Genomic DNA, 113,469 nt, shown 5'->3' with positions numbered 1-113,469 from the left:
CTCCTGGTGGCGGGTGTCCGCGGTCGGGATGGTGTTCATCGCCGCCCTGTTGATCATCGCGTTGCTGCTGTCCGCGGCCGTCGCCCTGACCGGCGTGGCCGCGGTCTGTGCCGGAGCCGCGGCGGCGGGCGGCATCACGTGGGTGTGGGGCATGCTGCCGGGGCCGTCGCGTTCGGTGGTGTGGCGGTGGCTGGCGCTGTTCGGGATCTCGATGGCCATCATCCTCGCGATCGCCACGTTCATTCCGGCCGTCGGCATCACCATCGACGTGATCTTGACCGACGGTCCCGATCTGCTGGCCGAACGCCTGCTCCTCATCGATGTGCTGGCGTTGGTCGGGATCGCCTTCCACCGTCGGCTGCTGGTGCTGATCACCAGCTTCGGGCAGCGGATGACGCTGCGGATGCGGTACGCGAGTGTCGGCGGCAGCCACCTGGCCGGTGACTCCCAGCTCGGCGCTGCCCTGGCCATGAGCGGCGGCGCCGGCGGATACCTGGCCACCGGGTCCCTGCGTGGCCGCGGCGCCACCGGACTGGGACTGACCACGTCCTCGTTGATGCAGGGGGTGCACGGTGGTCTGACCGACGGTGCGGGGATGCCCGGGGACCCCAGGCGCCTTCTCGCGGACGCGAACGCCGAGGCCTCGCGCGGTCTCGCCCCGTTCGGTCTCGCGGTGGCCGGAGGCCGCCTCGCGGCGGGCGCGGCCTTCGGCCTCCTGGTCGGGAAGCGGCCCGACGGCGCGAAGTTGGCGTCGCTGCGCAAGCCGACCGCTGCGGGCGACGACCCGACCGCTGCCGCCGGGATGGGGCCGGGTGGCGCAGGCCCGGGCGGCGGCCCCGGTGGCGGGCGGCTCGGCCCGAACGGGCCGGCAGGCGGGCCCGCGGACCGCTATCGCGACGAGAACGGCGAGATCAAGGACCCGGACACCGGCGCGACCCTGCACGACCAGAACGTGGACCGGACGCTGCTGTCGACCCGCGCGCACAACTCGCTCATTCGGCTGCGGGGTTACCGCCTGGCCTACCAGGGCGGGCGGGTGCTCTACGGCGCCACCATGGCGCTGCCCTCCACGGCGCGCACCGCGGCGTCGGGGACGTCGACGGCTACGGCCGACGCGCGTCAGCAGCTGCGCGTGTGGGGCAACACCCTGCGCCAGGACGGCCGGGCCTGGACGAGCATGCTGCACCAGCCCGCGGGCAGCGGGCCGACGGCGAGCGGGCGCCGGATGAGTCCCGCGCCGACCTCCACCGGGTCGGCCGCCGGTCCTGCTCCTTGGGGCACTCCGGCCTCGGGAGTGTCGGCGGGTAGCGGTGTGGCCGGCGCACGGTCACCGAGGCCGGTCACTGGGATGCCGGGGCTGCGGCCGACTGCGCCGCCTCCCCGGCCGCCCGTCACGCCGGGCGGGAGCGGGCAAGGGGCAGCGCCCTCCGGCCGCCCGGCCTCGGCTGCGCCGCCCAGCAGTGCGGGACCGGCCGCCACGCCCCCGCCGCAGGGCAGCGCCTCCCGCGTGCCGCGGCCGCAGCCGCGCTCCCGTCCCTCGTACGGGCCGAGCCGCTCGGTAGCCGCTCGGCGGGACGCGGAGGCGATGTTCCGCCGGATCCTGGACAACAACGCCCGCCGCCCCGACCAGGGCGACGACGGGGGTGAGGCCCCGTGAGCACCCTCCCTATCGCGCCGATGCGGCCGGCCGGCCGGCGTCCCGCACGCAATCAGCGTCGGCTGCGCCCGGGCCGCCGCGGCCTGAAGTGGGGCCTGATCATCCTCGTGTTGCTCGGTCTGGCGATGAGCTGCATGGCCACCGTGACGGGTGCGGCCGGCCGCCTCGCCGTCCTCGCCCAGCAGAACGGCGACGAGGCGGACATCGGGCTCGCCGGGGCGGGCAGCAGCGCGGACGTCCCGCCCCGGATGCTGCAGGCCTACAAGAACGCCGTCGGGAGGATCCACGGTGTCGTGCCCGCCTGCAAGGGGATGCGGTGGCCGGTCCTCGCCGGGATCGCGAAGGTCGAATCCAACCACGCCGCAGGCCGGACCATCGCCGCCAACGGCGACGTCCGTCCGAAGATTTACGGCGTCCTGCTCAACGGCTCCGGGGCGGGCGGCAACAAGACCGTGTTCGCCGACACCGACGGCGGCCGGTGGGACGCCCTCGCGTCCGGGGAACGTGCCGTCGGGCCTTTCCAGTTCATGCCCGCCACCTGGGAGTCGCAGGGCCAGGACGGCAACAAGGACGGTGCCAAGGATCCGCACAACGCCGACGACGCCGCGCTCGCCGCCGCCGCGTACCTGTGCGGCGACGGCCGCAACCTCGGGGTCAACACGCAGCTGCGCTCCGCGATCTTCGCGTACAACCAATCGGACGCCTACGTCAGCAATGTCATGAAGTGGATCAGCCAGTACACGGCGGCCTCCAGGGCATCCTCTGGCGCCGTGAACCTGAGGGGCGTCTCGGGCAAGGCCCGTACCGTGCTCACGGCGGCACTGTCCCAGCGCGGGGTGTCCTACTCCTGGGGCGGCGGGTCAGCCAACGGACCGACCACGGGCAGTTGCTGCTCGCCGAGCGGCAAGTCCGGGGCGTCGATCACCGGGTTCGACTGCTCGGGGCTCACCTCGTACGCGTACGCCCAGGCGGGCATCCGGCTGCCGCGCACCGCGGCCGCGCAGGCTGCGCGCGGCCACCGCATCACCGTCTCGGCCGGTCAAGGCGCCCTGCAGCCGGGTGACTTGGTGTTCTTCGCATACGCGCCGGGCCGGGACTTGACGATCTACCACGTCGGTATCTACGTCGGCGGCGGGCAGATGATCAACGCTGCGCGGCCTGGCACCGTCGTACGCCTCGACCCGGTCGACGCCATGTCCGGCTACGCGGGAGGGGCGCGTCTCCTGTGACCCAGATGACCTTCAGTCCTCGCACGACGTCCGCGGCGGCAGGGCAACGGCCGGCGTTCCCGTGGCTGCTGCTCGCGCTGTCCGCCGTATGCGCCGTGATCGGCTGGCCTCTGCTGTCGTCCCCTTTCACCTCCCCGTCCTCCACGCCGACGGCACCTGCGCCTCGGGCCACCAGCAGTGCGGTGGCTGCGGCGCCGAGCACAGACGAGGTCGCCACGCGGCACACGCCGGCGGCGCCGCGCTCCTCCCCCTCTGCGCCCGGGCCGCGCTCCTCGCCAACACCGTCGCCCGCGGGCGAATTGCCGCCGCGGGGCGAGGGCAGGGCCGGGGACCGGGCCATTCAGCAGCTGCTCGAGCGGTCTTGGCCTGCCGACCTGCCCGCCGCGCAGACCGCACAGCTCCTCACGACGGCGTCCCGGGTGCTGCGCGCGGACGTGACGGGACGGGGCCAAGCGGCGTTCCCGACCGCGTTTCCCGCCGCTGTGCACGGCGACGCCGTCGCCCCGGCGTTCACCCGGTTCCGTATCCAGGCCGCGATCGCCCGCCACGATCCCATCCGGCCGCATCGGGCGGTCGTGCATCTGGTGTGGGCGGCGGCCGACCGCGGCGGCACCTACACCGACGGCCGCCTGGCCGACATCCCCTTCACCCGCCCCACCAAAGAGAGCACCGCATGGACACCTCTTCCTCCCACCGCCTCATGACGCCGCAGGCACTGCCCGGCTTCGCCGATGCCGCCTTCGCCCTGGGCCAGGCCGCATGGTGGCTCGTCGCGCACTGGTTCGTGCCCCTGCTCCTCGCCGTGACGGGGTGGCTCGTCTGGGAGTTGATCAGTGCACGGCTGGCCGCGCGGGCCTCGATGCAGCGGTGCGTGCTCAGGGTGACGCCCGCGCCGTACTTCGACCCGGACGAGGAACGCGTCCTGCGCCAGGGGCTGAAGCTGCTGCAGGCCGCGAACGCCCTGCCGTGGTGGGCCCCCAAACGCTCGCGGGCGGTACGGATCCGGCTGCGCTCGGACCAGACGCACCCGCTCTCCTACCAGATGGAAGGACCGGCGGGCGCGGAGAAGTTCCTGCGGGTGAGCGGGTTCGGCAACGCCGTGGCCCTAAGCGTTCTGTCGTCCGATGACGCCGAGCGTGACCGCGGTGACGGCGAACAGGGCGGCGATCAGCGGGAGTTCGAGGTGCGCGGCGAGATGGTTCTGCGCGGCAATCCAGCCTCCTACCTGCGCGAGGTGCCCCTGGACCCGGATCCGCTGCAGCCGATCGTGGACGCCGTGGCCTCGCTGAAGAGTGATCTGGGCGATCTGGTGGAGGTCACCATCGATCTGCAGCCCGCGCCGCGCACGGCGGTGCGCGTGAAGCGGTGGCAGATGATGCAAAGGGCCCGCGGAGAGGAGCATGCTGAGGCCCGGGCCGCCTCACGGTGGATGCGCCAGGACGTGGCCGCAGCCGCCGATTCGCTGCGCACCCTCGCCCAGGGCCGCAACCAGGCCGCGGCCCCGCTGGTGGTGCCGCACGCGCGCCGTGTCGACAAGGACAAGGCGCTGGGCAAGCTGGCCGACGACACCGCGCTGGCCCGGGTACAGATCCTGATCCGCTGCGCCTCCAACCGCGAGGGCCGCGCACGGGCCCTGCTCTCCCAGGTGCAGGGCGGCTTCACCGTGTTCTCGCACGAGGCGCGGCTCGCGCCGCGCGGGCTGCGGTTGTTCGCCTGGTGGTGGGGGCCCGATCAGTGGCCGTGGCGGCGCAGCTGGCAGCGGCGTTGGGAGACGGGGCAGTGCCGGCCCTCCGGGGCGAACCTCGCCCGGCTGACCGAGCTGACGGGGCTGCTCAAGCCGCCGACCCGGCACTGTCAACTCCCGCTGCTGCCTGCCCAGTTGCCCACGTTCGAGCACGGCAATCCCGGTCTGCTGCTGCAGGGCGTCCTGGTGGAGGGCGATGGGACGCGGCGGCTGGTGGCCACGCACGCCGCAGAGACGCTGTTCGAGACCGGTCTCGGCAAGTCCGGCGCCGGGAAGACCGAACGCGCCGTGGCCCAGGCGATCGCGGTCGCGCACGCCGGGGGCGGGCTGCTCTACGTCGACCCGCACGGCGACTCCTGGCACCGTGCCTCCCCCTACCTCGCCCACCCCATGATCATGGGCCGGGTGCAGGTCGTCGACCTCAAACCGGCCGACGGCACCCGGCCGGTCGCCGCGTGGAATCTGCTCGACATGAGTCACGGGCAGCCGCGCCACGAGGTCACCGACGCCGTCGTCGACGGCCTGGCCGCCGGCATGAAGTGGGACGACTCCAACACGCCGCGCGGCATCACCATCCTCACCAACTGCGTGCAGGTGCTGACCGCCCTGAACGCCAAGGCCTGTGCCGCGGGACAGCCCGAGGCCCAGGCCACGGTGTTCCACATCAGCGCCCTGCTGACCGACCCCAATTTCCGCACCGCCGCGCTTCAGGTCGTTCGCGCCGACCTCGGAGCAGAGGCGATCACCTGGTGGGACACGATCTTCCCGACGCTCTCCTATGAGGCGTTCGGCATCGTCCTCAACCCGCTGACCCGGCTGTCACAAAACCCCGTCTACCACGCCTTCCTCGGCCAGGCGCAGGGTCGCCTCAACTTGCGTCAGGCCATGGACACCCGGCGCATTGTGTGGATCTGCACCGCGGGCAACGGGCCCAACGACCGGCTCGTCTCCAGCCTGATCGCCCACGAACTGCTGCGTGCCGGACGCTCGCGGCGCGACACGGCGCCCGGGGACCGCATCGACTTCCGCGGCTACCTCGACGAGCTGATCACCATCGCGGGCAGCGCCCCCGAGTCCGTGGCCTCCATGTTCGAAGACCTCCGCAAGTCCAAGGTCCACATCCACGGCATGTCCCAGTCCCTGACCCGCCTGCCCCAGGCCGTCCGCGAAGCGCTGCTGCAGAACTCCTCCACCCTGGCCACCACCACCGGCACCCGCCGGGTCATCAAGGTCATGACCGAGGAGTGGGGCGAGCGCCCCAGCGAAGACCAGGTCATCGCCCTGCCCCTGTACGAGCACTACGCCTCATTCACCGTCGGCGGCCAACGGGTCGGCCCGGTACGCATCTCCGGCGTGCACCTCGATGACGACTTCCACGACCTCGCCCGCCCCACCCAGGTCAAGACCCTCCACGCCCGAGCCCACCGGGCGGCCGGCGGACGGCCGCTGCCCGAGGCCGCGGCCAGCGCCGCCGCCCAACTCAACGCCGTACGCGCCCTGGTGGCCTCGCTCACTCCGCACGCCACCGTCGACATGACCAAGGGATACCAGTCGTGACCACTACCCCCAAGGCCACCTCGTTCATCCCCGCCACCGCTGAGGGCCTCCCTCACCAGATCCTCGGCATGATCGCCCAGCACCGCATGGTCACCGTGAATCTGCTGCACCAGGTCCTGCTGCCCGGGCAGCGCCGCGAGCACATCTCCCGCGCCCTGGCCCGACTGCGCCGCGAGGGCGTCGCCGACTCCATCGTGCTGCCCGCCTCGCACGGCACCCGCGCCTGGCACCTCACCGAGACGGGAGCCGACATCACCCGCCACCTGCCCCAGCTCCAGGACCGGCCGCCCTATCCGATGACCTCGACCAGCGCCGCCTCCCTGCGCACCGCGCACACCCTCACGGTGGTACGGGCCCATGCCGCGTTCGCCACCACCGCCCGCGCCCGAGGCGACGAGCACGGCCCCTGGGACTGGATCCCCGAGGTCGCTCACAACGTCGGCGACGGCGAACGCCTCATCGCCGACGCCCTCCTCTACTACACCCACCACACCCCTGGCGGGCAGCGCACGAAGCTTCGGGCGTTCGTGGAGGTCGACCGGGCCACCATGAGCAGCGAGCGGCTGGCCGCGAAACTCATCGACTACGCCCGCCTGTTCATCTACGAACCCCAGATCGTCGGCGCCGCCCGCCGCTCCCGCACCGACGCGCTCGGCGGACCGGCGTGGCTGCGCTGGTACCCCGCTTTCCCGCGTGTCCTGTTCATCCTCACCGGCGCCGGGCCCACCGCGCTCGGCCACCGCATCGAGGACCTCGCCACGATGGTCCGCGAGCACCCCACCGTCGCGGCCATGGCCCGGACCATCCCGATCGGGGCCGCCGTCCTCGAGGACATCGAGACGCTCGGCGTCGACGCTCCGGTCTGGCACTGCCTGCGCACCCGCGGCGCGCAGCGGCCCTGGACCGACCTGTGACCGGCCACAGGCACGTACTCGTACTCGGAGCGCGGGACCAGCCGCATCGGGGCGATCGCCACGGCGATGCGGCGCACGCCGGGATTCGGCGGCGCGAAGGAGACCTGCACGGTCGCCCCAGCGGCCGGCCGGTAGACCGGATTCGGCGCGGTCCACGCGCCTGCCACCACGTCCTCCCACCTGAGCGATCATCACCTGAACGTGTGCATCTGCACTCTCACCTCAATCTCCAGCTGGTCAAGGCGAGTTCTGCGGGGGTGCAGACCTCACATCACCATGCCCGCACAGTCCGTAATGGTGCGTTCCGGACATGGCCAACGCTTTTCACCAGGCCGCAACCCTCCACCTGCGCCCTGACCTGGACGGACACGTGAGGAGCGGACAGCGAACCTGGACGGTTCAACTACCGGAACGATATAGCCCGTTGACAGAGAGTGGCCTAATGTACGTGTCAGCGAGGAACCGGAACCGCCTCATCACAAAGATGTGTGTATGGGTACAGATGGAGCGGTTGCGGCAGATCAGACTTCGTGAGGCGACGGAGTCACCAGGGCGACGTACCCGACCGCACCACCTACTCGCGAAGCCGCAGATCGCCTCACGCCGACGGGGAGAGCGCATGACACGAGCAGCACGGCACCCGGCATATTCCGGCCTTCGCAAGCGAAAAAGCGGCCGCTCAATCGGCGTCGCGCTGAGCTCCGCGGTGCTCGCCGCATCGCTGCTCACCGCGTGCTCCGGCAGCGAGAACAAGGGCCCCGAGGCGACCCTCGATCCCAAGGATCCGAGCACGTCGGCCTCGAGCACGGACAACGCCACGCCGAGCCCCAGCCAGACCGACCCCCATGCCGGCGACAAAGCGGCCGCCCTCGATGCGTACGGGCGCATGTGGGCGGAGCAGGCCAAGGCCTACGCCAAGGGGTCAACGAGCGGGACGGAGTTCGACACGTACGCCGTCGCGCTCGCCAAGACCAGCATCACTAACGATCTCGCGGACCTGCGGTCGAAGGGCATCGTGACCAAGGGCGCTCCCACCCACTCCGCAAAGATCACGGAGTTCAAGCCCCGTGGCACGAAAGCGGCTTCGGCGAAGGTCAAGGACTGCCTCGACACCACGCACTGGAAGTACTTGTACGCCAAGACCGGCAAGCCGGTGCCGATGCCGAGCACGCGGCTGCCGCGCTACTACATGACCGCTCAGGCCGAGGTTTGGGGGAAGTCGTGGAAGATCATCGAGATCAAGCTGTCGCAAGACCCCTGCTGACCATCGTCCTGGGTGCGGTCGTCTTAGCAGGCCTCGGCGTCGTTCCCGCGCACGCCGGAGCGCCCACGGGCGGCAAGTGCAGCCAGGGCGGCCTGTTCGTGCAGTGCAACGCCGACACCGATCCCGCTGGCGGCAGCACGTCATCGGACAGCAGTGCAGCCCGGCACAGCAAGGCAAAAGGCAAGGGCAGCGCGCCCAAGTGCACCGTGACGAGGATGGACCCGCAGCCGCCGCCGGGCACGATGTTCTACCCGGGCGAGGGGAAGGTCGCGTACGAGCGGACCTGCCCCGGCGGCACCACCACCCACTTCGCGGCGCCTCCCGGACAAGCCGGCCCCACCGTTGACCCTGCAGAGGTCGCGCTCCAGGCCGTGAGCAAGATGAAACTGACCGGACCGGCGATCGCGAGCCCGCGGGCAAACGCGAAGTACGTGGTGGGTGCGCCGATGTGGCTGTGGGTGACGCCGAGCGCGACGACGTTCGGCCCGAACTCGACGTCGGTGACGGCGGGCGGTGTCACGGTGACCGCGACAGCCGAGGTCTCCAAGATCGTGTGGTCGATGGGGGACGGCGAGAAGGTCGTGTGCAACGGGCCCGGAACGCCGTTCAAGAACACGAGCAAGGGCATCGAGTCGCCGGACTGCGGTCACGTCTACCAGGAGCCCTCCACGCAGGAGCCCGGGACGAAGTACCACCTGAGCGCCGTCTCGTACTGGGATGTGACGTGGCAGGCGAACACGGGCGAGCAGGGACAGATTCCGACTACGCGTGAGACCGATGTGGCGTTCACCGTGGGTGAGTTGCAGGCCGTGGGCGACTGATGGCTCCGCGGGTTCTCGTAGGAGAAAGGCACACGTGAGGTGAGCAGGACGGATGTGCCCGCCCAGGCGGCGGCGCCGCAGGCCCAGGTGGTGGCACCAAGAGCGGGTGCACAGGCGCGGTGGCAGGTGCGGCGGCGCCGGCCGGGCATGCTCGCGGCCGCGGTGGCGTGTATCGCCGTGTGCGTGGCGGGCAACTGGTGGTACTGGACGCAGAACGGGGAGCGTCAGCAGGTCCTGGAGCTGGCCCGTGACGTACCGGCCGGACATGTGATCAAGGACAGGGATCTGCAGGCGGCCTCGGTGGCGCTGGATCCATCGATGAAGGTGGTCGGCGTCCAGCAGCGCGGCGAGGTGGTCGGCATGCGGGCGGTGTCCACACTGCGTGCGGGCGCGTTGCTGCACCCGCAGGAAGTCACCCGCAGGTCCCTGGTGAAGGCCGGGGAGCAGAAGGTCCGGATCGCGCTGAAGTCGGGCCAGATGCCACAGCTGAAACCGGCGGACACGGTGCAGGTCGTGTTCACCGGGGACGTCGCGTCGTCGTCCGGCGCCGCCAAGAGCGAAGACCCGAGCAATCCGCAGACCGTCACCGTCCGCGTGGTGTGGGTCGGTGCGGCGCCGGAATCCTCCGGCGAGCAGGTCGTGGATGTGGCCGTGGACAAGGCGCAGGGCCCGAAGCTGGCGGCCCAGGCCGCAGCCGGCGACGTGGCGCTGGCGGTGAACGGGGCGGGGGGCTGATGGCGGTCATCGCGTTGGCCGGTCTGCCCGGGGCACCCGGCGTGACGACAACGGGGCTCGCCCTGCTGCAGAGCTGGCCGCTGGAGGGCGACCGGCGCACGCTCCTGGCCGAGTGCGATCCCGACGGCGGCGCGGTGCTGGCCGGAGCCCTGCAGAGCAGCCTGCGGGCGGACATCGGGCTGCAGAACCTGGCCGTGTCCCGGCGGGGTGAACAGCCGCTGCCGCAGGCGTTCTGGACCCAGCTGGTGCGCCTGGGTGACGACAACGGGGCAGCCAGCGAGCGGCACGTGCTGCTGCCCGGGCTGCCCGACCCGTCCCTGGCAGCGGCGTTGAAGCCGGAGTGGCCGGCGCTGGCCGACCTGTTCGTCGGGATCGACCGGATGCCCAACCATCCGCATGACGTGCTGATCGACCTCGGCCGCAGCGGCATCTACGGGCCCACCCGGGTCCTGGCGCAGCGCGCCGATCTGGTGCTGCTGGTGATGCGCGGCACGCTTCGCGGCCTGCACGCCGCGAAGTCGCGGATCCCCATGGTGCACGCCGCGCTGGAGGAGGGGCACGGCGGGCCGAGCCCGTCGCTGGGCATTCTTCTGATCACGGAGGGGTCGTACGGCAAGCGGGAGGTCGAGAGCGAGCTGGAGACCCGGGTGATCGCCACGCTGCCCTACCGGCCCGAGGAGGCGGCCGTGTTGTCCGACGGGGCGCCCGAGCCGAGGAAGTTCGCCAAGTCCGCGCTGATGAAAGCCGCGCGGGAGGCGTGCCCGCCGCTGCGTCAGCTGGTGCTGATGCGGCGCTCGCGTCTGACCTCGCCGATGCAGCAGCGGCTCTCGGAGGTGCGTCGTGCGCGCTGAACCCGCCTACAACGGGCCGCCTGCGCGGCGGCGGCCCGCCGTGCCGCTCCAGTCGCCGGCCGCGGCCGCCCACCCGAGTCCTCACGGGCAGTTCGGCCCGCCGCCCGAACTACCCGGCCCGAGCGCCTTCCAGGAGCAGCGGACTGGGATCTTCCGTCCGGCGCGCAGCATCAAGAAGGTCGTCCTGGAGCAGCTGCGCAAGGAGGGCGAGCACCGGACGGCGCCGCTGTCGCAGGAGGCGAAGGAGCAGCGGGGCCGCTCGCTGATCAACGAGCAGGTGGCGATCTGGGCGGACGGGCACGGCGTGGCCGTCGGCGGATTGGTCGATCCCGCGCTCGAGCGGGAGTTGGCCTCGCTCGCCTTCGACATGTGTTTCCGTGCCGGGCGGCTGCAGCGCTACCTTGATGACGAGCAGGTCGAGGACATCTGGATCGAGGGCTTTGAGCGGGTCTTCCTCAAGTACGCCGGCCGGCCCAAGGCCGTGCAGGTGGAACGGGTCGCCGACTCGGAGGCCGAACTGCACGAGCTGGTGCGGGACTTGATCTCTGCGTCGGGGCACAACCGGCAGTTCTCCACGCACTCTCCGCAGGTCGAGCTGGAGATGCGGGACGGGTCGCGGCTGCAGGCGATGGGCCCGGAGATCACTGACGGGCGCACCCACGTGACGATCCGCCGCCACCGCTACCTGGATGCGTCCCTGCCCAAGCTGGTGCAGCTGGGCACGGTGACGCAGGAGGCCGCGGACGTGCTGGCGGCCGCGGTCCGTGGCCGCTTCAACGTCATGGTGTCCGGGGAGGCCGCGGCCGGGAAGACGACGTTCCTGCGGGCGCTGCTCAAGGAGATCGACCGCGAGGAGCGGTTCGGCACCGCGGAGACCACGTTCGAGTCGCTGACCAGCCCCGCTTTCCACCCGCATGTGGTGCCGATGCAGGAGCGGTTCACCAACGGCGAGCGCGGCAGCGGCGGCCGGGCGGCGGGCGAGATCACGCTCACCGACCTGATCAAGGCGGCCAAGCGGATGTCGCTGACGCGCACGATCGTCGGCGAGGTCCGCGGCGCGGAGATCACCGCGATGATGGACGTGATGACCAGTGAACGGCGCGGCAACATGTGCACCATTCACGCCGCCGACCCGTCCGCGGTCTTCGACCGGGTCGCCGAGCTGTATCTGCGCGCGCAGGAGAACTTCTCCGAGCGCCTGGCCTACCGGCAGATCGCCAACGGGGTCCACTTCATTGCCCACTTGTCGGTCGACGACCACGGTGTACGGCGCCTGACCCACATCTGGGAGGTCACCGGTGTCACGCCGGACGGGCGGCCCGGCCACAACGAGATCTTCGGTCCGTCCGACGGCTTCACCGGGCCCGCGGTGCCCAGAGACCGGATGAGCGCGCCGCGGATGCGGCAGCTCACCGCCGCCGGCCTGTCCGCCGATCTCCTGTCGGCGCAGGCCGTGTCCTACCTCTACGGAGGGCCCGCATGATCACGTCCGTGTGGTGGATCGTCACCGGCGCCCTGGGCGGGATCGGCGTCGTACTGGCGGTGGCGGGGCTGGTGGGGACCACCGAGCCGAAGAAGCCGCTGCCCTGGCGCGGCGAACGCGGCACGATGGCCCGCCAGTTCGCCGCGCAGCGCCGCGTGCTCCTCGCCGTCGCGGGCGTGGCCCTGCTGGTGGTGTGGCTGCTGACCGGGGTGGTGATGGCCGGGGTGATCGTCGCCTCGGTGATCGTCGGCGGGCCGTGGCTGCTGTCCGGGCAGGCGGTGAACAAGACGCAGATCGCCCGGCGCGAGGCGCTGGCCGACTGGGCGCAGCGCCTGTCGGAGATGGTGCGGTTGGGCAATGCCCTGGAGCGCTGTCTGATCGCCTCCCGCAAGCACGCCCCGCTGGCGCTCGCGGGCGAGGTCACCGATCTGTCCGACAAGATCCAGGCCGGGTGGCCGGCGCACGAGGCGCTCGCCGACTTCGCCCGCGCGCTGGACGACGTGACCGGCGACAAGGTGTGCGCTGCGCTGATCATGGCGGCGCAGGATCCGGGCCCGGGCCTGGCCCAGGCCATGGAGGACCTGGCGGCCTCGGTGCGCGAGGAGGTCAAGATGCGCCGCGATATCGAGGCCAAGCGGCAGAGCGTGCGCACGACGGTGCGGGGGCTGACCATCGTCGCCCTGGTGCTGGTCGGCCTCGGCTTCACCGTCCCCTCCTACACCGGCGTCTACGCCGGAGCCCTGGGCCAGCTCGTCCTCGCCCTGCTCACCGGCGGCTTCGTCGCCACCCTGGTGTGGGGCCGCAGCTACGCCACCCGCGGGCGCAGTGCCCGGGTCCTGGTGCCCGACCGTAAGAGCCCTGTGCGGGTGGCGTCCCGTCCCGAGAGTGACGAGGACGGGTTCGCTGCGGCAGAGCCGGTGTGGGGGACCTCATGAACGCACTCGGCATCGTGATCGTCTCTGCCGCGCTCGGCGGTGGCGGACTGGCCCTATTGGTCAATGAACTGCTGCCGGCCGCACCCAAGTTGGGCCCGGCGCTCGCCCGCCTCAACCCTCCCCCGGCCCCGCCGCAGGCGGCCGTGCAGCCCGCCTCCACCGTGCAGGTGCGGGCGCAGGCCCAGCTCGGGCAGTGGCTGCTGCGCAAGGTTCCGCTCACATTGCCGCGGCGCGACCTGGACCTGCTGGGCCACAGCGCCGAGGAGTTCTTGTTCAACAAGACGGTGCTGGTGGTGGTGGGCCTGTTCGCTCCGTCGGTGTTCGTGGCCGCCTGGGTGCTGCTGGGCATCAGTGTGCCGCTGTACGCGCCTGCGGTCGTCGGCCTGATCCTCGCCGTGGTGTGCTGGTTCGTCCCCGACCTGATGCTGCGCCGGGACGCGGGCAAGGCGCGCGCCGAGGCCGCCCACGGCATCGCCGTCTACCTCGAGCTGGTCGCGCTGCGCCTGGCGGCCGGCATCGCCATCGAAGCCGCTCTGGAACAGGCCGCGTTCGCGGGCCGCGGCTGGGTGTTCCTGCGCCTGCAGGACGCCCTGATGGCCTCCCGCGTCGAGCGCACCGCCCAGTGGGAAGCCCTGCGCCACCTGGGCTCCCGCCTCGAACTCGGCGTGCTCGCCGACATTGCCGACTTCGCCCGGATGTCCTCCGAGGAAGGCGCCTCCGTCTACGAACCGGTGCGCCACCGCGCGCAGAGCCTGCGCAGCGAGCAGCTCTCCGCGGAAGCGGCCGGGGCGAATGCCGACACCGAGAAGATGCACGGCCCGATCGGGGTGATGTGCGTCCTGGTGCTGGCCGCGATGGCCTTTCCCGCCCTGATCAACGCGTTCAACCTGTCGACCTGAATCCGAGTCTGGAGAGCACCATGTCCGACGTGTTCTTGAAGGCGAGCATGCGCCTCGCCCACTTCCCCGCCGCGCTCTCGCGCCGCCTGAGCGAGGCCCGCCGCCAGATCCGCGAGGAAGGCGAGCGGGGCGACAACCCGATCGTGACCGTCATCTTGTGGGTGGCCGGGATCGGGATCGCGATCACGATCGTGGCGGCGCTGGTCGCGCTCGGCAACCGGGCGTCCACGAAGGTCGACAACGTCGACCTCGGAGACTGAGCCGGCGACTGATGAGAAACCTGCGGGACGACAGGGGATCGTCCCCCATCCAGGCCGCCATCATCTTCCCGGCCGTGATCCTCATCTGCTTTCTGCTGATCCAGGGCGTGCTGTGGGCCTACGCCCGCAACATCGCCTACACCGCGGCCCGTTCCGGGGTGATGGCCGGCCGCACCTACGACGCATCTCCGGCCGACGGGCAGGCGCGCGCCCAACAAGCGCTGGATGATCTGGCGGGCAACGTGCTGCGCGACTCCGCCATCAGCACCGCCGGCAGCAGTAACCAGACGATGCGTGTACATGTCAGCGGGCGGGCCCTGACCATGTTGCCTGGCTTCCATCTGACGGTGAATGCCACGGTCACCGGTCCCATCGAGCGGTTCACCGTTCAGGGGGCCAAGTGACCTCGTTCGGCAGGGGCGTTATCCCACGCCTTCGCGCCAGATCGCGGGACGAGCGGGGGAACACGGCGATCGAAGCGGCGATCACCGTCCCGGTCCTGATCATGCTGGTGCTGCTGTTCGTCGCAGGTGCCCGCCTGTCGCTGGCCGGACAGAAGACCGACGCGGCCGCCGAGGCCGCCGCCCGGGCCGCGTCCCTGGAGCGCACCCCCGGACAAGGTCAGGACGCGGCCCAACGCGCCGCGCGGCAGGCCCTGTCGGGCGAGCAGCAGGCCTGCACCAGCGTGGCAGTGCGCGCCGACACCGCGGGGCTGGCGGTGCCGGTCGGCACGGTGTCGGCGGTCACCGTGACCGTGGAGTGCCGGGTCCCGGTCGGTGATCTGATGCTGTTCGGCGGCGGGGGCCCTGGCGTCCGTACCGTGACCAGTACGTTCACGTCCGTTGTCGACGCGTTCCGGAGCCGCACGTGAACCACCTCCCACATCTCACACACGCGATGTCGCGTCTTCGCAGCCGACTCGCCCGTCGTCTGCGGACGTTGCCGTGGGACGACCGGGGCGGGATCAGCCTGCTCATCGCCATCATCACCGGGCCGCTCATCCTGGTCTCCGGGCTGTTGACAGTGGATGCGTTCGGCAGTCTGCGCTCGCGTGAGAACGCCGATGCGGTAGCGATCGAGGCCGCCCGCGCCGCGCAGCAAGCCGTCGACCTGAACTCACTCATCCCCGCCCACGGCGTCAAGGTCGATCCGGTGGCGGCGACGGCGGCCGCCAACGGCTATCTGGCGCGGACCGACGCCCAGGGCACCGTCCGCATCACGGACGGCGGACGCCGTATCACCGTGACCGTGACGGGCAGCTACCACGCCAAGTTCTGGCCCCACACGTTCCACCACCAGGTCTCCAGCAGCGCCCGGCTGTTGTTCGGCACCACGCACCCAGAGGACGGCGAGATTCGATGACCCGCTCCCCCGCTCCCCGCGCCCCGAGGCGGCGCCCGACCGTCGGCCGACTGGCGCGGGCCCTGGGCGCCCTCGCGGTGCTCGCGGTGCTGGTGCTCCTCGTGCCGTACGTGTTGTGGCAGGCCACCCGCAGCGTCGCCCCGGACGGTCTCGACGCATTGCAACACGTCTTCACCCGGCAGGACATCAGCGCCGCCGTACTGATCGTCTGCATCATCGGCTGGGCGGCCTGGGCCGCCTTCCTGCTCTCCGTGCTGCTGGAGATCCCCGCGCAGCTGCGCGGGAGGACGACTCCCCGCCTTCCCGGGCTCCAGATCAGCCAGCGCGCGGCCGCCTCCCTGGTCGGTGCGCTCCTCGTCCTCGCCCCGACCGGCACCGCGCTGGCCGCGGCCGCGCCCTCCGCCCAAGCCGCCCCGGGCGCCCCGACCACGACGGCGAGTGCCGCCCAACGCCCCGGGCAGACACAGCAGTCGGCGCCGCACACGGCACCGGCAGCCACGCCGGCCGACGCTGAGCGTACGGCGCGGGACACCTACACGGTGCGCGATACGCGGCCGGCGGAGAGCCTGTGGTCGATCGCGGAGCACCTCTACGGCGACGGCGAGGCGTACACGCACCTCGCCCACGCCAACGAGGGCAAGACCATGGCCGACGGGCGTACCTTCCACGCGAATGCGCCGATCCAGCCCGGCTGGATTCTGCACCTTCCCCCGCACATGGCCCGGATCGACCTGCCCCACCCGGCAACCGGCGAGCAGCTGCAGCCACAAACCGGCGCGCAGCATCAGGCGGTGGGCGCGCACACGGTGCGCGGCGGCGAGACCATTAGCGAGATCGCCCAGGTAGAGACGGGCGATGCCGCGAACTGGCCGCGCCTGTACGAGGCCAGCCGCGGCCGGCAGCCCTCCGGTCTGCCGCGGATCACCGACCCGGATCTGATCCATCCCGGTCAGCAGGTCACCATCCCGGCCGCCGCCACCCCGCACGATCCCCCCGCCGCATCCCACGACCGGGACAAGCCGGCGACGCCGCGCACCCCCGGCGATCTTGACGACGACCGGGACCAACCGGGCTCCGGCCACGACGCCGAGCCGTCCAGTCCGGCGAGTGGTGGGCAGCAGACAGCGTCACCGGCACCGTCCGCCTCCACGGCCACTGGCTCCCCGTCGTCGACCGCACGCTCCCCGCGCCCCTCGCCGACCCGCGAAGGCGGCGCTGCCGCCTCTCCCAGCAGGTCCGCGCGGCCGCTGCCCTCCGCCGGCGTCCCGTCGGCCACGCCTTCCGCGTCCGCGTCCGTACCCGGGCAGACCGCCTCCCCTACCGCTGCGCCGTCTGCCTCGGCGCCACTGCGGGAAACGTCGTCGCCCGTGTCGCTCGCGAGAGCGGTGCAGGCGTTCGCGGTCCTGGCCGGGGCTCTGACCGCCGCTCTCGCCGCCCGGCGGCTGTGGCAGTGGCGCGCGCGGCGCCCCGGGCAGAGCGTGCCGGAGAGTGAACCTGCTGCGGTGGAGGAGGAGTTGGAGGAGATCGCGCACGACGGCGCGGCGGGCGTGCGCCGTCTGCACGTCGCCCTGCACGCTCTGGCCGCAGCCGCAGCCGCAGAGGCCGAGGGAGCCGAGTTGCCGGCGCTGCGGGCCGGGCGGATCACCGTGGGCAGCGTCCAGGTCCTGCCCGACGACGTCACCGCACCGCCCCGGGCGCCGTTCACCTCGGCCAAGGCGGGCTGGTGGGACCTGCCCGACAGCACCGAACTGCCCGCCCTCGCCGTCGAAGCGGCGTCCCCGTATCCGGCGCTGGTCACTCTCGGCGCCTCCCGCAGCGGGGACCTGCTGTTGGCGAACCTGCCCGCCTGGGAGGTCCTCCTCGTCGACGGCTCCCCCACCAGCCGCCAAGAGGTGATGGCCGCGCTCGCCACCGAGCTGGCCATCGGCGAGCACGCCGACCACCTTGAGGTCATCACCTGCGCGATGGGCTCCCTAGGCGCGGACCTGCAGGCGCTCGGCGTGCAGTACCTGCCCGATCCCCGCCTGGCTGCGAGCGAGCTCGCCGAACGGGTTTTGGAAGCCCACCAGAACCCCGACGACCGGGGCGCGCCGTATCTGGTCATGTGCGCGGGCGACGTCGACGACGACACCTGTCGGCAGTTCGCCCAGATCCTGGAACAGGCCCGCCACCTGACCCCGTGCATCCTGGTCCTGCCCGCCACCGCCGACACAGTCTTTCCCGATGCCGAAATCATCGACGCCGAGACGCACGATCCGCAGCGCGTCGATGCGCTCGGCACCGACCTCACGCTCCAACGCCTGAACGCCGCCACACTCACCGAACTGGCCCGCGCCTTTCGGCACGCCCGCCGCCCCGCCCAGGACGCGACCGGAGTATGGGAACACGTGCCACCCGAGCCGATCACCGCACCCCACCCCACCCTTGAGACCTCCTCCGTGCGGCCAGCCCCACACCCGGCACCGGACAACAGCGACGCCCCGGACGGCGACCGCACAAGCCACACGACCCCCGCCACCGTGACAAGCGCCGGGGGCGATGCGGACTCGGGCCAACCGGTGGTGTTCCAGGCGTTCTTGGAGGCCGGAACCGACCCCGCCCAGATGCCGCTGCACGCGGTCCCCCAGGCCGCGTCGGTCAAGGAAGAACCTGCGGGCGCACCGGAGGGCCGGCGCTTCCTGATCCCGCCGGTGCACGCGCTGCGCAAAGCCGAGCGGCCCGCTCCGGTGCCCCTGAACGACGACGACCTCGCTCTGGCCGAGGCCGGCGCCCGCAACACCGCGCCCCGGCTGCGGATGCTGGGCACGGTGACGATGGACCATGTCCCCTCCGGCTCACTCTCGCCCCGGCTCACCGAGCTCGCCGCGCACCTGCTCCTCAAGCCCGGCAGTAGCGCGGAGCGGCTGTGCGAAGACCTCGGCGAGAGCGAACCCTGGTCTACCAAGACCCTTGGCACCCGCTTTCGTGAACTGCGCACCGAACTGGGCACCGACCCCGACGGCACCCTGTATGTGCCCCAGCGCAACGGCAAGTCCGCCCCGTACGCGCTCGCCGGCACCGTGCGCTGCGACTGGCATGACTTCGAGCGCCTGGCCGCACTCGGCCTCACCCGCGAGGAAGACGGCCTGCGCCACCTCGAGCGGGCGCTCGGCCTGGTCAACGGCATGCCACTGGGCGAGCATCCCGCCTCATGGATGACCGGGCTGCGCACCACGATGCAAACGAAGATCACGTCGGTGGCGCACACCGTCGCCTCCTACCGCCTCACCGACGGCCCGCACCAGGACTTCCCCAGCGCCCGGGAAGCGTGCACGATCGGCTTGAGCGTCGACGCGTACTGCGAATGGCTGCACCGCGACCTGATGCGTACCGAGGCCGCGGCCGGCAACCACAACGGCCTCCACAAAGCGATCGCGTACTGGCACGACGCCACCCGCCACCTGCCCGCCGCGCACATCGACCGGAAAACCCAGGCCCTGATCGACGAACTCCTCAACGCGTCCTGATGGCGGCGGGGTTCAGGACGCGGCAAGCTCGCGGACGGCACAGACGAGAAGTCCCTGCGCCGCCACCTCGTTCACAACCGGCGGCCGCTCCCGCCACCGCTGCACCGCCACGGCAACCATCGCCAGGACCAACTGCGCCTGCCGCAAAATCTCCGAACCAAGCGCGGCCATCTCACCATCCTCGTCGCGGCCGGTGACCACGATCGTGCCGTGCAACGGGTAGAGCGCCGTACCCCGCCATGCACTCGCCAACGTCCACGCCCCCAGGTTCAACGACCGCTCGCTCACAGCCACGTCGTAGGCGTGCAGCAGAGCCTGGGGTGGAACACGGCCTGGTTGACCGCTCCCCGACGACCGCCCGGATCTGCCCGACCTCCGCACCCTGATCCGCAGGCAGGTCGATCACGGTGGCGGTGAGATCGGTGTCGATGCGCAGTGCAGTGGTCATGCGGAGTCCTCCCCCGAATACAGCAGCCTCGCTCAACTCCCTGCTGCACGGCTTGTCGATCACGGTAGTGCGATCTGCGCAGCAGGAGCGGCGGCCTCGTGAACCCAAGACTGCCGCGACTGCGCAGTCCGCGCAGTGGATCAATTGGACAGTGCCTCGTGCCCGGCCTTGTTCCGGCGGCGCCGCAGAAGACAGCAGGTCACGGCACTGCACCAGATGCGCAGTGCTGGTTCACGCCGCAGCATCATGCTCCTGCTGCACGGCGTTTCCGCCGCTAAGCCCGCCGGAGTATCCCGAAGTGCACACACTCCCCTCTCCCCTGACGTACTGGCAGGTCACATCGCTCTACTCGGCGACGGAGCGGTGGACGGTGCGCAGCGCTTCGAAGCGGCACTCGACCCCCGCCGCAAGGTGCTCCGCTCGCTTCAGGTCATCGAAGGTGACCGGCCTCTCCCCGCCTTGACCACCGTCGGCGGAGAGCGCTCCTGTGCTCCCTTCCATCCCAGCGGAGCGGGCCACACGGAACCAGGCACTTGGCATGCAGCTTGCTCTGGCTGCCGCGTGTGAGGTCAGGTCAGCGTGAGGGTGTCGGCGGTGTTCACAGCCCCATGTCGAGCGCGAGGCACGGGTAGTACTTCCATGGGCCCTCGGGGATGTACGCCACGCCGATGGGCCCCTGGTCGGTCTCCACTTCCTCGGTCCTGTCCTCGAATCGGACGCGCTCGGGAAGCACTCCGAAACGCGTGTGGCGGGACGCGTCGGTGAGTCGCTCGTTCATGGCAGTCTCCCCTTCATGGGTCGTGACCGGGACAGGTGTCATCGCGCCCCTCGCGCTCACGGCACCGCCATCGTGGAGAACACCCAGATCGAGAACGCCGCCCGCGCCCCGCAGCCGACCTTCGTCCTGGAGCATGGCGCCTTCGACGACGGCTCCAGCTGGAACGGTGTCATCGCCGATCTGCGGAGGCCGGGCTACCCGGTCGGTGCCGCGGCGAACCCGCTGCGCACCGTCCTCGGCCAGGCCGCGATTACGGCCGCCGCGCAGCGGCCCGTCCCCTAACGAGCTCGTGCACGGTAGGCGGTGAGACGTCGAGCCTGGATGGTTGATCATGGTCGGGTGGTGGGGAACTCGACGCGCGCGGTGATCATCGGCAATCGGCGGATCACGGGGCTGACTGCCGGAGTGATTGCTGAACTCGTCGAGGAGATCGGACCGTTGTGGCATGAGCGTCATCAGGCGAGGCTTGCCGCTCGCCCGCGGCAGAGGGCTGTGGGCGCAGGCGCGAAGTACCGGCTGGTGTTCGTCGACCGGCTGCTGGCCACGCTGGTCCATCTTCGTCACGGGGTCACCCATGATGTGCTGGCCTGCTGGTTCGGAGCGGACCGTTCCACCGTCACCCGGGCCATCGGTGAGGTGCGGCCCCTGCTCGCCGAGCGGGGCTGCACCGTCAGCCCCGACGTGCGGCTGCGGTCTCTCGCTGAGGTTGTCGACCATCTCGGCGCGAGCGGGGCGACCGGCATCGTCGACGGCACCGAGATCCGGGTCCGCCGGCCCGCTGCCGGACGCAAGGACCGCGACAAGTTCATCTCCGGCAAGAACAAGCAGAACGCCGTCAAGTCCATGGTGGTCACGGACGGCGAAGGCCGCGTGCTGTGGTGCAGCCCGGCCCGTCCCGCAAGCTGCGCGGACATCACCCATGCCCGCCAGTTAGGGCTGGTCAACCTCTTGGCCGACGGGCCTGCAGTCGAGATCCTGGCTGATGCCGGCTACCAGGGACTGGGCGCCCAGACCGGTGGCCGGGTGGTGACACCACCGCACCGCAAGTTCAAGAAGAACGCCCCGGACTGGTACGAAGAGATGCACGAGCGCCAGCGCAAGGCGCACTCATCACGACGTATCCGTGTCGAGCACGGCATCGCCCATCTGAAGAACTGGCGGGCCCTGGCCCGCCACCTCGGCCGCCGCGAGCACATGAGCGACACCGTCCAAGCCATCGCCGGCCTGCTGTCCCACCAGCAGACCGCGGACCTGAACCCGACATGGCAGATGTGAAGCTGGGTCGCACCGAAGTTCGCGACGTCTCACCGCCTACCGTGCACGAGCTCGTAAAGCGTGTTGCACAAGGCCGTGAACTGGGCATATCCGGTGTATGGCTGGGGTGTTGAGGGCTGAACGGGTGTGGGTGGAGACGTTCACGGGGCTGTCGATGGAGCAGTTCGGGCGGCTGCTGAGGGTGGTCCGTGACCGAGGCGGCAACGGCACGCTGCGGGGCCGTCCGTGGTGTCTGCCGCTGGCCGAACGGGTCTTGATCGTGGCCGTGTACTACCGCACCAACCTGACCATGCGGCAGCTCGGGCCGCTGTTCGGGACCTCTTCCTCGACCGTGTGCCGGGTGATCCAGAAGCTCGGCCCGCTGCTCGCGCTGGAGCCGGTGGCCCGTCCGGCCGACGCGGCGGACCGGTTGTGGATCGTGGACGGCACCCTCATCCCGGTCCGCGACCGGCACGTCGGCTCCTCCTCACGCAACTACCGGTTCTCCGCAAACGTGCAGGTCATTGTGGATGCCGACACCCGTCTCGTGATCGCCGCGGCCCGGCCGGTGCCGGGCACCACCGCGGACGCGCACGCCTGGCGGGCCTCCGGCCTGGCCCAGCACTGCCAGGGCGTGACCATGCTGGCCGACGGTGCCTACCTCAACTGCGGGATGGTCACCCCGCACCGCAAACGCCCCCGACGCGAGCTGCTGGCGGGCGAGGAGGCCGACAACGCCGCCCATCGCACGGTGCGGGCCCGGGTGGAGCATGTGATCGGCCGGATGAAGAACTACAAGATCCTCCGCGACTGCCGGCAGCACGGCGACGGCCTTCACCACGCCGTCCAAGCCGTCGCCCAGATGCACAACCTCGCCCTCGCCTCATGACCAGAGGACTGCCCTCACTAACCCTGACCTGCCCGAACACCGCCTTGTGCAACACGCTTTAGGGCCTGTCTTCAAAGTGGGCGGAGCCAGAGGAGCGTTGATGCGAGGGTGACCGCGGCTTCGAAGGAGGTCGCGGTCTTGTCGTATCGGGTGGCGATGCCGCGCCATTGCTTGAGGCGGTTGAAGCAGCGCTCGACGACGTTGCGGCGCCGGTAGGCAGCCTTGTCGAAGCCGCATCGCCGTTCACGGCGTCGTGCTCGCCCGGCGAGTTGGTCGACCCGTTCGGGAATGGTGGCCTTGATGCCGCGTCGGCGCAGATGGGTGCGGATGGCCCGGGACGAGTAGCCCTTGTCCGCGACCACCCGGTCGGGGCGAGTGCGGGGGCGACCGGAGCCGAGTCGAGCGACGCGAATACCCGCCATGACCTGTCCGAACTGGGTGCAGTCATTGCGGTTACCGCCAGTGAGAGTGAACGAGAGCGGGCGGCCGCGGCCGTCACAGGCAAGATGGATCTTGGTGGTCAGTCCACCTCGGGATCGACCGAGGGCGTGATCTGCCGGTTCGTCCCTCGACCGGCCCCCCTTTTCGCGCCGGCCGCGTGTTGATGGGCACGGACCACAGTGGAGTCGACGGCCACCAGCCAGTCCACGTCCGCGTTCGCGTCGCGGTCGGCCTGGACCGCGGCAAGCATGCGGGTGAACGTGCCGTCCAGGGCCCACCTGCGGAAACGTGTGTACAACGACTGCCACGGCCCGTACCGGGCTGGCACATCCCGCCAGGCGGCGCCCGCACGGATCTTCCATACGATCCCGTTCAACATCGTCCGGTCGTCCGCCCGCGGGCGACCGAACGATGCCGCCGGTAGGAACGGGCGTAACAACTCCCATTCCTCATCGGTCAGTTCATAGCGGCGACTCACAAGACCCATCATCCCGCGCCGCTACTTTGAAGACAGGCCCTAGTAGGACTTTGTTAGGTGACTGGTCAGGTTCAGGGCTCGGTAGTTCGCTGGGGGTATGACTCCGGAGGAGCTTGCCGGGTGCCGTGACCGGCTGGAGGATTTTGCGGCGGAGGTGTTCGCGCCGTTGGTGCGGTCGGACCAGCGGGCCAAGGGCGGACTGTATCTGCGGGGCCTGCTCCTGGACGGTCGCCGCAAGTCGATGCAGCCGATGGCCCGCCGACTCGGCGTCGATCATCAACGGCTGCAGCAGTTCGTCACCTCGTCGACCTGGCCCGCCAACGCGGTCCAGCAGCGGCTGGCCCGCCGTGCGATGGCGGTGGTCCGGCCGGAGGTGTGGGTGGTGGACGACACCGGTTTCCCCAAGGACGGTGACCTGTCGCCCGCGGTCGCCGCGCAGTACTGCCCGCCGCTGGGCAAGACCGCCAACTGCCAGGTAGCAGTGAGCGTGCACGCGGCCACCGACCGCGCATCCTGCCCGCTGGCCTGGCGGCTGTTCCTGCCCGAGAGCTGGGACGGGCCTGATGCCGCCCGGCAGCGCCGGCACTGCCGCATCCCGACAGACGTGCATCACCGGCCCAAGTGGCAGCTGGCCTTCGACATGCTCGACGAGCTGGCCGGGCTCGGCCTGCGGCCCGCGGTGGTGGCCGCCGACGCCGGATACGGCAACAACGCCTCCTTCCGCAGGGGGCTGGAGGAGCGACAGCTGGCCTATGTGCTGCAGGTCAAGGGCGAGTTGACGGCCTACCCGGCAGATATCGAGCCGGTCACCCCGCCCTACAGCGGACTGGGCCCGCGCCCGCTTGCCCGCTACCGGACCCGCCCGGTCAGCCTGCGCGAGCACGTCCGGGCCGCGGACCCCGGCCAGGCCGTCACCGTCGGCTGGCGACGCGGCTCGCGGGGCCGGATGCAGGCCCGGTTCGTGTTCCTGCGGGTCCGTCCGGCCGGTCGTCGTCCCCGGCCCGCCGACGATGGCACCATCGCTCTGCGCTGGCTGATCGCCCAGTGGCCCAAAGGCGCCGACGAGCCGGTCAGGTACTGGCTCTCCAACCTGCCCGCCGATCTGCCACCCCGGGTCCTGGTCCGCCTCGCCAAGACCCGCTGGCGCATCGAGCACGACTACCGCGAGCTGAAGACCGCCCTCGGTCTCGACCACTTCGAGGGCCGGTCCTGGGACGGCTGGCACCGCCACACCACCCTGGTGACCGCGGCCCACCTCTTCCTCACCGAACAGCGCACCGACCCAAAAGCCCCTGCCGGGGCCTGACCCTCTACCAGGCCCTCGCACAACTCCAGCAGACGCTCGCCACCTGGTCAGGACACTGCCCCACCTGCCACCAACCCGCACCCTGGCAGCCCTACGACACCACCTAACAAAGTCCTACTAGAGCGTGTCTCTTTGGTGGGCTGACCAGTTGATCGGACGTGTCCATCCGGTTAGTGATCACTGATGCGATGTGGACCCGGATCAAGCCGCTGATGCCGGCCGATCCGGTCCGCGGTCGGCGATGGGCCGACCACCGCCGCACCCTTGAGGCCATTGCGTGGAAGTACCGCACCTGTTCGCCCTGGCGGGACCTGCCAGAGGAGCTTGGCTCCTTCCAGACGGCCCACAAACGTCTCATCAGGTGGGCCGTCGACGGCACCTGGGCACGGATCCTTGCCGCCGTCCTGGCCACCGCCGACGCTGATGACGACGTGGAATGGACTGTCTCGGTGGACTCCACCATCTGCCGGGCCCATCAGCACGCGGCTGGGGCTGTGAAAAGGGGGCTGCGCGGCGGTCCGAACCCGACGATCATGCACTCGGAAGTTCTCGTGGCGGCCTGAGTACGAAAGTACATCTGGCCAGCGACAACCGGGCACGGCCGTTGGCCCTCTACGTCACCGCTGGTCAGGCGGGTGATGCTCCGGCATTCGAGGCCGTCATGGCCAGGATCCGCGTCCCGCGACGCGGACTCGGTAGGCCCCGGACTCGCCCGGAGACCGTCCTCGCGGACCGCGCCTATTCTTCCCGCGCGATCCGCAGCCATCTCCGACGGCGAGGCATTCGCGCCGTCATCCCGCAGCCTGCCGACCAGGTCGGACACCGTCTGCGGAGAGGGCGAGCTGGAGGCCGACCGCCAGGTTTCGATGCGGAGGCATACAAGCAGCGCAACACCGTCGAACGGTGCATTAGCCGATTGAAGCAATGGCGCGGTCTGGCAATGCGCACGGACAAGCTTGCCCTGGCCTACGAGGCTGCTGTGCACTTGGCGGCCATCCTGATCTGGTCCCGCTCGACGCAGTGATTCAGAGCAACTCGTGCACGACCAGTCGCGACTGCTGCCCCGAAAAGGCGCTTCGCAGGGCTCGGGCCTCACGGTTGCGGGCGGCGAAGACTCCTCGCTTGTCCACATGCACGACCAGGACGTCGTAGCTGTCGATGACCTCGGAGATGCCCCGCGTCTGGATGGTGTCCCGCCAGGCTTCCGTGTTCCGACCGAACCACTCCGGCAGTCCGCAAGGCTCAGCCAGGGCGTCCCAAAAGTCATCGAGCGTTTCGATGGGCCTCCCCCGCAGGTCAACTACCAGCTCCGACTCAATCCTCTTGGCCACCACGACAGAGTAATCGGCCCGCTTCCAAGGCGTCAGGGCTTCAAAGAGACAGCGCCTAGTCCGAACTGGAGGTGAGGTGGAGGCGACCTGCACTGCCTGGTAAACCAGGCCGAGCTGAGACATCGTCACCACCGACGACCTCAACACCCCGCGGCCGCCCGGCAGTTCATGGCCGAGCGCGCCCACGCCCGCAGCACCGAGGCCACCGCCTCACACCCCGTCGCGGTCCCCCACCCCGCCTCGTCACCCAGGTCATCGAACTGACCGCCTGCTGACCCGTCCCTGAGGAGCCGACCAGGGGCCGACGCTCCCTCAGTACACGTCGTCGGTCGGAGACAGCGCGAACAGCCGTACGGTCTCCACGTACAGCCAGACCAGCGTCAGGGTGAGCCCGAACGCCGCCGGCCACGCCTGGTCACGAGGTGTGCCGTGGGTGATGCCCGCCTCGACCTGCTTGAAGTGCAGGGGCAGGAAGGACACCGCCAGGACGATGCCCACAACGCCCATGGCGGCGCCGAGGCCGAAAGGCCGCAGACCTAGCCGGTCGGGCCCCAGCAGGGAGACGAGGAACCAGTCGGCCCAGGCGAGGACGGCCAGGCCGAGCAGAGACACGCCCACGTGTCCGTACCACCGCGAGGTCACACATATCCAGTGCAGCGCCCGCGCGAACAGCGTTGCGGCGGAGGTCGCCATCGTGGCGAGCACGATCTGGACGAGGACACCCGATGACAGGTGACTGGAGGCCGTGGCGGACAGCACGCCCAGGAACAACCCCTCGCACACTGCGAACGCCAGCGCCGGCCAGGACGAGGAGCGGCTGCGGCGACACTGCGCCACCACGAGTGCTGCACCGACAGCCGCGGCGCAGGCGGCGACTGCGTACGACACGGCCGCGGGGAGGCCGGCGAGGGGGAACACTGTCCACGACAGCACGGCCGTGAGGGCGCAGACGCCGAGCGCCGACGCCGCGCGGGGCAGGACGTCGTCCATCGTGAGCAGGTCGCCGACGAGGACGGGCAGCGGCTCCCGCCTGCCGGGACCGCCCAGATCTCGGTCTGTGCCCGCCCCGATACGGTCCCGTACGACAGCGATCCCGGTCTGCGGGTCGCGGATCGCCGTTTTCTGTCCGCCGCGCCGCGTGAACTGTTCCCGCGACAGGATCGGGTTGCTGCTCTTGAGCGCACGCGGCTGCTCGACCGATGTCACGTCAGGTCCTCATCTCTGTGTCGGGCGCGGCGGGCGTGCCGCCCGGAACCCTCGGATCCTGGGCCCCGTGGCCAGCCTGACCGATGCGCAAATGGTGCACATCAGTCAGTTGACGGTCGCCGTCACCGTTCCTGTCAGGCGGGCGTGATGTTGTGGTTGAACCGGAAGACGTTGTCCGGGTCGTAGCGCCTCTTCACCGCTGCGAGCCTGTCGTACCGCTCCGCCCCGAATACCTCGCGCACCGCGTTGGGGCTTGTCGCCTCATCCGGGGAGAGGAAGTTGACCATGCCACGGTCGGCGGCCCAGGGGGCGAGACCGCCCACGACCCGGTCGAGCTCCGCCCGTATCTCGTTGGCCTGAGCCGGGCCGCCCGGCGCGAGCGCGAAGACGAGGTACGGGAGTCCGCGGCTCGACACCGCGTTCGGCGTTGCGGGCGTCCGGTCGAGCGCGCCGCCCAGCGCGCGAATCTCCACACTCGCCAGGGTGCACCCGGACTCCGTGCCCGCAAGGTCGACGAGGGTCCGCGCCGTCTTCTCGGTGAACTCGGTGAGACACGTGCTGCGATCGAAGTACGGCATCGGGAACACAGGATCCATGTGGATCTCCCCGATCGAGGTGAAGGGCTTTTCCGCCACGAGGTCGAGCAGAACGGGCGCGCAGTCCCGCAACGGGGCGATCAGTTCGGCACCGTCGGCGGCCGATCCGAGGTAGCCGATCCTCAGGTGCAGGACGAAGGCGCCGCGCAGGGCGTCCGTGAGAACCGGGACGTCGGGCAGTCGCTGGACGGCGAGAGAGGAGGTCATGTCCTCGCCCGTGCCGGGCAGCCAGGCGCGCCACGCCTCCAGGACCTCGGCCAGATGTGCGCCGGAGAAGTAGAGGCCGCCCCCGTAGAAACGGGCGACGGGAAACACCTCGAACTCGATCCCGGTCACGACCGCGAAGTTTCCCTTGCCGCCCAACAGCGCCCAGAACAGATCGGGTTCGCTGTCGGGTGTCACCTCACGCGGTTCTCCGTCGGCGGTGACCACGGACAGGCGGCGCACCTGGTCGGCAGCGTATCCGCGGGACCGGCCGAGCAGCGGGCTGAGGCCCCCGCCGAGGGTGTAGCCGACGACACCGACGTTCGGCGCGGAGCCCACGACCGGCGCGAGGCCGAACTCCGCGGTGAGCGGCAGCACATCGCGCCACAGCGCACCCGCCTCTGCCCATACCGTGCGCTCCCGCGGGTCGACGGTCACACGCGTCATGCGCTGCGTCGTGATCAGCACGGCGCCCCGCGCGTCGGCCACCATTTGGTGGGCGGCTCCCTTCACCGCGACGGGGAGTCCGTGCCGGGCAGCGAAACGGATCGCCAAGGCGACGTCGTCCGGGCCGGTCGCGCCGACGGCTACGGCGGGGTGAAGCGGGCAGTTCAGGTTGAAGGTGGCGCACTCCGCCTCGTAGCCCTCCTCCCCGGGTTCGAGGACCGGTCCTCGAATCGCGCCCCGCAGCGCCGCCACGTCGCGTGTCTGGAACTTGTCCGTGTTCACCTGATCACAACCTCGTTCGACGAACTCTGTCCTCCCTCACACGTCTGGCGGCGGCACGGAAGTTCACATGTGTGGGCGCAGTGTCTCCGCGCGCGCTGGGTCCGCCGCCCGTATGCGCGCGACGGGCCCGGGCGCCACCACCCGCGTATCGCCATCGAGGCCGCCCGACTGCGTGAGGTCCCCGTCGTTGGTCCGGCGAACTGCTCCCCGAGCTCGTGCACCTGGTGTCAACCTCGGCTCCGGACAAGGCCGCGGACACCGTCGTCGACAGGCTGCTGCACGGGCTCGGGGCTCACACGGCCGCTTCGTCACCGGCCTGTCCGCTCGGGCGTGACGCCCACCAGCGGGATGCCGAGTGCTGCTTCGATTGCGGCGACGGTCCGCGCGGGCTCCTGCGCGTGCACGGTGGTGAAACCCATGGCGGCGGCCGGCGCCAGATGCTGGGCGGTGTCGTCGACGAACACGCACTCCTCGGCCGTGACCCCGAGTCGGGTGAGTAACAGGCGGTAGATGTCCGGATCGGGCTTGCGAACACCGTGGCGATGGGAGAGCACCACGGCGTCGAAGAGCCGGTTCAGCGCATAACCCTGGTAGAGGTTCCACGGGGTCAGACCGACGGAGTTCGAAAGGATGCCGACCTTGACGCCGGCTCGTCGGGCGACGGCCACGGCCACGATCACCGCCGGCTCGGGGCGCAGATCGGTGAAGATACGGCCCAGCAGGTTGTCGGGCCGGAGGCGCAGGAGCCGTCCCGCGACCGTGTTCCACTCGGTCTGGCCGATCACGCCGCGTTCCAGGTCCTCGGTGATCCGGATCCCCTCCGGCGCCAGGCAGAGGTCGGTGAGCAGGGTTCCCTCCGCCAGGCCCTCGCGCCGCTCGAAGGCGAGCGCCGCGGGCAGCAGAGATGTGGTCAGGACGCCGCCGAAGTCGAGGACGAGGCCCCTGCGCCGGGGGCCCCTTGGGTTCACGTGTCTGCCTGTCGGTGCGGATGCGCGGGGAACACGCCGAGGACACGCACCTCGGACGAGAAGAACCTCAGCTCTTCCAGGGCGAGGGCGACCCGTTCGTCGTCGGGGTGACCCTCGATCTCCACGTAGAAGCGGCTGGCGTTGAGGCCCGCGCCGATCTGATAGCTCTCGATCTTGGTGAGGTTGACGCCGCCCGCGGCGAATCCGCCGAGCGCCTTGTAGAGGGCGCTGGGGATGTTGCGCACACTGAAGAAGAGGCTCGTCATCGTCGGCCGACCGATGCCGGAGGCGAAGGCGGCCTCCGCGGAGAGGACGACGAAGCGCGTGGTGTTGTCGGGATCGTCCTCGACCCCCGCGCGCAGGACATCGAGTCCGTGAAGTGCGGCGGCCGCGGGCGGGGCGAGCGCCGCGTGCCGCGGGTCGCCGAGCTCGGCGATCTCCCGCGCGGCTCCGGCGGTGTCGTCGCTGACCAGCGTGCGCCAGCCGCCTTCGCGCAGCAGCTTGCGGCACTGGCCGAGCGCGTGCACATGACTGCGTACGCACTCCACGCGGTCCAGGGTCGTGCCCGGCACGGCCATCAGGTCGAAGCGAATCGCGAGAAAGTACTCGTCGACGATGAACAGACCTGATTCGGGCAGGAGATGGTGGACGTCCGCGACGCGTCCCGCCGCGGAGTTGTCCACCGGGATCACGGCGACGTCGGCCGCGCCGAGCGTCACGGCGTCCAGTGCCTGCTCGAAGCCTGTGCAGGGCAGTTCGGCGTTGTCGGGGAACCGGGCCTGCGCCGCAGTGGCCGAGTTGGAGCCTGGTTCACCCTGGTATGCGACGGTCGTCACCGTGTGGAGCCTTTCCGAAGGAGTCTGTGGGCGGGGGCAGCAACTGAGTTGCGTACCGCACCTGCTGAAGTATCGGTGCGCAAGCCCCCAACAGGCACACGGCTGAGGTCGTTTCGGTGGTCGCGCATCAGCTTCTTCCTGAGGTCGTCCATGGACCACCGGGCCGCCCTCGCCGGCGCATGCCCACTCAACTGGACAACGTGTGCGAACAGCCCAAGGGTTCACATGTGAACCAACGACATGTGTCCCAAAGGGGCGCATTCTCAGCCGCATGGAATGACGAAACATGCCGAGACACTTAAGCTGCTGCAAAGGGCTGGGGACATGCCGAACGAACACATGTCCCGGTCGGGTATCTGCGCCGCCTCCAGCGGGGAAGGACGTGGGGGACGATGGTGTCGTTCGACGGGTCGATGGTGGGACGGGAGCACGAGCAGCAGGCGCTGGCCGTGTTCGTACGGGGCGCGGGCGCCCAGGCACTCGTGCTGCGGGGCGATACGGGGGTGGGCAAGAGCGCGCTGCTCGATCACGTCGCCGCGCTGGCCGTGGCCGAGGACCACCGGGTCATCAGGGCAGCGGGTGTCGAGGCGGAGGTGGAACTGCCGTTCTCTGGACTGCATCAGTTCCTGTTTCCGCTGCTGCCCAGCATCGACCGGCTCGACGAGGCCCAACGCAAGGTGTTCGACGTGGTCTTCGGCCGGAGTGAGGGCGCGCCGCCCTCGGTCATGACGCTGGGGATCGCCGTCCTCGACCTGCTGTCGCTGGCCGCCTCACAGCGGCCGCTCCTGCTCGTCCTCGATGATGGCCAGTGGCTCGACACGTCAAGCACCGAGGTATGCGGTTTCGTTGGGCGCAGGCTCACCGGCAGTTCGGTACGGCTCGCCGTCGGCCTGCGCTCGGACGTGCCGTCGGGTTCGACACGGCGGCGCTGCCGGGCCTGCCGGTGACGACGCTCTCGGACGAGGCCTCGCAGCGACTCCTCGACCTACGCCACCCCGGTCTTGACGAGCGGATCCGTGCCCGGGTGCTTGAAGAGGCGTGCGGAAACCCCCTGGCTCTGCTGGAACTTCCGCCCCACGTGCTGCGCAGCGTCCGCAACGCGAACGACGGGGAGACGCTGCCCGACACCTTCACAGGCACCCCGCTCCCCCAGCGGCTCCAGCAGGTGTACGGCGCCCGGATCGCGGCACTCGACAGTGACGTCCGCGGCGAGTTGCTGCGCGCCGCCCTGGACGGCGGCGGCGCGGGAACGGCGTCCGGGCGCACCCACTACCGCATGGCGGGCGCCGAACAGGCCGCGGGCGACGGCCTGTTGGACCTGGACCCGGTCTCCGGCGACTTCGTCTTCCGGCATCCCCTCGTGCGCTCGACGGTCGTCCAGCTGGCGACCCCGAACGAACGGCGCGCGGCGCACACGGCGCTGGCCGAAGTCCACCGTGACGACGTGGAACGGCACGCCATGCATCTGGCGGCGGCGACCGTCGACCCGGACGAGAAGGTCGCGGCCGCCCTGGATGCGGCGGCGAACTCGGCGACCCGGCGAGGCGGCGCAAGGGCGGCCGTGGCCTGGCTGACCCGGGCCGCGGAGCTCAGCCCGGCCCGGGAGACGCGGACGCGGCGCTTCGACGACGCCGCGTTCATCGCCTCGCACGCCGGCCTCCTCGACAAGGCACGGCAGTTGATGGGGCTCGACGCGGCGTCCGGGGGCGCCGAGTCGCCGGCCGCGGTGATCGCGTCGTCTTATGTCGCACTGTACGAGGACGGGGACGTACGGGCCTCGCACCGGCAGGTGCTCGCGGCGATCGAGAGCATCCGGGACGGCGGCGTCACGGAACCGAACGAACTGCTGACCCGGCTGGTGAACCTGCTCCTCGCCATCAGCCAGTACACGAGCGACGCCGGAGTCTGGCGGCGCACCCATGGACTCCTCGCCTCGCTCGGCGACTTGGTGCCCCCGCTCTCGCGGATCTACGAGGACGCGTGGGGCGACATCGTCCAGCGGGGCGCCGGAGTACGCGAACGCGTGGAGCGGGCGTTCACCGAGCCGCGCCCGCTCGACCCGTGGGACGTCACGCGCCTGGGCACCGCCGCCTACCACGTCGACACGCTCAGCCAGTACCGGCCACGCTTCCAGCGCGTCGTCGACCGGGAGGTGGAGACCGGGGCCGTGTCGACAGGCATGACACTGCTGCACCACATCATGCTCGACCAGATGGCGGTGGGTGAGTGGGACGAGGCCGAGCGCACCGGCCAGCGCAATCTGGAGATCACCACCTCCCACGGCAACACGCTGTTCGCCCACCACACGCGCGCCTACCTCGGGTTGCTCGCCGCCCTGCGCGGCCGCACGGACGAGGCACGCGGGCTCCAGGCCGACGTCGACGCCTGGGCCCGGCCGCGCGGCGTCGGCTTCCTCACGCAGATCACCGACGCGATCGGCACCGCCGCCGCGCTCGCCGACGGCGACTACGAAGCCGCCTACCTCCATGCCATCGGCATCACACCGCCGGGCACGTTCGCCGCCTACGCGCACCAGGCGCCCCGCACACTCCTCGATCTGGTGGAGGCAGCCCTGCACACCGGCCGCGCCGAGCAGGCCCGCCGGCACGCCGTCGCCGCGCGGGACGCCGACCTGCCCGCTCGCTCGCCGCGCCTCACGCTCGTCACCGAGGGCGCGCTCGCCCTCACCTCGAATGACGCCGGCGAGGCCGAGAACCACTTCCGGCGGGCCGAGGCGCTGCCCAGCGCGGCCGGGTTCCCGTTCGAGCTCGCCCGGGTCCGGCTCGCCCACGGTATTCACCTGCGGCACACTCACGGCCGCAAGGCGGCCCGGCTGCCGCTCACGCTCGCCGCGGACACCTTCGAACGCCTGGGCACCCGTCCCTGGGCCGAGCGGGCCCTCGCGGAGCTGCGCGCAACCGGCACCCCCACACCCGCCGGGGCCGCCCGTCTGACCGACCTCACCTGGCAGGAGCGGCGCATCGCGGACCTCGCGGCCGGCGGCCTCACCAACAAGGAGATCGGTGCACGGATGCATCTGTCGCCGCGCACGGTCAGCTCCCATCTGTACCGGGTGTTCCCCAAGCTCGGCATCACCTCGCGGGCGGCGCTCCGCGACGCGCTGGGGAGGCTGCCGGAGGACCAGAACGTGTGACGTCACCGCTCGGCGATGACGAGACTGTGGCCACGGTGGACGATCGGCTTCAGATCGGTCACCACCGCCCTGCCGCTTGCAGAGGGCATGGGTTGCTTCGTTTCTGACGGCCGTCCGGACGGCCACCGACATGGTCATAGGGCCCGCGAGGGGCAGCGCCGGAGGATTCTCCGGCGGCTTGGCTTCACAGACGAGACCCGGCTCCGCTTTCGCGCGAGTTTTGGCCCACCTGACGGCTCCCGCCTGGTGGAGGGATGTTGCGGAGTATGAGGTCTCTTGGTTCCCGTCGCGCGAGGCGGCCGCGGCGGAGGAGCGGCGAGTGCTCAAGGAGGATGATCCGGTGCACAACATCCACGGAACACCTAGGTGGGCGAGCGTGGTGTCTGGGCATGTTCGTGCCGAGATCGCCGGACGGCGTGCCGACAGTGGCAAGGGTGCGGAGGTGTAGCGGTGGATGATCTCGTGCAGTGGCTCGGCAAGCAACTCGACGAGGACGAGCGGGTCGCGCGGGGTACAGGCGAAGAGGGGCGAAGAGGGGAGCCGTTCCGAGTGTTCGCGGGTGAGTCGGGCGCCGGGGTCATCGGGCCGGGAGTGGTTGAGCACATCGCGCGGCATAGTCCGGCGCGGGTGCTGCGTGAGGTCGACGCCAAGCGTCAGGTGCTCGCAATCGTCCAGGTCCACATCGACGCGGCGGCATCGACCGACTACATGCTGAGCGGCCCGGCGAAGATGGCGCTTGTCGTGCTGAAGCCGGTGGTAGTGGCGCTCGCTATGCCGTACGCGGACCGGCCCGGTTACCGCGAGGAGTGGCGGCCGTAGCCGCACACGCACCAGACCTCATTGAGCTTCTGGACGGGTGCATGAGCATTGGTCATGCTCAACTTGCATGGATGCATTGTGGGCTGGGCTGCTCGGATTAGGTACAGCGACTATTGCCCTTGTTGGTGTAGCGGCCCTACAAAGGCGTGCCGCGATCATCCGCGCGGCTGAGGCGCGTACTCGCGTGCATGCTGCAGAGCAAGATTTTGAGCGTGCGCTTCGTGATGCCCGTGGCTACGACGCCACCCCGTCTGAGGCATCAGTCGATGAGGGCCACGGAGAACCCGGAGGGGGCGACGGGGGCGACGACTGGACCCTGCCTCCGCCTGGTCCTCCCCCTCCCCCTCCACCCGAGCATGCTGTGGGCGCGGACCACCTTCGCCCGCTTGCCCTTCCGGAGTTATGGAGCGTTACCCACAGGCGATTGGATCTCTATCATGAAATTGCCTCGGGGCAAGCTTCCCGGTCCTTCCGGAACGCCCAATTCGCCATGCTCCTTGGCTTTGTTCTCTTGACTTCCTTCGTCATTGTGGCCTTAGAACGGCTAACACAATGAGGTGCTTCGGTCCTGGTAGCCGTGCCTGACAAGTGAGTTGGGCGTTGTCCGGGCCGTGGGGACTTCACCGTGGATCGTGCCGGACGACTTGTGGGTGCGGATTGAGCCGCTGCTGCCGAGGAAGGAGCGGCGGTTCCGCTACCCCGGTCGCCTGCCGGTCCCGAACCGGCAGGTGTTGTGCGGGATCCTGTACGTGCTGCACACCGACATCCAGTGGGAACACCTTCCCAAGGAGCTCGGCTTCGGTTCCGGGATGACGTGCTGGCGCCGGTTGCGGGACTGGAACGAGGCCGGCGTCTGGCAGCGGCTCCACGAAGTCCTGCTGGCCGAACTCAACGCGGCCGCGCGGCTCGACTGGTCCCGCTGTGTCGTCGACTCTTCGCACGTCAGGGCCCTAAAAGGGGGATCCACACGGGTCCGTCGCCGGTCGACCGAGGCCGGGCAGGCTCGAAGCATCACCTGATCACCGACGGGCACGGCACCCCGCTCGCGGTCCTCCTTACCGGCGGCAACCGCAACGACGTCACCCAGCTGCTGCCGCTGCTGGACGCCATCCCGCCCGTCCGCGGGCGGGTCGGTCATCCGCGGCGCAGGCCGGACTCGCTGTTCGCCGATCGCGGCTACGACCACGACATCTACCGCGACCAGGTCCGTGCCCGCGGCATCGTCCCGGCCATCGCCCGCCGAAACACCCGCCACGGCACGGGACTTGGCGTCTACCGGTGGGTGGTTGAACGGACCTTCGCCTGGCTGCACGGCTTCCGACGACTCCGCGTCCGCTGGGAACGCCGAGCCGACATCCACGAAGCCTTCCTCAAACTGGCCTGCTGCCTCATCACGCACCGGCAATTCCAGTCATTGTGTTAGCCGTTCTTAGGGGCCAGTACTACAGCCGGGGCTGCTGTGGCGGGAGGGTTGGGGACGGTTGCGGCAGGCCTTGCGGCCTTTGTGAGCCGGACCTTCATACGTTCGCAGGAGGTGGCTGCTGGACACCTCCGCGCATACTTCGATCAGCCGCTGGAGCTCTCGCGCTACCTTGCGGCCGAGCGGCTTGTTCTGAATTCTGGGCTGAGCGGCGAGCAGCGTGCCAAAGTTGTGGTGGAGATCGCGAAGGCCATGATCGCCGGGCGCGATGCTCTGAACGCGGACACTGGGAACGGCTCGAACGGTGATCCGGGGGACTCGCGGCCGTAGGTCTTAGGATCCGCTCGTGGATCTACCTGACAGCTTGATCGAATTGCAGCGCGCGGCCGACGACGAGGGTAAGAAGCTGGAACATCTCGACGGCGAAGACCGCGAGAAGCAGCGCGAGGTCTGGTTCGAGGCGGCGGCGCGCGCTCAGGCCGCGGTCACTGCGCACGCACAGGAGCACGACCTCAACCAGTTCGACGCCGAGAAGGCGCTCCGGCAGGTCACCCGGCATCCTCCGCAGGCGCAGGAGTAGGCCACTCCCGGAGCGGCCATTCTCGGCCGGCGTCCCACTCGGTGAGGAGTAGATGCGCGCCGGCGTGCGCTTCGTGCTCGTCACGGAAGCCGTCAAACTTGCCGTCGGCAGTGCCGGCGTTGTCCCACCAGCCGCGCAGGATCGTGCGGCCGTCGATGGCGAGGGTCAGGTGGTAGCGGTCGGGCGGCGTCACGAGCTCATGATCGGCGGCGGGTGGGGTGCTGGGCTGGGGCTCACCCGCCGATCTAGACTCGAACACGTGAACGATCCTACCCGTCTCGACCTGCTGCGCTTCCTGGAGCGTGTGCAGGAGGGCGACCTCGCTCGCACGCGCAGGTGGATCGCCGCCGAGGAACAGCGCCAGGCGGAGCGGGCCCGCGGTGCAGCAGCCCGGCCGCCGGAACCGGACTGGCTCATCGAGCAAGGACTCACCGGACGCCGCGCCGTGTACGTCCACGTCGGCGGCTGCCACATGGCCGGGAAGCGATCGGCCGCAGCATCTCGGGGCCAGGCGCGGCAGGCGCTCGCCGCGGGCGTGGACGCGTGCCCGCACTGCCGGCCGGACACCGCGCTCGGCGTGCTGGAGTAGGCGCCCCCGCGCGGGGCCCGAGGACCTCATGAACATGTTGGTCATCCTCGCCGTCGTAGTGGTCGCCGCAGCGACTTGCAGGCGCAGGCGGCAAGCGTGGGGACCGAGGGGTACGCACCACGTCCCCCCGCTTGTCGGCATGGTCGACCAGGCCGAACATGGCTCCCAGGACCGGACGTGCAGCCACGCGCCATGGATGAACACGGCAGGAGTACCTTTCACAGTTGGCTCCTCGGACCACGACGACCGTCCGGCATCGGCGTACCGGCCGCCTCAGGACCCTTCGCGGGAGGCCGCGCGAAGACAGTTGGATGACTGGACGACGCGTGCCCGAAGGATTTCGACGGTCAACTTACTTATGTACGTCGTCCCGCAGAGCACGACAGTGGTGCGAGTCAGCTTCCTCCGCAGGGAAGGATCCACCCGTCATGAGTGGCTCTTCACCAGGTGTCCAGGTCAACCCGAGGGCGCCGCAGGGCCGTTCCCGGCTGGCCCTGGACATTGAGCGCGTCCTGAACGTCCGCGCCCGTCAGACGATCAGGGCCGAGTTCCGGTTCGACCCGCGCTCCCCGCTGACCGTGCGTGTCGAGTTGGGCATCGAGGGTGGCCGGTCCGTGGTGTGGCGGATCGGGCGCGATCTTCTGCGGCAGGGTCTGTACTCGATGAGCGGCCTCGGGGACGTGCAGATCTGGCCGACCGGGGCCGCAGGCCGTCGCACTGCGCGACTTCAGCTGGTCTCCGGCGATATGGCCGCGCTGTTCGACCTGCCGGTGCCGCCGCTGGCCGATTTCCTCGAGCACACCTATGAACTGGTGCCCGTCGGCCGGGAACTTGCGGGCATGGACTGGGACGTCGCGGTCACGGATCTCCTCGACCGGCCGCGGATACCGTCCGATTGACGCCGCGTCCCTGATGTGAGCCCCTGCGGGCGGTGCGGCACCTGGCCGGACCCGCCGACGGCAGGATCGGGTGGCCCCCTCGTCCGCTCCCCTGAGGACGGGCGGCCGCCCTCACCCGCACCATGGAGCGAAGCAGGGAAGGCACACGAGGCATGGGCGTACAACGGGAACACACGGGGCGTCAGCTCGGATTGACGAGTCTGACCGTCGTGGCGAGCGCGCTGCTCGCCGCGTTGATCGGTGTCGTGTTCGCCGTGCTGCTGTGGGCGATCTCCGACGCGAACAGTTCAGTGTCGGCCCGTCGGGCATCGCGTACGGCGCTGGTCGAGGCCGGGACGATGGAGCAGTTGCTGCTCGATCTTGAGACGGGGCAGCGCGGCTTCGTGATCACGAAGAAGGAGGAGTTTCTCCAGCCGTGGCCGGCCGCGCGCAAGGCGCTGCCCGCGGCTTCCGAGCGGTTCACCACGAGCGCCACGTCGCCGCATCAGCGTCGGGCCGCCGAGCGGATCGCGCACGGCGTCGAGTCGTTCCTCAATGACTACTCGGTCCCGCTGGTCGCGATGGTACGCCGCGGCGATCCCTCCGCGGCGGGGCTCCACGAGACCGCCGAGGGCAAGAGACGTGTCGACACGTTGCGGGCCCGGTTCGACAGCTACATGAAGGACGAGCGGGCCCAGCTCGCGCAGCGCACGGATGCTGCGGGTACCAACAGCCGTCAGGCCGTGCTCGCCGCCACGCTCGGCCTCGCCGGTTCGCTGGCGCTGGTGGCCGTCTTCACCGTGTCGCAGCACCGGGCGGTGGTCAGACCGGTGCGCGGCGCCGCGGGCGCGGCCCAGGAGTTGGCGGGCGGTGACCTCAGTGTGCGGGTGCCGCCCAGCAGGATGGCGGAGATCAAGGCGCTGGGCACCTCGTTCAACACCATGGCGGCTTCGTTGCAGGACAGCCGACGGCGCATCATGGAGAGCACCGAGGCCGTACACCGGCGTACGGCACGCGACCTGCACGACGGCGCTCAGCAGCGGCTCGTGAGCCTCATGATCGGTCTGCGCCTTGCCCGCGAGATGCTGGCCGACACCGAGCCCGCGGCGATCGACCTGCTGGACCAGTCGATCGACAACGCGCAGACAGCGATCAACGAGCTGCGTGAACTGGCCTCCGGCATCTACCCGTTGGTGCTGACCGTCAAGGGCCTCGTGGCGGCTGTACGGGACCTGGCGTCCCGCTGTCCTGTGGCCACCGTCGTGACCTGTGAGAACGAGCGCCGGATCTCCTCCGCCGTCGAGTCGAACGCGTACTTCGTCGTGGCCGAGGCGGTGACGAACGCGGTCAAGCACGCGTCCGCGTCACGGATCGACGTCCGGATCGAGTTCAGGGACATGTTGCGGATCAGGGTCGTTGACGACGGCGTCGGCGGAGTCGGAAAGGCCAGTGCGGGCCTCGCGGACCGGGTGGCTGCGTTCGACGGGAAGCTGACCATCAGCTCCCCTGCCGGTGCCGGCACCTCGCTACTGATCCAGATCCCGATTCCGGACTGTGTGGATGTGGCGGGTACCGCGGATACGGCGCACGCGTAGGGGAGTTCAGAGCGGCCGACCGGTGTCACGGATGACGGGTGCTGCCGTCCCGGCACGTATCACTGCGACGGGGCCTCGTGCCGCGTGATCGTACGGGCAGCCGCGTCGTCGAGCCTGCGGCGGTCGTCGCGGGACAGGCCGCCCCACACCCCGTACGTCTCCCCGTGCTTGAGGGCGGTGGCCGCGCAGACCGTACGGACCTCGCAGCCGGCGCATACGCGGCGTGCGCGCTCCTCACGGGTGCGGCGGGCCCGGCCGCGTTCTCCCGACGGTGAGAAGAAGGCGGAACTGTTCATACCGCGACAGGCAGCGTGCTGCTGCCAATCCCAGTCGACGAGGAGCGGCCTAGGTGCGGCACGCATGACGGTCCTTCCAGTAGGTGTGGGTGTGTCCGGTGAGCGGGCGGGTCACTCGGTGAGCTGGGCAGCGAGCGCATCCCAGTCCACTCCGTCGAGTTCGGTGCCGAGCGGTACGAGCTCATACGTCTCGGCGAGCCACTCGGCGACCGGTGCGGCGTCGAGTTCGATGAGCGCCGTGCGGTCGCCGCCGAGGCGCATCTGAAGGGAATCGGGCTCGCCATCCTCGTCGAGCACTGGCCAGAGCACGACGTCACCGTCGCCGGTGCGGGCGTTCATGCCCGCGGCGAGCAGTTCGCGGGAGAAGATCCAGCGCACCGAGCGCGGTCCCTTGCCGGTGAAGACCAGGCTGACGGCGAGAGGGTCTCCCGCGTCGTAAGAGAGTTCGCAGTTGAGTGTGAGCCCGAGTTCGGACGTGACCCGGTGCGTGACGACGAGGGAAAGGTGGGACTGGTTCATGGTTGCCTCCTCGGGCGCGGCCGATCTCCCGGCCGGGTAAAGGGGGTTCAGTCGATGGCGCGCAGGGTGCCGGGGTGGCGTCGCGCGGCGGCGAACGCCTCGATCACGCCGGTCGCCAGCAGGACAAAGCCGCCGACATCGGCCAGCTGCCCCGGGGACTCGTAAGGGAAAGCAGTCATGAACAGGCCCGCCGACACGATCACCGCGTTCAGGACATCGTCGTGGACGAAGACGTGGCTCACCGAGGACGAGGTGGCGGACACGGCCATGGTCAGCCCCCGCAGGAGCCAGCCGCACCCGATCCACACGCCGAGCAGCACCGTGTCCGCCCGGCCATAGACGAGAACCACGCCCAGCACCAGGGCCGCGATACCGCCGCCGGCCAGGAGCCGGCGCACCGCGGTCGACGCCCGCGACCCGTGAACCGCGAGCAGTTGGAGCACACCCTGGGCCGCGATATGCACCCCGAAGAACACTCCCACGGCTGTCACCGTGCGGACAGAGGTGACGAGCAGCGCCGCCCCGACCGCGGCCGAGACCAGGGAGCCGACCAGCATCGTCTTTCGGGTCAGGACCCCGCCCGGCCCGGCGACGACGCGCGGGGCGGGTCGGTCCGTGGGCGTGCGGAAGTCGTCTCGGAGGGATTCCAGCTGAGCCATGTCCACTTCCCGTTCCTGATACCGGGGTTCCCTGGACGTTTCCGTCGCAGCGACTTCCCCTGAAGCCAACGACAGTCTCCGATCACGGCACATCCAGGTCTGTCGTGTGTCCCCTCGGACTCCGTCGGGGCTGCCACAGACCGATGTAGGGACCACCCCACACCGAGGCGGGGGACATGTATGTGACCTGCGTCTATGCCCACACGTCGTGCAGGCCGTGTCGAACGTGAAGTCGGCGTTTGGAACGCGGCGTTGACTGCTCCGTGCCGGGGCATCCCCTGAACCGCGAAGCAACCCGGGCTCGGACGCCGCGTGCCCGGGCCCGGCCAACCCAGCACTGTTCCGTTGTCACACGTGTACGAAGCCTGCCGCGCAGGTCACGGCCCCCACACGTGCGTATGTCCGGCCGGGCTAGGATGCCGCCATGAGTCAACCACTGCGGGCGGTGCTCGGAGAAGACCAGCCGATCGTGCGGGAGGGGATCGCCGCCATTCTGCGGAGCGCGGGCGTCGACGTGGTCGCGTCCGTCGAGAACGCGGTGGACCTCGTCCGCGCGGCCGAGGAGCACCGGCCCGACGTGGTGATCACCGATATCCGAATGCCGCCAACCCTGGAAGCGGACGGCCTGGGCGCGGTGCGCACGATACGCGCGGCCCGGCCCGAGACGGCCGTCATCGTCCTGTCCCAGTTCCTCGACGCGTCGTACGCGCTCGACCTGGTCGGCGACGATCCGAGCGGCGTCGGTTATCTGCTCAAGGAGAAGGTGGCCAGCCCGCAACTCCTCATCGACGCCGTGGAGCGGGTCGTCGCCCGCGACTCGGCGCTCGACCCGGACGTGATCTCGGCTCTCCTCGGCCGTAAGCGTCCGGAGGATCCGCTGTCAGCGCTGACCCGGAAGGAACGCGAGGTCCTTGCCCTGATGGCCGAGGGGCACTCGAACACGGGGATCGCCGAGCGGCTCTTCGTGAGCGTCGCGGCCATCGAGCGGCACGTGACCGGCATCTTCTTGAAGCTGGGTCTCAGCCAGACCGCTTCGGGCCGTCACCGACGGGTTCTCGCGGTGCTGCGCTACCTCGGGCAGTGATGACCCACGGGTCGGTCAAGAGGCCGAGGGCTCGAACAGGCCGCGCAGGTCCGCGTCGACCAACTTGTCCTTCGCCACGAACGACGTGATCCCCGCGCCGTGCAACTCCTCCGGCGACCAGAAGGACTTGTCGGTCGAGGTGAGCACGATCCGCGGCGGGTGGTCCTCCTCCGCGAGCCGGCGCGCCACGCTCAGCCCGTCCACGTCCGGCAGGTGCAGATCGAGCAGTAACCCGTCGGGGCGGTGGGCGCGCACCGCGTCAAGCGCCGAGGCGCCGTCCCGGGACTCCGCGACGACACGTAGGCCGCGCGCCGTCAGCAGCATGGTGGCGATGCGACGGAATCCGGGGTCGTCGTCGACGACGACGATGTTGATGCACATGATCTCAGCATGCCCAACCGGCCGACGGGCGGGCCATAGGGGGAGCCCTACGGTTTGTCCAGGGCTACGGCAAAGCAAGTCCACGCGGGTCGACGCGCCCCGTGCAGGGCGTGCCGCACACCGGCTGGTACGTGGCCACCAGGGGCTCGTCGACGACGTAGGTGGAGATCATCAACGTCGTGACCGTCCCGACGTCGCGGGCGTTGTGGATCGCACCCTGCGGGATGAAGAAAGGGGCACCGGTGCGCAGGCGCAGTGGTGGACGATGGTCGAATTCCATGAGCACGTCGCCGCGGATGATGAACCCGACTTCGACGCCGGGATGGCTGTGCCGTCTCCGACTCCTTGTGCCGGGGGATCTGTACGAGGGTCTGTGCGGCTTCCCAGCCTCGGCGGGCGACGGGTGTTCCTGGAGGAGGGCGCGGGTGACCCCCTCGGTCAGGTCGCCGGAGTCGGCGGCTGCCGGGGGCACCGGCAGGGCACCGGCGCACGAGCGCCCCTGCCGCGGCAACACCGCTCGTGCGCAGGAGATGGCGTCGGTTGATCATCACGTCACGTCGCTTACTCGCAGAGGTGTGGGGGATGGAGTCGGATCCGGCGCGGAAGCGGAAGCAGGTCCGGCAGGCCCCGGTCAGCAGGACGCCACCCACGAGGACAGCCGTGAGGCGGGTGCCAGTGAAGGGGATGTTGACGAACAGGCACCACCGCCCGCCGTGCCGTGAGATGTCGGTGATGACACCGCCGAGCAGCGGGCCGCCGAAGGTGGCCACGGCGAATGTCGCCCAGATGTCCACCGCCGTCCCCAACGCCCTGCCGAAGATCAGCGCGAGCGAGGCCGTCGCTCGGGCCACTCCCCTGCGCTCCACGGCCGCCCGGCCGGCCAACTCATTGCTCACCCATCGGTCGACTCACTACCGGGGCGACTGCGAGTCGTCGCCCGGGTTCAGAGGAACGCACTGAGGTACGTGACGGCGACCTGGCGCAATGTCCGGGCAGCGTACTCCTCCGCCGCACGGGCGTCGGGGTCTGGTTCGCGGCGGTCGTTGCAGTTGACCCGGCTGAGCAGGTCCTGGAGGGCCGCCTGTTCCTTGGTCGGATACGAATACGGGGCCGGATAGGGGTTCGAGTTCCGGTTCGTGGACGGATCCTCGTGACGCCTCATGACGCGGTCCCCTCTGCGGGCCGCTCTACAGTCCGGTAGCGCACCGGCAGGGAGAGTACGCCGCGCACCATGCCGACGGGGAACCAGTCCAAGGCCTCGGCAGGCACGGCCAGTTCCAGGTCGGGGACGCGGCTGAGGAGGGTGTGCAGAGCGACACGGGCTTCAAGGCGAGCGAGCGGAGCGCCCAGGCAGTGGTGGATGCCGTGGCCGAAGGCGAGATGGCGGGCGGCACGCCGGGTGACGTCCAGGGTGTCCGAGTCGCCGCCGTCCTCCTGCGGCAGGGAGCGGCTCGCCGAGGACAGGGCCACGGCGACGACGGAGCCCCGGGGGATATGTACGCCGCCGAGCTCAAGGTCCTGTGCGGCGTACCGGTTCGTGGTGCGCTCCACGGACGAGTCATAGCGCAGGAACTCCTCGATCGCGCCAGGCAGCAGGCCCGGGTCGGCCCGCAACAGGCCGAGCTGATCCGGATGCCGCAGCAGCGCCAGAACCGCGTTGCCGAGAAGGTTGACGGTCGTCTCGTGCCCGGCGATGACCAACAGGGCCGCGGTGCCGACGAGTTCGTCCTCCGAGAGGCGGCCGTCGTCCTCGTCACGGGCAGCCACGAGAACCGACAACAGGTCGTCGCCCGGCGCGCGGCGCTTCTCCTCGACCAGGGCTCGCAGGAACCCGTGCAGACTCGCCACGGCCGTCGCGTACTCGGGGTGGTTCACCTGAAAGGCAAGCGTCGTCCAGCGCCGGAAGTCGAAACGGTCGGCCTCGGGGATGCCGAGCAGTTCCGCGATGACCGCGATGGGCAGCGGCGCGGCAAACGTCTCCACGAGGTCCGTCTGCCCGGCCGGCGGCAGCGCATCGATGAGCCCATGAGCGATCCGGGTGATCCGCGGTTCCAGTGCGGCGGTCCGCTTCGGGGAGAAGGCGGCGGACACCAGGCGGCGCAGTCGGGTGTGCTCGGGCGGATCGGATTCCAGCATGTTGCCGCCAAGGCCGGTGCCGCGCTGGTGTCCGAGGAACCCGGCTGCTTCCAGCATCGCCACAGCCGGCTCCGCGTTCTTGAGCAGCGCCGGGTGGGTCAGGGCCGCCCGGCCGACCTCGTGGTCGACCACGATCCATCCCGTGATGCCGGGGAAGAACTGCGCCCGGTGCACGGGCCCCTCGGCCCGCATCCGTGCGAACCGACGGGGCGCGTCCGCCTTGAATTCCGGGCCCATGACGACGGGCTCGGCCGACGCACCGCCGCCGCTCGCAGGGGCCGGCTGATACGTGTGATCCGTTTCCATGCGTGTACGTCCTCACTGAAGGGGTTCTCCGGGTGGAGGGACCTCCGGGTAGAGGTGTCTTCAGGAAAACGGAGGCCGCCCCCGCTCAGGTTCATTCGGAGGATCATGAACGGGGTGTGCGCTCCTACAATGGCCGGATGCCGAACGCCTCGCCGCACACAGCCGCTCTCGTGGGGCGCGACCGCGATCTCGACCGGATCGGCACCTGGTCGCAGGCGCCGGGTGCCGGGGCACTGCTGCTGTCCGGGGACCCGGGCGTCGGCAAGTCCGCGGTCCTGGACGCCGTGGCCGAAGCGGCTGCCGCCGGCGGTACGCGGGTGTTGCACGCGGCCGGCGTCGAGTTCGAGGCGGACATCAGCTACGCGACGCTGCATCAGGTCCTGCTCCCTCTGCACGGCACTCTCGACCGCCTGCCTGCGGCGAGCCGGGAGGCGATGAGCGTCGCGCTGGGTTTCGGTGCTGGGTCGGCGCCCGCGCGCCTCCTCGTCTGCAACGCCACGCTTGCCCTGCTGCGGGCAGCGGCCGAGGACAGCCCCGTGCTGCTCGTCGTGGACGACCTGCCCTGGGTGGACCGGGCGAGCGCGGCCGTCTTCGGATTCCTCGCCCGGCGCCTGACCAGGGACACCGACCGTGTCCGATTCCTCGGCGCGTCCCGTACGGGCGTGGCCGGCTTCTTCGACGGAAGCGGACTGCCGTCGTACGAACTCTCCGCCCTGGACGACGAGTTCGCCGCACGTCTCGTGGACCTGCGCTTCCCCGACCTGGCGCACTCAGTGCGCCATCGCCTCCTGACCGTCGCGCAGGGCAATCCCCTGGCGCTGCTCGAACTACCGGCAGCGCTGCGGGCGGACCAACGCAGCGCGCGGGAGGTGCTGCCCGCCGTACTGCCGCTGGGCGAACGGCTTCAGTCCCTGTTCGTCTCCCGGGTCAGCTCCCTGCCGGACGCGACCCGCACCCTGCTACTCCTCGCCACCTTGGACAGCACCGGCGACCTCGACGTGCTGTCCGCCGCCGCCGGAAAGTGCCTCGGCCACAGCGACCTGCGGGACCTCGACCCCGCCGAACAGGACGGCCTGGTCCGCGTACAGCAGGCGCCGCGACGTCTGGTGTTCCGGCACCCGTTGATCATGTCGGCGGTCGTCGAGACGGCGACCAGCAGCGCCCGGCGCGCGGCCCATCGCGCCCTCGCCCACGTCCTGGTCGACAAGCCGGAGGAACGGGCCTGGCACCTGGGCGAGTCGACGCTCACGGCCGACGAGGACGTCGCGCTGCTCCTCGAGCGGACCGCTCGGCGCGTCCTGGAACGCGGTGATTCGGTGGCCGCGATCAGCGCGCTCACCCGTGCCGCTGACCTCAGCCCGCTGGACAGCGACCGCGCGCGCCGCCTCGCCGAGGCCGCGTATGTGGGCGCCGAGGCGATCGGAGCCCTGCACAGCGCGTCGGAGCTCCTCGAGGACGCCTGGCGGGCGGATCCGCACCATGGTGCGTCGCTGCGCTCGGCGACCGCGGCCGTGCAGCTCGTCCTGAACGGTGACGGGGATCTGGCGACGGCCCACCGCCTCCTGGTCGGCGCGATCGAGCAGGGCGACCATGGCTTCGACGCCGACGACCCGGCGCTGGTCGACGCCCTGCACTTCCTTCTGCTGTTGTGCAACTACGGGGCGCGCGAGGAGCTTTGGGTGCCTTTCTACGCAGCCGTCGCCCGGCTGCGCCCCGCTCCCCCGCCGCTGCTGCTGGTCGCGGCGCGCACCTGGGGAGATCCGGCCCACGCCGACCCGCAGACGCTCAAGACGCTGGACGAGATCATCGACGGTACGACGGCGGAGACCGATCCGGCGCGGGTGGTCCGTGTGGGAACCGCCGCCGTCTACCCGGACCGGCTGTCGTCGGTGCGCAACGCGGCCTGGCGACTGGTGCGGCAGGGGCGGGAGGGCGGAGCGGTGCGTCGGCACATCGGGGCGCTGCTGCACCTCTGCCTGGACGACTGGCACCGGGGCGCGTGGGCCGAGGCCCTGGAGCTGTCCGAAGAGGGCCTCACTGCGTGCCAGACGTCCGGATACACCGTCTGCACCTGGTTCTTCCAGTACACCAAGGGCCTGATCACCGCGTCACAGGGCGACTCCGCGACCGCCCACGAGCTCGCCGACGCGATGATCAACTGGGCGGCCCCCCGGGGCATCCGGGAGGCCGTGCACTGCGCCCTGCATGTGCACACCCTCGCGCACATCGCCGACGGCGAGTTCGACGCGGCGTTCCGCCGGGTGAGCGCCATCAGTGCGGCCGGCAGCTTCCCCCCGTACGTCGCTCACGCGTCCTGGGTCTTCTTCGACCTGGTCGAGGCCGCCGTGCACAGCGGCCGACGTGCGCAGGCGCTGGCCCACGTACGGGCGCTGCGCGCGACGCACGTGGCGGAACTCTCGCCCCGGCTCGCTCTGTTGGCAGGCGGCGCCGAAGCGCTCGTGGCGGAGGACGACGCCGAGGCGGCCCGGCTTTTCGACGCTGCGCTCGCCGTGCCGGGGGCGGAGCGAGCGCCGTTCACCGTGGCGCGGGTGCGGCTGGCTCAGGGTGAACGTCTGCGCAGGTCGCGGGCGCTGTCCGAGTCCAAGGGTCCGCTGACCGCAGCGGTAACGGCGTTCGAGCTTCTGGGCTCCACGGCCTGGGCGGAGCGCGCCCGCAAGGAACTGCGGGCGGCCGGCCGCATGTCGGCGGGCACGGGCGACGAGGGTCGTGCGGCGGCGCTCACCGCCCAGGAACGGGAGATCGCCGAGCTGGCCGCGAGCGGACTGACGAACAAGCAGATCGCGGAGCGCCTGTTCATCTCGCACCGGACCGTCGGCACACACCTGTACCAGATCTATCCGAAGCTCGGCATCGCGTCGCGCATCGCGCTGCGGGACGCGCTGGAGCGGATGGACAAGGGCCGGGCGAACTGATCAGCAACGACGCCGCCGATTCCCCGATCGTGCGCCTCGTGCCGCCCCGGCCTGGAGGAAGGCACGTCCGTATCCGTATGCCCTCGGGCACTCGCAGAACCGATTACGGGCCGCGCATCCGCTCCGTCCGCGCCGCCACTGTCGCCACGACCAGCAGGGTGCCCTCCCCGCCACCGGCTGGACGCTGACGCCCTGCCCGATCCGTATGTGTGCCATCAATGTTCCCGCGGAGGCGCGCGCCCGGTGAAAAATTCAGCACACGCCTCACATGTCCGACCGTCATGTGACCGATGTAGGTGCGCACCGCCGGATGAAGAGTGGGAGTTGCAGACTTCACCTCACGAAGGGGAGCCCCGTCATGCATCGTGATCAGTCACCGTTGCAGGCGCATCCGGTGCCCGCACACGTACCGCCGCTGAGCGTCGACGTGGACCAGATGCTGGACGAGTTCACCCGGCAGTCCCTGCGAGCGATTTTCCACTTCGACCCGGACATGCCCGCGGTGATCAGAGTCGAGTTTCTCGCCGAACGCGGTCCCGGCCTTCTGTGGCGCATCGGCCGCGAGCTGCTGCACCAGGGCCTGACGGCGATGAGCGGATCCGGTGAGGTGCGGATGTGGCCGACACTGCCCGGCGAGCACCCCGCATCTTGGCTGCTCCTCGAAGCTCCCCAGGTGGAGGTGCTGTTCGAGCTGCCCACCGCGGGCCTTGCCCGGTGGCTCGATGCCACGTACCGGATCGTCCCCGCTGAGGCGGAGATGGCCGACCTCGACTGGGATGCCTTTCTGCGGGGGCTCCTCGACAGTCCGGGCGCCGCGACCGATTGACGGTCGCGGCGCCCGAACGACCTGTCCAGGCGCAGAGCCAGACATCACTCGACACCGGACAGACAGACATCGGACAGACAGACATCAGGAGGAACGTGATGAAGAGCAGCAACCCGGTCTTCTCCCGCTGGGACGCCACCCGGAGCGAGTACTCGGCAAACCCGTATGCTCCGGAGCGAACCACACAGACCACACAGACCACACAGACAACCATGACGCTGGACGACGTCGTCGTCCGTACCGCGACCACGCTCGGAACAGTGGCGCTGGCCGCGGTCCTGTCCTGGCTCCTCCTGCCCGTGGACGAGGCGAGCATCGGCCGCTCCTACGGCATCGCCGTGTTCGCCGCCCTCATCGCCTTCGTGCTCTCGATGGCCCAGGCGTTCAAGCGGACGCCGTCACCGGCGCTGATCCTCGGATACTCCGCGTTCGAGGGCGTCTTCCTCGGTGTGCTGTCCAGTGCGACCTCGACGTACATCGCCCCGGGCGTCGTCGTGCAGGCGGTCCTCGGCACGTTCGCCGTGTCCGCGGGGATGCTCATCGCCTACCGGAGGCGCTGGATACGTGTGACGCAGCGATTCGCCGGCACTGTCGCGGCGAGCGCGACCGGCTTCCTTCTGCTGCTGGTCGCCGACTCGCTCTTCTCCGCCTTCGGCGCGGGTCACGGCCTCGGCTTCCACAGCGGCGGCCTGGGCATCGCCTTCGGCGTCATCGGCATTCTGCTCGGCGCATGCTTCCTCGCCCTGAACTTCAAGCAGGTGGAGGATGCCATCGCATTCGGCGCGCCCCGGGAGGAGGCGTGGTTCGCCGCGTTCGGCCTCACCATGACACTGGTGTGGATCTACTTGGAGGCGCTGCAGGTACTGACCATCATCAACGGCGAGTCCTGAGCCCTGAATCGTCCACGCCGCCGCATTGGCACCGGCGCGACATCGCCCGCCCCCGCGATGCCCACGACAATCGCGGCGAGGATGCTCACCACGCCGTTGGACGCGGTAATCCCGCGCTCGAGGCCGGATCGAGCGCGACCGGTGCCGCTGTCCGCGGGTGCTCCGCTAGGCGCTGTCTCTTTGAAGCCCTGACGCCTTGGAAGCGGGCCAATTACTCTGTCGTGGTGGCCAAGAGGATTGAGTCGGAGCTGGTAGTTGACCTGCGGGGGAGGCCCATCGAAACGCTCGATGACTTTTGGGACGCCCTGGCTGAGCCTTGCGGACTGCCGGAGTGGTTCGGTCGGAACACGGAAGCCTGGCGGGACACCATCCAGACGCGGGGCATCTCCGAGGTCATCGACAGCTACGACGTCCTGGTCGTGCATGTGGACAAGCGAGGAGTCTTCGCCGCCCGCAACCGTGAGGCCCGAGCCCTGCGAAGCGCCTTTTCGGGGCAGCAGTCGCGACTGGTCGTGCACGAGTTGCTCTGAATCACTGCGTCGAGCGGGACCAGATCAGGATGGCCGCCAAGTGCACAGCAGCCTCGTAGGCCAGGGCAAGCTTGTCCGTGCGCATTGCCAGACCGCGCCATTGCTTCAATCGGCTAATGCACCGTTCGACGGTGTTGCGCTGCTTGTATGCCTCCGCATCGAAACCTGGCGGTCGGCCTCCAGCTCGCCCTCTCCGCAGACGGTGTCCGACCTGGTCGGCAGGCTGCGGGATGACGGCGCGAATGCCTCGCCGTCGGAGATGGCTGCGGATCGCGCGGGAAGAATAGGCGCGGTCCGCGAGGACGGTCTCCGGGCGAGTCCGGGGCCTACCGAGTCCGCGTCGCGGGACGCGGATCCTGGCCATGACGGCCTCGAATGCCGGAGCATCACCCGCCTGACCAGCGGTGACGTAGAGGGCCAACGGCCGTGCCCGGTTGTCGCTGGCCAGATGTACTTTCGTACTCAGGCCGCCACGAGAACGTCCGAGTGCATGATCGTCGGGTTCGGACCGCCGCGCAGCCCCCTTTTCACAGCCCCAGCCGCGTGCTGATGGGCCCGGCAGATGGTGGAGTCCACCGAGACAGTCCATTCCACGTCGTCATCAGCGTCGGCGGTGGCCAGGACGGCGGCAAGGATCCGTGCCCAGGTGCCGTCGACGGCCCACCTGATGAGACGTTTGTGGGCCGTCTGGAAGGAGCCAAGCTCCTCTGGCAGGTCCCGCCAGGGCGAACAGGTGCGGTACTTCCACGCAATGGCCTCAAGGGTGCGGCGGTGGTCGGCCCATCGCCGACCGCGGACCGGATCGGCCGGCATCAGCGGCTTGATCCGGGTCCACATCGCATCAGTGATCACTAACCGGATGGACACGTCCGATCAACTGGTCAGCCCACCAAAGAGACACGCTCTAGCGGGGCCAGGGTGCCCCGGTCGCTGCCTCCAGCTTCCGCTGCCTCACCATGCACCGGGAGTGGCCGTCACGCTACTTGTCGTCTTCCCGCTGATCGACGCGGTGTCGTCACTCCTCGACTGCCGGAGCTGCCCGGCCTGTCGGCCGGCGTCGTTGACAAGGGTCGGGGGCAGCGTCCTTGGCGCTCGAAGGACGGTCCTTGGCCAGTTGACCCAGCAGGCGGGTACCCGCACCGCCTCCTCCACGCGAACCAGGCGGTCGATATGTGCTCCCTCATGAAGCTGCGGAACGGATCGGACCGGGACATGAGCCAACCGGTTCTGTAAGGCGCCGCGCTCCCGCGCCCAGCCGGGACACAGTTGCGAAAAGGAGAAACCCTATCATCCGCACACGCGCCAACGTTTCCCTGCACAGCCACACACACGTGTTGACTGGAAGGGTGTCAGCACCGCTCCAACCCTGTTCTCCTGAGCACACTTGCGCCTATGGTGAGGAACACACCTGACAGATGGCCCGATACGCCGTCCGGCACAGACATACACCTACGGAGAACCCTCTGCGGGTAACATGTACAGGTTCAAACTTATCTAAAGGAGTGCACGGTTGTGACCAGTCAATCAGCCGGCACGCTCCGATCGCGGTACGCGGTACAGGCCGCGTCGGATCTGGCGAAGAACCGCAGGCGCCAGCAGGAGCTGACGAAGAAGCTCACCCTGCTCCAGGAGGAAGAAGCTCTGCTGGCGGACATCCTCAAACTGGCCGAACAGTACGAGGGTTTCGGCGACGCCTCACGGCTGCCGCAGCAGGCGCAGGATGAGCCCGCTGCCGCGACGGCGAAGCAGCGGGCGCTCACCACGGCGGGCAAGTCGGCTGCGGCGGGGGCGAAGAAGGGGGGCGCGAAGAGGAAGACGCGTCGACCACTGCTCGGTGACGTGCTGCTGGAGCTGCTGCCCGGTCATGACGAGCCCTGCCCGGCCAAGGAGCTCCGTGACGAACTCCTCAAGAAGCACCCGAGCCGCAACCCGACACCGCAGGTCGTGCGGAACACCCTGGAGTCCCTGGTCGCGCAGGGCCGCATCCGGCGGCACAAGGAGGGCCGGGCGGTCACGTACACCGTCGTGAAGGGCTCGAACTGACGGAGCCGTTTCGTCACGCCACACGTTGTCGAATGCGGCGTACTCGATCCCGCAGCGCAGACGTACGGCCTCCCGCTCTGCCACGGATTCGCCGACGGCCGCCAGCACCGTCGTGACCACTTCCCCGAGCAGGCTCTCGTCGAACGTCCCCGATCCGTCAGGGCTGCAGATCCTGGCGGCGGTGAGCAACGCGGCCCTCTCGTACGGGTACAGCCGGGTGAGCACGGCAGAAGCCTGGTCCATCACCGGTGGCCGTCCGGGTAGGGGGCACGATGCTGAAACCGTCGAGCGTCAGACCACCGAGCTCCAGCATGTCGATGGTCTCGCCCCCGCGAGCGCCAGCGACAGCTCGGACGGCTCGGCACATCGGTCGTACGTTCCGTCCAGGACGAGGAGCGCGAGGTCTCGGGCCGTGGTCATCGACCCTCCGTCCGGTCGAGGAAGTCCGACGGCGTCGGCCCGTAGCCCCACATGACCGCGGTCGCGGACCACACCCACACGTGCGCGGCATCAAGCCCGTCAGCGCCGGAGGCAGTCACCGGAGCCGGTGGCCCGGGGCGTTCGTAGGCATCGGGGGCCGGTGTGGCCGGTAGGGAGACGGCACGGCGGTGCTGTCGAGGGCTGCGTATCTGTGCCTGTGTCCTGCCGAACATGTGTGCCGTCTTCCTCGAGTCGGCGCTCCCGGCCCGGGCCGGGAGCGGGCCCCGTGCTGGGGGGGGAAGGCGCACGGGGCCCGCAATCTGGGGTGGGGTCAGGCCGCGGAAGCGTTGATGGTGACGGCGATGTTGCCGCGCGTGGCCTTGGAGTACGGGCAGAGCTGGTGGGCCGCGTCGGCGAGCTCCTGGGCAGTGACGCCGTCGACGCCGCCGAGCACCGGGGAGAGGGTCGCGGACAGGGAGAACTCGCCGTCGTCCCCGTGGGTGAGCGTGACCTCGGCACTGATCGTGGTGCTGGTGAGGCGGATCTTGCGGGAAGTCGCCGCGCGACGTAGGGCCCCGAGGAAACAAGCGGCCCAGCCCGCGGCGAAGAGCTGCTCGGGGTTGGTCGCCGCACCAGAGCCACCGAGTTCCTTGGGCAGGGCGAGGGCGAAGTCGAGCAGTCCGTCCGAGGAGTGCACGTGACCGCCATTGCGCCCCTCTCCGTCGACGTCGACAACGGCGGTGTAGCTAGTGGCCATGACTGCTGCTCCCCATCTGGGTCGAAAAGAGGCACTCTTCAGGTGCCCTGCCGGGACGGCATCGGATCCAACGTCACTGGTTCAGGCGGTGACATCAGCATGCTATCGCCCGCGTCACCTGTCAAGCCGGTGTCGCAATGAACAAGTGTGAAGATGTACGTTTCGAACCAAACACGTGTGTCTCGTGCGATGCCGTAACCGTCCTCCCCGCGGAAGTCCACCCAGCCGCGCACGCCCCGACCTGGCGTCCCACTTCGGGAATCGGAGATCACCACCTGCGGACCGCAGCACACGTGGCAGAGTGGTCATTCCACAATGGGGGCAATGCGGGCTGGTATTGCGCAACATGGGGTCGCGCCGGGCGGGTGCCGAAGCGCGCTTCGGGAGAGACCTCGGGGTACATGGGGAACGATGGACGGCCAGACATTCGGCTCACTGCTGCGGGAGGCACGGCAAGAGTCGCGGCTGACGCTCGAGCGGCTGTCGGAGGCCGCGGGCCTCAGTGTCCGCGCGATCAGCGACATGGAGCGTGGGCGCAGTCGATCACGAGGCACCTTCGTTGTGGCGGTGCGCTCGATACGACGGACTCAGCCCTCTGCCGCTCCGGCAGAAGGCAGAATCGCCGCATGAGTCATGCGTCGCGCCTGCTCGATGGCAAGGTCGCCTTCGTCACCGGCGTCGGGCGGGGCATTGGCGCCGCCGCGGCCCGGCTGTTCGCCAGGGAAGGCGCCTACCTCCTGCTTACATCGCGTACGGAGTCCCAGCTCGAAGCAGTCACGGCCGAGATCCGGGAGGCCGGTGGCACCGCGGATCATGTGATCTGCGATCTGGCGGACCGGGTCAGCATCCAGGCCGCCGTCGATCGGGCTGTCACGCTGTACGGCCGTCTCGACATCGCCTTCAACAACGGCGCCACGGCCCAACCACCCGGCCCGATGGACCAGTTGGCGGAAGCCGATTTCGACCAGGTCAGCGCCGTCAACCTCAAAGGCCAGTGGCTAGCCATGAACGCCGAGGTCGCCGCGATCCGCGCGACCGCCGGGACAGGTGCGATCGTCAACAACTCCAGCGTCGGCAGTCTGCTGCCCAATCCCACGCTGCCCGCGTACGGCGCCGCGAAGGCGGCGCTCAACCACCTCACCACGTCAGCCGCCGCGACGTACGGCCCGGAAGGCATCCGTGTCAACGCGATCGCCCCCGGCACAACACTCACCGAGATGCTGCACGGATGGGAAGAGCGGGCACCCGGCGTCATCGGCCAGTTGAACAGCCGGACCGCGCTGCGACGTGCCGCCGACCCCGATGAGATCGCCGAGGCGGCGGCCTGGCTGCTGAGTGACCGTGCTTCCTACGTCACCGGCGCCGTACTCCGGGTCGATGGGGGCAGGCTCAGCTGAGCTCTCGCTGACCGAGCGGCTCCCAGCGTGCGTTACTTGGCCAGGAACTCCAGCAGCGCACTGTTCACGTCGTCCGCGTGGGTCCACAGCAGCCCGTGCGGCGCACCCTCGATCTCCATGTAGTCCGAGGAGGGGAGGGCCTGGTGGAAGAGGCGGGCGGTGGATTCGACGGGGAGGATGCGGTCTCCGGTGCCGTGCAGGATGAGTGTCGGTACGTCGATCTTGGGGATGTCCTGGCGGAAGTCGGTGCCCCAAGTGAGCGGCGCGGCGACGGCCGCGTGGGCGCCGCCGCTCGCGGCCACGTTCCAGCTGTTGCGCACGGCCTCGTCGCTGATGCGGGTGCCCAGGTTCTCGTCGAGGTTGAAGAAGTCCTGGAAGAACGCGGCGTAGTAGGCGTACCGGTCGGCCTTGACCGCGTCGGAGACACCCTGGAAGAACTCAGCGGGCGCGGCGCCGTCCGGGTTGTCGTCACTCTTGATCAGGCACGGCTCCAGAGAGCCGAGGAAGGCCGCCTTCGCGATGCGCGCGGATCCGTAGGTGCCGAGGTAGCGGCCCACCTCACCGGTGCCCATGGAGAAGCCGACGAGGACGGCGTCGCTCAGATCCAGCGTTTCCAGCACGGTGTTGAGGTCGGCGGCGAAGGTGTCGTAGTCGTAGCCGACGGTGGGCTGGCTGGAGCGGCCGAAGCCGCGGCGGTCGTAGGTAATGACGCGATGGCCTGCTGCCAGCAGCACCGCGGACTGCTTCTCCCACGACTGCCCGTCGAGCGGAAATCCGTGGATGAGGACGACGGGCTGTCCGGTCCCATGGTCCTCGTAGTACAAGTCGATGTCTGTCGTATTCTCCTGGCCCACGGTGATGAACGGCATGGCTGTCCCTCTCGGCTGCATCGCGGGACGACGGGTGACGTCCCCGCACTCGGTTTCGCGAGTACACATTTGTGCCAGTACGCACCCCCCTGTAACCGTCAAATGACTCAAATCCATACGCTCCACGTACGGCACTCCGGCCGCGACACCCCATGCCGCCAGCCCAAACACCAGCATGCGCCGACCGGAGGTGCTCGCGAGGCTGCGCGGGTTCATCGCCATGCGGAGAGTGAACAGTGCCGAGGCGAGTATGAAGTGCTGTGCGGGGCGGCCAGTTCGAGTTCCCCGGTGTCGAGCAGTCCGCTGGTGCGCAGCAGGATCATTGCCAGGAATCCGAGTACGAAAAGGGGAACTGCCGTGGGGCGCGCGGCTTGTGTGGCTCTTCGGGTGCCGCCGGAGCGGCGGAGGGCGAGGGCCGTTCCCGCGGTGAGCGGCGCGAGCAGGACCACTCACATCAGTTTGCTCAGGACGGCCTCACGCAGGGCGAACGGGCCAGCGGTCTGCGCGGTGGCGACCACCTGACCGGCGTCGTGGACGCTCGCCCCGGTCCAGCGGCCGAATACCAGGAAGTTCATGCCCAACGCGCTGCGCAGCACAGGCAGCACCACGATCGCGAGAGTGCGGCACAGGGTGACCAGCGCGACCGCACCGGCGACGTCGTCCTCGTCGCTCTCGTGTACGGCTCACTGGACTTCGAACACCGCGCCCGTCTCTCCTTGCGCGAAATAGCTGCCCCGCGGGAGCTTTCCGCGCACTCGCCCTTCGCCGGGGAGGCGGGCGGAACATCGATGCTCTTCAGCCCCCGACCATCCCGTCGCGATGAACCTGAGGCGAAGTCACGGCCGTTTCATTGACGCGGGCGGCCCACCGGTCGGGCCGGTTCGACGAGGTGTCTGGTCACGGCGCCGGAACACCGCCTCCCCCTTAGCCCTTTCGACACAGACAGGTCGTGCATCCGATGCCACTGGACTCCGCGCTCGCCAAGATTGTCGACGCCTACCGGACCTGCGAGTTCGCGACCCTCGCACGGGACGGCACACCGATCACCTGGCCCACAGCGCCCCTTCGCCGCGATGACGACACGTTTCTTGTCACCACGTCGATCGCCTTCGCCCAGAAGGCACTCAACGTGCGTCGCGACAGCAGGGTCGCCCTGCTCTTCTCAGAACCCACCGGCAGCGGATGGGACGGTGCAGAGCAGGTGTTCATCTCCGGTACGGCCATCTGCCCGGAGGAGATTGTCACTTCGCCGTCCGGCGACGAGGCGTATTGGTCGATGCTCTTCGACCGCCAGCCCGACAGCCGGCATTATGTGGATCTGCCCACCCGTTGGCTCATGGACTGGTACTACCTGCGGCTGCTGATCACCATCACCCCCACAGCCGTGACCGTCCGCCCGCCCCTGTCCGTGCAGTCCGCCGACCGGCACTCCGCCGTAGACGTGCGCCTTCCCCTCCCCGGCGCCGACATTCTGGCGCGCTTTCCCACCGCCGTCCTCGGGGCCCGGGACGCTTGTGGCGCTCCCCTGCTCATGCGGACGCCGGTCCAAACGACGCCCGAGGGGTTCCTGGTGGAGACCGCCGCCGATTGCGAAGTGGTGGCCGGTCCGGCCTCCTTGCTCGTGCACCGCCACGACGACCGGCTGGCCGGGCTGTACAACGCACTGGTGCGGGGCGAGTTGCGTCGGTCAGGCGATGATGATGGCTGGCTGCTGGTGCCCCACCGCGTTGTCGAGCCGTCGGCAGGCGGCGCTCGCACCCTGCGTAACGCCCGTCGCGCGACGAGCGCCTACCTCCGCAAGCGCAACCTGCGCCAACCGCGGGTGGATTGGCCCGCGCTGAAGGCTCTCGCCGCCGCATCCGGGGCCCGGGCCGGCGCTTCCTGATCATCCGGGACCTCGGTGGGTGCTCGGGGATCTGCCACGGGGCGGGCAGGCGGTACCGCTCATTCCCCGCGGCCCACGCGAGGCCCGCAAAGACGTGATGCCGATCACACAGGTATTTCTCGCCTGCTGGTAAGAAGCGGGCCGTTTCCCACATTTCCAGGTATGAAAACCGAGATGAGGGGGTGCTCGTGACACCCGCCGAGCGCTTCCACGATGTCTACGAGGAGTACTACCCACGGGTCCTCGCCTACGCCACCAGTCTGGTGGGACGCCAGGTGGGCGAGGACATCACCAGCGAAACGTTCACCGTTGCCTGGCGGCGCATCCACAACGACGTCCCCCACCCGAGCCTGCCGTGGCTGTTCGGGGTGGCCCGCAATCTGGTGCGGGAGATGCGCCGCGGGGACGCTCTGCGATACCTCCTCGCCGCCGAGGAAGCACAGCGCGTGGCCAGTGGCACCCAGGCCCAGGCCGGAGACGTCGCGGCGATGGTCGCCGATCGGCACATCGCGCTGGAGGCCCTCGCGAATCTGCCGGAGAGCGACCGGGAGTTGCTGACCCTGATCGCCTGGCACGGCCTGAGCACGAAGGAGGCCACCCAGGTCCTCAAGTGCACCGGCGCAGCACTGTCCGTCCGTCTCTACCGTGCGCGCCGACGCCTGGAGAAGGCCCTCGAGACAGCGCAGGCGTCCGACCCCGCCGAGGCGGCCTCCGCACCCACCGCAGGCGTCACCCAACCGCACAGCAAAGGAGCACCCGCGTGAAGAACTCACAGGAGCGATCGAAGCCGGCCGACGTCATGCGGGTGCTCGCGGACGCGCGGCCCGACGAGCTGGACCCGGCTCGCCTGACCGAATCCAGGCGGCAACAGCAGGACTTCGTACGCATCGTCGCCGAGCCCGTGGACGGCCGGGCGGCGCGCCGGCCGCTGCGTTTGCGTCCGCTGGGGGCGGTCGCCCTCGTGGCGGTGGCGGCGTCCGTGGTGGTGTCCGTGGGCACCTTCGACCGGCAAGCACCGGCCGATCCGCCCGCGACGCAGGCGCCCAGCGGCACCGCAAAAACGACGGTCGACGGGCAGATCGAACTGCTCAGCGCGGCCAAGAAGGCAGAAGCCGCTCCTGCCGGGGGGACGTACTGGCAGACCACCACGCTCGCGCAGTACGTGGATGTCGCGGAGGCGGGTGGTCGGTACTTCGCCGTGCGCAGCGCGTCCACCGACAACTGGTCGGTGGGGGTGCGGCCGGGGACGAAGAGTGTCATGGTGTCCGGTCTGGACGCCGAGGTCGAGCCCCGCACGGCGGCGGACGAGGCGGTGTGGAAAGCCGCGGGCTCGCCGCACACGCTCCAGGTCGAGGCCGGACAACAGAGCGGAACGCACAAGGTCGCCTTGAAGATGGGCACCGGGCGGCCCACGGTCATGCGCACAGACATCGGTGGCAAGATCTACGCCGTCGGCCCGAACAACGTCACGTACCAAGACCTGCGGGCACTGCCCTCCACCAGCGGTGAACTCCGCCGCTATCTGGAGAAGTTGTACGCACAGGACAACGGCGCCGACGGCGGCGCGTCGGGCCGCAGTGCCTGGATGCTGCGTCAGGCGGGCAACCTCGTCACCATGCCCGTGAAGCCCGGCGTCCGGGCCGCGGCGTACCGTCTGATGGCCGCTCTGCCCGGTGTTCGTGTGGTCGGTCATGTCACCGACCCGCTGGGCCGCGAAGGTGTGGCCGTCGCGTTCCCCGGCACGTACCGGACGCCGCTCGGGACCACGCAGGAGCGGCTGGTCATCGACCCCGCCACCGGCGACATGCTCAGCGACGAACTCCTGCTCGTCGAGCCCTCGGCCAGGGCCAAGGCAGCGGGACTCAAGGCAGGTACGGCAGTCAATTACCAGGCAACCAGCAAGATGGGCTGGGGAGAACGCCAGATCACCGTGCCGAACGATGCTCGCAGCTGATCCGTCACACCGTACGAGGCGCGGCCACCGCACCCGGCTCTGCCGCTCGTCGACCACATCGAAGCCGAGGCGCAACAGGTTGGGGAGGAAAACGTGGGGCACGGGGGGCTGCCCGTGAGCGCCTCACGGGCGCAGGTGTCCGTCCAGCGCTCGGGGAGGGTGGCGGGCGCGGGCCGGCTGATATCCAGCGCTGTCCGCTCGGATCGACAGCAGACGCGCACCTCGGCGATCGGGTCCACTGTGGCCGTGCGGCCAAAGCCGAGGGCCTCGCGCCAGAACCGTGCTGCTTGTGCGGCCCCTGGCGCGCTGGTCGCGAAGTGGAACAGCGCCTCAGCCTCGGAGCCTTCGGCCCATGACGGCTTGATGGTCGCAACCGCATGACGCACGTGATCGGTTCCCGGCGGCGGCTCGGTGAACTCGGTGTCGTGCCGTACACGTCATGACTGTGTGAGATACAGAATGCCCCCCGACCGGCAGCCTTCAGTTCTGTCCTGCCTCAACGTCACCGGCCACAGCTCCACCAACGGGACCGAGCTGCAGATCTGGCCCCGCGGTGGCTTCGACCAACGGAAGCGGAGTGGGCCAAGGGTGCCCACAGCGGCATTGGCTACGGACCGGGGCTGAGACAGCATGCGGAAGCTTCAGGGTATGGGCGCCATCGTGACCGGCGGGTCGCGCGGGATAGGCCGATCGGTGGTGGAACGCCTCGCCGCCGACGGGGCACGCGTGGCCTTCTCCTACCGCTCCGGTGCCGGGCCCGCCGTCGAGTTGGAGCACAGGACGGCGGCGGACGGCGGCGGGGCGAAAGGGTTCCGGGCCGATCTGGCGGAGCCCGACGCGGTACAGGAATTCCTGGCAGCGGCCCGCGAGTGGCTGGGCGGGTTCGACATCCTGGTGAACAACGCCGGATGCGCGGTTCCCGCCCCGCTCACGGAGACCACCGACGAGGACTTCGACCGGGTCATGGCCGTCAACGCCAAGGCGGTGTTCCTCGCTCTGCGGGACGCGGCCCGGCACATGCGCGACGGCGGCCGGATCATCACCATGTCCACGATCAACACCCGGCTGGCGATTCCGGGGGCGGCCGTCTACGCGGGCAGTAAGGGCGCCGTCGAGCAGTTCACGACCGTGGCGGCGCTGGAGCTGGGTTCGCGCGGCATCACCTCCAACACGGTCTCGCCTGGTTTCACCGACACCGATCTGCTGCGTTCGGTGAACTCCGAGGGGGCCCTGCGGCAGGCCGCCGGGTTGTCGCCCTTCGGCAGACTGGGCGAGCCCGCCGACATCGCCGACGTGGTCGCCTTTCTGGCCGGTCCGGACGGACGGTGGGTCAGTGGACAGAACCTCCACGTCGACGGAGCGGTGAGCGGGCTCCTGCGCTGAGCCGCCGGACCGGTGCGCCGGCCAGGGTCAGCGCGTACGCACCAGTCCGGTGACGAGGAGGTGCAGGGTACGGCTGAGCATCGCGGCGAAGTCGACCCTGGTGTCAGTGAGTTCGGGGTGCCGCTGGGCTTCGGCGACGGCGTCCGAGGGATGGGCGAACGGCCAGAGCCCGGCCGTGCAGACGACGGTCAGGGAGACCAGTTCGCGGGCGGCGTCCGGTGTCAGGCCGGTGATGTGCTGGCGCAGGAGGTCGGCCAAAGTCCGCAGGAGCCGGACGTGGGCGAGCTTGAACTCGCGTGCCGATTCGGTGGAGATGTTCCGCTCGAGTTCCGAGCCCAGGACGCTGAACAGGTCGCACAGCAGCGGGCGGCCGGCCAGCGAGTGGGCCAAGGTGTCGGTGACCGCGGTGGAGGACCTTTCAGTCGTCGCCAGTTCGGTGGACAGGTCGTCGACCCACCGGGCCAGGGAACGGTTGAGGAGTTCGAAGAAAACCGCTTCCCTGGTCTCGAAGTAGCGCACGACGTTGGTCTTCGACAGCCCGACCCGGCGGCTCAGCTCCCTCAGGCTGATCTCGCTCACCGGCATCTCCGTCAGCAGCTGCGTCGCGGCGTCGAGGATGGCCTGCTTGCGGATCTCCCGCTGCTCGGCGCTGCGTGCGCGCTGAAAGCCGGCGGCCTGGTCGTCTGCTGTCATCGTCGCTTCCCCGGGGAACATCTTGCTCGCGGCCCGTGCGGCGCGGCCTGCGACAACCCTAAGCCCCGGTGACACCGGCCCCTGGGGCGGCGCCGAAGGGGTCTGGGGACGGGGCGGGTTCCTGCCTCGGGTGTCTGGTGCCGGGCGCCGGAACGGGCTCACGTGTCATACCGATTCGCTCACGTGGCGCCACTCGGCGTCCCCGGCGGCGAGGTTCTCGGCGAAGGCCTGCGCGACTTGGACGGCGTCCTTGCCGAGCAGCAGACGCAGCGGCGGTCGCTCGGCCTCCACGATGTCGAGGAGGATCTGGGCGATGCGTCCCGGGTCGCCGGGCTGCTTGCCGTTCTGGCCACGGATGGCGGCGACCGCACCGCCGACGACCTGCTGGTACGGCTCGCTTACCGGCGGGGTGGCCATGGAGGAGCCGGCCCAGTCGGTACGCATGCCGCCCGGCTCGGCGACGGTGACCTTGATGCCGAGGGGGGCCACCTCCTGGGCCAGGACCTCGGAGAAGCCTCCCACCGCCCACTTGGCGGCCTGATAGGCGCCCAGGCCCGGGACTGCGACCCTGCCGCCGACGGAGGAGATCTGGATGATGTGGCCGGAGCCCTGCTGCCGCAGGACGGGGAGGGCGGCGCGGGTGACGTTGACGACGCCGAAGAGGTTGGCGTCGATCTGGTCGCGGAAGGCCTGATCGGACATGTCCTCCAGGGCGGCCATGTCGGCGTAGCCGGCGTTGTTGACCACGACGTCAAGGCGGCCGAAGGCGTCGACGGCGGCCTGCACGGCCCGTCGGGAGGCTTCGGCGTCGGTCACGTCCAGGGTGACCAGCCGGACCTGGTCGCCGTACTTCTCGACAAGGTCGTTCATGGGCTCGGTGCGCCGGGCGGTGGCGAGCAGGGTGTTGCCGGCCGCCAGCACGGCTTCGGCGATGGCGCGGCCAAGGCCGCGGGAGCTTCCGGTGATCAGCCAGGTCTTGCTCATGGTGGTGCCTCTTTCCCTGTTCTCGTCGAGACGTCTTAAGAGGCCGCTGGACCTTTACGCATTTCCCCACTTTAAGAGGCCACTGGACTCTTGTCCATCTCGGACGCTTGCCGCAACAAAGGCCACAGCTCCGAGGCGGGTCCACATGTATGCGGCATCGGCATCTTCGACGAGCGCGGCGTCCCTCGCGCTGGGCAGCAAGAGGTTCCGCGGCCGGTCCGCCGGCGCCCGCGGAACCCCTTCGTCGTCAACAACGACGCCACCACGCCGGGTCACCTCGCAGCCGACGACCGCTCCTCGGCGAAGAAGCATGCCGAGTCGTGGGCTGCCGGCCCGGTGGAGTCGGGGAGGCCGGTGGGGATAGCCAGAACCGGGACTTCCGTAGCGCAGCGTTCCTTGGCCTTCCAGCACCGGGTGCGGAAACGGCAGCCGGAAGGGATGTTGGTGGGTGAGGGGACGTCGCCGGCCAGGATGATGCGCTCGCGGTGTTCGCGGGCCTCGGGGTCGGGGACAGGGACCGCGGAGAGCAGGGCCTGGGTGTAGGGGTGGGTGGGGTAGTCGTAGATCTCCTCGTCCCTGCCGATCTCCACGATCCGGCCCAGGTACATGACGCCAACGCGGTCGGAGATGTGGCGGACGATCGAGAGGTCGTGGGCGATGAAGACGTAGGAGAGGTCGAACTCGTTCTGGAGGCGGTCCATCAGGTTGACGACCTGGGCCTGGACGGAGACGTCGAGCGCGGAGACGGGTTCGTCGGCGACGATCACCTCCGGGCGCAGGGCCAACCCCCGTGCGATGCCGATGCGCTGGCGCTGGCCACCGGAAAACTGGTGCGGGTAGCGGTTGATGTATTCGGGGTTGAGCCCGACCACGTCCAGGAGGTCTTGGACCCTGCGTCGGCGGTCGCCCTTGGGGGCCACCTCGGGGTGAATGTCGTAGGGCTCGCCGATGATGTCGCCGACCGTCATTCGAGGGTTGAGCGAGGTGTACGGGTCCTGGAACACCATCTGGATGTTGCGACGCACTGCCTTCAGAGCCTTGCCGGACAGCTTGGTGATGTCCTCGCCCTTGTACTTGATCGAACCAGCCGTCGGCTGCTCAAGATTGACCAGCATCTTCGCGACCGTCGACTTGCCGCAGCCCGACTCCCCCACAATCCCGAGGGTCTCCCCTTTGTTGAGCGTGAAGTCCAGACCGTCGACCGCCTTCACGGCACCGACCTGCTTCTTGAACAGGATGCCTTGGGTGAGCGGGTAGTGCTTGACCAGCCCGGTCACTTCGATGATCGGCTCAGCCATCGAGGCACTCCTCCCAGAAGTGACAGGCGCTCTGCCGGTAGTTGTCCAGCTTGTTCAGTCGCGGTTCGTCGGTGCGGCAGATGTCCTGGGCCATTGGGCAGCGGGGGTGGAACGCACACCCCGGAGGGATGCTCATCAAATTCGGCGGCAGACCCTTGATCGCGTAGAGCTGCTGGCCCTTCTGGTCCAGACGCGGGATGGAGTCCAGGAGGCCGCGCGTGTAGGGGTGCGCCGGGGCCTTGTAGATCTCGCGGACAGGGGCCTGCTCGACGATGCGGCCCGCATACATCACCGCGATCCGGTCCGCCACGTCCGCCACCACGCCCAGGTCGTGGGTGATGAGGATCAGGCCCATGTGGTACTCGTGCTGCAACTCCGCGAGCAGTTCCATGACTTGGGCCTGAACCGTCACGTCCAACGCGGTCGTGGGTTCGTCGGCGATGATCAGAGCCGGCTCCAGAGCCAATGCCATCGCGATCATGATGCGTTGACGCATACCGCCGGAGAACTGGTGCGGATACTGCTTGACCCGCTCCTTCGCTGCCGGAATGCGCACCCGGTCCATCAGCTCGACGGCCTTGGCCCGCGCGTCCTTCTTCGACATGCCCCGATGGACCATGAACATCTCACCGAGCTGGTCGCCCACGCTCAGCACCGGGTTGAGCGACGACAGCGCGTCCTGGAAGACCATCGCCATCTCGGCGCCCCGGACCTTGCGCCGCTCGCTCTCCTTCAGCTTCAGCAAGTCCCGGCCCTGGAACACAACCTCGCCCGCGGTGACCCGGCCGGGCGGGGACGGGAGGATGCCCATCACCGCCTGCGCGGTGACGGACTTGCCCGAGCCGGACTCTCCGAGCACCGCCAGCGTCTCGCCCGCGTCGACGCTGTAAGAGACCCCGTTGACGGCTCTGGCGACCCCGTCCCGGGTCTTGAACTCAACGTGCAGATCACGCACTTCCAGGAGCACGACTCACCTCAGCTTCGGGTCGAGGGCGTCGCGGACCGCGTCGCCGAGCATGATGAACGCCAGGACGGTGACCGCGAGGGCGCCGGCCGGCCACAGCAGCATGTGCGGGGCGTTGCGGATGTACGGGGAGGCCGCGGAGATGTCGATGCCCCAGCTGACCGTGGGGGGCTTGAGGCCCACAGCCAGGTAGGACAGGGTCGCCTCGAGGGAGATGTAGGTGCCCAGCGCGATGGTGGCCACGACGATGACGGGAGCCACGGCGTTGGGCGCGATGTGGCGGAGCAGCAGGCGGGAGTTGGAGGCGCCCAGGGCTCTCGCGGCCTGCACGTAGTCGTTCTGCTTGGCCGTGATGACCGCGCCCCTCGCGATGCGGGACACCTGGGGCCAGCCCAGCAGCACCATGAAGCCGATGACCGGCCAGACGGTGCCGCCAGTGACCACGGAGAGCAGTGCCAGGCCGCCCAGGAGGACGGGGATGGCGAAGAAGATGTCGGTGATGCGGGACAGGATGGTGTCCCCCAGGCCGCCGAAGAAACCGGCGAGACCGCCGAGGACCGATCCCAGAACCGTGACACCGAGCGTGGCGCAAACGCCGACCGTGACGGACGTACGGGCGCCGTAGACGGTGCGCGTGTAGACGTCGCAGCCCTGACCGTCGTAGCCGAAGGGATGGCCGGGCTGCGAGCCCTGCTGTGCCTTGGCGAGGTCGCACTTCAATGGGTTGCCTGATGCGATCAGGGACGGCCAGAGGGAGATCACGATCAGGAAGAGGATCACCAGGGCGGAGAGGACGAAGACGGGGTTGCGCAACAGGTCGCGGATCGCGTCGGACCCGAGGCTGCGTGCCGCGCCCTGCGGCGCGGCGGATGCCGTCGGCTCAGGCATAGCGGATCCTCGGGTCGAGTACGGCGTACAGGAGATCGACGAGCAGGCTGGCGACCAGGAAGACCAGCACGAGCACGGTCACGAAGCCGACCACCGTCTGGCTGTTCTGGCGCACGATGCCCTGGTAGAGCTGGTAGCCGACGCCGTGAATGTTGAAGATCCGCTCCGTGACGATCGCGCCGCCCATCAGGGCGCCGATGTCGGTGCCGATGAAGGTGACCACCGGGATGAGCGAGTTGCGCAGGAGGTGGCGGGTGACGACCCGCCGTCTCGGCAGGCCCTTCGCCACCGCCGTACGCACGTAGTCGCTGCGGCGGTTCTCAGCGATCGACGTCCGGGTCAGCCGCGTCACGTACGCCAGCGACACCGACGCCAGCACCAGGCCCGGCACGATCAGCTCGCTGAAGGGCGCCTCCGTGGACACGGAGGGCGAGATCCAGCTCCACTCGACACCCAGCAGGAGCTGGAGCACGAGGCCGGTGACGAAGGTCGGGATCGAGATGACGACCAAGGTCAGCAACAGGATCGCGCTGTCCAGCACGCGGCCTTGGCTCAGGCCGGTGAAGAGTCCGAGGCCGAGACCGAGGACGATCTCGAGGAGGACGGCCACGACGGTCAGCCGAATGGTGACCGGGAAGGCGCTGCTCATCAGATCGATGACCTTCTGCCCGTTGAAGGCGGTGCCGAAGTCGCCGGTGACGAGGTGGCCCATGTAGGTCAGGTACTGCTCCAGGACCGGTCGGTCGAGGCCGAATTCCTTCTTCAGCTGGGCGGCGGTGGCGGGGTCGCACGACTTGTCCCCGCACAGCCCCGCGACCGGGTCGCCGAGGACGTTGACCATGAGGAAGATCAGCAGCGTGGCTCCGATGAACACCGGAATCATCTGGAGCAGACGCCGTATCAGATAGTGCCCCACATCGATCAGCCGACCTTGATCTCGTTGTAGACCGGGACGCTGAACGGATCGAGGGCGACATGGGACAACCTGCCGGACCAGCCGGCGCTTCCGTTCTGGTACCAGAGCGGGATGGCTCCCATGTCGTCCCGAAGGACGCCCTCGGCCTGCTGGAAGAGCTGTACGGCCTTCTTCGGGTCGGTCTGCGCGTTGGCCTGGTCGACCAGCTTGTCGAACTTCTTGTGGGACCACTTGCCGTCGTTGGAGGAGGCGTCGGTGTAGTACAGCGGCTGGAGGAAGTCCTGGATGAGCGGGTAGTCCATCTGCCAGCCGGCGCGGAACGGCCCGGTCAGCTTGTCCTGGCCGATGAGGTTGCGGAAGTCGGCGAAGGTGCCGACCGGCGAGCCCACGCACGCCTTGTCGTCGCCGAGGACGTTGTTGATGGAGTTGCAGACCGCGTCCACCCACTCCTTGTGGGAGCCGGTGTCGGCGTTGTATGTGATCTTGAGCTGCCCGCCGGGGATGCCGCCGCCCTCCTGGATGAGCTGCTTGGCCTCGGTGGGGTTGTAGTCGCAGTAGTCGCCGCACAGCCCTTCCTTGTAACCGCCGCTCGCGCCGAGCACGGGGGAGGTCCAGTCGGTGGCGGGGGTACGGGTGTTCTGGAAGATCGTCTTGGTGATCTGCGCCCGGTTGATGGCCATGGACAGGCCCTTGCGGACCTTCGCCGCGCCGGCGGTGTTCCAGTCATTGTCGTAGAACGGGAACGCGAGGGTCTGGATGATGCCGGCCGGGGTGTTGAGGTAGCGGTCACCCAAGTCCTTGCGGACATGGGTGAGTTGCTGCGCCGGAACATCGTCGACGAGGTCGAGATTGCCGGCCTGGAGGTCGGTGTAGGCGGTGTTGTTGTCCGTGTAGACCTTCAGGTCCACGCCGCCGTTCTCAGCCTTGTCGGCACCCGGGTAGCCGTCCCACTTGCGCAGCTGCATCTGCGCACCCTTGGTGTACGACTCGATGGTGTACGGCCCGTCGCCCACCGGCTTGGCGAGCCAGGCGGCGTGGTCGGTGAAGAACGCCTTGGGCAGCGGCGCGAACGCGACGTAGCCAAGGGTGTCGGGGAACGTGGAGAACTTCTGGGTGAGCCGGATGGTGAAGGTCTGGTCGTTGACGACCTTCAGCCCGGACAGGGAGTCGGCGGTCTGCTTGCCGGTGTCCGGATGGACCTTGTCGTAGCCCTCGATGTAGCCGAAGAAGTACGCGTTCTTCTGGTTGCTCTTCAGGCTCGCCCCGTAGTTCCAGGCGTCCACGAAGGAGTGCGCGGTGATGGGCTCACCGTTGCTGAACTTCCAGCCCTTCTTGAGCTTGACGGTGAAGGTGCGGGAGTCCGTGGTGGTGATGCTCCGGGCGACCGCGTTCTCGGCTTTGCCGGTCTTCGGGTCGTACTCCTTGAGGCCACGGAAGATCATGCCGAGGACCTTGCCGCCCTCCACCTCGTTGGTGTTGGCGGGCTCCAGCGGGTTCTGCGGGTCACCCCAGACCGCACTGAGCACGGCCGCGCCGCCGTCGCCGCCGCCGGACCCGCTGCAACCGGTGAGAGTGAGGGCCACGGCGGTGGTGAGGGCGGGCCAGATGGCATACGTGTGTACTCGCATGAGTCTCTCCTTGGGGGCCGGCCCGCGACTTTGAACCGGATTTCAGGTAGGACAAGGTAGTTTCGGCACTCAACACCCGTCATCACATGTCCATGCGATATGTTCCGGGCCGGTACACACGTACTTTCGTGAGCGTGCCGTTGAACGCTGCTCAGAACGACGCCGATCGGCGCTTCTCGACGAGGGTCTCCGTGCGGTTCGGTGTCGCCGCGGCCGTGGCTGCGGTGGCATGGCTGCTGGTGTACCTGGTGTTCGTCCGTGCGGCCACGGGCCAGCTGTGGGAGAACGCCGTGTGGGCCGGGCGGGCCCAGGACGAGTCGCCGGCCGCGATGCACCGGGCCGACCGGGTGCTGGACCACATCACGGTGATGTCCCTGGGCGGCGCCGTGGCCGTGCTGGTGCTGATCGGGGCGGTGCGCCGGTGCTACGCGGTGACGATGGCCGCAGCGGGTGTCGTAGGCGGATCACTCATGCTGAGCGAGGTGCTCAAGCGCTTTGTGCTGCGGCGCCCGGACCTGGTGGGAGCGCCTCCCCGGCTACTGGACAACAGTTTCCCGAGCGGGCACACGGCGATTGCGACGAGCGTGGTCGTTGGGCTGGCCCTGGTCGTGCCCTACCGGTTGCGGGCCGCCGCCGTGGGTGCGTGCGCCGTGTGGGCGGCCCTCGTCGGCGCGTACACGGTGGCCGCCGGATGGCACCGCCCCAGCGACGTGATCGGCGGCGACCTGGTGGTCCTGACCGTCGCCTGCGGCTTCGTCTCCGTGTTGGCCCGCATCGGCAAAGTGCGCGCAGTCTCGGGGCGCCGCCGTCGGGTCGGGAGCCTGCTGGTGATCGGTCCCCTGCTGTTCGTCGCACTCACCGGGCTGGGCACCGGCGGGATCCTCCTCGCGGGCGCCGTCTGCGGAGTGGCACCGGCGTGGTCCGCACCAGGTGTCGCGTACACGGCGGGACACGCACTCGCGGCGGGTGCCGGGGCGGGCACCTCGCTGGTGTGGCTCGGGCTGCTGCGGCGTTGCGTCACGGACGACACGGTGGGCTCACACCGAGGTGCGGGCCCACGCCGTTCACTAAGACTGCTGGGGCAGGGCGTTCAGAAGGTGAGGCTCCAGCGGTTCAGGTAGCCGCCCTCGCTCAACGGGATGCCGGGGGCGGCCGGGGTGTAGTCGGTGACGCGGAGCTTCCAGATGCCGTTGGCGGGGAGGGCGGAGGAATCCACGGTGAAGCTGTCGTGCAGTTCCGTGCCGGTGTCCCACGTGAAGTCCTTCACCATCAGCACGGTGCCGTCCGGGGCGATCAACTGGACGACCTGGGCACCGATGAAGGTGTGGACCAGGTCCACGGAAACCTTGAGGTCGGCGGGCGCGTCGCCGGTGCGGCCGGTCACCGTCAGGGGTGTCTCGACGCTCTTCCAGGGGGCGTAGTCGTGGCGGTCGGGGTCGACGAAGAAGTCGCCGCCGGAGGCGATGACGGACCAGTCGAAGAAGTAACGGCGCTTCTCGGCGGCCGAGTTCGTGAAGGTGATGGTGGTCGGGAAGGTGCCCGCGGTGGTGGGGGTACCGGAGATCAGGCCGGTGCGGGTGTCGATGGCGAGCCCGGCGGGCAGGCCGTCGGCCGCGTAGGTGACGGCGCCGGGGCGGGTGGAGACGGCGGCGACGGTGCGGGCGACCGGCTGACCGACGGCCGCGTCACGGGTGGACAGGGACGTGATCGCGATGTGGTTGACGTAGCGGGGGCCTACGTTGACAGCGGCCCAGGCGTTCGCGACGGACTCGTAGGCGTCGCTGGCGGTACCGAACAGGTCGGACGCGGCCTGGAGGGTGGCGGTGCGTGCTCCGGCGTAGTCGGTGGTGCTGGTCATGTAGTGCGTCAGGGCGCGGTACCAGACGTTGGTGGCGTTGCGCAGTCCGATGCCGGCGACCGGGAGACCGTCGTAGGTGGGGCTGTCGTAGGCGACACCGTTGATGGTCTTGCTGCCGCTGCCTTCGGAGATCAGGTAGAAGAAGTGGTTGGCGACCCCGGCTCCGAAGTGCGCATCGAGGAGATGGGTTCCGGCGGTCCAGTAATCCTGTGAAGTGCCCTTTTCCGAGGCGTCCTTGGACGGCCGGTCCATATAGCGCAGGGGCTTGCCGGTGCCGCGGACATCGGCGAGCTCGCCGATGGTGTAGTCGGGGACGTCCTTGGGGTTGTTCGCGAAGAACTCGACGGCGGTGCCCAGGATGTCGCTGGTGGCCTCGTTGAGGGCGCCGGACTCGCCGGTCTCCAGCAGGCCGGCGGTGGCGGCGGTGACGCCGTGGGTCATCTCGTGTGCGGCGATGTCGAGTTCGGTGAGCGGGTGCCGGTTGTCCAGGCCGTCGCCGTAGGTCATGCAGAAGCAGCTGTCGAGCCAGTAGGCGTTGGCCAGGCCCGAGACGTGCACGTTGGAGACGGCACCCACGCCGTCGTCGGCTATGCCATTGCGGCCGAACACGTCGTGGTAGAAGTTCCAGGTGGTACGGGACCCGTAGGCGGCGTCGACGGCCGCTGTCGCCCGGTCGTCGGCGGTGCCGTCGCCCCAGACGTCGTCGGCGTCGGTGTACAGGACGCCGAGGCCCCCGTTGGTGACGTCACGGACGCTGTTGCCGCCACGCTGGGTGTCGACCAACTGGTAGGTGCCCCCCACCCGTTGGGTGCCGAGCTGGACGGTGCCGCTGTACTGGCTGTTGCCGACGCCCGCGGTCACCTCGTCCCAGGCGGCGAGCCGGTTGCCGGTGGCAGCGTCGAGGACGACGTGCAGGCGGCTGGGCGTGCCGTCCTGTCGCACTCCGGTGATGACGTGGTCGAAGGCCAGGCGCGGAGTGCCGGAACCGGCCCAGACGATGCGGCGCGCGGTTCCGTCGGCGGCGGCGTGCTCAACGTGCTCCTTCCTGGCCTCGGCCAGCGCCCCGTTCCTTGCGCGTTTGGCCGTCACACCGTCGTCGACGGCGGGGACGGACAGCGGGGTATGCAGGGAGTCGTCGAGGCTGCGGCCGTGCGGGCCGTCGTGCACGATCAGGTCGCCGCCGCCCTCGACGGGCAATCCCTGGTAGGTCCGCGTGTAGCGGGTATGGACCGTGCCGTCGGCATCCTTCAGGACGTCTTTCGCCACCAGGTTCTCGTGGCTTCCGGCGTGCAGTGCCTTTCTGACGGCGGCGCGGTCGGCGGCGGCCCGGTCGAGCAGCGACGTGCGCTCGGCGGGGCTGAGGGGCACGGCTTTGGCACCCACCCTGGCCTTGGTTGCGACCAGCGGGGGCGCCGGAGTGTGGGCGGTGTCGGGGGCGGCGGTGGCGGGCGGGGTGGTCAGGGCGAGGGTGCCCAGGGCCACGGCGAGGGAGACGGCGAGCGCGCCCACGGGTCTGAGGGACGATGTGGGCCGGTCCGCACGCGGAACACGTGCGGCGAGCTTGAAGCGGGACATGGCTCTCCTGGCTCGGAGGGGCAGGCGACACAGGTGCCACGTCGATGGGGCTGCCTGTGGAGCTGAGAGGCGAATGCGACAGCTGTACGAAACAGCGCAGGCGACGGGATCGTTACAGGTAACACGCCTGCTGTCAGCACTTCGGTGATCACTGTTCGAAATCCGGCCACCTCGTGCTCCTGCACACCGGGACCGGCGCCCCCCTCGACGGGCGCCTTTACGCCGTGGCAACATCGGGCCACTTCAGAACTTTGGCAATTTCCCGCTGCTGTTTGTGTGTCGCACCAGCAGAAACATGTGCGCTGGGCATCGCCCCCGGACGGTCGCATTCCGCCATGTACCGGGCAGGGACATGTGTAGACGAGTGTTCTGCGGTTAGTTTGACCTCATTGACGGCAACAGCCCGAGGACCAACATGCAGGTGCACCTGAACCCCCCGCTCGAACCCGGTAGTGCGCCCGAGCTCGCCGTCGCCATCGTGGCGGCAGCGGCCGACATCAGTGATGCGGCTCTGGACTACAGCCCGGAGAGCATCGATGTCGTGGAGGACATCGTCGACGGCTTCCGGGCCGAGGGTGTGAGCAGCGAGGAGATGGCCGAATCGCTCGTCGCCTTCGGCTGCTACCTCGGCGAGATCGTGACGCGCCACATCGGAGGCACCTGGCGGTCCGCCTCGGCCGCCCACCCCACATCCGCCCCTTTCATCGTGGTGTTGCCCGACGCCCGGGAGTGCCATCCCATCGACTGGGTCTTCAGCCGTCTGGAGTCCGGGGCCGCCGTCAGCATCCGTGATCTGTACGGGACAGCAGTGGCCGATAGTGCGGACAGCGGGTTCGCGGAAGCAGAAGCCGAAGCAGAAGCAGGAGAAGAAGGAGCGCACGGGTGAGCGGGTACCGCAGACCATCCGGCCTGGAACGATAGAGGCGACCAGGCACAAGGCAGGCCTACGGAGGGTGGGGGCGGAGGAGACGTGATCAGCTCGCGCGTCGGCACGGCGGAGGAAACCGGCCCGGACGGCACTGGCCCGGGAGGCACCGGCTTGGTCGGCCGGGATCGAGAGTGGAAGCTGGTGTCCTCGTTCCTGACCGGCCTGCCGGAGAACGGCGGCGTGCTCCACCTGAACGGCACGCCCGGTACCGGCAAGTCCGCCGTCCTGCACTCCGCCGCGGCAGAAGCTGTGAGACAGGGCATACGTGTGCTGTCGACGGCGTGGGCGTCCGGCGAGGATGAATTGACGTACGCCGCGCTGCAAGGCCTCCTGCTCCCCGCTCTGGCGCGTATCGACGACCTGCCGGACCGTGAACGTGTCGTCTTGCGCGCCGCGTTCACCGGCGGCGGCGCCGTGCCTAGCGCCGTGGAGCTGGCCGCGGCAGGGCTGCGGCTGCTGGCCACGCTGTCGGAGCCGGTGCTGCTGTGCGTGGACGACCTCGACCGGCTCGACGCCGCGAGCCGCAATGCCCTGCTCGCTCTGGCGAGGCTCTGCGGCTCGACGTCGGCGGGGGCAGAAACCGGGTCAGGGTCGGTGGGCATGATCGTCGCCGAGCGCGGCGATGGCGGCTCAGCGTCGCATGCGCATGGCCTCTCCGTGACACTCGGATCATTGCCCGACCCGCACGCCCGCGCGCTCATCGCCCGTACCGGACGGGTCATCGGGTACAGCGAGGAGCAGCTCGTCCTCGCCGTGGCGCGCGGCAATCCGCTAGCCCTCACGGAGCTTTCCCTGGGCGATGGTCCGCTCGGGGACGCGGCCGGGTTCGGCATGCTGCCCGCTACCCCGCGCCTGGCCGAGGCGTACGCGTACGACTGGGCGGTCTTGTCGGCGTCCGCCCGTGACGTGCTGCTCACCGCCGCGCTGAGTATCTCGCCGGGCACATGGGACATTCTGCGCGCGAGCAGCTCCCTGCTCGGCGACGACGACGGCGCGGCCCGCGCCGGTCTCGCGGAGCTCGTGGCCCGGAGACTGATCGTCGACGAAAGCGTTGAGGAGGTCGAGGAAGGTGTCGGCGGCGACGCCCCTCGGATTCGCTTCCATGAGCCGCTCATGCGCTCGGCCGTGCTGCGGCTGGCGTCAACCTCACGGCGCATGGCCGTGCACTCCGCGCTCGGGCGGAGCCTCAACAGTCCTGCCCACGCCGCCTGGCACACGGCCCAGTGCATGGCGGGTCCCGACGATGAACTTGCGCAGCGGCTGGAGGGGTTGGTGGGCGGTTCGGGTTCGATCACCGGGGTGCTGGTGGTGCTCGCCGCGCTGGAGAGTGCGGCGCGGCTCTCCCCCGATCGGGAAAGCCGGGCGGTACGACTGCTGCGGGCCGCCGAGCTGGCTGGTGACCACGGTCTGGTGGACCAGGCGCTGCGGCTCGTGTGCCAGATCGACCCGACCGAGTTGGGGACGTTCGGGCGCGCCCTGCTGCTGCGGGTGCACGATCTGCTGCCGGGCAGCAGCACGGCCGGCCGAGAGCGGATCGCCGAGCTGTGCGACGCGGCGCGCACGGTCGCCGCGCAGGATCCCGTGCTCTCCCGGAAACTGCTGCTCGCGGCGGCCCGCAGATGCCGGTGGCAGCAGGTCGGGGAGAGGGAGCGCGACCTGGTCCTGCGCACGGCGAAGGAGCTGGAAGCCGGGCCACGGGACGGGTGGTATCTCGTTCTGCTGTCACTGATCGACCCCCTGCGAGTGCCCCGGCCGCCGGTCCCGCAGCCCATTCCCCTGCCCTCCGAGGTCGAGGGGCGGAGCCTGTTCAGTCAGGTGACCACCCTCACCATCGACCTCGAGCAGGCGGAGCCGCTCCTTGAGGAGGTGGAGGACGCCTTCCGTGCCTCCGGCCGGTACGGGCAGCTGTCGCTGATGCTCGTACCGCGGACGATGTGCCAGATCTGGCTCGGCACCCAGTGGGACAAGGCCCTGGTGCTGGCCGAGGAGAGCCGGGTGATCGCCGAGCGGACGGGGCAGCAGGACTGGGCGGCGCGGGCCACCGGGATGCTGGCCATCGTCGCGGCCCTTCGCGGGGAGCACGACAGGGCGTCGGAATGCGCCGCCGAGGTCGAGGAATCCTCCCTGCGTCTCGGCCAGAGCCGGCAGCTCAGCCTGGCGGTCCTGGCTCGCGCGGTCACCGCGTCCGGCACGGGCCGCTACGCCGAGGCCTATGTCCGGCTGCGCTCTCTTTTCGCGGACCCGACGACGCCGTACGCCTTCGAGCAGTTCTGGGGGCTCGCCTTCCTCGCGGAGGCGGCGCTGCCCGCCGGGGAGCAGGCCGATGCCAGGACCGTCGTCGACCATGTCGCGGCGCTGACGCGGGCGGGGTGTTCACCTCTGCTGGAGCGGATCGTGGCCTACGCGGACGCGGTACTCGCCCCGGACGACGAGTCGGAGGAGCGCTACCGTCGGGTGCTGCGGCCCGGGATCGAGAGGTGGCCGCTGCTGCACGGCATGACCCAGTTCGGCTACGGAGCCTGGCTCAGGCGTCGGCGGCGCGTCACCGAGTCCCGTACGCCGTTGTCCACGGCCGAGTCGGTCTTCCGGACCCTGGGCGCCCCTGCGCGCGCCGAACAGGCCGCCTCTGAGCTGCGGGCGACAGGCTGGGCGACGGAGGAACGGCACGCCGAGGACGACTCGAACGACATCCCACGCCTGCTGTCGCCGCAGCAGCTCACCATCGCCCGCCTGGCCGCCCGCGGCCTGTCCAACCGGGCCATCGGGGAACAGCTGCGCCTGTCACCGCGTACGGTCGCCTCGCACCTGTACCAGATCTTCCCGAAGCTGGGCGTCTCCTCCCGGGCGCAGCTGGCCGCGCGGTTCGGGGCCGACTGACGCGGCGGGACTCAGGGAGCGGGCGGGTCCGTCAGCTCCCTCAGTGTCTCGGCCAGTTGTGCCCGGGACGTCACGCCCAGTTGGGGGAAGATGCGGTAGAGGTACGCGCCGATGGTTCGTGGTGCGAGGCCGAGTTGTTCGCCGATCTCGCGGTTGGACAGGCCGCGGGCGGCGAGCTCGGCGATCCGCAGTTCGCGGGCGGCGAGCAGGTCGCGCGCCGTGGCGGGCCGGGACGCGCCCAGGGCGGCGCTGTCCGCCCGTTCTCCGGAAGCCCGTAGCTCTTCGGCGATCCGCGGGGCGCGGGCCTCGGACCCCAGCATGGTGAAGGCGGCAGCCGCCTGGCGCAGTGTGGCCTGGGAGTCGGCGAACTGCCGCCGCAGTCGCAGCCACTTGCCCTCGGCCAGACGCAGCGGCGCCTCCAGGTAGGGCCAGCGGGTCAGGTCTTCACCGAAGGCCCGTTTGAACATTTCCTGGGCGTCGTGCTCGTCCGCGAGAACGGCCCGCGCCACCGTGAACCGGAGGGCAACGACTGCGGGACACTGCGCGCCCAGCTCCGTCTCCAGCCGGTCGAGCATCGCGAGCGCTTCCGGGGAGCCTTGTTCGGCTTTGGCGGCTTCGGCGAAGGCCACCAGGGCGAACAGGGCGAGCGAGCGCGTGCGCGGGGCCCTGAGCAGCGACGACAAGGCGGGAAAGGCCGACGCGTAGTCGCCGCCCTCGACCAGGGCCCAGGCGGTGCAGACGGCGAGGACCGTGTCGATCGCCGGCATCGAGCGCCTGGCCGCCGCCAGATCCCTGGCACTGCGCGGGCGAGCCGCAGTGCCGGTGCGCAGAGCTCGTACGACATCCAGCAGAAGGCGGGCGGCCGCCGCGTGGTGGTCCTGGCGGTACGCGCTGTCGGCCAGCTTCACGCACCGCCGGAAGGCGTGCTCAGCCTGGGCCCAGCTGCCCATGCCCAGATGCGCCAGTCCCTGCCTCAGCAGTGCCCACGGCAGTTGGTCCGGCCGGGCGTGGAAGCGGCGGCGCTCCGCCTGCCGGAACAGGTCCATGGCCCGGACGGGGTCACCGGCCAGCATCGCGGCCTGCCCGAGGCGCTCGATGTCGCGCACGGGCAGGTCGGTCAGGTGCCGGTCGACGGGCATGCCCGCGAGGACGGTGCCGGCCCGGTCCAGCGGGCGGACCATAGCCATGGAGTGCAGCCACCGGGAGTCGTCCGCACGCTCCGGCATAGCGTCGAGGAAGGCCAGCAGCGCCTCGGATCGTTCGTCGTCGCCCACGAGAACGGGCGCGGTGATCCGGGCCAGCTCCAGGGCGTTCTCCTGCTCATCGGCGCCGACGGGGGTGGGCCAGCAGGCCGGGTCGGTGGGATTCGGGACGGCGGAGCCGGGACCGTCAAGGACGCGACGGGCAGGGGCCGTCCGGCGAGCCGGGGCGGCCCCTGCTTCGGGTGTCCCCCTGCGGACGCTCACCGACGCGGTCGGCTGCCGTCCGTCAGCGTGCTCAATGGAGATCAGGACGCGGGCACACAACGTGCCCAAGGGGCCCAGCGGGTGGCGCAGGGCGCGGTGCGCCATCGTGCGGGTCATGCGCTCCAGCCCGAGGAGTTGGGCGAGCTGGGCGGCTCGCAGAGCGCAGCGTCCCTGGTCGGCGGGGCTCCGGTGAAGGTCGGCTGCGCGCCGCAGCAGCCGTACGGCCATCGCTGGCTCACACTGTTCCAGCGTGTCGCCGTGCAGCGCCTCCAGCCGAGCAGCCAGCTCCGGGTCGTGTCCCTCCGCCGCCTGGGACCGGTGCCACAGCATCCGTACCGAGCCGGCCGGCAGGACGGCCGCCAACGCCGCGTGCGCGGCCCGGCACCTGCGCGCGACGGTGCCATGGATGACCGCCCCCGCCATCGCCGGGTGACCGAAGCGCGTCCGCCTGCCGTCGAACACCACGAGGCCCGCGCGCTCCGCGGGATCCAGTACCGCAAAGTCCAATTCCGCGCCGGCGAGCAGGGACGCGGCCGACAGGAGCAGCGGCAGGTCGGCCTCCGGGTGCAGGGCCGCGACCAGCAGCAGGTCCCGGGTCCCGGGGGGCAGTCCCGCTACGCCCGGCGCCATGGCGGCGGCCAGCCGGTCGGAGGAGCCGGGCATGCTCGGCCGTGCGTCCTCGGACGGGACGGGTAGTTCTAGCAATGCCAGGGGGTTGCCGGCCGCGGTCGCCAGAAGTTCGCGCGCGGTCTCCGCGGCGAGATCAGGACGTCGCGAGGCCAGGAGCCGGGCGGACTCGGCAGGCGACAGCGGGCTGAGCGGCAGGGTGGGAAGGCCGGTCGCAAGGTGGGGCGGTGTGCTGTCCTGGGCCGCCGTGTGGGGCGGTGTGGTGTGTGGACGGGTGGTCAACAGCAGGGCCAGCGGATGCCCCTGGGCCCTTCGGGCGACAAAGGTGAGCACGCGTCTACTGGGTTCGTCCAGCGCGTCCCAGTCGTCCACGGCGACCAGGAGGGGTTGTCCGGCCTGGGAGACTGCTGCCAACACCTCAAGAACAGTGAAGGCCAGCCAGGAGTCTCCGCCGCCTGGCGCGGGGGCGCCGTCGACCAGCACGCGGAACAGCGCGTCGAGGTACGCCGCATCGAGGTCCACGGCGTCGCACACATCGTCGTCGGTCCAGGGCAGGGCGGTGGGGCTCGCCTCATCGGTCGGGTCAGTCGGGCTCACCAGGTCGACGGTCGGGTGCGCTGAGCCTGACCAATTCGCCAGCACCGGCCAGATGATCTGGAGCAGGCCGGACAGTTCGGGCGGATCACTGCCGCGGATGCCGGTACACCGTAGGACACGCATGCCATCGACCCTTGCCGCCTGAACGGCGGCTTCCAGCAGTGCCGACTTGCCCGCGCCGGCCTGCCCGGACACCACCAGGGCCGCTCCCCGAGCGGTCGCCCGGAGCAGAAAGTCCCGCAGCGCCCGCAGTTCGGCGCCCCGGCCGACGAAGCCCGGGTCCCCCGGCCGTGCCTGATGCAGGAAAGGGGCCAGCAACGAGGTGGGCTGCGCCTCCTCCACTGCGGCAAGGGAGGCGAACCTGCCGTGCCCGTTCATCGGTTCCCCCTGCTGCGGTGCACGCACTCCTGTCCTTCAGCAAGAGCGCTCTCCTCCTGCATGCTCCCACCCCCCGGGAGGGAAAGGCGAGCAGCCAGGGGTTCACCGCCAGGCATCAGGGGTGAACCTTTCTGCGCCGCGTCAACGTGTTCCCTGTACGGCTTTGATCCACTTCCGAACAGCGGGAACACAGACATGGAAGGACGGCTGGGCATGGGGACCCTGAAGACTCGAATCACCACCCTGGCGGTGGCGGGAGCGTCGGCCGCGGCCATCACGCTCGCCACCGGCGGTTCGGCGTCGGCGGACGCCTGGATCGGCTCCGGATCCGGCAACTGCGGCAGTCAGTACGCCCTGTGCATCTGGGACCAGGGCAACTACCAGGGAAGCGGTATCGGCGTTCCCTGGGCCGACGTCTGGAAGCTCAACGACATCCCCAGGTACTACGGTTTCCTGGGAACCAACATCTCCTCCATCATCAACAAGACCGGCACCACGTTCTGCGGCGCCGAGTACCGCTACGGGGCCGGCAGCACCTTCAAGATCCAGGCCTGGGGGTGGTACAGCGGACTCGGGTCCACGTGGGACAACCGGATCGAGTCCATTCAGACGTGGCCCTGTGACGCCGGGGGCTGACACGGCGTGCCGATGGGCCGGGCAAGGCAGAAGCCCGGTGAACCGGGCGCGAACCGCGGCGGGTTCGCACGGTTGCGCGCCACGGTGGCCCAGTGGTGCAAAGTGACGGTCCGGCATCGTCGGCCGACTGCCGTGCCATGTGACCGCTTGCCCGTTGCCTGATACGTGTGAAGTCCAGGGTCGCAGGTGCTGAGGCTCTTTCGGACAGGTGCCCGTTCGCCGCCTCGCAGCGACCATGTCGACGACACTTGCACAACCGGGCCTCTTCAGCACCTGCCGCGCGGACGATCACCACACAGCGGTCGGACCACGCGCACACCAGGAGGGGCCGGCCCGGGCGTCGGAGTGTGGTTTATGTCCGTGAACTCCTTCGCGCCGGCGTTCCTCGCCGCGACGGCCGAGCAGGGCTGCGGCCTCTGAGGGGGCCTGTGTCCGGCCGAGGTCATCGCGTGCCATGGAGGGCACTCAGGCCCACGTATGCTCCTGCGCATGAGTTCCGAGCAGCCTGTCCGTAAGCGTGACGGCGCCGCGACACGCGAGGCGATTCTGGCCTCGGCCGTCACCGAGTTCACCGAGCACGGGTACGCCCGGGCCGGAGTAAGGCAGATCGCCGAACGCGCGGGTGTCACGGCGATGATGATCAACCGGTACTTCGGCTCGAAGGAACGGCTGTTCGCCGAGGTCGTCGACCGTGTCTTCGGGCCACCGACCATCGCCGGCGACCGACTGTCCGGTCTGGCGGACTCTGTCGCCCGCACGCTCGCCGAGCGCACAGCGCCAAACGCCGAACGGCTCGACCCGTTCCTGCTGTTGCTGCGGTCGGCATCGGATCCGGAGGCGGCGGACATCATGAGACGGGGCATCGAGACGCATGTGGGCTCCCGGCTCGCCGGCCTGCTCGAGGGCCCCGACGCGGAGGTCCGTGCACAGTTGGGACTCGCGTTGCTCGCCGGTACGTGGCTGCTGCGCAGCATCGTCGGCACCACCGCGCTGGCCACGGCCGACAACGACCGACTCGCGGGCCTGATCGCCGACATGCTTCGCCCCGTGACCGAGGAACCCGGTACCGCACACCGCTCCGTCGGTGGTCCGGAGGGTGTCGACGCATAGTCGGCGACCGTTCGCAGCCGTGGCGCTCAGCACGGCGGAGCGGATGAGCCGGCGGTCCACTACGGACGGCTTCCCCGCCCCCCGGTGATGAGCGAGGTGAGCTTGGAGAAACTGGGGGCCACGACCCTGGGGACGACCTTGCAGTCGAGGAGCAGGACGCCCTTGGCTCCCTCGTCCAGCCAGGCGCGGACCACCGCAAGGTCGGCCGCCGAGCGCACGGTGGCACTGCGGGCGCCGAGCGCTCGTGCCGTGGCGGCAAAGTCGGTGTCGCCGAAAAGCATGGACGCGGGATCGGCACCGCGGTCGCCGAACAGGACGACTTCCATGCCGTAGCCGCCGTCGTCGTAGATCACCACGAGGGCCGAGCGGCCGGTGCGGATCAGGGTCTCGAGTTCGGGCAGGCCCATGAGCGCTCCGCCGTCGCCGAGAGCGACCACGGTCGTCCGGTCGGGCCGGCCGACGGCTGCGCCGACCGCGCCCGCGAAGCCGAGGCCGATGCTCTGAAAGGCGGCTCCGGTGAAGACGTAAGCGGCCGGGTCGGGGGCCGTCCAGTACATGGCGGGCCAGCCCACGAAGTGGCCACCGTCCGTGACGAGGGTGCGTGCCTCGGGCAGCAGGCCCGCGACGCAGCGAGTCAGTGCGCGTGGATCGATCCGGTCGTGCTGGTGTGCCGCCTCGAAGGGCTCATAGTCCCAACCCAGTTGTGCTGTCAGGTCGTTGACGTCCTCGCGCCAGGTCGACCGGGGCAGGTCTGCTGCCTGGACACCGTCGAGGAGGGCCGTGGCCGCCTCGGTGGCGTCGCCGGTGAGGAGGATGTCGACGCGGTCGGTGGTGGGGGCGGCGGCGGTGTCCACCTGGACGAGTACGGCATCGGGGGCGAGGAGCCGACCGCCGGCGAGGGTCCACTGGTCGAGGCTCGCTCCGAAGGCGAGCACGACGTCCGCCTCGGCAATCAGTTCGGCAGCACGGGGCGAGGCAAATCCGCCGCACACGCCCAGTGACCAGGGGTTGCCAGCGAACAGGCCGCTTGCCATGGCGCTGGTCGTAGAAAGAGCGCCGAGCCGGTCCCCGAGTTCGGTGAGGATCTTGGCCGCGCCTGAGCGCCAGGCGCCCAAACCACCCAGGATCAGGGGCCTTTGGGCGCCGGCCAACGCCTTCAGGGCCGCTTGCGTCCCGGCGGAGTCCGCGGCTATGCGATGCAGTCGCTGCGAGTAGCGGTCGATCGGCGCCTGCTCGGTGACCTGGGCCGTGATCAGATCCTGTGGCAGGCACAGGGCCACCGGGCGCTGTTCGCCGCGGGCCAGCCGCAGGGCCCTCAGGGTGTCGGTGCGCGCGGTGGTGAGGTCGGTCAGGCGGACGACGGGTACGCCGAGGGAGTCAAGGAACGTGTCCTGGTCGATGTCGATCCGGCGAGGACCTGTTGTGGGCACGTCGCCGCACAGCAGCAGGACACCGCTGCGGTGCTTGACCGCGTCGGCCAGGCCGGTGGCGGTGTTCGTCAGCCCCGGGCCCGCGCCCGTGGTGCACACGGCGACCTCGCCGGTGGTCCGGTAGTAGGCGTCCGCCATGGTGAGCGCCCCACCCTCATGGCGGGCGGAGAGGTAGGAAACGCCGCGTCGGGTGAGCCCGGCGACGGCGAGGACGTTCCCGTTGGCGACGACGCCGAAGGCGTGCCGTACGCCGTCGTCGGCCAGTGTCTGTGCGATCGCGTCGGCAAGGGTTGTCATCGTTCGTCCTCCGTGCCGCGCGTGTACGCGGGACGCGTACGACGGGGATGCGCGGCTGGGTGTTCGGGTGCTCACTCAAAACACGTGTCCGAGTTGGAGAGAAGTTCACTGTCGGGGCTGAACCGCGAGGCCCGGCGGGTGCGTTCCAGAGGTGTGTGTCCTGGCGGGAGAGGGCAGGCCGCGCACCCAGTACTCGTCCCCCCTGCAACTGCCCCGGAGGAACACAGCATGAGCCGCAGCGACGTCCTGGTAGACGCCGACTGGGGCGAGGCCAACCTCGACAACGACAACGTGGCGATCGTCGAGGTCGACGAGGACACGACGGCGTACGAGAAGAACCACATCAAGAACGCGATCCGGATCGACTGGACCAAGGACCTCCAGGACCCGGTCCGCCGCGACTTCATCGACCAGGAGGGCTTCGAGAAGCTCCTGTCGGAGAAGGGCATCGCCAACGACACGACCGTCGTCCTCTACGGCGGCAACAACAACTGGTTCGCGTCCTACGCCTACTGGTACTTCAAGCTCTACGGCCACCAGGACGTCAAGCTCCTCGACGGCGGCCGCAAGAAGTGGGAGCTCGACTCCCGCGACCTGGTCGACGGCGACGTCGTCCCGAACCGCCCGGCCACGCAGTACAAGGCCAAGCCGCAGGACACCTCGATCCGCGCCTTCCGCGACGACGTCGTCAACGCGATCGGCAACCAGAACCTGGTCGACGTGCGCTCGCCCGACGAGTTCTCCGGCAAGCTGCTCGCCCCGGCCCACCTCCCGCAGGAGCAGTCGCAGCGTCCGGGCCACGTCCCGTCCGCGCGCAACATCCCGTGGTCGAAGAACGCCAACGACGACGGCACCTTCAAGTCGGACGACGACCTCAAGGCCCTCTACGCCGAGGAGAACGTGGACCTCGCCAAGGACTCCATCGCGTACTGCCGCATCGGTGAGCGCTCCGCGCTGACCTGGTTCGTGCTGCACGAGCTGCTCGGCGTCGAGAACGTCAAGAACTACGACGGCTCGTGGACCGAGTACGGCTCGCTGGTCGGCGTGCCGATCGAGCTCGGCGCCAACAAGTAGCCTCTGCGGTCGGCTCTGTGCCGGTCGTCTGACACATGTGTGGGTGGCCGGTATTGATCTCTCCCTCCCATGGTTGAACGTGCAAGAGTTTAGAGCCGAGCACGTTTGACGAACGAGTGGTGACGGCGGCTCAGGCTCCCCCGCGACGTCGTCACGCACAGGAGAGGGTGGATCACATGTTCGCCTCCATGACGAGACTCCGTGCCGCGGCCGTCGGCGCGGCCTCGGCCGGCGCGCTGGTCGTCGGCATCGGCGCCGGCACGGCGGTCGCGGCTGGCTGGCCCCCCTTGCAGGAGGGCGCGTACCTCTATCCGGGCACCACCGGGACAGGCACAGCGACCGAGGTCGACCTCCGTGACCTGGGAACCTGCCACACGCTGTCGACCTCGGCGCTGTCCGTTCAGGTCGTCTCGGGCTCCACGTCCCTGGAGCTGTACCCCGGGGCCGACTGCACCGGCGCCGTTGCCTGGCGCAGTGGCTCACTGGCGCAGACCGACCTTCCCTGGCAGGCGTGGAGCTACCGGGTGGTCCCGGCCTGACCGTGCCGCAGGACCCCAGGTCAAGCGGGCCGTTCAGAACTTCGGGCCGGCGCCCTTGGCCAGCGGGGTGATGTCGATGCGGCCCTTCTGGAGGACCTCGCCCAGCTTCCACGCCGTGTTGAGGTGGTGGCGGGAGTCGGGCGGGGTGACCTCCAGCCGAGTGGGGTTCTTCTCCGCCTTGGTCGGTTCGCCGGCGGCCGGCACCTCTCCCCAGTGCAGCCGGGCATAGGCGCTCTGCCCCGGCTTGAGGGTGATCGGCACAGCCCGGCCGCGGTCGCGGACCACCCGCGTGGCCACGTCCTTACCGTGCGAGTTGAGGAGTTGCAGCCCCACGTATCCCTCGGTCCGGACGGTCTTGTGGGTCTTGTTGGTGAGAATCACCGCCGCGTAGCGCTGACCCGCGCCCGAGTCCAGCGCGTGCACACGTACGGACAGCGAGGACGTGTCCGCCCAGCCTGGCCGAGTCGCGGCCTGCGACGGACCCGCGGTGACACCGACCAGCGCCGCCGCTACGACCGCCGAGAGAGCGGCAGGAGTGACGAGGCGGTGGATGCGCCCGTTGAAGAGCATGTTGTGCCCCCTTCCGGATGCCCCGTTTTGGGGCCTTCCGATATGTATGAGGCTTTCTTGCAGCAGGCGGTTCTCGCACCTTCCGCTTCTTTACGTCCCGGGGGACACTCTTGAATCACCCTTGGGTGTCCTGTGACCACTGAGCGGCGAACGCGCGTTGCGCGATCACGGCAGTCACACGTGTGAGTGCTGCGAGGAGGTGCCGAGTGACTTTTGAGCCGGAGCCGGCGAAGTAGTCCGACCCATGGGAATCTCACGAGATCATGGACGACCTCGTGCGGCGGTTTCTCCCACCGCCCTGCGCCGAAGCCGTGATTGCGGGCGCTGGGCAGTGCGTCGGCAGCCCTCCACGAGAAGACCGATCCGCGCGACGAGTTCGACGCCAGCCCCCGTCACCGCCGACGTCATCGCCCACACCGGACTGTATGGGACAACGCGGAATCCGGCTGACAGCCTGCGCGGCACCCGGCAGGATCGAGGAATGCTGATCTCGCCGTATCCCGGCGCCCACCGCAACAACCTCCGCCAAAACCTCGACCGCGTCCGTGTCGCCGCAGAGAACCTGCGCAACAGCCACGACGGGGACTACCTGTTCGAGTATCTCGAGTGGGCCAGCACGTCAGCCCGCCTGCTGCACCACCAAGTCCGCGACGCTGACATCCGCAACCTGGTCTACACCGACGGGTACCGCCGGATCGTCGACGGAAGCAGCTACATGGGCGAGTACACGACGAACGACCAACGCCGCTTCCTCTTCCCCATGATTGACCTCGAGTTGCAGCACCGCGTCGAAGACCTCCAGGCCGCGTGCGACGACCTCTTCAACCACAGTCGCCGGTGGAGCGGCCGCACCGTGCTGGCCGTGGCCGACACCAGCTTCTACATTCAGCATCCGACCAAGCTGGAAGAGACCAACCTGGCCGCGCTGTTGTCCGCCACCGGCAGCACGGTCCAGCTACTGGCACCGATCGTCGTCATCGACGAACTCGACCGCCTCAAGGAAGCCGGGAAGGAGCACGCACGGTGGCGCGCCGGGTACACCTTGGCCGTTCTCGACAAAATCCTCTCCGCAGAAGGCGTAGGCCGTCTCACCACTCCGGACGGCAAGCCCACGAAGACCACGGTGGAGGTCCTGTTCGACGCTCCCAGCCACACCCGCCTCACGGACGTGGACGACGAAATCGTCGACCGTACGCGGGCCATCAAGGACACCGCTGCCGCGCCGGTCACCCTCATCACCTACGACACGGGGCAGGCCCTGCGAGCCCGCACCCGTGGGGTGGCCGTGCTGAAGCTGCGCCACGACCTGTCGGCCGAGGAACCGAACCGGGCGCGCGAGACGAAGCCGGGCACCGGACTGCGGGCACAACGCCGGGCACGCAACGCCCAACAGCAGGACACCTGAACCGAGTCCTGACCGTCAACCGGAGACGACGCCCCCTGCTTCCCTGATACGCCGTCTGATCTCGTCGCCGAAGAACAGAGGCGCAGTCGCGCCTCTGTACGGATGGCTGTGGGTGTAGTTGCCCGTCTCCGGATCGAACTCCAGATACGCGGTCCAGTTGCCTCTCCCGGAACCGGACCGGAACCGCGCTTCCACGGTAAAGCCGTGCGTGGAGTAGCTGATGAGCCTGTAGGCGCTTTCGGCGGCAGACTTCACGATCTCGGCGAACTCGAGCTCCTCCGGTGTCGGCGCCCGACCCAGGGGCGCTTGCTCAGCAGCGACGCCGTCCGTGACGTGCTGCCCCTTGGCGAACTTGAGGAGCAAGAGGGCTGCGACGCCGAGACCGACGAACACCTTCTTCGTGAGCTCGCTCTTTCGCGTCCTTGCGGCGGGAGCGACATCGCCGCTCTCAGGGGTGGGCTCGTCGAGCACGGCGGCCGCCTCTCCGGTCCAGAAGTACGGCCGCCAGAGTAACGGCGAGAAGGCCGCGACCGGGCAGGAGTTCAGCTGTTCCTCAACCCCCCTCATCGCTCACACCGGGCTCTGGGACAACCCGGAGACCTGGCCGCAGCCCGACTGTCAGACCCAACTCCTACGCTGCGCCCATGCACACAGATCAGTGGTCGCTCGTCGTCGCCATAGCCTCCGCTCTCGTCGCCTGTGTCGCGGCGTACCAGGTGAAGTACGCCCGGCAGCAGACCGAGGCAGCACAGAACTCCCTGGCCCTGGCCGAGCGGGTCCAAAAGGAGTCCTCCGAGCCGTACGTGATCGTGACCATCCAGCCGCGGGACCCCTGGTCGCTTGTCTTGGTCGTGGCCATCGAGAACATCGGCCCGACGGTGGCCCGCAACGTGCGGATCAACGTCGTCCCGGAGATTGAGTCCTCCGTCGACGAGGACGCCACCGCGCATCTGCGGGAGGCCCTGGCGCGCCGCATTCCGGTGCTGCCGCCCGGACACAAGCTGGAGTACCTCTTCGACACCAACCAGCGGTGGGAGACGGATCTGCCAATGGCCTACCAGTTCACGGTGCACGCGCACGGCCCCGCAGGCCCGGTGGAGACCATGCAGTACGACGCCGACCTGCATGTCCTGGGCGCGGTTCTCCGGGGGGAACGCCCGACGCAGAAGGTCGAGGACAAGCTCGGGAAAGTGGTGGATCACCTGAAATCGATCAGCAGCAACTACGCCACCGCGAACCGCCAGGCCATCGACGAGACGAACCGCCGGCGTCTTGAAACGCTTCGTCAGAGGCAGCAGGAACATGCCGCTCGGGCGAACGGCGATCCGACAGCTGCGGGCTCCTGAGCTCCTGATCCCACGCCGCCGTACCGCGCCGCGTGTACCTCGGTCTGGGTGCTCGGGGTGATCGTGCCGACGTTGAGGGCCGCGCTGAGCGAGGCAGGCCAGAAAGGCGATGGCCCTACGATCGCGACGGACTCGGCCGCCTGCCGCTCCAGGCCCGCCCAACTGCATCCCTTGGCCTCGGCCATCCCCGGTGCGAAGGCGCGCACCGGAGATGGCCGCGGACCTTGGCGTTGATCCAGGCTCCGAGGTTGTCCTCGCAGATGCGGCCGGAAGGGCTTTCACCTGCTCAGGCGGTGAAGGCGGCCCATGACTCCTCCGTGCGGAAGCCGGCCTGCTCGAAGAGCGGAAGAGCTTCGTCGCTCGAGTGCAGGTATGCCGTGTGCGCCCCGGCGGCCCGGGCGTCCCGAAGAATCGCCTCGACGACCGCCCGGCCGAGCCCTCGCCGCCGGTGATCGGGCAGGGTGCCGATGTTGGCGAGGCCGACGTGCCGTTCGGTGACGATCGCCAGGCCGGCCGCGGCAGGTATGCCATCCGCTTCGGCGATGTATGCCTTGACAAACGCCTGGCCCAGGACGTGCGGGGTGTAGAGACTGCTGATGATCACCGGCGGGGCACCGAACGCCGTGCCGAGGACCGCGGCGAAGGTCTCGTGCTCGTCGTCGCCCAGCGGACGGACGGTCACGGATTCCGGGCCGAACTGCCGCTGATCCCGGCCGACTTCAGGCCCGTCCGCAAGCGAGAGCAGCATGAAAGGCTGCTGAAGCCGAGTGGACAGGCCGCGGCGCGCGGCCAGCGTGGTGATCTCCTCACCGGCCTCACCCCGCAGCCGGATGCTCCAGGGCAGCTGCTGGACATGCGGCTCGGCCTTCTCGCACAGCAGCCTGATCTCCTCGGCGTCCGGGACGTCGGACACGCTCATGATGCCGTTCAGCACGGGAATCATGGAGCCGGTCACGGCCAGGAGGGCGCCGTTGGGGCCGCGCTCGTGCAAGCCGTTCGGCAGGATGTCGGTGAGCTGTTCCGTGGCCGCCTGAAAAGCCTCAGCCGCCTCGCGAACCACATGTCTACTCGTCATACGTGTGAGTATATCTGCCTCGGCCCGCCACCGCGCGTGACACACTTACTAGCTGGTAGGAATCTCGGACAGGGTCATCAACTTGCCCCGCTCGGCACGTACTTGCGTTCCTGTCGACATCAAGACCCCTATAGTCTGCGGCAGGTCCAGAGGTTGCCTCGGGCACACGTTCCGCCGTCCGGAGCAGCCGTCACGGCATCATGTCTCCCGGTTCCTAAGGATCCATGCCTTGCACAAACGAAAAAGAGCCGGCGCGCCCATCGTCATCGCCGCGAGTGTGCTGGCCGCCAGCGGCCTGCTCATGTCGCCGCTCACCGCTTCCGCTGACACCTCACCCGGTTCGCCCGGTTCCTCAAACGGCGCTTCCACGTCCCGGCAGCGGGCGTTCGAGTCCGCCGCAGCCGAGTACCACGTCCCGCCCGGCCTCCTGCTGGCGCTGTCCTACCAGGAGTCGCGCTGGGACTCGCACGGTACGCAGGCCAGTACGGACGGCGGCTATGGAGTCATGCACCTCACCGACGTCACCCCTCGCATGCTGGCAGGCGGCGCCGCGGGGGCTGTGGGCCGCGCCGACCTGAAGTCGCTGGCCTCGGACCCGGCCCTGCACACCCTCCAGAAGGCCGCCGAGCTGACGGGGCTGTCCCCGCGCGAGTTGCGTGCGGACGACGTGGCGAACATCCGGGGCGGTGCCGCGCTGCTCGCCTCGTACGAGAAACAACTGATCGGCGGGACACCCTCGGACGCTTCCCGGTGGTACGGCGCCGTGGCCCGCTACAGCCAGTCCAAGGAGAAGCAAGGAGCGGCGGCCTTCGCCGACCGCGTCTTCGCCACTCTGCGCAGCGGCGCCTCCGTCACGACACGGGACGGCCAACGGGTCCGGCTGGACGCCCACCGGTCCCTCGCCGCGGCGCCTTCGCAGCGTGCCGCGCTGCGTACGGATGCGGCGGCGGCCGGCACGGACACCGAGTGCCCGCCCGCCGTCCGTTGCACCTTCGTCGCCGGATCTCCCGCGGGGAGCCAGGTCTCCGACCGTCCGGCCAACGGCATCAGGATCGACACCATCCTCATCCACGACCTGGAGACCACCTACGACGTCGGTGTGGCAGGGCTGGCCAATCCCACCAACACCGCCTCGACGCACTACGTGATGTCCTCGGACGGCACGGTCACCCAGATGGTGCCCACCAAGAACATCGCCTTCCACGCGGGCAACTACTCGAGCAACCTGCACTCGATCGGCATCGAGCACGAGGGCTTCGCAGTCCAGGGCGCGGCCTGGTACACCGAGGCGCAGTACGAGGCGACGGCTTACCTGGTCCAGTACCTCGCCGCGCGGTTCGGCATCCCGTTGGACCGGCAGCACATCATCGGTCATGACAACGTCGCCGGCCCCAACTCGGCCCTGGTCGCCGGTATGCACTGGGACCCGGGCCCCTCCTGGGACTGGGCGCATTTCATGACCTTGCTGCGCGCTCCGGCGAGCGGCATCGCCGGGGTGCCGCAGCCCGGCGACGTCGTGACGGTCAACCCACCGTTCGCCCAGAACGTGCAGACCGTCCAGGTGTGCCCGTCCGACGACCCGACCGGGCAGACGACGGCCTGCACACAGAGACAGCAGCCTGCCGACTTCGTCTTCCTGCGCACCGCTCCGAATGAGACGGCACCGCTCTTCGGCGACCAGGCGGTCCATGGCACAGCGGCCGGCACCGACCGGATCAACGACTGGGGCAGCACCGCCCAGTCGGGGCAGCAGTTCGTCGTCGCGGACACGCAGGCCGACTGGACCGCGATCTGGTACAGCGGCGCCAAGGTCTGGTTCCACAACCCCGACGGCGCCAACACCAGGATCAGTTACGGCGTGCGGGTCATCCGGCCCGCCGGCACCGCTCCGGTGTCCGTGTACGGTTCGAGCTACCCGGACAAGGCCGAGTACCCGGCCGGCTTGGGCGCCTCCACACAGGCGCCGCTGAACATGTACGCCATCCCGGCGGGCCAGGCGTACGTCGCCACCACCGGACCCACCGCCACCGACGACTACTTCCCTTCCAGCGGGGCGGTCGTGATCGGCGGCAAGCAGATGTACACCATCCAGTTCAACCACCGCGTGGCGCTCGTCTACGCCGGTGATGTCACCGCGACCAAGGCGGTCCGCCACTGGGAGGACTGATGTGGCCGACGGCCGGGCGGGTCAGGCTTGCGCCGTGCGGATCGCCGCGCGGCGAAGTCGGCGCCGTTCGGCCTCGGTTGTCGCCCCCCATATGCCGTGGGCCTCCTGCGCCGCCAGGGCCCACTCGAGGCAGGGCTCGATGACGGCGCAATACCGGCACACATCCTTGGCCTCCTCGATCTGGGCCAGTGCCGGACCGGTGTCACCGATAGGGAAGAAGAGCTCGGGATCCTCACGTCTGCAGGCACTCCTGTCTTGCCAGTGGGTGACTGTCCGCAGTTCACGGTGCATCTGACACTCCCTCAAATTCCTTCGCGGCATGCCGCATCGACCCTCAGGCCGTTCACATGTGTTCAATAGGACAGTCACGGCAGGGTATTCCGCATATATGGAGATACGTTGCTTCGGATGTGCTTCGTCTTCAGTCCGTGGGGCGGCGGAAGGCTCCGTGCCACCAGATCTGAGCGAGTTCGCGAGCGAAGACGGCGTCGCCACTCCCGTCATCGACCGCGATGTGCTGGGCGATCGCCTGGGCTCCGCCCCAGATGATGATCCGGCTGGCGGCGGAAGCGTCGACGTCGTCCGGAGTCGCCCCGGCGGCCTGCTCCGAGCGCAGAATCCGCAGCACGGTTTCGTCGAACCTTTCAAGGTTCGCGGTGTAGAAGTCACCTACGGAGTCGTCGTAGGACGCCGCCTCCCGTACGGCGGTGAGCACCCCCTGGTGATCACGGTGAATCGTGAGCACGTCCTCGAAGAACCGGGCGAGCCGGTCGGCGGCGTCCTCGCGCGCCCTCAGGTCCCACTGCTGGACGAGCGCCAGAAGTGACTGCCGCAACTCGTCGGTGAGCTGTACCAACAGGTCGGTCTTACTGCGGAAGTGCGAGTAGAACGTGGCCCGGGAAACGCCCGCTTCCTCCAGAATCCGCTGGACGCTGATCTCGGTGAACGCCTCACCGGAATCGAGCAGGCGCCCCAGTGTGCGTACCACCTGCGCCCGGGACGCGGCGGAACGTGCGGCGTGATAGCGCGCCTGACGCCGGGTCACAGACCTCATCGGACGCCTTCCACTTCTACGTTCCCGGAGTCGGCGCAGCGGGTTGTGCGCATGGTCTCGACGACCCCGCGGGAGTTCCCGGCCGCCTGGAGCGCAGGCCGGGGACAAGGGCGCAGTGGCCGAGGTAGTTGGTGGAGAGCTGCGTCTCCCAGCCGTGGGCATTGACCTCGCATGTCGGGAGCAGCATCACGCCCGCGTTGGCAACCAGTGCGTCGACCGGTCCGCTCCAGTCGGCGCAGAAGGCGCGTACAGAGGCCAGGTCCGACACATCGAGTGCGACGGCCCGTGAGCCGGGCAGTTCTTCGAGCAGCGGCTGGGCGATGGCGGGGATGCGCGTGGCGATGGTCACCTGCGCGCCCGCACCGTCTCGGCACCGAGTGGTTGTCAGCTTCATACCTGAGCCATGCCTTCAGAAGAGAGGGTTCTCGGCGAGCGACAGGTCCTCGCTGGTCGTCCGCAAGATCGACCATACAAGGTGTTCATACATGTGATGCCGTCGCGGCTCGCCTTGAGGGCGCTTCGACACACCCAAAGCACACGAGAGCCGTCCAGCCGTGGGTGTCGGGCGACGCTCATACGGATAAACTCAGCCCTCAACAGCTCGTCCGACGCGCCGCTTTGAGTGGGCGTCCGCAGACCGGTATGAGTCACATGTCACGCGTGACAGGGCCGGGTTGTCCAGGAGACCGGTCGGCCACCCCCGCACACGCATACGCACACTGCCGCCCCATGCCACGGCTCCGTCGGAAAGGAACCCATGAAGCCTCCTCACACGCCCCGGTCCGCGGGGGACCTACCCAAGAGAGTCCCGGGCAGCGGCAAGTCGGTCAGTTCCGGTTCCGGACCGGTTCCGCACGACTCCTCAGCGTCAGGCACGGCCGAACCCCGGCGCGGTGCTCCCGTACCGCGGCTCTCGCAGATCTCCTCGCTGGGCTCACGGGGAAACACCGGCCGCAGTCCGGACGCGGAACGTGGTTCCGGCGGCGTTCCGGTCGTGGCGCCTCAACCGGCCGCCGGACACAAGAGCAGGCGTGAGGGACTGCGTGGCGCACTGGGAGTCGTGGGGGTCGTGGGGCTGCTCGCTGTGGGCGGTGTCGCGCTGACCCTGGGCCTGGTGCGCGGCGACGACGACAGCTCGCGCGACGATTCGTCAGTGTCTGTGCACTCCGATGATCACGGCTCGGACGTCATCGACGCGCTCGGGGACCAGTCCGGTCCTTCGGCGCATGCCTCGGCCACCAGCTCCGGCAAGAAACAGGACACGGCGGAGATGCCCCGTAAGGCCGCCTCGCCCACGAGCAGCGGGGCGAGCAAGGAGCACGCGAACCCGGATGCCGATTCCCCCGACTCGTCCGGGAAGAAGGCCGACACGGACTCGACCGCTGCTGCCACGACACCCGGGGTGAGCGTGTTCAGCCACGCCTCCAAGCGCTGCATTGATGTCGTGGGCGGCAAAGCCGTGCAGGGTGCGGGGCTGATGATCTGGGACTGCAACAAATCCGCGTCGCAGCACTGGACGTTCACAGGCGGGACCATGCAGACCCTCGGCATGTGCGTCCAGCTCGCGGGAGGGTCCGCCGAGGACGGGACGGACCTGCAACTCGCCTCCTGCGACGGCAGCACGGTCCAGCAGTTCAACCTGAACGTCCGCAGCGACCTGGTCAATCCGCTCGCCGACAAGTGCGCGGATGTGCGGGAAAACCAGACGGCCAACGGGACCAGGTTGCAGTTGTGGTCCTGCTCCGGCGGCGAAAACCAGAAGTGGTCCTCGTCCTGAGGGACTGGCGGCTCCGGTGGGCCGCGGTACGGCCCACCGCAGGGGTGGGTCAGCCGTCGATGCCGACCGGCGTTCCGGTGCCGTCCTGGTATCCCGCGTAACACCGTGACGGGACCGGAGGTGTTCGGATGTCGGGCGGGGAACGGCGCGCCCAGGCTCCAGCCTGTGACGCCACACGGAACGGGCGGTGGTGAGCAGCTCTTCCATTCAGTCCAATGACTTACACATCCGTGTTTTGTGCCTGCCCCACGTGTGGCAATCCGCAGCAAATCGACGGAGGTCCGACGCCGGTCCTTTGAGGAGAGTGAGAGAGGACTCCTCGGCCCTCACGTCAGTGAGGCAAGAAACAGGAAGGCACTCTCATGGCTACGACATGGTTGATCACCGGCGCGTCCCGAGGCTTCGGGCGGGCCCTGGCGGAGGCGGTGCTGGCGGCCGGTGACCAACTGGTCGCCACCGCCCGTCGTCCGGAGCAACTGGCGGAACTCGTCGCCCAGTACGGCGACCGAGTGCGGGCCGTGGCCCTGGACGTCACCGACCCCGCCGCCGCCCAAGCCGCGGTGCAGGCGGGAGTCGATGCCTTCGGCCGGCTGGACGTGGTGGTGAACAACGCCGGCTACGCCAACAGCGCGCCCGTCGAGGAAATGGCGGAGGACGACTTCCGCGGCCAGTTCGAGGCCAACTTCTTCGGGGTCGTCAATGTCACCAGGGCGGCCCTGCCGGTGCTGCGCGGCCAGCGCTCGGGCATGTTCGTGCAGTTCTCCTCGCTCGGCGGCCGCGTGGGCGGCACGCCCGGCATGGGCGCCTACCAGAGCGCGAAGTTCGCCGTGGAGGGCTTCTCGGAGGTCCTGGCCAACGAGGTCGCACCCTTCGGGCTGAAGGTGGTCATCGTCGAGCCGGGTGCCTTCCGCACAGACTGGCAGGGCTCGTCGATGGAACTGCACGCGGTCGGCCCCGATTACGAGGAGACCGTCGGCGCCATGAACAAGTACCGGGCGGAGAACAACGGCTCCCAGCCCGGAGACCCAGTCCGCGCGGCCCAGGTCCTCATCGACGTCGTACGCGACGACGACCCGCCGCGCCGGATCCTGCTCGGCGCCCAGGCCGTGACCATGGCGCTGGAGGCCGGCGACGCCCGCGCCGTGGAGACCCGCAAGTGGGCCGCGGCCAGCGCCGCCGCGGACTTCCCGGCCGGCGAGTAGCAGCCGTCCGCCGGGCCGCGCTCCTCGACCGCCCGGCATCTTCTCACACGTGTCTTTGGCTACGACACATCTGTTTCATCCCACATCTCATTCATCCCGTTCAAAGGAGACCACTCCATGTCTCGCAAGACCTGGCTCATCACCGGCGCCTCCAGTGGCCTGGGCAAGGCCCTGGCCGAACACGTGCTCGCCCACGGCGACCAGGTGGTGGCGACGGCCAGCTCCACCAAGGCCACCACCGAACTCGCGGCGCGCTACCCGGAGACCGCGCTCGCCGTGAAGCTCGATGTCACCGACGCCGAGGACCGGGTGGCGGCCGTGCGTGCCACCGAGGAACGCTTCGGCGGTATTGACATCCTCGTCAACAACGCCGCCATCGACTTCGTCGGCGCCCTGGAGGAGCAGGAGGAGAGCGACTACCGCCGACTCTTCGAGGTCAACTTCTTCGGCGCAGTCGAGCTGACCCGGCAGGTGCTGCCCCAGATGCGTGCCCGCCGGACCGGCACCATCGTCAACATCTCGTCCATGGACGGCTTGGCGAGCCTGCCCGCCAACGGCTTCTACTCCTCCAGCAAGTTCGCGCTGGAGGGCTTCACCGAAGCCCTCTGGCAGGAGATCGAGCCGCTCGGCCTGCGCGCCATGATCATCCAGCCCGGGTCCTTCCGTACCGGCATCGAGAATCGGACGAAGGTGTCCGGCGAGGCCATCGACGACTACGCCGCCACGGCCGGTGCCTTCCGCGCCATGATGGGCAGCCTCACGCCGGAGATGTTCCCCGGGGACCCGGAGCGGGCCGCCGAGGCGATCTTCCAGGCCGTGGGTGCGCCGGAGCCGGCTCACTGGGTCGTGCTGGGCAGCGACGCTCAGCGCCGCATCGGGGTCAAGCTGGAGCAGCTGAGCGCAGAGTTCGAGGCGGGCCGTGAGCTGGCCTTCAGCACGGACTTCCCCGGCGCCGCAGAGAACGCGGTGCTCTGAGTACCCACCGCCTGCTGCTCGTCCAGGGCAATGGGTCCTCGGTGCTGGTGGACGCGGGTACGGGGCCTGTGCAGTCCCCGTACCCGGAGGCAGATGACGGCTGCCGCCGGCCTTGAAACATGCTCCTGAGTTCACCGCGGTCGGCGGGGCTCTGCCCGATGAGTTGGCCAAGGTCGGGATCGCGCCGGAGGGCCTGCACCTGGACCACGTCGGATGGGTGGCCCCCAACGGCGGGAGCCGTTCTTCCCCAACGCCCGTGTGCTGTACGGCGCACCCGACTGGGACGCGCTGATCGCCCGGCGCCGGAGCAAGACCTCTCGCGACTACCGTCATGGAGGCCACCCGCGCCGCGGGCATCCTCGGAGTCGTCGAGGGTGCGGTCGTGGAGATAGCTGCCGGTGTGGTGGCCCATCACACTCCTGGTCACCCGCCGGGCCACTGCACCGTCCAGGTTTCTGATGGCGGTGAGGAGGTGGATCTGCTCGACGACCGTGCAGCATCCGCTCATGCTGGCCGACCGCAGCATCGGCTTCCACGCCGACGCCGACGGCGTGGAAGCCAGGAAGACCCGCGACACCACCCCGCAGCCCGAACCATCAACGATGGTTCGGGCTGCGGGGTGGTGTCGTACGGCGGAATGGTCGTACGAGGGTCAGACGGTGATGGTCTTGTACTCGGTGTAGGTGCCGAGGCCGACCGCGCCGTACTCGCGGCCGATGCCGCTGGCCTTGAAACCGCCGAACGGGCCGTCGAAGGCGACCGAGGCGCCGTTGATGGTGATGGTGCCGGTGCGGACGCGGCGGGCGACGGCGAGAGCGTGCTCCTCGTCGGCAGACCAGACACCGCCGGAGAGCCCGTACTCGGAGTCGTTGGCGATGCGCACGGCGTCATCCTCGTCGTCGTATGCGATGACCACCAGGACCGGGCCGAAGATCTCCTCCTGTGCGATGCGCATGGAGTTGTCGACGTCAGCAAAGACGGTGGGCGTGACGTAGTTGCCCTGCTCCAGGCCCTCGGGGATCTGCGGGCCGCCCGTGACCAGGCGGGCGCCCTCCTCGATGCCGAGCTGGATGTAGTTGCGCACCCGCTCCTGCTGGTCGGGGCGGATCATCGGGCCGATGAAGGTGTCGGGGTCGTTGGGGTCGCCGACCTTCAGCGACTCCACCAGCTCCTTGAGCGCCGCTACGACCTCCTCGTACTTCTCGCGCGGGGCGAGGATGCGGGTCTGGGCGATGCAGGACTCACCGTTGTTGAGCAGGGAACCGAACTTCAGGCCCGCGACCGCCTTCGCGACGTCCGCGTCGGGCAGAATGACAGCGGCAGACTTGCCGCCAAGCTCGAGGCTTACCCGCTTGAGCTGCTCGCCCGCGATCGCGGCGATCCGCCGACCCGCTCGCGTGGATCCGGTGAAGGCGATCTTGTCAACATCCTTGTGCGCAATCAGGTACTCGCTGGTCTCGCGGTCGGCGGGCAGGACGCTGATGACACCCTCGGGCAGGCCGACCTGCTCCAGCAGCTCGGCCAGGAAGCCCATGCTCAAGGAGTTCTCCGGGGACACCTTCAGGACCACGGAGTTGCCGGCCAGCAGAGCCGGAATGATCTTTGACGTAGCCGAGGAGAACGGAGAGTTCCACGGGATCACCGCGGCCACCACGCCAACCGCCTCACGGCGCACCACGCTGCGGGTCGGTGCCGTCGGGTCGGAAGGGTCCAAGGTCTCCTCCCAGCCGAACTCTTCGGCCGCCTTGAGGTAGGCGTTCGCCTGCCGAGTCAGGCCGGGCTGTCCGGCGCGGGTGAACCAGCCGGCTGAGCCGTTCTCCAGCGAGATCAGGTGGGCGATCTTCTCGGCGTTCTCCTCGCGCAGGGCGTTGAACCGGCGCAAGACCGCGATCCGCTCGGCGGGCGGGGTCAGACGCCACTCGCCGGAGTCGAAGGACGCCCGGGCCGCGGCGACCGCGCGGTCGATGTCCGCAGGCTGCGCCTGGGCGACGCGGCCGACCACCGACTGGTCGTGCGGCGAAGCGATGTCGAGCAACTGCGCGTTGCTCGGCTCGACCCAGGAACCTCCGATGAAAAGCCGACCGTAGGTGATCATGTGTTTTCTCTCTTCCGGAACGGATCTCAGGTGCAGTTCGATCGAGCTGCCATCCAACTGCCACTTAAATGTAGCACTTCCATCTTCTAAGTTCGCGTGCGAGTAGCTTTACAGTTCATGAAGTTGCACATGGAAGGTACCTTTCATCCATGAGAGCCGACGCAGCACGCAACCTTGAAGCCGTCCTGACCACCGGGGCGCGGATGCTCGCCGCCGACCCCGGCGCGACCATCGCGAGCATTGCCGCGGAGGCGGGCGTGGACCGGCGCACCGTCTACCGGCGCTTCGCCTGTCGCGAGGACCTGCTCGCGGCGATCCACGAGTCCCGGGTCACGGCCATCGAGGAGGCCATCAGGCATTCCCGGCTGCGTGAGGCGCCGGTCGCGGTGGCACTGCACCGCTACGTCGAGAGCATCATCGCCGTCAACCGCACCTGGCCCGTCGACCCCGCCCGCATGCTCGACGACGACGAGATCCGCCGTCGCCGGGACGCCTGCATCGCCGAAGTGGACCACTTTCTGGAGCGGGCCACCACCGAAGGGCTGCTGCGTGGGAACCAGCCGGAGCGCTGGGCCGGGCCACTGCTCCCCGAGCTGATGCGTCTGGCGGCGCACCAGCAGGCACACCTCAGCCCCGCGCAGGCGGCCGACTTGGTGGTCGACACATTTCTGTACGGATTCGGTGTTCCCACTCATGACCGGCAGAAAGCCACCGAGCCAGGCTCCAGAACACCTGTATCAACAGGTTCACTCGACACATGAGAGATTGTCAGGGTATGGACGGCAATGCCGCTACTGCGTAATTCCGCGCGAACCAGTGGAGCTCCTGCGCGCGTTGACAAGGCACGAGAGGCCGCGCCCTCATCACACCTCACGCCGGTGAAGCATCCGATCGCATACTTGCCACGCGCACGGAAGTCTGCGGAGGCAGACTCCAGCTGGCCACGCCCGCCCGGCTCATTCACACGTATTTGTGACCCCTTCGACGCGAAAGAATTCCCGCGCACACCTACTCTCAGGATGTACACACGTAGGTCGTCCTGTGGTGAAGGGAGTGGGGCGCCGTGAAGTCGCTCATGACGATGGTCGGCCGGGACGGCGAGCGAGCGCGGCTGTCTGCGTTCGTGACGGCCACCGAAGGTCAGGCCCTGGTCCTCAGGGGAGAAACCGGGACGGGCAAAAGCGCACTGCTCGACCTCGTGGCCGGCCTGTCGACGCGGGCCGGCCACGAGGTGATCCGTTCCGCCGGGGTGGAGGCGGAGTCGGGGCTGCCGTTCGCCGGCCTGCACCAGATGCTGCACGCCCTGCTGCCATGGACGGACCGCCTCGACGCGGTGCACCGCACCGTGTTCGGCACGGCCTTCGGGCAGGGCGACGGGCGGCCGCCGTCGGTCATGGCGCTTGGCATCGCGGTCCTGGACCTGCTGGGGCACGCGTCCGCGGCAAGGCCGCTGCTGCTGGTGCTCGACGACGCGCAGTGGCTGGACGCTTCCAGCACCGAGGTGATCGGTTTCGTCGGGCGTCGCCTCACCGGCAGTTCGGTGCGCCTTGTGGTGGGGCTGCGCTGCGAGGTCGCGTCCGGCTGGGACACGTCCGCGCTTCCGGAACTGTCGGTCCCAGCCCTGTCGGACACCGCCGCGCGGGAGCTGCTGGAGCTGCGGCACCCTCAGATGACGGCGCCGGTGCGTCGGCTGGTGCTGGACCAGGCGCGGGGAAATCCGCTGGCCCTGCTCGAACTGCCCGCCCACCTGCACCACGCGGACACCGATGAGCACGGAAGCGCCGAACTGCGGCTGCACGACGCCTCGCTGCCGGTGCCGCTGCGACTTCAGCAGGTCTATGGCGCCCTGATCAGGACCCTCGGTAACCGGGTCCGCGGGGAACTCCTGCGGGGCGCCCTCGACGGTGTCGCGGCGACCTCCGCGCCCGCACCGGGCGCGGGCCGCCGCTATCACATGCGGGACGCCGAGGAGGCGGTGACATCCGGGCTGCTGGTGGTCGATCCGCTCAGTGGTGACTTCGTCTTCCGGCATCCGCTGGTGCGGTCGTCCGTGGTGCAGACGGCGACTCCGAACGAGCGGCGCGCGGCACATACCGTACTCGCCGACGTCCACCGCGACAACGTGGAGCGGCGGGCCACGCATCTGGCGGCGTCGGCCGTCGACCCGGACGAGGCGGTCGCCGCCGCTCTGGAAGCGGCCGCCGAGTCCGCCACCCGGCGCGGCGGCGCGGTCGCCGCCGTGGCCTGGCTGACCCGCGCCGCCGAACTGAGCGAAACCCCCCAAGAACGGTCCCGCAGACTGGGCAGCGCGGCGTACGTCGCCGGACACTCGGGCCGCTTCGATCAGGCGCAGCGGCTGTTACGCTCCGCACAGGCGCCCCGCGCGGGCGAGTCCCCCGCCTCCGTGGTGACCTCGGCCTATGTGGCGCTCTTCGAGGACGGCGACGTACGGCAGACGCACCGCCAGGTGTCGGCGGCGATCGAGAGTCTGCGCGACCGCGGGGTCGGCCAGTCGAACGAGGTGCTCACGCGGCTGGTCGATCTGCTGCTGGCCATCAGCCAGTACGCCGGTGCGCCGGCGCGCTGGGCGGAGACGCGGACACTGCTGTGCACGCTGGGTGAGCTGGCCTCATCACGCTCGCTGGTCTACCAGGACGCGTGGGGTGACGTGGTGCGGCACGGGGCCGGGGTACGGGAGCGTGTGGAGCGTGAGTTCGCCGACCTCGCGAATCTGGAGCCGTGGGATGTGACGCGGCTGGCTGTCGCCGCCTATCACGTGGACACACTCGGTCAATACCGGCCACATTTGCAGCGCAGCGCGGAGCACGAGATCGAGACGGGCTTCGTCCGCAACGGGATGACCACCCAGCATCTGATCATGCTGGACCAGATCGCGGTGGGTGAGTGGGACGAGGCGGAGCGCACCGGGAAGCTATGCCTGGCACTGACCTTGTCGCACGGATATCAACTGCTCGCCCAGCAAACCCGGGCGTACTTGGGATTGTTGGCGGCGTTGCGGGGCCAGGTCGAGCACGCACGCGAGTTGCAAGCCACCGTCGACACCTGGGCCCGCCCCCGCGGCATCGGCTTCCTCACCCAGATCACCGACACCATCGGCACCACCACCGCCCTCGCCGAAGGCGACTACGAAGCCGCATACCTCCACGCCATCGGCATCACACCCCCCGGCACCTTCCACCCCTACGCCCACCAAGCCCCCCGCACCCTCCTCGACCTCGTCGAAGCAGCCCTCCACACCGGCCGCACCCAACAAGCCCACCAACACGCCCAAGCCGCCCACCACGCAGGCCTCCCCCACATCAGCCCCCGCCTCGCCCTCACCACCTACGGCGCCCTCGCCATGACCACCCCCGACCCCACCCAAGCCGACCACTACTACCACCAAGCCCAAACCCACCCCCACGCCCACCACTTCCCCTACGAACTCGCCCGCATCCACCTCGCCCACGGCATCCGCCAACGCCACACCCACGGACCCAAAACCGCCCGCCCCTCCCTCACCCTCGCCGCCCAGACCTTCCAACGCCTCGGGGCCGCCACCTGGGCCGAACGCGCCCAAGCCGAACTCCGCGTCTCCGGCCTGGTCACACGCGCGACCACGCAACTGACCGAACTCACCTGGCAGGAGCGCCGGATCGCCGACCTCGCCGCAAGCGGCCTGACCAACAAGGAGATCGGCGAACGCATGCACCTCTCCCCACGCACCGTCAGCTCACACCTCTACCGAGTCTTCCCCAAACTCGGCATCACCTCCCGCGCCGCCCTCCGCGACGCCCTGGCGAGGCTGGAGGGTGAGCAGGACGACTGAGTGCGGGGTGGCTTAAGACGGTGTACGCCCCGAGGCATCGCCTACGTATCACCGTCACATGACTGATGTGTCCAATTTCGCTGCGGACGAGAGTGTGTGCCGCCGACCCTTCACGGTCTGCCGGACGGTTATCAAGAACATGACGGAGGCTTTCACATGATCAACAGGCGCACCTTCAGCAAGGCCGTCGGCCTGGGCACCGGCGCGGCCGCGGTCTCGCTGACCGGCCTGCAGACCAAGGCGTTTGCCGCGACCGCCGGGGCGGGGGCCGGCGCCGCCGCAGTGCCCACCGTCACGCCCGGCACTCACACCGAGTTCCCCGCGATCAAGCAGGTCAAGGCGGGGCTGCTGAACGTCGGCTATGCCGAGCTCGGTCCCTCCCACGGCCCGGTCGTGCTCCTCCTGCACGGCTGGCCGTACGACATCCACAGCTACGTCGACGTCGCCCCGCTCCTCGCCGACCAGGGCTACCGCGTCCTCGTGCCCTATCTGCGCGGTCATGGCAGCACCCGTTTCCTGTCCTCGCACGCACCCCGCACCGCCGAGCAGTCGGCCATCGCGCTGGACATCATCGCGTTCATGGACGCCCTGAAGATCCACAAGGCGGTCCTGGCGGGCTTCGACTGGGGTTCGCGCACCGCCGACATCATCGCCGCGCTGTGGCCGGAGCGTGTCAAGGCCATGGTCTCCACCAGCGGCTACGTCATCACCGACCGCAAGGCGCAGCTGGAGCCGGCGATTCCGGCCGTCGAGCACAACTGGTGGTACCAGTGGTACTTCGCCACCGACCGCGGCAAGAAGGCGATGGAGAACGTCGACGACCGCCTCGCGCTGTGCCGCTATGTGTGGACGCTCGTCTCTCCCAACTGGAACTTCGACGACGCCACGTACCAGCGCACGGCCCAGGCGTTCCTCAACCCCGACTACGCCGCGATCGTCCTCTACAACTACCGCTGGCGCATCGGCCTCATCGAGGGTGACCACCGGTACGACCGCTACGAGAAGCTGCTCTCGGCGGCGCCGCCCATCGGCGTGCCCACTGTCACCCTCGACCCGGCCCTGGACCCCTTCACCGCGCCGGGCGACGGTTCCACGTACCGCCAGCACTTCACCGGCCCCTACCTGCACCGCACGATCGCGAACATCGGCCACAACCTGCCGCAGGAGGCGCCCACGGTCTTCGCACAGGCTGTGGTCGACGCCGATCACCTCTGATCTCAACACTCTGATCTCGAGGAGCCCCGATGAGTGAAGTCCTGTGGAACCGTCTGACCGCCGCCGAACTGCGGGCTCTCGCGGCGCGTGACGCGGTGGTGCTGTTGCCCATCGGGGCCACCGAGCAGCACGGCCCTCATCTGCCGACCGGTGTCGACGACTTCCTGGCGGCGGAGGTGTGCCGACGGGCGGCGGTGCTGGCGGCCGAGCACACCGGGGTGGTGGTGACGCCGTCCGTGCCGACAGGTTTGTCGGAGCATCACATGGCCTTCGGCGGCACGCTCACCCTCACCCTGCCCACTTTGCACGCGCTGCTGCGTGACATCTGCCGCTCCGTGATCCGGGCCGGCTTCTCACGCATCCTGATCGTCAACGGGCACGGCGGGAACATGACCGGCCTCAACGCCCTCACGACAGAGTTGACCACGGAGCTGTCGACGCCGATCGCGTTCGCCAGTTACTTCGGCGCCGGGCGGGAGGTGGTGCGGGAGGCCCTCGAGACGCAGGACGGTCTCATGCACGCGTGTGAGGGCGAGACGTCCATGATGATGGCCGCGCATCCGGACCTGATCCGGTCCCAGAATCTGGTCGAGGCGCACGGACCACGGATCACCCTGCCCGCGGAGTCCACCGAGCCGGTGTACATGGCCGTGTCCTTCGACCGGATCACCAAGTCGGGGGTGGCGGGGGACGCCAGGGTGGCGACGGCCGAGAAGGGCGAGCGAATGCTGTCCGGGTGCGCTTCGGCACTGGCGGACATCATCGTGCGGGACCCCTGGGCGAAGTAGCGCGCGGGTGGTACGGCAGGGGCGGCGTAGCCGGTCCCCGCCGTGCCCCGTTCACCACTGGTCCCGGCCACACCCGGAGGCGTCGATGTCGGCGAGGGTGTCCTCGGCGACGCGGCGCTGCTCGTCGCCGTAGGAGGAGCTCGCCGAGCGGTACCAGAAGCAGCCGCCCACCAGCAGCGCACTCGCTCGGTGTCGCTCATGGCGCCTCACCTTGCAGTTTGCGCACGTTCGGGGCAGGTCACAGGCTCGCGCCGCGGCGAACCTCACACCTCCACATGCGTCACCGTCTTGACAGGTGACGTGTCGCATGACAGATTCGTCACCGTTTAAAACGGTGACACTTTCCGGCTGTGCCGGGACACCGTAGATACCGAGAAAAATTCCTGAGAGGGGTTAGTCGTGGTGAGCATCAAGGGTGGACGCAAGCAATTGGCCATGGGTGCGGTCGCGGCGGGGCTCGCGCTCGGCGCGTTCGCCCTCAGTGGCACCGCCAACGGCGCGACCGAGACGGCGGCGGCCGCGAGTGTTGGCAAGCACGCCAAGCCCACCGTCGTCCTGGAGCACGGCGCCTTCGCCGACGGATCCAGCTGGAACGGCGTCATCTCGCGGCTGAAGGCCGACGGTTACCCGGTCGTCGCCGCCGCCAACCCGCTGCGCGGCCCGGCCTCCGACGCCGCCGCCCTGCGCTCGGTCCTGGACCACATCAAGGGCCCGAAGATCGTCGTCGGCCACTCCTACGGCGGCAACGTCATCAGCGAGGCCGCCACGAACGACTCCGACGTCAAGGCCCTCGTCTACGTCGCCGCCTTCCTGCCGGCCCCCGGCGAGAGCGCCCTGGAGCTGACCAACAAGTACCCGGGCTCCACGCTCCCTGACACCCTGGACCCGGTCACGTACCAGCAGACCGACGGCTCGACGGTCACCGACCTGTACATCCAGCAGGACAAGTTCCGTCACCAGTTCGCCGCCGACGTACCCGCGAAGCAGGCCGCCCTGATGGCCGCCGAGCAGCGACCCATCGCCCAGTCCGCGCTGGAGGAGAAGGCCACCACCGCAGCTTGGAAGACCATCCCCAGCTGGGACATCATCACCACCGAGGACCTCAACATCCCGCCCGTCGTTCAGCGCTACATGGCCAAGCGCGCCCACGCGCACACCACTGAGGTCGCCGCCTCCCACTCGGTCGCCGTCTCCCACCCCCGTCTGGTGGCCGACGTGATCGAGCGGGCCGCCCGCGCCACCGTGCGCTGACACCCTCGAAGGGCGGCGGGGCGACACGCCCCGCCGCCCTCGGGCCACGTCACACCTATGCCACGGTCGCAGGTGTGCGGACCACAGGAGATTGCACACATGACCTCACATTCCGACCCCCGTGCCCTCGGCTCGTTCCTCAAGGCCCGACGCGCGCAACTGAACCCGCGCGAGTGCGGCCTGAGCAAGCCGGACTCCACCGCCCGTCGGGTCGCCGGACTCCGACGTGAAGAGGTCGCCGCGCTCGCCGCGATCAGCGTGGACTACTACACCCGCCTCGAGCAGGGCCGCGTCCGTGCCTCCGCCCCCGTCCTGGCCACCCTCGCCCGTGCCCTGCGCCTTGACGAGGACCAGCAGCGCTACCTGTACGAACTCGCCGGCCGCTCGGACGACCGGCCGCGCCGACGCCGCCCCGTCCAACGGGTACGCCCCGCCATGCGCCGCCTGCTCGCCCAACTCCCCCAGGCCCCAGCCCTCGTCCTCGGCAGACGCCTGGACATTCTGGCCTGGAACACCGCCGCCACGGCCCTCTACACCGACTTCGCCGCCGTCCCGGCGGCGCGGCGCAACTATCTGCGCCTGATGTTCCTCGACCCGGCGATCCGCGCCATGCACCGCGAGTGGGAGCACGACGCCCGGGACGCGGTCGCCGCACTGCGCATGGAGGCCGCGGCCGACACCGACGACCCGGACCTCGCCACCCTCGTCGGCGAACTGACCATCCGGGACACCGACTTCCGCACCTGGTGGGCCGAACACCGCGTCAACAGCGCCACCTACGGCACCAAGCACTACCGTCACCCCCTGGTCGGCGACCTCACCCTCGACTGCGACACCTGGGCCGCGTCCGATGGCTCCGGCCAGCGCCTGATGGTGCTGACTGCCGAGGCAGACAGCCCTTCCCACGACGCGTTGCGCATCCTCGCGTCCTGGACCGCCCAGCCGGCCCAGGACGCGGCGCGGGACACCACCGTGCAGTGAACCCGCGCCCCGCCTTCTCTCGTACTCCTAGGGAACCCCGTGCTCCAGGCACGTGTGAGAGAGGTGGCGCATGCTCGCGTACGACGTCCATGGCAGCGGGCCCGGTCTGGTGCTCCTGCCCGGCGTCGGCGGCACCGCGGCCCTGACCTGGGAGACGCTGCTCGCCGAACTGGCGGCCGAGCACACCGTCATCCTCGTCGACCTGCCCGGCTCGGGGCGCAGCCCGTTGCCCGTCGGCCGCCTGGATCTCGATACCGTCGCCGACCAGGTAGTGGCCACGGCCGAGCGGGCCGGGCTGGGCGACTTCACGATCGCCGGGCCCTCGCTCGGCGCGGTCGTGGCCATCAAGGTCGCAGCCCGTCAGCCCGACCGGGTGCGCGGGCTGATCACGCTCTCCGGCTTCGCCCTGCCCCACACCTCGCTGTGGCTGAGGCTGAAGACCTGGGCGTCGTTGCTCGCCCGCCAGGACGACCGGCTGCGCGCCTTCCTGACCTCGCTGGCCTTCTCCGAGGACCATGTGGCCGCCCGCAGACCGGAGGCGGCCCAGTCCCTGGCCACCTGTCTGATGACGGCCGCCGCCGGCACCGCCCGGCAGATCGCCTGCGCCCTCGGCGTCGATGTCCGTGGCGACCTTTCTGCCGTCACCGCCTCCACTCTGGTCGTGGCTGCTGCCGGGGACCGATTCGTGGCCCCGAACCACTCGGTGGACCTCGCGGACGGCCTCCCCGGAGCGCGGCTGGCCGCGGTGCGCGGCGGACACGCGGCACTCTTCGAAGAGCCGGATCGCACGCTGGAGATCCTCACGGATTTCCTCCGTGACCTCCGCTCCTCCCACTCGGGCCCGCACGACGATCTACTCACACCTGCGACTCACGTGTGACTGCCATCCCAAGCAAGGAGACACTCCCATGGCCAAGATGTTCTACGACGCCGACGCTGACCTGTCCATCATCCAGAACCGCAAGGTCGCGGTGATCGGATACGGCTCCCAGGGCCACGCGCACGCGCTGTCCCTGCGTGACTCGGGCGTCGACGTGCGCGTCGGTCTGCACGAGGGCTCCAAGTCCAAGGCGATGGCCGAGGAGCAGGGCCTGCGCGTCGTCACCCCCTCGGAGGCCGCGGCCGAGGCCGACGTCATCATGATCCTGGTCCCGGACCCGATCCAGGCCCAGGTCTACGAGGAGTCCATCAAGGACAACCTGAAGGACGGCGACGCGCTGTTCTTCGGCCACGGCCTCAACATCCGTTTCGGCTTCGTGAAGGCTCCGGCCGGGGTCGACGTCTGCATGGTCGCCCCGAAGGGCCCGGGTCACCTGGTGCGCCGCCAGTACGAGGAGGGCCGCGGCGTTCCCTGTCTCGTGGCCGTCGAGCAGAACCCCTCCGGTGGCGCCATCGCGCTGGCACTGTCGTACGCCAAGGGCATCGGTGGTACCCGTGCCGGTGTCATCGAGACGACGTTCACCGAGGAGACCGAGACCGACCTGTTCGGTGAGCAGGCCGTGCTGTGCGGCGGTACGACCGCGCTGGTGAAGGCCGGTTTCGAGACGCTGACCGAGGCCGGTTACCAGCCGGAGATCGCGTACTTCGAGTGCCTGCACGAGCTGAAGCTCATCGTCGACCTCATGTACGAGGGCGGCCTGGAGAAGATGCGCTGGTCGATCTCCGAGACCGCCGAGTGGGGCGACTACGTCACCGGCCCCCGGATCATCACCGGTGCCACCAAGGCGGAGATGAAGAAGATCCTCGCCGAGATCCAGGACGGTTCGTTCGCGCGTGCGTGGATGGACGAGTACCACGGTGGTCTGAAGCGGTACGCCGCGTACAGGACCGCGGATTCCGAGCACCTGCTGGAGACCACCGGCAGGCAGCTGCGCAAGCTGATGAGCTGGGTGAACGAGGAGGCGTAGGCTCTCTCGCCGCCGCGCTCAGTCGGTCAGGCGGTCCAGGACCACCGTGGCCAGGCGGAGCGCGGCGTGCAGTTCCGTCACCTCGGTCACGGTAGGGCGGACCACCCCGGACCACTCGCCGCGCAGGCCCGGCCAGACCGCCAGCAGGACCTGGGCGCCGGCCAGGCCCAGGTGGGCCGTGACGTCGGTGCGGCCGTCACCCACGGGTGTCCAGGCCAGCATGATGCGGCCTTGGGGGATGCGGGAGGGAGCGGTCAGCGGCACCCAGGTGGCCATGAGGGTGCCGGGCACTGGGATCACGATCGCGCCCCGGACGTCGGCGGGCATCGGTTGCATGGTCAGCGTGGCCAGTTCGACCGCGGCATCGGCCCGGGTGCCGGCCACCAGGGTGAGGGCGGGCCGGGCCGGGCGGTGGCCGACGCCGAGCCGCCGCCCGGACGGTGACGTCGTGGCCGTCGAAAGGCGGCTGTCCGGTCGTCCGAACCTGTCGTGCCTCGTCATGGACTCTCCCCCTGTGCACCCGCAGTGCGCTCCGTGGCATGAAGCCTTCCGGAGCGTGGGGGTGAGCACATCCGTCATCTGACTGCGGGCCGGGCTCAGAGCCCGTCGTCGTCCTACGCGGCTATGTCCTCGGTCGTACGCTCCAGCAGTCGTGTGGCCTCGGGCAGCACGGGATGCCGCACAGCGTACGGAGCGGAGTGCGCGGTCACCTCGTGCAGTTCGGTCAGGAGGCGGGCAAGGCGGCCGCCTGCGGTGTACGCGAGGGCGACGTTGCCTTCCCAGAGGGTCTCGCGCAGCCGGTCCGGGGTGAACTGGCCGTCTCCCGCACAGGCCACCAGCAGGCGTCCTGCCAGGGTTCGTTCCAGCGGCCCAGGGACCCAGACACCCTGGTCGAGGTCCGCGCCGAGGTCGGCGATCAGTGAAGCGAGCCGATCTGTGTCATGGGACATGGGATGAGATGGCCTTCCATTCAACATGTCGGTGTAGGTTTCAACCAGAATATGTGTCTCGATGAGGCTACGAGAAACGTGTGTGCCTCAGCGGAAAGGGACCGGAACACCCATGAGATCGGACGCACTGTCCAACCGTATGCGCATCCTCGAGGCGGCGGCTGAGGTGCTCGCCGTTCCTGGCGACACCTCGATGAAGTCCATCGCACGCAGGGCAAGGGTGGGCCAGGGCACGCTCTACCGCCACTTCCCCACTCGGGAGTCCCTGGTGCTCCAGGTGTACGAGGCGGAGGTGGACGACCTGGTGACGGCCGTGCCGGCCCTGCTGGGCAGCCTGTCCCCGCAGGACGGGTTGTGCGCCTGGCTGCGGCGACTGCTGTACATCGGCCGGTGCATGCCGCAGTTCGCCGAGGCGATGAGCGTCGTCGGCGAGGCGTCGACGGAGCAGTGTCAAAAGGTGTACCGGCCGCTGCTGGACGCGCTGTCGGTGCTGGTGAGCGCTAATGCGACGGACGGGACCATCGCGCCGGGGACGACGGCTGAGGACGTCTTCACGCTGCTCGGTCCCTTGTGGCGTATCGGCGCGAACGGCGCCGCGGGCGCCCGGGCCGAGCGGCTCTTCGAGGTGCTGATGCGGGGGCTGTGCCCGCAGGCCGGGGCGGAGGATCAGTAGTACTCGGCGGGGTAATAGGTAACCAGCCTGGCCGTTTCCACGTAGAGCCAGGTCAGGCTCAGGGTGAGCCCGAACGCGGCTGACCAGCGCTGCTCACGGGGTGCGCCGTGGGTAACGGCGGCCTCGACCTTGCGCAGGTGCAGGGGCAGGAAGGACACCGTGAAGACGACACCCACCAGGCCCATCAGCACGCCGAGGCCCGCGGAGCGCAGGCCGAGGCCGTCGGCGCCCATCAGGGGGAACAGGGCGGTATCCGCCAGGGCGAGGAAACACACGGCGAACACCACGGCGCCCAGGAAGCCGTACCTCCGCCGGTGCACCCGCATCCAGTGCAGCCGGTGCGCGAGGAGGAAGCCGACGGAGGTGGCCAGCGTGCCCAGGACGGTCTGGACGAGCAGGCCCGGTGAGAGGCGGCTGAAGGCCGTGGTGGAGAACACGCCAAGACATGCGCCTTGCAGGGCAGCGAACGTCAGGGTCAGGGTCGGGGAGGGCCTCTTGCGGCGGCACTGGACCACCACCAGCGCCGCCGCAAGTAGGCCGGCGCCCCCGGCGATGGCGTAGGCCACGGCCGTACCAGCCGGCAGGTGGGGAAGCAGGGTCCATGACAGGCTCACGAAGAGGGCTGTCACCCCGAGTCCTGCCAGCCAGCGGGGCCGGACGTCTTCCATCGTCATCAGGTCGCCGACGGCGAGGGGCAGCGGGCCGGTGTCGGTGTCGGTGTCGTGAGTCTGATCGAGGTCCTGGCCCGTTGCGCTGCGGCCTTGACCGACGGCGATGCCCGCTCGCGGGTCTCTGGCCACCGTCTTCTGCCCACCCCGCCGTTCGAACTGCGGGCAGGCCAGTATCGGGTTGCTGCTCTTCAGGGGGCGGTGCTGCTCGACCGGTGTCACGCCAGGTCCTCTTCTCCGTGTCGGGACACGCCGGAGGTGTCGGCTGTCGCCAGACTGCCCTACCGGACAAATAGTGCACATCAGTCAGTTGACGGTGGCCTCCTCCGTCGCACGTGTCCGAACAGCGCGGGCCGTCAGGGCGGCTCGAAACCCAGCTCCTGGGCGGCTGTCTCGGGGGTGAGCTGCGACCAGTGTTCGGCGACCGCCTCGTTCATGGACAGGGAGTGCGACTGAGCCACGTCCAGACAGAACGTGCCGTTGAGGTGGTCGGTCTCGTGACGCTACGGGCCGGGCAGCCGGTGACACCTCGCCGATCGCCTCACCGTGCTAGTTCTGGCCCCGTAGCCGGACCCGGAGGTGGCGGGCCACGACCGCCTGCCAGCCCGGCACACTCAAACAGTGCTCGAAGAGGCGGCCCGAGTGTCACCCTCCGGCTCGTAGGAGCGGTTCACCAGCGCCCGAAAGGGCAGGGGTGTGCGGCCGCGGGCATCGAGCCTCGCGGGGTCCGCGGGCCCGGTCCTCAACGACCGCGAAGCTCAGCGGAATGCCGGCCTGGGGCGCGGCCAGACCCACGCCCGGGGCCGCGAGCATCGTCTCGTGCAGCGCGGTCACGAAGCGCTCCAGCAGACTGTCGTCGAACTGGCCGTCGTACGGCTCGGCGACCGCAGGGCGGGTTGGCCCGCGGCGACGATGGGTGACGGGCCGCCCGGAGTGAGGAACTCCTCGAGGCGCTCGGACAGCTGTCGGGGGGTGTGGTCATGGGTCAGCTCGCCGGGGTGTAGAAGCGCATCGGGGAGTTCGGCTCGAAGCCGATCCTCGGGTAGACGGGGGCCCCGGCGACGGTCGCGTGCAGCGTGGCCCGGGTCAGGCCGGTGGCACGGGCGCCCTCGTACAGCGCCTTGCGGGTCACCGACTCGCCGTAGCCGCGGCGTTGGTGGTCCGGCTCTGTGGCGACGAGGATCACGAACAGGCGGCCCTGGGCCTCCACGGTCGCGGCACACGCGACCGGGGTGCCGTCCCGCACGGCCAGATAGGCGTGTACGTCCCGCTTCCACAGTACGGAGCCGGCGATTCCGTCGCGGCCGTCCGCCAGGTCGAAGCCGTAGGCGCGGGAGTTGATGTCGGCGTAGGCCGTGAGCTGTTCGTCGGTGGTGACCCGCTCGAAGGTGAGGTCGGGGTGGTGGGGCTCGGGGAGGGGCAGCAGGTCGCCGGCCATGCCGGTGCCGGGGAAGGCGTGGACGAGGCCCGCGCGCCGGGCCGCTTCGTCGAGTGCGTCGCGGGCGTCGTCCACGAGCAGGTCCTCGAACAGCCACAGGAAGCCGGGCCGCTGTTTCGACCGCATGATGTCCGCGGCCTCGGCCAGGCGTTTCTCCAGGAGTTCACGGTCCGCGCCGGCCTCGTTGAGGGTGATGGCGTTCCAGAAGGCGAAGCGGCAGTCGGCCCAGCGCACGGCGATGCCCGGCAGGTCGCGCACGTCCGCCCGCTCGTCCCGGTCAAGCACCATGGCGCGCCAGACCGTGGACAGCTGTGCCACCGATTCGACCGCGGCCGCGAGATCCGGCACCGCAACTCCTTCATCGTGTCAGGTAGGGGCACAGTCCCCGTCGGTCCAACGATCGACGGGGCCGGCAGTGCCGGGCTCCCTCGCCTTCTTGGCCCCCACAGCCAGGAGTCGGACGGGAGAGCCCGGTGGGTAGCCGCCCGGATGCGCACCACTCGGTACGGCCGCCCTGCCCCCGCCCCGGCCGGTGACGGGAACCTGCCGCTCTTCACACGGATACGGGGACTCCGTGGGTTCACGCGTGAGGCACACTTGTTTCGTACATATCTAAAACACCCGTCATGAATTCTCGCATGTGTGAACCCATGGACGAGATGGGCGCGTATTGATGCTGCAGCGGAGCCCCGCACACCCCGCGCATTCGGCCCGCTGACTCACGAGGAGGAGAATCCGCTGACCTCGGCGTGTTCACCTCGGCCCTGCACCGAGCCGGACACGACGTCTCGCCCTGTGTCCGGACCTCGTTCGACGAACTGGTGATAGAGACCTTCGACGGCACGAACCATGTCCCCATGACCGTGGTCACCGACCCACCGGGCCTGCGGCCAATGGACTGGATCATGCTGGCGGTGAAGTCCTTCGACACGGCCGGCACGGCCCGCCGGCTCGCGGCCCTCTGCGACGAGCGCACCACCGTCGACGTCCTGCGCAACGGCGCCGAGGAAACCGACGACGTGCAGGCCCTGGCCCCGCAGTCGACCGTCGTGCCGACCCTGGTGTACATCCAGGCCGAGCGGCTGGCCCCGGGCCACGTCCGACACGGCTACGGCAACCGTCTCGACGTCCCCGCGGGGCCCGTGGCGGACCGGCCGAGCCGGCTGTTCCAGGGCGGCGGGACGGAGATCCGCCCGCAGCAGGACCTGGTCACGGCCGCGTGGCGCAAGCTGATGCTCAACGCCGCGGCGAACCCGCTGACGGCGCTCACCCTGCATCGGACGAAGGTGATGGACGACGGCATGATCCGCCGGCTCGCCGAGGGCCTGATGCGCGAGACCCAGGTGGTGGCCGAGGTGTTCGGCGCCCGCCTCACCGGCGCGGACGTCTGGCAGACGCTGGACTTCATGAAGGAGTTCAGCGACGGCACGGCACGTCGATGCTGTACGGCCGGCTCGCGGGCAACCCCCTGGAGTGGGAAGCTCAACGGCTGAGTCGGACCCCCTTCGCCGTTCACATGAATGTGTTTATGGGTGTGCGGTTCTCAGAAATCCTGAGCCGGTCCGAGGGGGACGGTCGCGGTAACCGTGGTGCCGGTACCGGGTGTGTGTCGCACGGTCAGGGTGCCGTCTAGGCTCACGGCCCGCTCGGTCAGGGCGGCCAGTGCCGCCAGGTCGGCGGCTGTCACGGGCGGCGTCCCGTCGTCGACGACGGTGAGCCGCAGCCTCGGGCCGAGGTCGGCGGTCACCTGCACGCGGGCGGCCCCGCCTTGCTCCAGGGCCCGCTCGACGGCCTCCGAGACCAAGAGATACACATGCGTCTCGATGAGCTGGGGCAGCCGTCCTGTCAGGGTGCCCGAAACGGTCACCCGTCCCGGGTGACGCCGGGCGAGGGCGGCAAGGGCTGCGGGGAGCCCCCCGGCGCGCAGGGCACCTGGGTTGAGGGCATCGGTGACCTCCCGAACACCGGCCAGTGCCTCCTCGGTGTCGCGTACCGCGTCGTGCAGCAGGTCGGTCCCCGGCGACGGGGCCGTGCCCAGTTCCTGCCGAGCCAGGTTCAGCCCGAGCAGGGCGCGCACCAGGCACTCCTGGACGTCGTACTGGAGGGTCGCGGCATATCGGCGCTCTCGTTCGGCCTGCCGGTGTGCCAGTAGCCGAACCGGTGCCCCCGGGCTCCGGGGTCCACGGCCGTGGGAAGTCGGTTCGTCGAGTGGCTGGAAGACGTACAGGGTCAGGGCCACATGGCCGTCCGCCGGAGGGAGCGGCACCCGGGTCCATTCCACGGGCAGGAGCGAGCCATCGGTACGTGTGAGGGTGCCCTCGCCGCGCTCAGGGCCGTCCGGCGGCCCGAGCGCGCC

At 69.6% G+C, this 113,469-nt stretch carries 106 protein-coding genes and 4 pseudogenes (2 of these 110 cut by a window edge); 65 read left to right on the top strand and 45 right to left on the bottom strand.

Features of this window, described 5'->3' with window-relative positions; genetic code table 11:
* The 17 genes from V2W30_RS41155 to V2W30_RS41075 all read left to right on the top strand — a co-directional run.
* Window positions 1–1,657: the 3' portion of a hypothetical protein gene (locus tag V2W30_RS41155; RefSeq protein ID WP_338704326.1), read on the top strand. The gene continues 1,121 nt to the left of window position 1, outside the view; only the last 1,657 of its 2,778 coding nucleotides appear in the window; the start codon falls outside the window, past its left edge; it ends in the stop codon at window positions 1,655–1,657.
* The gene (locus V2W30_RS41150) at window positions 1,654–2,886 is read left to right on the top strand and encodes an NlpC/P60 family protein (protein WP_338704324.1); all 1,233 of its coding nucleotides are present in this window, start codon (window positions 1,654–1,656) and stop codon (window positions 2,884–2,886) included. The genes V2W30_RS41155 and V2W30_RS41150 overlap by 4 nt, the downstream gene beginning before the upstream one ends.
* A 5-nt stretch (window positions 2,887–2,891) precedes the next feature.
* Window positions 2,892–3,590: a hypothetical protein gene (locus tag V2W30_RS41145; protein WP_338704407.1), complete on the top strand. Its 699-nt coding sequence runs from the start codon at window positions 2,892–2,894 to the stop codon at window positions 3,588–3,590.
* Complete coding sequence (locus V2W30_RS41140) at window positions 3,560–6,187, top strand: ATP/GTP-binding protein (protein ID WP_338704321.1); 2,628 nt, start codon at window positions 3,560–3,562, stop codon at window positions 6,185–6,187. The genes V2W30_RS41145 and V2W30_RS41140 overlap by 31 nt, the downstream gene beginning before the upstream one ends.
* Complete coding sequence (locus V2W30_RS41135; RefSeq protein WP_338704320.1) at window positions 6,184–7,101, top strand: replication-relaxation family protein; 918 nt, start codon at window positions 6,184–6,186, stop codon at window positions 7,099–7,101. The genes V2W30_RS41140 and V2W30_RS41135 overlap by 4 nt, the downstream gene beginning before the upstream one ends.
* A gap of 619 nt (window positions 7,102–7,720) precedes the next feature.
* Entirely contained in the window at window positions 7,721–8,365 is a 645-nt protein-coding gene (locus tag V2W30_RS41130) for a hypothetical protein (RefSeq protein WP_338704319.1), read from the top strand.
* Window positions 8,323–9,186: an ATP/GTP-binding protein gene (locus V2W30_RS41125; RefSeq protein WP_338704317.1), complete on the top strand. Its 864-nt coding sequence runs from the start codon at window positions 8,323–8,325 to the stop codon at window positions 9,184–9,186. Before V2W30_RS41130 ends, V2W30_RS41125 begins: the two co-directional genes overlap by 43 nt.
* Window positions 9,187–9,225: 39 nt before the next feature.
* Window positions 9,226–9,921, top strand: a complete 696-nt coding sequence (locus V2W30_RS41120) for an SAF domain-containing protein (RefSeq protein WP_338704316.1) — start codon at window positions 9,226–9,228, stop codon at window positions 9,919–9,921.
* Window positions 9,921–10,772: a hypothetical protein gene (locus V2W30_RS41115; RefSeq protein WP_338704315.1), complete on the top strand. Its 852-nt coding sequence runs from the start codon at window positions 9,921–9,923 to the stop codon at window positions 10,770–10,772. Before V2W30_RS41120 ends, V2W30_RS41115 begins: the two co-directional genes overlap by 1 nt.
* Window positions 10,762–12,255, top strand: a complete 1,494-nt coding sequence (locus V2W30_RS41110) for a CpaF/VirB11 family protein (protein ID WP_338704314.1) — start codon at window positions 10,762–10,764, stop codon at window positions 12,253–12,255. The genes V2W30_RS41115 and V2W30_RS41110 overlap by 11 nt, the downstream gene beginning before the upstream one ends.
* Window positions 12,252–13,190 (top strand): type II secretion system F family protein, encoded by a 939-nt coding sequence (locus tag V2W30_RS41105; protein WP_338704313.1) that lies wholly within the window; start codon window positions 12,252–12,254, stop codon window positions 13,188–13,190. The genes V2W30_RS41110 and V2W30_RS41105 overlap by 4 nt, the downstream gene beginning before the upstream one ends.
* Entirely contained in the window at window positions 13,187–14,089 is a 903-nt protein-coding gene (locus tag V2W30_RS41100) for a hypothetical protein (RefSeq protein WP_338704312.1), read from the top strand. Before V2W30_RS41105 ends, V2W30_RS41100 begins: the two co-directional genes overlap by 4 nt.
* 20 nt (window positions 14,090–14,109) lie before the next feature.
* The gene (locus tag V2W30_RS41095; protein WP_338704311.1) at window positions 14,110–14,349 is read left to right on the top strand and encodes a hypothetical protein; all 240 of its coding nucleotides are present in this window, start codon (window positions 14,110–14,112) and stop codon (window positions 14,347–14,349) included.
* 11 nt (window positions 14,350–14,360) lie between these two features.
* Window positions 14,361–14,753, top strand: a complete 393-nt coding sequence (locus tag V2W30_RS41090) for a TadE family protein (protein WP_338704309.1) — start codon at window positions 14,361–14,363, stop codon at window positions 14,751–14,753.
* Window positions 14,750–15,220 (top strand): TadE/TadG family type IV pilus assembly protein, encoded by a 471-nt coding sequence (locus V2W30_RS41085; protein WP_338704307.1) that lies wholly within the window; start codon window positions 14,750–14,752, stop codon window positions 15,218–15,220. Before V2W30_RS41090 ends, V2W30_RS41085 begins: the two co-directional genes overlap by 4 nt.
* A gap of 68 nt (window positions 15,221–15,288) precedes the next feature.
* A complete protein-coding gene (locus tag V2W30_RS41080) occupies window positions 15,289–15,711 on the top strand; it encodes a hypothetical protein (RefSeq protein WP_338704306.1) in 423 nt (140 codons plus the stop codon).
* Entirely contained in the window at window positions 15,708–19,217 is a 3,510-nt protein-coding gene (locus V2W30_RS41075) for a hypothetical protein (RefSeq protein WP_338704305.1), read from the top strand. Before V2W30_RS41080 ends, V2W30_RS41075 begins: the two co-directional genes overlap by 4 nt.
* Before the next feature lie 12 nt (window positions 19,218–19,229).
* Here V2W30_RS41075 and V2W30_RS41070 read toward each other — a convergent pair whose 3' ends face one another.
* Window positions 19,230–19,505, bottom strand: a complete 276-nt coding sequence (locus V2W30_RS41070; protein WP_338704304.1) for a hypothetical protein — start codon at window positions 19,503–19,505, stop codon at window positions 19,230–19,232.
* Between the two features lie 758 nt (window positions 19,506–20,263).
* Window positions 20,264–20,443 (bottom strand): hypothetical protein, encoded by a 180-nt coding sequence (locus V2W30_RS41065; protein ID WP_338704303.1) that lies wholly within the window; start codon window positions 20,441–20,443, stop codon window positions 20,264–20,266.
* Between the two features lie 72 nt (window positions 20,444–20,515).
* Between V2W30_RS41065 and V2W30_RS41060 the strand changes: the two genes are divergently transcribed.
* The 3 genes from V2W30_RS41060 to V2W30_RS41050 all read left to right on the top strand — a co-directional run bounded on the left by V2W30_RS41060 (window position 20,516) and on the right by V2W30_RS41050 (window position 22,586).
* Window positions 20,516–20,725: a hypothetical protein gene (locus tag V2W30_RS41060; RefSeq protein WP_425244737.1), complete on the top strand. Its 210-nt coding sequence runs from the start codon at window positions 20,516–20,518 to the stop codon at window positions 20,723–20,725.
* Window positions 20,726–20,782: 57 nt separating this feature from the next.
* Window positions 20,783–21,718: a transposase family protein gene (locus V2W30_RS41055; RefSeq protein WP_338693548.1), complete on the top strand. Its 936-nt coding sequence runs from the start codon at window positions 20,783–20,785 to the stop codon at window positions 21,716–21,718.
* Between the two features lie 97 nt (window positions 21,719–21,815).
* Window positions 21,816–22,586 carry a transposase family protein gene (locus V2W30_RS41050; protein ID WP_338693547.1) on the top strand — a complete coding sequence of 257 codons (771 nt, stop codon included), beginning with the start codon at window positions 21,816–21,818 and terminating at the stop codon, window positions 22,584–22,586.
* Between the two features lie 71 nt (window positions 22,587–22,657).
* On the opposite strand, the pseudogene V2W30_RS41045 reads toward V2W30_RS41050, so the two are convergent.
* Window positions 22,658–23,514 (bottom strand): annotated as a pseudogene (locus V2W30_RS41045) (IS5 family transposase).
* 88 nt (window positions 23,515–23,602) lie between these two features.
* Here V2W30_RS41045 and V2W30_RS41040 point away from each other — a divergent pair.
* Window positions 23,603–24,811, top strand: coding sequence for an IS701 family transposase (locus V2W30_RS41040; RefSeq protein WP_338704302.1), 1,209 nt, complete (start codon window positions 23,603–23,605; stop codon window positions 24,809–24,811).
* Window positions 24,812–24,969: 158 nt separating this feature from the next.
* Window positions 24,970–25,835 (top strand): IS5 family transposase gene (locus V2W30_RS41035; protein WP_425244736.1). Its coding sequence is split into 2 segments (ribosomal slippage): window positions 24,970–25,306 and window positions 25,306–25,835, totalling 867 coding nucleotides; the frame shifts between segments, so codons are not numbered across the junction.
* Between the two features lies 1 nt (window position 25,836).
* On the opposite strand, the gene V2W30_RS41030 is transcribed toward V2W30_RS41035, so the two are convergent.
* From V2W30_RS41030 to V2W30_RS41010, 5 genes are all read right to left on the bottom strand, one after another.
* On the bottom strand, window positions 25,837–26,142 hold the full coding sequence (locus tag V2W30_RS41030; RefSeq protein WP_338704274.1) for a barstar family protein: 306 nt from the start codon (window positions 26,140–26,142) through the stop codon (window positions 25,837–25,839).
* Window positions 26,143–26,454: 312 nt separating this feature from the next.
* Window positions 26,455–27,348 (bottom strand): Bax inhibitor-1/YccA family membrane protein, encoded by an 894-nt coding sequence (locus tag V2W30_RS41025; RefSeq protein ID WP_338704301.1) that lies wholly within the window; start codon window positions 27,346–27,348, stop codon window positions 26,455–26,457.
* Window positions 27,349–27,482: 134 nt separating this feature from the next.
* Window positions 27,483–28,877, bottom strand: coding sequence for an FAD-binding oxidoreductase (locus V2W30_RS41020; RefSeq protein ID WP_338704300.1), 1,395 nt, complete (start codon window positions 28,875–28,877; stop codon window positions 27,483–27,485).
* Between the two features lie 308 nt (window positions 28,878–29,185).
* On the bottom strand, window positions 29,186–29,845 hold the full coding sequence (locus V2W30_RS41015) for an HAD-IA family hydrolase (protein WP_338704299.1): 660 nt from the start codon (window positions 29,843–29,845) through the stop codon (window positions 29,186–29,188).
* A complete protein-coding gene (locus V2W30_RS41010) occupies window positions 29,842–30,681 on the bottom strand; it encodes a prephenate dehydratase (RefSeq protein ID WP_338704297.1) in 840 nt (279 codons plus the stop codon). The genes V2W30_RS41015 and V2W30_RS41010 overlap by 4 nt, the downstream gene beginning before the upstream one ends.
* A gap of 392 nt (window positions 30,682–31,073) precedes the next feature.
* Here V2W30_RS41010 and V2W30_RS41005 point away from each other — a divergent pair.
* The 5 genes and pseudogenes from V2W30_RS41005 to V2W30_RS40985 all read left to right on the top strand — a co-directional run bounded on the left by V2W30_RS41005 (window position 31,074) and on the right by V2W30_RS40985 (window position 36,654).
* Window positions 31,074–33,835, top strand: a pseudogene (locus tag V2W30_RS41005) (AAA family ATPase).
* Between the two features lie 450 nt (window positions 33,836–34,285).
* Window positions 34,286–34,654 (top strand): DUF6221 family protein, encoded by a 369-nt coding sequence (locus tag V2W30_RS41000; protein WP_338704296.1) that lies wholly within the window; start codon window positions 34,286–34,288, stop codon window positions 34,652–34,654.
* Window positions 34,655–35,265: 611 nt separating this feature from the next.
* Window positions 35,266–36,077 (top strand): IS5 family transposase gene (locus V2W30_RS40995; protein ID WP_425244729.1). Its coding sequence is split into 2 segments (ribosomal slippage): window positions 35,266–35,604 and window positions 35,607–36,077, totalling 810 coding nucleotides; the frame shifts between segments, so codons are not numbered across the junction.
* A 111-nt stretch (window positions 36,078–36,188) separates the two neighbouring features.
* Window positions 36,189–36,404 (top strand): hypothetical protein, encoded by a 216-nt coding sequence (locus tag V2W30_RS40990; RefSeq protein ID WP_338704295.1) that lies wholly within the window; start codon window positions 36,189–36,191, stop codon window positions 36,402–36,404.
* A 16-nt stretch (window positions 36,405–36,420) separates the two neighbouring features.
* On the top strand, window positions 36,421–36,654 hold the full coding sequence (locus V2W30_RS40985) for a hypothetical protein (RefSeq protein WP_338704294.1): 234 nt from the start codon (window positions 36,421–36,423) through the stop codon (window positions 36,652–36,654).
* Here V2W30_RS40985 and V2W30_RS40980 read toward each other — a convergent pair.
* On the bottom strand, window positions 36,623–36,847 hold the full coding sequence (locus tag V2W30_RS40980) for a hypothetical protein (protein ID WP_338704292.1): 225 nt from the start codon (window positions 36,845–36,847) through the stop codon (window positions 36,623–36,625). The two genes, V2W30_RS40985 and V2W30_RS40980, sit on opposite strands and share 32 nt — an antisense overlap.
* A gap of 66 nt (window positions 36,848–36,913) precedes the next feature.
* On the opposite strand from V2W30_RS40980, the gene V2W30_RS40975 reads away from it, so the two are divergent.
* From V2W30_RS40975 to V2W30_RS40965, 3 genes are all read left to right on the top strand, one after another.
* A complete protein-coding gene (locus V2W30_RS40975) occupies window positions 36,914–37,243 on the top strand; it encodes a DUF6233 domain-containing protein (RefSeq protein ID WP_338704291.1) in 330 nt (109 codons plus the stop codon).
* Window positions 37,244–37,671: 428 nt separating this feature from the next.
* Window positions 37,672–38,142, top strand: a complete 471-nt coding sequence (locus V2W30_RS40970) for an SsgA family sporulation/cell division regulator (RefSeq protein ID WP_338704290.1) — start codon at window positions 37,672–37,674, stop codon at window positions 38,140–38,142.
* Between the two features lie 209 nt (window positions 38,143–38,351).
* Window positions 38,352–39,716 (top strand): CHASE3 domain-containing protein, encoded by a 1,365-nt coding sequence (locus V2W30_RS40965; protein WP_338704288.1) that lies wholly within the window; start codon window positions 38,352–38,354, stop codon window positions 39,714–39,716.
* A 59-nt stretch (window positions 39,717–39,775) separates the two neighbouring features.
* On the opposite strand, the gene V2W30_RS40960 is transcribed toward V2W30_RS40965, so the two are convergent.
* The 3 genes from V2W30_RS40960 to V2W30_RS40950 are packed head-to-tail and all read right to left on the bottom strand — an operon-like array spanning window position 39,776 to window position 41,190.
* On the bottom strand, window positions 39,776–40,078 hold the full coding sequence (locus V2W30_RS40960; protein ID WP_338704287.1) for a WhiB family transcriptional regulator: 303 nt from the start codon (window positions 40,076–40,078) through the stop codon (window positions 39,776–39,778).
* A 45-nt stretch (window positions 40,079–40,123) separates the two neighbouring features.
* Entirely contained in the window at window positions 40,124–40,531 is a 408-nt protein-coding gene (locus V2W30_RS40955; RefSeq protein ID WP_338704286.1) for an SsgA family sporulation/cell division regulator, read from the bottom strand.
* A gap of 47 nt (window positions 40,532–40,578) precedes the next feature.
* Window positions 40,579–41,190 (bottom strand): hypothetical protein, encoded by a 612-nt coding sequence (locus V2W30_RS40950; RefSeq protein WP_338704285.1) that lies wholly within the window; start codon window positions 41,188–41,190, stop codon window positions 40,579–40,581.
* A 424-nt stretch (window positions 41,191–41,614) separates the two neighbouring features.
* Between V2W30_RS40950 and V2W30_RS40945 the strand changes: the two genes are divergently transcribed.
* Window positions 41,615–42,274 carry a response regulator transcription factor gene (locus V2W30_RS40945; RefSeq protein WP_338704284.1) on the top strand — a complete coding sequence of 220 codons (660 nt, stop codon included), beginning with the start codon at window positions 41,615–41,617 and terminating at the stop codon, window positions 42,272–42,274.
* A 15-nt stretch (window positions 42,275–42,289) separates the two neighbouring features.
* On the opposite strand, the gene V2W30_RS40940 is transcribed toward V2W30_RS40945, so the two are convergent.
* The 4 genes from V2W30_RS40940 to V2W30_RS40925 all read right to left on the bottom strand — a co-directional run bounded on the left by V2W30_RS40940 (window position 42,290) and on the right by V2W30_RS40925 (window position 45,097).
* Window positions 42,290–42,655, bottom strand: coding sequence for a response regulator transcription factor (locus V2W30_RS40940; RefSeq protein WP_338704282.1), 366 nt, complete (start codon window positions 42,653–42,655; stop codon window positions 42,290–42,292).
* Window positions 42,656–42,719: 64 nt separating this feature from the next.
* Window positions 42,720–43,127, bottom strand: coding sequence for a cupin domain-containing protein (locus V2W30_RS40935; protein WP_338704281.1), 408 nt, complete (start codon window positions 43,125–43,127; stop codon window positions 42,720–42,722).
* A 471-nt stretch (window positions 43,128–43,598) separates the two neighbouring features.
* A complete protein-coding gene (locus V2W30_RS40930) occupies window positions 43,599–43,817 on the bottom strand; it encodes a hypothetical protein (RefSeq protein WP_338704280.1) in 219 nt (72 codons plus the stop codon).
* The gene (locus V2W30_RS40925; protein WP_425244735.1) at window positions 43,814–45,097 is read right to left on the bottom strand and encodes a cytochrome P450 family protein; all 1,284 of its coding nucleotides are present in this window, start codon (window positions 45,095–45,097) and stop codon (window positions 43,814–43,816) included. Before V2W30_RS40925 ends, V2W30_RS40930 begins: the two co-directional genes overlap by 4 nt.
* 137 nt (window positions 45,098–45,234) lie before the next feature.
* On the opposite strand from V2W30_RS40925, the gene V2W30_RS40920 reads away from it, so the two are divergent.
* From V2W30_RS40920 to V2W30_RS40905, 4 genes are all read left to right on the top strand, one after another.
* Entirely contained in the window at window positions 45,235–48,030 is a 2,796-nt protein-coding gene (locus V2W30_RS40920) for a helix-turn-helix transcriptional regulator (protein WP_338704278.1), read from the top strand.
* Window positions 48,031–48,388: 358 nt separating this feature from the next.
* Window positions 48,389–48,856: an SsgA family sporulation/cell division regulator gene (locus tag V2W30_RS40915; RefSeq protein ID WP_338704276.1), complete on the top strand. Its 468-nt coding sequence runs from the start codon at window positions 48,389–48,391 to the stop codon at window positions 48,854–48,856.
* Between the two features lie 98 nt (window positions 48,857–48,954).
* Window positions 48,955–49,746 carry a Bax inhibitor-1/YccA family protein gene (locus tag V2W30_RS40910; protein ID WP_338704275.1) on the top strand — a complete coding sequence of 264 codons (792 nt, stop codon included), beginning with the start codon at window positions 48,955–48,957 and terminating at the stop codon, window positions 49,744–49,746.
* Between the two features lie 224 nt (window positions 49,747–49,970).
* Complete coding sequence (locus V2W30_RS40905; protein ID WP_338704274.1) at window positions 49,971–50,276, top strand: barstar family protein; 306 nt, start codon at window positions 49,971–49,973, stop codon at window positions 50,274–50,276.
* A gap of 1 nt (window position 50,277) precedes the next feature.
* Here V2W30_RS40905 and V2W30_RS40900 read toward each other — a convergent pair.
* Window positions 50,278–51,113, bottom strand: a protein-coding gene (locus tag V2W30_RS40900) for an IS5 family transposase (RefSeq protein ID WP_425244741.1) whose coding sequence is annotated in 2 segments (ribosomal slippage) — window positions 50,278–50,807 and window positions 50,807–51,113 — 837 coding nt in all. Because the reading frame shifts where the segments join, the coding sequence is not laid out codon by codon here.
* A gap of 675 nt (window positions 51,114–51,788) precedes the next feature.
* On the opposite strand from V2W30_RS40900, the gene V2W30_RS40895 reads away from it, so the two are divergent.
* Window positions 51,789–52,319 carry a hypothetical protein gene (locus V2W30_RS40895; RefSeq protein WP_338704270.1) on the top strand — a complete coding sequence of 177 codons (531 nt, stop codon included), beginning with the start codon at window positions 51,789–51,791 and terminating at the stop codon, window positions 52,317–52,319.
* A 291-nt stretch (window positions 52,320–52,610) separates the two neighbouring features.
* On the opposite strand, the gene V2W30_RS40890 is transcribed toward V2W30_RS40895, so the two are convergent.
* A complete protein-coding gene (locus tag V2W30_RS40890) occupies window positions 52,611–52,739 on the bottom strand; it encodes a hypothetical protein (RefSeq protein ID WP_338704268.1) in 129 nt (42 codons plus the stop codon).
* A gap of 331 nt (window positions 52,740–53,070) precedes the next feature.
* Complete coding sequence (locus tag V2W30_RS40885; RefSeq protein ID WP_338704267.1) at window positions 53,071–53,496, bottom strand: organic hydroperoxide resistance protein; 426 nt, start codon at window positions 53,494–53,496, stop codon at window positions 53,071–53,073.
* A 315-nt stretch (window positions 53,497–53,811) separates the two neighbouring features.
* On the opposite strand from V2W30_RS40885, the gene V2W30_RS40880 reads away from it, so the two are divergent.
* Both V2W30_RS40880 and V2W30_RS40875 read left to right on the top strand, forming a co-directional pair.
* A complete protein-coding gene (locus V2W30_RS40880) occupies window positions 53,812–54,126 on the top strand; it encodes a helix-turn-helix transcriptional regulator (protein ID WP_338704265.1) in 315 nt (104 codons plus the stop codon).
* The gene (locus tag V2W30_RS40875) at window positions 54,123–54,893 is read left to right on the top strand and encodes a glucose 1-dehydrogenase (RefSeq protein ID WP_338704264.1); all 771 of its coding nucleotides are present in this window, start codon (window positions 54,123–54,125) and stop codon (window positions 54,891–54,893) included. The genes V2W30_RS40880 and V2W30_RS40875 overlap by 4 nt, the downstream gene beginning before the upstream one ends.
* A gap of 32 nt (window positions 54,894–54,925) precedes the next feature.
* Here V2W30_RS40875 and V2W30_RS40870 read toward each other — a convergent pair whose 3' ends face one another.
* Both V2W30_RS40870 and V2W30_RS40865 read right to left on the bottom strand, forming a co-directional pair.
* Window positions 54,926–55,762, bottom strand: a complete 837-nt coding sequence (locus V2W30_RS40870; protein ID WP_338704263.1) for an alpha/beta hydrolase — start codon at window positions 55,760–55,762, stop codon at window positions 54,926–54,928.
* 449 nt (window positions 55,763–56,211) lie between these two features.
* Window positions 56,212–56,391 carry a putative sulfate exporter family transporter gene (locus V2W30_RS40865; protein WP_338704404.1) on the bottom strand — a complete coding sequence of 60 codons (180 nt, stop codon included), beginning with the start codon at window positions 56,389–56,391 and terminating at the stop codon, window positions 56,212–56,214.
* Window positions 56,392–56,720: 329 nt separating this feature from the next.
* Between V2W30_RS40865 and V2W30_RS40860 the strand changes: the two genes are divergently transcribed.
* The 4 genes from V2W30_RS40860 to V2W30_RS40845 all read left to right on the top strand — a co-directional run bounded on the left by V2W30_RS40860 (window position 56,721) and on the right by V2W30_RS40845 (window position 60,984).
* A complete protein-coding gene (locus V2W30_RS40860; RefSeq protein WP_338704261.1) occupies window positions 56,721–57,647 on the top strand; it encodes a pyridoxamine 5'-phosphate oxidase family protein in 927 nt (308 codons plus the stop codon).
* A 188-nt stretch (window positions 57,648–57,835) separates the two neighbouring features.
* A complete protein-coding gene (locus tag V2W30_RS40855; RefSeq protein ID WP_338704260.1) occupies window positions 57,836–58,411 on the top strand; it encodes a sigma-70 family RNA polymerase sigma factor in 576 nt (191 codons plus the stop codon).
* Complete coding sequence (locus V2W30_RS40850) at window positions 58,408–59,601, top strand: CU044_5270 family protein (RefSeq protein WP_338704259.1); 1,194 nt, start codon at window positions 58,408–58,410, stop codon at window positions 59,599–59,601. Before V2W30_RS40855 ends, V2W30_RS40850 begins: the two co-directional genes overlap by 4 nt.
* Window positions 59,602–60,249: 648 nt before the next feature.
* Window positions 60,250–60,984 carry an SDR family oxidoreductase gene (locus V2W30_RS40845; RefSeq protein ID WP_338704257.1) on the top strand — a complete coding sequence of 245 codons (735 nt, stop codon included), beginning with the start codon at window positions 60,250–60,252 and terminating at the stop codon, window positions 60,982–60,984.
* 27 nt (window positions 60,985–61,011) lie between these two features.
* On the opposite strand, the gene V2W30_RS40840 is transcribed toward V2W30_RS40845, so the two are convergent.
* The 7 genes from V2W30_RS40840 to V2W30_RS40810 form a co-directional block, all read right to left on the bottom strand.
* Window positions 61,012–61,677, bottom strand: coding sequence for a TetR/AcrR family transcriptional regulator (locus tag V2W30_RS40840; RefSeq protein WP_338704256.1), 666 nt, complete (start codon window positions 61,675–61,677; stop codon window positions 61,012–61,014).
* Between the two features lie 165 nt (window positions 61,678–61,842).
* Entirely contained in the window at window positions 61,843–62,661 is an 819-nt protein-coding gene (locus V2W30_RS40835; RefSeq protein WP_338704255.1) for an oxidoreductase, read from the bottom strand.
* 272 nt (window positions 62,662–62,933) lie between these two features.
* Window positions 62,934–63,959 carry a dipeptide ABC transporter ATP-binding protein gene (locus tag V2W30_RS40830; RefSeq protein WP_338704254.1) on the bottom strand — a complete coding sequence of 342 codons (1,026 nt, stop codon included), beginning with the start codon at window positions 63,957–63,959 and terminating at the stop codon, window positions 62,934–62,936.
* Window positions 63,952–64,926 carry an ABC transporter ATP-binding protein gene (locus tag V2W30_RS40825; RefSeq protein ID WP_338704253.1) on the bottom strand — a complete coding sequence of 325 codons (975 nt, stop codon included), beginning with the start codon at window positions 64,924–64,926 and terminating at the stop codon, window positions 63,952–63,954. Before V2W30_RS40825 ends, V2W30_RS40830 begins: the two co-directional genes overlap by 8 nt.
* 3 nt (window positions 64,927–64,929) lie before the next feature.
* Window positions 64,930–65,811, bottom strand: coding sequence for an ABC transporter permease (locus V2W30_RS40820; protein ID WP_338704252.1), 882 nt, complete (start codon window positions 65,809–65,811; stop codon window positions 64,930–64,932).
* A complete protein-coding gene (locus V2W30_RS40815; protein ID WP_338704250.1) occupies window positions 65,804–66,727 on the bottom strand; it encodes an ABC transporter permease in 924 nt (307 codons plus the stop codon). Before V2W30_RS40815 ends, V2W30_RS40820 begins: the two co-directional genes overlap by 8 nt.
* A 5-nt stretch (window positions 66,728–66,732) precedes the next feature.
* The gene (locus V2W30_RS40810) at window positions 66,733–68,355 is read right to left on the bottom strand and encodes an ABC transporter substrate-binding protein (RefSeq protein ID WP_338704249.1); all 1,623 of its coding nucleotides are present in this window, start codon (window positions 68,353–68,355) and stop codon (window positions 66,733–66,735) included.
* Window positions 68,356–68,489: 134 nt separating this feature from the next.
* On the opposite strand from V2W30_RS40810, the gene V2W30_RS40805 reads away from it, so the two are divergent.
* Window positions 68,490–69,476: a phosphatase PAP2 family protein gene (locus V2W30_RS40805; protein WP_338704248.1), complete on the top strand. Its 987-nt coding sequence runs from the start codon at window positions 68,490–68,492 to the stop codon at window positions 69,474–69,476.
* Here the strand turns inward: V2W30_RS40805 and V2W30_RS40800 are convergent.
* Window positions 69,446–71,788 (bottom strand): M4 family metallopeptidase, encoded by a 2,343-nt coding sequence (locus V2W30_RS40800; protein WP_338704247.1) that lies wholly within the window; start codon window positions 71,786–71,788, stop codon window positions 69,446–69,448. The two genes, V2W30_RS40805 and V2W30_RS40800, sit on opposite strands and share 31 nt — an antisense overlap.
* Before the next feature lie 415 nt (window positions 71,789–72,203).
* On the opposite strand from V2W30_RS40800, the gene V2W30_RS40795 reads away from it, so the two are divergent.
* Both V2W30_RS40795 and V2W30_RS40790 read left to right on the top strand, forming a co-directional pair.
* On the top strand, window positions 72,204–72,674 hold the full coding sequence (locus V2W30_RS40795; RefSeq protein ID WP_338704245.1) for a hypothetical protein: 471 nt from the start codon (window positions 72,204–72,206) through the stop codon (window positions 72,672–72,674).
* 84 nt (window positions 72,675–72,758) lie between these two features.
* Window positions 72,759–75,593 carry a helix-turn-helix transcriptional regulator gene (locus V2W30_RS40790; RefSeq protein ID WP_338704244.1) on the top strand — a complete coding sequence of 945 codons (2,835 nt, stop codon included), beginning with the start codon at window positions 72,759–72,761 and terminating at the stop codon, window positions 75,591–75,593.
* An 11-nt stretch (window positions 75,594–75,604) separates the two neighbouring features.
* On the opposite strand, the gene V2W30_RS40785 is transcribed toward V2W30_RS40790, so the two are convergent.
* Window positions 75,605–78,661 (bottom strand): helix-turn-helix transcriptional regulator, encoded by a 3,057-nt coding sequence (locus tag V2W30_RS40785; protein WP_338704243.1) that lies wholly within the window; start codon window positions 78,659–78,661, stop codon window positions 75,605–75,607.
* Window positions 78,662–78,874: 213 nt separating this feature from the next.
* On the opposite strand from V2W30_RS40785, the gene V2W30_RS40780 reads away from it, so the two are divergent.
* Window positions 78,875–79,297 carry a hypothetical protein gene (locus tag V2W30_RS40780; protein WP_338704242.1) on the top strand — a complete coding sequence of 141 codons (423 nt, stop codon included), beginning with the start codon at window positions 78,875–78,877 and terminating at the stop codon, window positions 79,295–79,297.
* Window positions 79,298–79,786: 489 nt separating this feature from the next.
* Complete coding sequence (locus V2W30_RS40775; protein ID WP_338704240.1) at window positions 79,787–80,407, top strand: TetR/AcrR family transcriptional regulator; 621 nt, start codon at window positions 79,787–79,789, stop codon at window positions 80,405–80,407.
* 59 nt (window positions 80,408–80,466) lie between these two features.
* On the opposite strand, the gene V2W30_RS40770 is transcribed toward V2W30_RS40775, so the two are convergent.
* Window positions 80,467–82,134, bottom strand: a complete 1,668-nt coding sequence (locus V2W30_RS40770; RefSeq protein ID WP_338704238.1) for a thiamine pyrophosphate-binding protein — start codon at window positions 82,132–82,134, stop codon at window positions 80,467–80,469.
* 228 nt (window positions 82,135–82,362) lie between these two features.
* Here V2W30_RS40770 and V2W30_RS40765 point away from each other — a divergent pair, with 228 nt between their 5' ends.
* Complete coding sequence (locus V2W30_RS40765; RefSeq protein WP_338704235.1) at window positions 82,363–83,208, top strand: sulfurtransferase; 846 nt, start codon at window positions 82,363–82,365, stop codon at window positions 83,206–83,208.
* Between the two features lie 188 nt (window positions 83,209–83,396).
* Window positions 83,397–83,747, top strand: coding sequence for a hypothetical protein (locus V2W30_RS40760; RefSeq protein ID WP_338704234.1), 351 nt, complete (start codon window positions 83,397–83,399; stop codon window positions 83,745–83,747).
* A 33-nt stretch (window positions 83,748–83,780) separates the two neighbouring features.
* Here the strand turns inward: V2W30_RS40760 and V2W30_RS40755 are convergent, their stop codons facing one another.
* Window positions 83,781–84,317 (bottom strand): DUF4232 domain-containing protein, encoded by a 537-nt coding sequence (locus tag V2W30_RS40755; RefSeq protein WP_338704233.1) that lies wholly within the window; start codon window positions 84,315–84,317, stop codon window positions 83,781–83,783.
* A 244-nt stretch (window positions 84,318–84,561) separates the two neighbouring features.
* On the opposite strand from V2W30_RS40755, the gene V2W30_RS40750 reads away from it, so the two are divergent.
* Entirely contained in the window at window positions 84,562–85,722 is a 1,161-nt protein-coding gene (locus V2W30_RS40750; protein ID WP_338704232.1) for a PIN domain-containing protein, read from the top strand.
* A gap of 15 nt (window positions 85,723–85,737) precedes the next feature.
* On the opposite strand, the gene V2W30_RS40745 is transcribed toward V2W30_RS40750, so the two are convergent.
* A complete protein-coding gene (locus V2W30_RS40745) occupies window positions 85,738–86,289 on the bottom strand; it encodes a hypothetical protein (RefSeq protein WP_338704231.1) in 552 nt (183 codons plus the stop codon).
* Between the two features lie 77 nt (window positions 86,290–86,366).
* Here V2W30_RS40745 and V2W30_RS40740 point away from each other — a divergent pair, with 77 nt between their 5' ends.
* Window positions 86,367–87,068: a hypothetical protein gene (locus V2W30_RS40740; protein ID WP_338704230.1), complete on the top strand. Its 702-nt coding sequence runs from the start codon at window positions 86,367–86,369 to the stop codon at window positions 87,066–87,068.
* A 286-nt stretch (window positions 87,069–87,354) separates the two neighbouring features.
* On the opposite strand, the gene V2W30_RS40735 is transcribed toward V2W30_RS40740, so the two are convergent.
* On the bottom strand, window positions 87,355–88,128 hold the full coding sequence (locus tag V2W30_RS40735; protein ID WP_338704228.1) for a GNAT family N-acetyltransferase: 774 nt from the start codon (window positions 88,126–88,128) through the stop codon (window positions 87,355–87,357).
* 244 nt (window positions 88,129–88,372) lie between these two features.
* Here V2W30_RS40735 and V2W30_RS40730 point away from each other — a divergent pair, with 244 nt between their 5' ends.
* Window positions 88,373–90,310 (top strand): N-acetylmuramoyl-L-alanine amidase, encoded by a 1,938-nt coding sequence (locus tag V2W30_RS40730; protein WP_338704227.1) that lies wholly within the window; start codon window positions 88,373–88,375, stop codon window positions 90,308–90,310.
* A 21-nt stretch (window positions 90,311–90,331) separates the two neighbouring features.
* On the opposite strand, the gene V2W30_RS40725 is transcribed toward V2W30_RS40730, so the two are convergent.
* From V2W30_RS40725 to V2W30_RS40715, 3 genes are all read right to left on the bottom strand, one after another.
* Window positions 90,332–90,601, bottom strand: coding sequence for a WhiB family transcriptional regulator (locus V2W30_RS40725; RefSeq protein WP_338704226.1), 270 nt, complete (start codon window positions 90,599–90,601; stop codon window positions 90,332–90,334).
* Between the two features lie 130 nt (window positions 90,602–90,731).
* The gene (locus tag V2W30_RS40720; protein WP_338704225.1) at window positions 90,732–91,364 is read right to left on the bottom strand and encodes a TetR/AcrR family transcriptional regulator; all 633 of its coding nucleotides are present in this window, start codon (window positions 91,362–91,364) and stop codon (window positions 90,732–90,734) included.
* A 16-nt stretch (window positions 91,365–91,380) separates the two neighbouring features.
* Window positions 91,381–91,758 (bottom strand): SDR family NAD(P)-dependent oxidoreductase, encoded by a 378-nt coding sequence (locus V2W30_RS40715; protein WP_425244734.1) that lies wholly within the window; start codon window positions 91,756–91,758, stop codon window positions 91,381–91,383.
* A gap of 675 nt (window positions 91,759–92,433) precedes the next feature.
* Between V2W30_RS40715 and V2W30_RS40710 the strand changes: the two genes are divergently transcribed.
* The 3 genes from V2W30_RS40710 to V2W30_RS40700 all read left to right on the top strand — a co-directional run bounded on the left by V2W30_RS40710 (window position 92,434) and on the right by V2W30_RS40700 (window position 95,318).
* Window positions 92,434–93,141, top strand: coding sequence for a ricin-type beta-trefoil lectin domain protein (locus V2W30_RS40710; protein ID WP_338704223.1), 708 nt, complete (start codon window positions 92,434–92,436; stop codon window positions 93,139–93,141).
* Window positions 93,142–93,503: 362 nt separating this feature from the next.
* A complete protein-coding gene (locus V2W30_RS40705) occupies window positions 93,504–94,343 on the top strand; it encodes an oxidoreductase (protein WP_338704222.1) in 840 nt (279 codons plus the stop codon).
* 117 nt (window positions 94,344–94,460) lie between these two features.
* The gene (locus V2W30_RS40700; protein WP_338704221.1) at window positions 94,461–95,318 is read left to right on the top strand and encodes an oxidoreductase; all 858 of its coding nucleotides are present in this window, start codon (window positions 94,461–94,463) and stop codon (window positions 95,316–95,318) included.
* Between the two features lie 652 nt (window positions 95,319–95,970).
* Here V2W30_RS40700 and V2W30_RS40695 read toward each other — a convergent pair.
* Window positions 95,971–97,413 carry an aldehyde dehydrogenase gene (locus V2W30_RS40695; protein WP_338704220.1) on the bottom strand — a complete coding sequence of 481 codons (1,443 nt, stop codon included), beginning with the start codon at window positions 97,411–97,413 and terminating at the stop codon, window positions 95,971–95,973.
* Window positions 97,414–97,562: 149 nt separating this feature from the next.
* On the opposite strand from V2W30_RS40695, the gene V2W30_RS40690 reads away from it, so the two are divergent.
* The 4 genes from V2W30_RS40690 (at window position 97,563) to V2W30_RS40675 (ending at window position 103,245) form a co-directional block, all read left to right on the top strand.
* Window positions 97,563–98,174 carry a helix-turn-helix domain-containing protein gene (locus V2W30_RS40690; protein WP_338704219.1) on the top strand — a complete coding sequence of 204 codons (612 nt, stop codon included), beginning with the start codon at window positions 97,563–97,565 and terminating at the stop codon, window positions 98,172–98,174.
* Window positions 98,175–98,494: 320 nt separating this feature from the next.
* On the top strand, window positions 98,495–101,242 hold the full coding sequence (locus V2W30_RS40685; RefSeq protein WP_338704403.1) for a LuxR family transcriptional regulator: 2,748 nt from the start codon (window positions 98,495–98,497) through the stop codon (window positions 101,240–101,242).
* Window positions 101,243–101,398: 156 nt separating this feature from the next.
* Complete coding sequence (locus tag V2W30_RS40680) at window positions 101,399–102,457, top strand: alpha/beta hydrolase (RefSeq protein WP_338704218.1); 1,059 nt, start codon at window positions 101,399–101,401, stop codon at window positions 102,455–102,457.
* Between the two features lie 29 nt (window positions 102,458–102,486).
* Window positions 102,487–103,245, top strand: coding sequence for a creatininase family protein (locus V2W30_RS40675; RefSeq protein ID WP_338704216.1), 759 nt, complete (start codon window positions 102,487–102,489; stop codon window positions 103,243–103,245).
* Between the two features lie 52 nt (window positions 103,246–103,297).
* On the opposite strand, the pseudogene V2W30_RS40670 reads toward V2W30_RS40675, so the two are convergent.
* Window positions 103,298–103,398, bottom strand: a pseudogene (locus V2W30_RS40670) (peptide-methionine (S)-S-oxide reductase MsrA); the annotation flags it as partial.
* 246 nt (window positions 103,399–103,644) lie between these two features.
* Between V2W30_RS40670 and V2W30_RS40665 the strand changes: the two are divergent.
* The 4 genes from V2W30_RS40665 to ilvC all read left to right on the top strand — a co-directional run bounded on the left by V2W30_RS40665 (window position 103,645) and on the right by ilvC (window position 107,384).
* Window positions 103,645–104,496, top strand: a complete 852-nt coding sequence (locus V2W30_RS40665) for an alpha/beta hydrolase (protein ID WP_338704215.1) — start codon at window positions 103,645–103,647, stop codon at window positions 104,494–104,496.
* Window positions 104,497–104,595: 99 nt separating this feature from the next.
* Complete coding sequence (locus tag V2W30_RS40660; protein ID WP_338704214.1) at window positions 104,596–105,477, top strand: helix-turn-helix domain-containing protein; 882 nt, start codon at window positions 104,596–104,598, stop codon at window positions 105,475–105,477.
* Between the two features lie 70 nt (window positions 105,478–105,547).
* A complete protein-coding gene (locus V2W30_RS40655; RefSeq protein WP_338704213.1) occupies window positions 105,548–106,357 on the top strand; it encodes an alpha/beta hydrolase in 810 nt (269 codons plus the stop codon).
* 28 nt (window positions 106,358–106,385) lie between these two features.
* On the top strand, window positions 106,386–107,384 hold the full coding sequence (ilvC, locus tag V2W30_RS40650; protein ID WP_338704212.1) for a ketol-acid reductoisomerase: 999 nt from the start codon (window positions 106,386–106,388) through the stop codon (window positions 107,382–107,384).
* Window positions 107,385–107,402: 18 nt separating this feature from the next.
* Here ilvC and V2W30_RS40645 read toward each other — a convergent pair whose 3' ends face one another.
* The gene (locus V2W30_RS40645; protein WP_338704211.1) at window positions 107,403–107,885 is read right to left on the bottom strand and encodes a hypothetical protein; all 483 of its coding nucleotides are present in this window, start codon (window positions 107,883–107,885) and stop codon (window positions 107,403–107,405) included.
* Between the two features lie 113 nt (window positions 107,886–107,998).
* Complete coding sequence (locus V2W30_RS40640; protein WP_338704210.1) at window positions 107,999–108,334, bottom strand: hypothetical protein; 336 nt, start codon at window positions 108,332–108,334, stop codon at window positions 107,999–108,001.
* 112 nt (window positions 108,335–108,446) lie between these two features.
* On the opposite strand from V2W30_RS40640, the gene V2W30_RS40635 reads away from it, so the two are divergent.
* Window positions 108,447–109,007: a TetR/AcrR family transcriptional regulator gene (locus tag V2W30_RS40635; RefSeq protein ID WP_338704209.1), complete on the top strand. Its 561-nt coding sequence runs from the start codon at window positions 108,447–108,449 to the stop codon at window positions 109,005–109,007.
* Here V2W30_RS40635 and V2W30_RS40630 read toward each other — a convergent pair.
* From V2W30_RS40630 to V2W30_RS40620, 3 genes and pseudogenes are all read right to left on the bottom strand, one after another.
* The gene (locus V2W30_RS40630; protein ID WP_338704208.1) at window positions 109,001–109,897 is read right to left on the bottom strand and encodes a Bax inhibitor-1/YccA family membrane protein; all 897 of its coding nucleotides are present in this window, start codon (window positions 109,895–109,897) and stop codon (window positions 109,001–109,003) included. The genes V2W30_RS40635 and V2W30_RS40630 overlap by 7 nt on opposite strands.
* A 134-nt stretch (window positions 109,898–110,031) precedes the next feature.
* Window positions 110,032–110,637, bottom strand: a pseudogene (locus V2W30_RS40625) (peptide deformylase).
* 23 nt (window positions 110,638–110,660) lie between these two features.
* Window positions 110,661–111,461, bottom strand: a complete 801-nt coding sequence (locus V2W30_RS40620) for a GNAT family N-acetyltransferase (RefSeq protein WP_338704205.1) — start codon at window positions 111,459–111,461, stop codon at window positions 110,661–110,663.
* Window positions 111,462–111,862: 401 nt separating this feature from the next.
* Here V2W30_RS40620 and V2W30_RS40615 point away from each other — a divergent pair, with 401 nt between their 5' ends.
* A complete protein-coding gene (locus V2W30_RS40615; protein ID WP_338704204.1) occupies window positions 111,863–112,606 on the top strand; it encodes a ketopantoate reductase family protein in 744 nt (247 codons plus the stop codon).
* Window positions 112,607–112,656: 50 nt separating this feature from the next.
* Here V2W30_RS40615 and V2W30_RS40610 read toward each other — a convergent pair whose 3' ends face one another.
* Window positions 112,657–113,469, bottom strand: partial view of a histidine kinase gene (locus tag V2W30_RS40610; protein WP_338704203.1) — the 3' portion only. 186 nt of this gene lie beyond the right edge of the window; 813 of the gene's 999 nt are visible here — the last part of the coding sequence; the start codon falls outside the window, past its right edge — the gene reads right to left on this strand; its stop codon occupies window positions 112,657–112,659.

Origin of the sequence: Streptomyces sp. Q6, assembly GCF_036967205.1 — a bacterium.
GTDB classification, from domain to species: domain Bacteria; phylum Actinomycetota; class Actinomycetes; order Streptomycetales; family Streptomycetaceae; genus Streptomyces; species Streptomyces citrinus.
The sequence above is the reverse complement of the archived record's forward strand: the minus strand, read 5'-3'. Positions and strand labels throughout refer to the sequence as shown.

What these genes read in the sequence shown, in the direction of transcription:
- V2W30_RS40725 (WP_338704226.1), bottom strand. Translation starts at nt 90,601, where the DNA reads ATGCACCGTGAACTGCGGACAGTCACCCACTGGCAAGACAGGAGTGCC.
- V2W30_RS40810 (WP_338704249.1), bottom strand. Translation starts at nt 68,355, where the DNA reads ATGCGAGTACACACGTATGCCATCTGGCCCGCCCTCACCACCGCCGTG.
- V2W30_RS40970 (WP_338704290.1), top strand. Translation starts at nt 37,672, where the DNA reads ATGAGTGGCTCTTCACCAGGTGTCCAGGTCAACCCGAGGGCGCCGCAG.
- V2W30_RS40700 (WP_338704221.1), top strand. Translation starts at nt 94,461, where the DNA reads ATGTCTCGCAAGACCTGGCTCATCACCGGCGCCTCCAGTGGCCTGGGC.
- V2W30_RS40645 (WP_338704211.1), bottom strand. Translation starts at nt 107,885, where the DNA reads ATGACGAGGCACGACAGGTTCGGACGACCGGACAGCCGCCTTTCGACG.
- V2W30_RS40695 (WP_338704220.1), bottom strand. Translation starts at nt 97,413, where the DNA reads ATGATCACCTACGGTCGGCTTTTCATCGGAGGTTCCTGGGTCGAGCCG.
- V2W30_RS40680 (WP_338704218.1), top strand. Translation starts at nt 101,399, where the DNA reads ATGATCAACAGGCGCACCTTCAGCAAGGCCGTCGGCCTGGGCACCGGC.
- V2W30_RS41145 (WP_338704407.1), top strand. Translation starts at nt 2,892, where the DNA reads ATGACCTTCAGTCCTCGCACGACGTCCGCGGCGGCAGGGCAACGGCCG.
- V2W30_RS41050 (WP_338693547.1), top strand. Translation starts at nt 21,816, where the DNA reads ATGGCTGGGGTGTTGAGGGCTGAACGGGTGTGGGTGGAGACGTTCACG.
- V2W30_RS40705 (WP_338704222.1), top strand. Translation starts at nt 93,504, where the DNA reads ATGGCTACGACATGGTTGATCACCGGCGCGTCCCGAGGCTTCGGGCGG.
- V2W30_RS40745 (WP_338704231.1), bottom strand. Translation starts at nt 86,289, where the DNA reads ATGAGGGGGGTTGAGGAACAGCTGAACTCCTGCCCGGTCGCGGCCTTC.
- V2W30_RS40960 (WP_338704287.1), bottom strand. Translation starts at nt 40,078, where the DNA reads ATGCGTGCCGCACCTAGGCCGCTCCTCGTCGACTGGGATTGGCAGCAG.
- V2W30_RS40800 (WP_338704247.1), bottom strand. Translation starts at nt 71,788, where the DNA reads ATGTCCCGCTTCAAGCTCGCCGCACGTGTTCCGCGTGCGGACCGGCCC.
- V2W30_RS40840 (WP_338704256.1), bottom strand. Translation starts at nt 61,677, where the DNA reads ATGACAGCAGACGACCAGGCCGCCGGCTTTCAGCGCGCACGCAGCGCC.
- V2W30_RS41115 (WP_338704315.1), top strand. Translation starts at nt 9,921, where the DNA reads ATGGCGGTCATCGCGTTGGCCGGTCTGCCCGGGGCACCCGGCGTGACG.
- V2W30_RS40845 (WP_338704257.1), top strand. Translation starts at nt 60,250, where the DNA reads ATGGGCGCCATCGTGACCGGCGGGTCGCGCGGGATAGGCCGATCGGTG.
- V2W30_RS40750 (WP_338704232.1), top strand. Translation starts at nt 84,562, where the DNA reads ATGGGAATCTCACGAGATCATGGACGACCTCGTGCGGCGGTTTCTCCC.
- V2W30_RS40675 (WP_338704216.1), top strand. Translation starts at nt 102,487, where the DNA reads ATGAGTGAAGTCCTGTGGAACCGTCTGACCGCCGCCGAACTGCGGGCT.
- V2W30_RS40830 (WP_338704254.1), bottom strand. Translation starts at nt 63,959, where the DNA reads ATGGCTGAGCCGATCATCGAAGTGACCGGGCTGGTCAAGCACTACCCG.
- V2W30_RS40740 (WP_338704230.1), top strand. Translation starts at nt 86,367, where the DNA reads ATGCACACAGATCAGTGGTCGCTCGTCGTCGCCATAGCCTCCGCTCTC.
- V2W30_RS41140 (WP_338704321.1), top strand. Translation starts at nt 3,560, where the DNA reads ATGGACACCTCTTCCTCCCACCGCCTCATGACGCCGCAGGCACTGCCC.
- V2W30_RS40690 (WP_338704219.1), top strand. Translation starts at nt 97,563, where the DNA reads ATGAGAGCCGACGCAGCACGCAACCTTGAAGCCGTCCTGACCACCGGG.
- V2W30_RS40950 (WP_338704285.1), bottom strand. Translation starts at nt 41,190, where the DNA reads ATGGCTCAGCTGGAATCCCTCCGAGACGACTTCCGCACGCCCACGGAC.
- V2W30_RS40835 (WP_338704255.1), bottom strand. Translation starts at nt 62,661, where the DNA reads ATGAGCAAGACCTGGCTGATCACCGGAAGCTCCCGCGGCCTTGGCCGC.
- V2W30_RS40920 (WP_338704278.1), top strand. Translation starts at nt 45,235, where the DNA reads ATGCCGAACGCCTCGCCGCACACAGCCGCTCTCGTGGGGCGCGACCGC.
- V2W30_RS41105 (WP_338704313.1), top strand. Translation starts at nt 12,252, where the DNA reads ATGATCACGTCCGTGTGGTGGATCGTCACCGGCGCCCTGGGCGGGATC.
- V2W30_RS40715 (WP_425244734.1), bottom strand. Translation starts at nt 91,758, where the DNA reads ATGAAGCTGACAACCACTCGGTGCCGAGACGGTGCGGGCGCGCAGGTG.
- V2W30_RS40785 (WP_338704243.1), bottom strand. Translation starts at nt 78,661, where the DNA reads ATGAACGGGCACGGCAGGTTCGCCTCCCTTGCCGCAGTGGAGGAGGCG.
- V2W30_RS40755 (WP_338704233.1), bottom strand. Translation starts at nt 84,317, where the DNA reads ATGCTCTTCAACGGGCGCATCCACCGCCTCGTCACTCCTGCCGCTCTC.
- V2W30_RS40885 (WP_338704267.1), bottom strand. Translation starts at nt 53,496, where the DNA reads ATGGCCACTAGCTACACCGCCGTTGTCGACGTCGACGGAGAGGGGCGC.
- V2W30_RS40915 (WP_338704276.1), top strand. Translation starts at nt 48,389, where the DNA reads ATGCATCGTGATCAGTCACCGTTGCAGGCGCATCCGGTGCCCGCACAC.
- V2W30_RS41100 (WP_338704312.1), top strand. Translation starts at nt 13,187, where the DNA reads ATGAACGCACTCGGCATCGTGATCGTCTCTGCCGCGCTCGGCGGTGGC.
- V2W30_RS40780 (WP_338704242.1), top strand. Translation starts at nt 78,875, where the DNA reads ATGGGGACCCTGAAGACTCGAATCACCACCCTGGCGGTGGCGGGAGCG.
- V2W30_RS40875 (WP_338704264.1), top strand. Translation starts at nt 54,123, where the DNA reads ATGAGTCATGCGTCGCGCCTGCTCGATGGCAAGGTCGCCTTCGTCACC.
- V2W30_RS40775 (WP_338704240.1), top strand. Translation starts at nt 79,787, where the DNA reads ATGAGTTCCGAGCAGCCTGTCCGTAAGCGTGACGGCGCCGCGACACGC.
- V2W30_RS41090 (WP_338704309.1), top strand. Translation starts at nt 14,361, where the DNA reads ATGAGAAACCTGCGGGACGACAGGGGATCGTCCCCCATCCAGGCCGCC.
- V2W30_RS41065 (WP_338704303.1), bottom strand. Translation starts at nt 20,443, where the DNA reads ATGAACGAGCGACTCACCGACGCGTCCCGCCACACGCGTTTCGGAGTG.
- V2W30_RS40930 (WP_338704280.1), bottom strand. Translation starts at nt 43,817, where the DNA reads ATGAGGCGTCACGAGGATCCGTCCACGAACCGGAACTCGAACCCCTAT.
- V2W30_RS40635 (WP_338704209.1), top strand. Translation starts at nt 108,447, where the DNA reads ATGAGATCGGACGCACTGTCCAACCGTATGCGCATCCTCGAGGCGGCG.
- V2W30_RS40820 (WP_338704252.1), bottom strand. Translation starts at nt 65,811, where the DNA reads ATGCCTGAGCCGACGGCATCCGCCGCGCCGCAGGGCGCGGCACGCAGC.
- V2W30_RS40795 (WP_338704245.1), top strand. Translation starts at nt 72,204, where the DNA reads ATGCAGGTGCACCTGAACCCCCCGCTCGAACCCGGTAGTGCGCCCGAG.
- V2W30_RS40720 (WP_338704225.1), bottom strand. Translation starts at nt 91,364, where the DNA reads ATGAGGTCTGTGACCCGGCGTCAGGCGCGCTATCACGCCGCACGTTCC.
- V2W30_RS40955 (WP_338704286.1), bottom strand. Translation starts at nt 40,531, where the DNA reads ATGAACCAGTCCCACCTTTCCCTCGTCGTCACGCACCGGGTCACGTCC.
- V2W30_RS40890 (WP_338704268.1), bottom strand. Translation starts at nt 52,739, where the DNA reads ATGACCACGGCCCGAGACCTCGCGCTCCTCGTCCTGGACGGAACGTAC.
- ilvC (WP_338704212.1), top strand. Translation starts at nt 106,386, where the DNA reads ATGGCCAAGATGTTCTACGACGCCGACGCTGACCTGTCCATCATCCAG.
- V2W30_RS40685 (WP_338704403.1), top strand. Translation starts at nt 98,495, where the DNA reads ATGGTCGGCCGGGACGGCGAGCGAGCGCGGCTGTCTGCGTTCGTGACG.
- V2W30_RS40765 (WP_338704235.1), top strand. Translation starts at nt 82,363, where the DNA reads ATGAGCCGCAGCGACGTCCTGGTAGACGCCGACTGGGGCGAGGCCAAC.
- V2W30_RS40760 (WP_338704234.1), top strand. Translation starts at nt 83,397, where the DNA reads ATGACGAGACTCCGTGCCGCGGCCGTCGGCGCGGCCTCGGCCGGCGCG.
- V2W30_RS40940 (WP_338704282.1), bottom strand. Translation starts at nt 42,655, where the DNA reads ATGTGCATCAACATCGTCGTCGTCGACGACGACCCCGGATTCCGTCGC.
- V2W30_RS40870 (WP_338704263.1), bottom strand. Translation starts at nt 55,762, where the DNA reads ATGCCGTTCATCACCGTGGGCCAGGAGAATACGACAGACATCGACTTG.
- V2W30_RS40910 (WP_338704275.1), top strand. Translation starts at nt 48,955, where the DNA reads ATGAAGAGCAGCAACCCGGTCTTCTCCCGCTGGGACGCCACCCGGAGC.
- V2W30_RS40770 (WP_338704238.1), bottom strand. Translation starts at nt 82,134, where the DNA reads ATGACAACCCTTGCCGACGCGATCGCACAGACACTGGCCGACGACGGC.
- V2W30_RS41130 (WP_338704319.1), top strand. Translation starts at nt 7,721, where the DNA reads ATGACACGAGCAGCACGGCACCCGGCATATTCCGGCCTTCGCAAGCGA.
- V2W30_RS40860 (WP_338704261.1), top strand. Translation starts at nt 56,721, where the DNA reads ATGCCACTGGACTCCGCGCTCGCCAAGATTGTCGACGCCTACCGGACC.
- V2W30_RS41095 (WP_338704311.1), top strand. Translation starts at nt 14,110, where the DNA reads ATGTCCGACGTGTTCTTGAAGGCGAGCATGCGCCTCGCCCACTTCCCC.
- V2W30_RS40925 (WP_425244735.1), bottom strand. Translation starts at nt 45,097, where the DNA reads ATGGAAACGGATCACACGTATCAGCCGGCCCCTGCGAGCGGCGGCGGT.
- V2W30_RS40660 (WP_338704214.1), top strand. Translation starts at nt 104,596, where the DNA reads ATGACCTCACATTCCGACCCCCGTGCCCTCGGCTCGTTCCTCAAGGCC.
- V2W30_RS40880 (WP_338704265.1), top strand. Translation starts at nt 53,812, where the DNA reads ATGGGGGCAATGCGGGCTGGTATTGCGCAACATGGGGTCGCGCCGGGC.
- V2W30_RS40655 (WP_338704213.1), top strand. Translation starts at nt 105,548, where the DNA reads ATGCTCGCGTACGACGTCCATGGCAGCGGGCCCGGTCTGGTGCTCCTG.
- V2W30_RS41075 (WP_338704305.1), top strand. Translation starts at nt 15,708, where the DNA reads ATGACCCGCTCCCCCGCTCCCCGCGCCCCGAGGCGGCGCCCGACCGTC.
- V2W30_RS40640 (WP_338704210.1), bottom strand. Translation starts at nt 108,334, where the DNA reads ATGTCCCATGACACAGATCGGCTCGCTTCACTGATCGCCGACCTCGGC.
- V2W30_RS40945 (WP_338704284.1), top strand. Translation starts at nt 41,615, where the DNA reads ATGAGTCAACCACTGCGGGCGGTGCTCGGAGAAGACCAGCCGATCGTG.
- V2W30_RS41040 (WP_338704302.1), top strand. Translation starts at nt 23,603, where the DNA reads ATGACTCCGGAGGAGCTTGCCGGGTGCCGTGACCGGCTGGAGGATTTT.